Here is a 115,343-nt window from a genome sequence, read left to right on the forward strand (position 1 = left end):
TCTAATTCAGAAGGTGAATAATATGGAAATTAACATTTGTCATCTATATCCTGATTTATTAAATGTATATGGGGATGTAGGAAATATTTTAATACTAAAACACAGAGCAGAGCTTCGAGGAATTGAAGTAAACATTGTTAATATATCTATGGGCGATAATTTTAAAGCAGAAGATTACGATATTGTTTTTTTTGGAGGTGGCCAAGATTATGAACAAACTATAGTTTCTCCAGATCTAATAACTCTAAAAAAAGCATCAATGGAAGAGTATATAGAAAGTGGGAAAGTATTTTTAGCCATTTGCGGGGGATACCAATTGCTTGGGAAATATTATACAACGCCAAGTGGTGAGAAGGTTGAAGGTCTTGGCATCTTGGATATTTGCACAGAAAGCGGTGACAAACGTTTTATCGGCAACACAGTAATTCATAACGAAACATTTGATGAAACTTATGTTGGCTTTGAAAATCATTCTGGAAGGACCTATATTAACGGTTTATCACCCCTTGGCAAAGTTGAAGTTGGATATGGTAATAATGGGGAAGATGGTTACGAGGGTTGCGTATATAAAAATACCTTCTGTACTTATTTCCATGGTTCGCTTCTTTCTAAAAATCCTGAACTTGCAGACAGATTGCTTTCAATTGCATTAAATAACAAATATGATGAAGTAGCTTTAACTTCCCTAGATGATACTCTCGAAATTAAAGCCAAAGAATTTATAATAAAAAGGGAAACTTCGAATAATAAATAATAATAAATAATAATAAATAATGCTATGAATTTCTCCGGTATTGGCACCAAATAAGAAGAGCCGAAACATAAAAAAGATGTATATTTGGATAACTTCCAAATCTACATCCTTTTTTCTAATTGTAATGCCAAACTAAAATACTTTATAGAATCAGCCACATTAGATAGTTTATGGTACATACTCCCCATTTCCAAATAACGAGCATATATATCTTTCTTATTTCCAAACTTTAATAGTGAATCTAAAGATAAATTCATGTACATCTCTGCACTAGATGAACTCCCTTGCCTATCAAGAATAATAGCTTTATAATAATAACTTTTTTCTATAAACTTAATATCATCTAAATTAATCGCATAGTTTAATACTTCATCAGAAATATTCTGTGCAAGTTCCACTACATCATTTTTAATAAGTTCTTCAACACAATTAAGCATAAATTCGACTAGTCCTACCTTATCATCTCTAGGATATACGCTTAACCCCTGACTTATATAGTCAATTGCTTTTTCTTTCATATTACAGTCAAACATGGTTGACCCATAATTGAAAATAGCCATTGCCTTATAAGATAACTTATCTTTATATAACTCATATGACTTTTGCTCATATTTTTGAAAGTCACCATTTTTCATTCTTATAGATAAAATAGCTAACATATGATATATCTGGGCCGCACGAAGATCTGTATCCACATGTTTAACCAAATCTAGTAACCTTTTTCCTACTTCAAAAGCACGTTCATAATTTTCTAGCTTAATATTACAAGCGGCCTCATTATACGTTACTATTATTATTTTTTTATAATTCAGAATCTCGCTGTTATAAAGTCCCTTTCTAACATTACGATAATAACTCGATGCTTCTAGAAAATCTTCTTTTATATATAGATGTCTTGCCATATCTATATAATAAGTTAATTTATTATCATCTCTAGATGTTTTTAAATACAAATCATAATACTTTGATGTAACTGCTTGAGTATTCTCAAAATCTTTTTTATCTAAGTAAAAATTAAATAACATATGCATTAATTCAATAGCTAAATCATAATAATTATATTTTTCAGCTACCTCCAAATTATAGGATACATTAGTTTTGTAATCCTCATCCTTAGTAGCTATATTCTCATCATTTTTAACATTTGCCTTTAATATTGCAATATTTTCCTTAACTTGCTCAAATATATTTTCATTTAGATATCCGAGATCTATGTCTAGTTCCTTACTGATTAATTCTAATACCCAAGGCTCTGCTATAACCTTATTGTTTTCTATGCAACTCATTTTAGATACTGATATTTTGTCATCACATATCTCTTTTAATGTATATCCTTTATATATTCTACTTCTTTTTATTTTTTCTCCCGTTGATAATATTTTCATTGTCATCACCTATCCACAAATCATATAATTAATCTGTAAAATTCCCCATAAATAGTTTACTTTATTACTCCTAATCTTTTAAACAGCTCTACACCTTCATTTAAATATTTAGCCGCCTCGATACTTCTGCCACCATCTACATAGAACTTCCCAATCATTATAGATACTTCAGCCGCTTCCTTTAGTTTATCTTGCTCTTTTACAAACATTAGTGCTTGAAGTAATGTGTTTTCCGCTTCATTCTTATTGTCTTCTAATAAATCGACTCTATATTTTAATAAATAATACCGAAATAATGCTTTATTATTACCATTTTCTATATAATCTAGTATATGGCTTAATGCTTCTTTAGCTTTACTTACAGACTTAAGCTTAATATAATTTTCACAAATATTAACTAAAGTATCTATTAATTTTAAGTCCTTTGTATTTTGCCTAATCTCCTTAGCCTTATTTAAGTGTATAAATGATTCTTCCATATTTTCAAATTCATAAAATAATCTTCCTAAATTATTTTCTATCTCCGATACATAAGTCAAATTATTAATTTCTTTAAACACTTTCAAAGTAACCTTAGAGTATTTTATAGCATTTTTAATATCACCTTTTTTATTATATCCATCCGCCAATAATAGGAGTGAATTAGCATACTCATTTTTACTATCAATTTGATTGAATTTTTCCTTAGCTAAATACGAATATTTTATAGCATTTTCAATGTTTTCTAATTTAAAATAAGTATAACCTATATAATAGTATATTTCACCGAGTAAAAAATCATTTCCCATTTGATTGTCTATAAAAACTTTTTCAGCTTGCTTAAAATAACTAGAGGCTGACTGATATCCCATCATCTTAAGGGTTATTTTTCCCAGTTTTAATAAAGTTTCAATTATTTCTTCATAAGAATTATTTTTAATAAAGATTATATTTGCAGAAAGAAAAATCTGTTGAGCTGACGCAATGTCTTGGTGCTCCATATATATATCGCCTCTTAAAGATAAATTCCTAGCTCCTTGATATTCTAGTTTATATTTTTCACAGTAATATATAGATTTATCAATGTTTTGCTCCGCCTGCAATAAATCACTATTTAGAATTTGAGCTTCAGCAATATTTTGATAGAACAAGCATATTTTTTCAGCTTGAGTTTCCTCCGATTCCATTAGATATTCAACAGTTGTATTTAAAGCATTTGCCAAATATTCTAATAAATCCATACTTGGATTGGATTTACCGGATTCTACTAAACTAATTTGACCTGGAGTTATTCTACTACCCGCAAGGTCTTTTAATGTCATGTTAAGTTCTTTTCTTTTCCTCTTTATCTTTTCTCCCATAGATAATATTTCCATAATCACTCTTCCTTTACAACATGGTAATATAATAGTATTAGTTTATACAAATCGACAATTTAATTCAATTATAACATAGTTCACCTATAATATTGTAAATATATGAATAGATTTTAAATTTATGCTAAAAAATTCAAAAAATAAAAACTCCAAACCATGTGTTTACTGACATAGTTTAGAGCCTTTTAAATCATAATTATAAAATATGATCCTTAATATTATCATACATGTCCCCTGCCATGTTCATTACCATCTTACCTGTTTTTTTAGCTCTTCTTCTTGTGTTTCTGTCCATATTAGGAATTAACATCATACCTGCGGCCACACCAATTATCGCACCTGCTGTAATTGTTGATATAAATTTATTTTGCATAAATTACACATCCCTTCTTTAATTATTTATTTATTCTTTATATAATGTGCATTTTTTAATTGATTAATGTACTTTTTTGAAAATTAATAAGTAAATCTAATAGTAAAAGTAAAAATTTAATTTATAATACTTTTGCCAAACTATAAAGTTTTTATGAATAAACATCAGACAGTTCTATTTTTATATTTTCATCATGACCTCTCACATTACTACTATAGATCATATTTTCATAAAGTACCTTCTCCTTCGGAAGTCTTACTGTAAACTTGCTTCCCTTCCCAAATTCACTTTCAACATATATATTACCACCATGTAATTCAACAATCGACTTAACTAAACTAAGGCCAATACCCGTACCCTCTGCATTTCTTGATAACGATTTATCTACCTGTCTAAACCTGTCAAATATCATATCCAAATGCTCATTCTCAATACCAATACCATTATCTTTAACTGATATTTCAACAAATTTATTTTCATTCTTAACATAGACAAGTATTTCATCACCTCTATCTGAAAATTTAATAGCATTTGATATAAGATTTAAGACGATTCTCTCTATTTTTTCTATATCACAAGCAATAATATTTTCCTCAAGGTCCGTGTCAAAAACAATGTTTAATCCCTTACTCTCAGTCAGATTAGTTAAAGATACCACAATTTCTTCTACAATTTCAACTATATTATTATTAGATAAATTAAGTTTATAAAACCCTGCTTCTATTTTTGATAAATCAACTATATTATTAATAATTTTAGATAATCTATAAGAATTTTGCTTAATTGATGCTATATATTTAATAATGGAATCCTTTTTATCATCAAGCGAGCCACTATTACAATACATACTGAATAACTGAGCCGTTGCAAATATAACATTTAATGGTGTTTTAAGTTCATGCGATATATTAACAAGGAATTCTCCCTGTACTTTTAATGCTTTTTCCATAACTATATTAGATTTGATTTCAGGAGTAACATCTATTATTAGAATTAATATTTCACGGATCTTCCCATTAACTTCGAATACTGGTTCGCATATAATATTAAAGTATACTTGGTTTCCATTTAAGGTTAAAGCTTTTTTATTTAAATATTTAATTTTCTTATCCTTCAAAACTTCATCTAAACACTTATAGTATTCACTCTTTTTAAAGTTTTCAAACAAATCTTCTATTTTACAACCCTTTATTTGGTTAATTGATTTAACACTGGAATTAATCAATTCAATAATAGCAAAAGCTTTTCTATTAATATCCACAATTTTAAAATCTTTATATGATAATCGAGCGACAGGTAAATCAAACGTATTCACCATTCTATTTAAAAATTCATATCGGCCCCTTATAATTTCTTCGTGCTTAAAATAGTCTGTCATATCTCTACTACAAAGAACTCCTAAGATAAATTTTCCATTGCTATCATAAATAGGTGTACCATTAACATCTATTTGTAATGTTTTACTCGGGGACTTAACTATCATTCTCATGTTTTTAAATTCTTCGCCCCTCATAACTCTATTTGCTGGAATATTTCGGGCATCAATTTTCTCCCCATAAGCATCATAAAACTCAGAAGGATTATACCCATCACTTATATTGTCCAAACTCTTATAAGAGGCAAGGAACAATTCCCTTGATGCTCTATTCACTAATATGTATTTTCCTTTATCATCAAAAATAGCAATAGAGTCAGCTATATTTTCTATTATAGCTTCTAATTCCTTTTTCTGCTCTTCTATTTTTTTTGATTGATTTATTGTTTCTGTAATATCGTGAAAACAAGATACTATCATAGTTAAATCACCATTTGCATTATAAATAGGAGTTGAACTAATTTCTGCATAGTATTCTTTATTAGGGTGGCATACAAAAATCTTAACATTCTTTGATTTTTCACCTCTTAATGCTCTAACTGATGGAAAATCTTTATAAGGCACCTGATTGCCAAACATATCGAACACTTCAATATTCTTAAACGCATCCGCTATATTAATCCCTATATCTGATTTATAAATAAGTCTCTTTGCTTCCTGATTCACATTTATAAAATCGCCCTTATTATTAGCAAACATTACTCCCTCAGATAAATTTTCAATAATGTCAAGTAACTGAGTATTTTGCTCCTCTATCTTCTGATTTTGCTTCTTAAGCTTCTGGTTTTCATCGAAGATAATCTTATAACGCTGCTCAATACTTAAGTTTTCGAAATTTCCCAATACATCACCTCAATAATTTATATTACTTTATATCATTCGTTTTCAATAGATAAATAATAAAGTTTGTTTTTTCATCACTACTTAGATTCAAAAGTAAACTATCTATTTCTCCTTTATTAATCGTATACTCATGAACAATTTCACTAAATGAATATGTTTTATTTTGCTTTTCATTACATTTTAGTTCAATATTAGAATCCTTAATAGTATTAGGCTCTTTAACAATTATATTAGCCTCTCCCTTTGGCGCTATTAAGCGAATTTCGTCCTTTATCGCCTTGCTTGCTACATTTATAATGTTACATGCTAGCCACTTTTCCACAACTTTATCTGATTTTATTCCTAGGCGCTCCTTACATTTCTCGTCAACAAGTTCATTAAACAAATCTCCTGTATGACTATCTACTTTAACAAATATAACCTCTATTCCACTCTTCATAATTTCTTGCATTTTCCTATAATACTGCTTTGATGATTCCTCTTTCCTATCCCAGAACCCCGTAGCATGATAACAAATCCCTATATAATCATGAAATATTACTACTTTTTTTTCTCCCATGCTTTGCGCATACTGACATCCTTTTACTGCACCTTCTAATTCCCCTGCAATTTGTCTTATATTTTTAGTAGAATCACTATTCCCTTTGCCACTATCTATATGAAGAACTACATCATCCCGAACTGCTACCATTCCATAAGAATACTCCATAGTTTGTGAATTATAACTTCCATCCACATAAATATGAAGGATATCTTTTGGATAATTATTATCTATCTTATCTAAAATAATAGGGGCACCATTTAAAAACTTTTCAGCTTCATTTTTATCCTCAAAGCTCTTATATTTAGCACCTTTTACTCCTTTTACATATTTTAAGCACTCTGCCCAAGTACCAACTATTATATTCTCTATTTTTTCATTAGTATTAGAATTAAATCCTTCCTTTATAGCATAAACTTTTTCACCCATTCTTTATGTTCTCCTTTTTAAAAGCTATTCGATAATTTAAGCCTCTAGGTACTATGTAATACCCCTCTAATTCTATCATAAATAAAGTATACAATAAATGATAAACTTAATAATTCATTTTTTACAATATTTACATTTCCATAATCTATTAGGTTTGATGGACAATACCTGAAAATAATATTATAATAACCCTTACAAGTCGATATTATAAACGCGCAATTCGACATAAAAACTCATTTCATAAACTTTAATAAAAGATATATTGGTATAACAAATAAATTTAGCTTATGAGAAAGGATGGTGAATGAGGCAGCTTCCACAACTAACTTAAAAGTATAGTGGAACTTTGCTTCGATTTTATGAATAAAATAAAAAATAAATATATTTTTCTTCCTATTATCACTGCAGTTTTATCATTAGTATTCCTTATTTTTGTAAGCAATACCTTTAAAGTATCTTCAAATAAACTATATACAAATTTTCTTAAAGATGTTTCATTAAATACTATTTCCACCGTTTATGTAACCCCCTCTCCTAAAATTCAAGTTAAACTTAAAGATGGAACTATTTACGAAACTGATAATCCAAGAACTAACAACTTCAAAGAAGGTCTATTAAAGGATGGTGTAAATGTTTCTGAGCAAGCTTTAACTAGTCCACTAGAAGTTGCATCAATATCAGGTTTTGTAATTTCTCTTATAGTACTTGGATGTATGTGCTTTAAACCTGCAAAGAGAAAAACAAAAGGAATGTTCTCGGCTAGCAACCTTGATGTTACAGCCGTTTCGGATATCGGTTTTAACTTTGAAAATGTAGCCGGTAATGAAGAAGCTAAAGATAGTGTACAAGATGTAGTTGATTTTCTTAAAAACCCCCAGAAGTATTCTGCTTATGGGGCTAGAATGCCAAGAGGTGTAATTTTATATGGAGATCCAGGTACAGGTAAAACACTTCTTGCAAAAGCAGTAGCTGGCGAGGCAAATGTACCTTTCTACGCAGTTTCTGGTTCTGATTTTGTTCAGATATATGTAGGGGTTGGAGCTGGAAGGATCAGAAGCTTATTTAAAAAAGCAAGAAGTCATGGAAGAGCAGTTATCTTTATTGATGAGATTGATGCCATTGGCAAAAAAAGGGATAATGGAACTGGTGGAGGTTCTGACGAGAAAGATCAGACACTTAACGCTCTACTAACCGAGATGTCTGGTTTTAATGAGACAGAGGGCATAATTATAATTGCAGCAACTAACAGGCTTGATATGCTTGACGAAGCACTGCTTCGTCCAGGTCGTTTTGATAGACATATTGAAGTAACTCTTCCTGATGTATCTGCAAGACAGAAAATTTTAAAACTTCATCTTAAAAACAAACCTATTAAGGATATAGACTACAGCGAATGGGCACATAAAACTTCATACTTTTCAGGTGCAAAGCTAGAAAATTTAGCTAATGAAGCAGCCATCATCGCTTGTAAAGACAATTCTACATTTATTGAAAATGAGCATTTAGATAAAGCTTATTCAATAATGCTAGCAGGTTATGAAAAAGTTGATAGAGATTATATTAAAGATGATGATAGAAAAATAACTGCATTTCATGAAGCTGGACATGCTTTAATTTCACTTAAAATGTTACCAAAAGACAAGGTATCTAAAGTAACTATAATTCCAACTACCAAAGGTGCTGGCGGTTATACTTTAAGTATTCCCGAAGATAAACTATATCAAAACAAAGATTATATGAAGAAAAAAATAATGGTACTACTCGGTGGCAGGGCCGCTGAAGAGATTATTTTTGGTAGGGATCATGTAACCACTGGTGCATATAGCGATTTGCAAAGAAGTACTCAGCTTATAACAAACATGATAACAGAATACGGAATGGGTGAATCCTTAGGTCTACTTACAATGGCTAAATTAAAAGAATCAGGTTTTACAAATCAAGAAGAAGTATTCTCAGAATGTAAAGATTTAATTTCGCAGTTATATGAAGAAGTTATAAACATTCTAACAAATGAAAAAGAATCTTTAAAGTCTATAACAAATTTATTAATCAAAAAAGAAACTATAAATCATGAAGATTTAATAAGTATTATTGGAAATACTAATAAGATTAGCGAGACTACTGCTATAGAAAATACTATTGCAATATAATTTACTGTTGAAATAGTAGAAACTCTTATAAATAAGATTCTCCTAAATTTACGATATAGCTGCATTAATTATTATTGTAATCATTATTTAAGGAGGTGTTTCATATTTTACAATTAATTGGTTTAGTAGTTGTTATAATTATAATATTAAAGTTTGTGGGCGTATTATAGTATAAGTTTTATATTATAAATTACAAGATTTAAGGCACATTCAAATTAATAAGGAGCAAAACATGCTTCTTATTAATTTGAATGTGCCTATTAAATTTCAAAATTCTTCTTTTACATATAATGCTCTCGTTAACCTGACTAAAAGTCAGGCTAGCGAACCAACGTTGCACAACCAATGCTGAAACAATACCCGTATGATTTTCTCCAGAAATGGTACCAAATAAGAAGTGCAGAAACAATTGAAATTCCATTTAAAATTCTTCTTTTGTAATTATAAAATTCTCGTAAGCCTGACTGGAAGTCAGGCTAGCGAACCGACGTTGCACAACCAATGCTGAAAGAATACCCGTATGAATTTCTCCGGAAGTGACTCCAAATAAGAAGAGCAGAAACAATTGAAATTCCATTTAAAATTCTTCTTTTGCAAATATAAAATTCTCGTGAGACTGCCATAGGCAGTCTAGCGAACCAGCTATAAGCTGAATGTGAGCACATAACAATTAATAATTGTTATGCCCCCCAGAGAACGACCCAGAGGAGAGAATTTTATATCTGCAAAAGATTAGAATTTCTTAATGAAATTTCATGTTTCAACCTCTTATTTAGAGTCACGCAGGAGAAAATCGTAGGGCGCCTTTTAGTAACACTGTTGTTACTCTTTAGTTCCAAAATTCATAAGAAATGCTACAAGCATTCCTCCAATAAGTCCACCTACATGAGCAAAATTATCAATACCCGGCATCGTAGCTCCTATAAATATATTTATAAGTATAACGGATAAAATATTTTTTATAAAAGCACTTCCAGTCTTTTCTTTAGATGTGATTGCAAATATAAGCACTGCTCCCAGTAATCCAAAGATTGCACCGGAAGCACCAATTGAAACACTTGTTGAAAATATATAACTAAGTATAGATGCACATATTCCAGAAATAAAATAAATAACAAGATATTTTGCTTTTCCATAAACACTTTCAACCATAGGCCCTATAGCGTAAAGGGAATACATATTAACCGCTACATGTACAATCCCACCATGTAAAAACATACAAGTAACAAGCCTATAATACTGCCCTTGATTTATTAAATCATTAACCTTTGCACCAAGTAAAACTAGAACATTAGTATCACTATTTAAAATGCTACCATTTGCCATATAACTCAGGTATGCAGTAATACCATACATTATAACGTTTATAGCTATAATTATTATAGTTATCCAGGGTTTGTCTTGTAGATTTACTTTCCCTGCCCTACTGCGTAAATTGTTACTATTCATAACTGAAACTAAGTCATTCACTACCTCTAATTTTACATTTTGAGAATAATTCACTTTTTTTTCTGATATATTAACCTTTATTAATGGTTGTTGTAATAAATTATTTGATTCAGCGATTTTACCAGATTCATCGTTACTTAATTCACCCTCAGACAACAATATATATATATTGTTTTTATCTGCTGGAATATCATATTGCGTTAATTGATTTAAGCTTCTAGGAGTCGTAAATATTATTCGGTAATCAAAACCGCTTATATTCTTACTCACAGTCCATAGCCTTGATTTATTATTTTTACTTGTTATATCTTCTAATAAATATCCTTGCTGCGCTATCATACCATTTATAATGATCTTTATATTTTTTTCTAACATATTATTCTCCTAATCAAATAGATATTTTACATTATTGATTCTACAATAACATTATGATGCTTAAGCAAATCTATTTCATAAAATTTAATAGGCAGCCGTGTTTCACTCTCATATAGTACCCTTAATATCGGCCTATCAGGGAAATTTTTATTTTGCTTAATTACATATCCTTCAACACCATTTGATAACTTTAAACAAACTCCTAATGGAAACACTGAAAAAGTTTTTTTGAAATCTTTTACTACTTCCTCATCAAAAGCATTTCCAGCACCTGCGAGTATTAACTCATAAGCATCACTAGGATTGAATTTTTTTCTATAACATCTATCATTACTTACAGAATCATAAACGTCACAAATACCAATTATCTTTGCATATTTAGAAATTTGATTTTTAGTAAGTCCATAAGGATATCCATTACCATCAACTCTCTCATGGTGGTGTTCCACTGCTTTTAAAACCCTATTTGTCATACTAAAATTCTGTTCCAAGATTTCTTTTCCGTATATAGGATGATTTTTTATTTCTTCAAACTCTTCCCTTGTTAGTTTGCCAGGTTTCGTTATAATATTTTTGTCTATTTTAGTCTTACCAATATCATGAAGAATTGCCCCAATGCTTAACTCTTTTAATTCATCTTGCGTAAGATTCATTGTAATACCAAGAAAAATCGCCATAATTCCAGTATCTATAGAGTGAAGATAGGTATAGTTATCAAAGGTTTGAATATCATACAAACTTTTATTAACATCACCCATCTCAATAATATAATTAACTAAATCTTCCACAACAGATAATGAATTTTTAGTTCCTTTTGTATCCCCTTCAGTTACATTTTTCATTATGGTAGACATATTTTTCATAGTTAATTCTTTTAAACTACCTAGTCTCTCATCTTCTATAGATACATCATCTAGCCTTGAATCTTCTACATAAACATAAAAAACGCCTAACTTTTTAAGTTTAACAATATATTTTTTGTTCAATTTAACCCCAGATCTTAAAAGAATACTTCCATCATTGGTTACTATGTTTTTGCCTAATATTTCATTTACCTTTACCCTATTAATAAACTCAAGTCTCATGGTCACCTCTAATTATTTTTTAATCATCCCTTGTGGAAATACAGATCCACAAGGGATGATTAAACTTTCAGCTTAAGTATCTAAGTTATTTTGGCGAATCATCGAAAAGTTAGCGATGACTCTATTTGTATTCTTCTTCTTTTCCTTTGATCTTTATAAAAACTTCTCTAAGTTCTTGCTTTATTAGCTCACATATTTCAATTAATGATTCCCGAACCACCATATGCTCATCAGAGTATTTGAATTTAACTAGCCATGTTGGGTTATATTCATCATCTATAGGCTCAATAATATATCCCTTAGACCTAAATACATCTTCGTTAAAGCAATCATAAATTGCTGAAAACTGCCATTCTTCCACATCATCATGCGTATCAAAAGTTAAATTAATTAAATCTCCGCAGTAATTTAATTTTGTTACAAACTCTGCGCCCTGCGATGTTTCATAACTTCCAATCTCACGAACAAATTGATTAGTTTCTTTATCTACTTCCATTAATACCAATGAAGAAAATTGCATAAAACCCACCCTCTCTTATTTTTTGCAGTCCTTACAAATGCCTTTTAAATAAACATGACTTTCTGTAAGTGTTATTCCTGTCTTAGCCTTTATTTGCTCCTCTATTTGAGGTATAGGGCAATCTATAACCATTTTCTTATGACATAAATCACATTCAATTATATGTTTGTGTGAATTATTATTTATAATATAGTTATACATATTGTTTCCCAAATCAAATTTATTAACAATTTTTTTACTTTCTAGCAAATCTAAGGTTCTATAAACCGTTGATAAATCTATTTTAATGTCTTCTTTTTTAAGTAAATCATATATAACATTTACGTTTATTGCATCTGAGCTTTCGAGTATAATTTCAAGTATACTTTTTCTTGCTTTAGTAACCCTAATATTATTATCTTTTAAGTATGAAATTACGTTCATCTACATCACCTTACTACATTATTTTATTTCTTTTAATACTGCTAATAAGTAATTCCACATTCTATCTGTTGATGAGATACTTAGGTGTTCTTTTGATGTGTGCACATCATACATATTAGGTCCAAAAGATATTTGATCAATATTACCCTCAAATTTTTTACTAAATAAACCACACTCAAGACCTGCATGTATAGCTGCTATTTCAGGTTTCTTGCCAAATAAATCATTATATACATTTTCAAATACTGTTTTTATTTTGGAGTTAGCATCATATTGCCACTCTGGATAATCAGATTCAAATTCAATGGTTGCTCCAACCATTTCCGCAAGCACTATAGTTTCATCACATATTAATTTCTTTAAAGATGCAACCGAGCTTCTTATTGCAGAGTCAAATACTAAATAATCATCCTGGGTTGTAAGAACTCCTATATTTGTTGAGCTTTGTACTAAACCTTTAATATCCTGGCTCATGCTTTTAACTCCATTCGGAATTAAGAAAAGTACTTGGAGTGCTTTTGTAGCAGTCTCCTCGGAAAATATTTTACGTGAATTATTATCTAATATTTCAATAGATAAATTCACATCTGGATCAATAGTATTTAATTCATTTTTAAATATAGAATTCCACAAAGCTAATTTCTGATTAACTATTACTTTATCATCTTCTCTAAATAATATAACAGCATCAGCACTACGAGGAATTGCGTTATTTTTAGCTCCTCCACTTATAGAACTTATTTTAAAATCTATAGCTGATTTTAAATCCACTAAAAAACGTCCCATGATTTTGTTAGCGTTACCTCTTTCTTTATCTATTTCCATTCCAGAGTGACCGCCCTTTAAATCCCTTAGTTTTATAAGACAATTTACAAAGTTTTTATCTGATTTTTCCCAAACTATAGGTAATTTTATTCTTTCCCTTACTCCACCAGCGCAACTTACTAATAGTTTTCCTTCTTCTTCCGAATCTATATTAATTAATATTCTTCCCTCTAAATCATTAGGATCTAGAGCTTCTGCTCCAACCATCCCTACCTCTTCACCGGTAGTTACTAATAACTCGATTGGTGGATGAGGAATATCTGTAGAATCTAGCACTGCAAGGCTCATTGCTACAGCAATACCGTCGTCAGCTCCAAGTGTAGTACCATTCGCGTGTAAATTGTCTCCTTCTACAATAAACTCAATAGGATCCTTTAAAAAGTCATGTTTTGAATGAAGCTCTTTTTCACAGACCATATCCATATGACCTTGAATTATTATCTTTGGCGCATTTTCATATCCCAGAGTTCCAGGTTTCTTAATTATTATATTTAATGAAGCATCCTGAGTAACTTTCAAATTATGTTCTTTTGCAAAGTTTACTAGAAAGTCACTTACACCCTTCTCATTTCCAGAACCTCTTGGAACCTGGTTCATCTCTTTGAAATATTTAAATGCTTTAAATGAATTTAAATTTTTTAATTTTTCTAACATATTTATCATCCTTCCTTGTGAAATGTCTTTAAAAAAACATCATTTTTAGTCCAAAAAACACTAAGATAATTCCTCCAATATAGTCTGCATATCTCCCTATAATATCTATTTTTTTTAGATATTTAGAAATTATAAAGGCTATTATTACCATTATAAAAGTCACTGCTCCAATGATTAATGTATCTTGTAATAATATAACCTTTGTTATATTATTTAATACTGTAAATCCTACCACCATCGCATCTATACTTACAGAAACCCCTAAAATAAGATACATCTTAGGTTTAAGTAGTGGACACTTACCTTGATTATCAATTCCTTCTTTAATCATAACAACTCCAACTAACGCTATAATTATACCACCAATAATAGTTGGCATTGAAGCTACATATGTATTAAAAAGAAACCCCGCATAAGCTCCAATATACGATAATATAAATTGAAATAAAGCAAAAGAAATTGTAAAACCTACCTTATTTTCAAGTTTAGTTTGATTGTTTAAGCCTATGCATAAAGCTACTCCAAAAGCATCTAAAGATAGAGCTAAAGCAATCATAAATAATGGGTACATAGCCAGCTTCCCCACCCCCTTCAATAATAATTCATTCTAATTTCACTAATTTATGTGTATAACTTTCCATATACCATTATCAATTATTCAGGCTTTCTTGTCAACTAAGATTTAACGACATAAAAAGTATTATTTAATTGCTCCTTGTATGTATTTGCTCTTATAGACTATAATATAAAGGTATTTACACTAGGAGGTGTTGTAGTGCTTTCAATATATAGCAGTTCGGAAAATAAACAACTTACAAAACTTGAAAATATAGAACCGGGTTGTTGGATTAATATGATAGATCCATCAGAGGAAGAATTAATATTTGTTTCAAAAAACACTAATGCACCTATGGATTTTTTAAGGGCTGCTTTAGATGAAGAAGAAACCTCCCGTATTGATATAGAAGATTGTACGTTAATTATATTAGATATTCCCTTTACTGATATCGACGATAATTCCTTAACCTACGATACTTACCCTATAGCTGTGATCCAAACAGACACCGTTATAATTACGGTTTGTTTAAAAAACAGTAAAGTATTATCAGATTTTGGCGATGGAAAAATTAGTTCCTTTTTCACATATAAGCGTCAAAGATTTATGCTTCAAGTACTTTATAGAATTGCGAAATACTATTTAATATACCTAAGGCAAATTGATAAGAAAAGTTACATAGTGGAAAAACAACTACATAAATCCTTAAGAAATAAAGAACTTCTTCAATTATTGGCCCTAGAAAAATCGCTTGTTTATTTCTCTACTTCATTAAAAGGAAATGAAATCACCTTAGAAAAAATGCTTAAGCTAGATATTCTTCAACAATATGAAGAAGATAAAGATGTACTCGAGGATGTTATTATTGAAAACAAGCAAGCTATAGAAATGTGTTCTACTTATACTGATATTTTAAAAGGCACCATGGATGCCTACTCTTCTGTTATATCAAATAAACTAAATATCGTAATGAAATTTCTTGCTGCCATTACAATAGTTATGGCTATACCAAATTTGGTTTCCGGACTATTCGGTATGAATGTAGGCGGAATACCCTATGGTAACAACACCAATGGTTTCTGGTACGTGTTTACATTTATTGTTTTTTTAGTTATTTCTTCTATTTATATCTTAAATAAGAAAGATATGTTTTGAAAATTGAAACTAAAACAGTTCACCACTCGTATTATATATGAGTAATGAATTTACATAAGTATTCACATTATTTACACTTCATATTTTGTGTATAAAAACTTTTTGATGATAGGAGGAATCTACTTATGAGAAGAAGAAAAATTTTATATGTTGCGTTATTTATAGCTGCGCTATCCACCATATCTGCTTCAAAAACTTATGGAGCTACTACAGCAATGCCAGGTGGTACTGTAGTAATTGGATCACATGCTTTTTCACTTGACTACGCTAATGATACTAAAAATGAAAACGAAATTTCCAGCGCATTATTAACTGGCGGTGATGTATATGTTAAAGTTTTTGATAATACATGGGTTAATAACACTACCTCTCTAGCTATAAATGCTAACATAATTCCTAGTGTAACTTATAAAAGTTCTACTGGTATAGAAAGTAGTTTTGCAGCTGGTGATGCCTCTTCAGATACACCAACTGTTACAGATCCACTACAGATAATTAGCATAGAATAAATTTTATTTAAGCACGATTTGAAAAATGGCAATTTGTAAAATTGCTATTTGTAAAAGCACGATTTGAAAAAGCGCAAAGGCGCTTTATGAAAAGCACGATTTGTAAAATAGCAATATGTAAAATTGCTATTTGTAAAAGCGAGTAACGTTTCACAAAATAGTTGACCCCTATATATTGGTATAAATAAAAGATAAGAGATAGTTTTAGAAACTATCTCTTATCTTTTATTTATGATTTTATTTAACCTCTTCTCCCTTTTTTAGTTCTAAATCTACTGAGTAAGCTACCTTATCTGATTTTAGAAGTTTAACTACCACTTTATCATTTACTTTTCTAATTGGAAAAGCTGTAGTACCTTTACCTATTACCCCTATTGGATTTATAGCTTTTCCATTATAATATATCTGGTATTTTGTAACATCCTTGTATTGTTTCTTTCCTGCATCTGATAGAGTTACATTTACTACAGATGCAAAAGAAGCTTTTCTTACAGTTGCTGTAATTGGTGCTGATGGATCTACTTCACCCGACTTGCTTTTCGCATAAAATATACCTGAAATAGCTAGTATAATTACTATAACCGCAACTATACCTATTGTCTTTTTATTAATTTTATTTTCCATTATTATATTCACTCCTATTATTATATTATTTTTTTATCTGACACTTAATTTTATATTTAATTCCTTAATAACCTTCTTATTTTGGTCTAAAAACTTTACTACCACCTCGGTTCCAGCATTTTGAACTGGGAACAGGGTAGTCTTACTTTTTGAAATACCCTCTATTGCTGATATCTTTTTATTTCCAATAGAAAATTGATAATATTTATAACTACTAAATTTTTTATTATCCTTAATTATTTCTGCCGTAGATCCAAAATTTGCAGCTTTAATAAATACTACAAGTCCATCTTTACTACTTTCTACCTTTGTATTTTCGTCTTTCACTTGTGCTGCTGTTAGGGGTTTTTCTTGTGCTGCTATTTTAGCATTTTGCTGTATTAACAATATGGTTTGTTTTTGCTTAGCTGTCTGAACCTTACCTTTATTGGTAATATCTTTATTAGCTACACTTGCTTCTTTTCCCCCTGATTTTACTCTACCAGTTTTAGAATTGTCAGTTGTGGAATTAGGGTTTGATTTTTTTACATCATCCTTTTTTAGCTCTCCTGTATCCAAGGCAGTTTTATTTTTAATACTAGCAGCCTCTTTATCAACTTTTGATTTATGAAGTAATAATACTGAAGATACTATTACTACTATAATTACAAGCAATGAAATTATTATATTACGTTTTTTTCTATCAATTTTCATTTCTTATCCTCCTCATATACTACATTCTGAAATATACTTTACAATTGTTTATATCAGCATCCTTATTAATAATATAATCTTCTGTTATAGTAAAATCATAAATTTTTGCCTTATGAGGATTTACATTTACATTTTCGACATCAAATACTCCACTAGCCACTACCTCTCCGTCCTCATCCTTAATTACTATTGGTAATGTTTCTAATTTCACAATTGTATCACACCCATTACGAATCATGAAAACTATAGAAATAGAATCATCAAAACACCTTAAAGTTTTAAACACTTCAATATTAACATCCTCAGCCTTTATTAAAGGTAACTTATTTAAGAATTTTGTAAAAGTACCTTCTAACTCATGGTGATCATCACCTGGAAATCCTTCAAATTCACACTTTACCGTATTTACTGTGCTAACAGATTTTTCAAACTGTATTTCCCAATCATCATTTTGAATAAGATTAACAAATAGGTTTATTTTATCAAAATAAACCTTATATGGCCTTGCGCAAAACGGTGGCAATATACCAAAATCCTTCATATCCATGGTCTGGCTTGCAAGTATATCACCATTTTTATTTACAATAAGTAATGGTACTTTATGAAAATTAATCTGCTTAGATGATCCATTTCTTATATAAACACTAACCTCAATTTTATCTCCCATATCAAAAGTGTATATACCATTAATACATACTTGTCCATCTTCAAGTGGTGGTAACTCATTTAATTCCTCTAGTATAAGATCCTTTTGAAAATCTGACATAACTCCTTTGTCATTCTCACTAAGATCAAGTTCTATCTTTACCGCCTCTTTTTCTAATACTAGTACGTTCTCTTTACTTGTCATATTATATTCCTCCTAATGCGCTCTCCCATATAATTTATATTTTGAATTTGGTATTAATTATACCATATAATTCTAAAATAATTGTGAACTTTTCATTTTATTCGCCCACTTTAAACTACGTTAAAACACACAAATAGTTGCACCTCATTGAAAAACAAAAAAGAGATCATCCAATTAAATTGAATAATCTCTCTTTTTTATTTGACTTTTATTAAAGTGTTCCCTGCTTTCATAACAACAGCCCTATCTTTAAATTTTAAATTTTTCTACGCTTTCAGATAAACTTTGTGCCATACCCGCAAGGGTTTCTGCTGTTGCAGTCATCTCTTCTGAAAAAGCCGTCTGCTGCTGCGTTGTAGCTGAAATTTCCTCAGCAGATGCTGCTACTTCTTCTGAAACACTTGCTACTGATTCTACTTTTTCCACCACATAGTTTTTAGACTTAACTGCAGATTCTAATGCATAATTTACATTTTGAATTTGAGGATCTATAAGCTTAACTTCATCCAATATATCCTTAAATGAAGCAACTGTACTCTCCACTGTAACAACCTGCTCTTCAATTTTATTAGTTACGAGGTCAGCTTTACTCGATACTTCCTTTGTATCCTTAGTAACTGTGCTTACAAGTTCCATAATTCCATTTGAGGAAGATGAAACTTGTTCTGCAAGTTTTCTTATCTCATCTGCAACTACCGCAAATCCTTTTCCTGATTCGCCAGCCCTAGCAGCTTCTATGGAAGCATTAAGTGCGAGCAGATTAGTTTGCCCTGCAACATTATTTATAACCTCCGTAATAGCTGTAATTTTTTCTACGCTAACATTCAACAATAGAAGTTTTTCTGTAACATATTTAAATCCCTGTCTTATATCTTCCACAGAGCTTACAAGGTCTTCTATTCTTAACGATCCTATATCCGCAGCCCCTTTAATTTTACTACTTCCTACTGAAACCATTTGAGCATTTTCATTTATAGTATCAAATGTTTTTGTAAATTCTTCAAGGAGTGTAACGGATTCAATAAGATTTTGACTTTGTTTTGTAGCACCATCTGCAACTCCTCCTACAGCTCTCGTGATCTCCATGCTGGATGATGCAACTTCTTCACTAGAAGCAGAAAGAGTCTGAGAAACACCATTTAAATCACTGGTGGTACTTTTTATACTTCCAATCATCTCTCTAAGTGTTTCTAAAGTTTTATTCATAGCTTTAGCTAAAACACCAACTTCATCATTAGATTCAGCTTTCAAAGTAGCTGTAAAATCACCCTCTGAAATTGTTTCTAGTGCAGAAACGACATCTTTAATAGGTTTTGTAATTTTCGATGAAAAAAAGTATGCAAATATTAATATTAGAATTAAACTTATTACAAATAATAATCCTATACTCTTTATAATGTTAATAGCAATACCTGTTAAATCTTGAGTATTAATTGTTATTGATGAAACCCCGATAACTTTACCATCTTTTAATGCTGGAACAATCGTAGTAAATCCTTTATACATTTCACTCTTATAATCCTTGTTATTCCCATCCTTAAGTGCTTCTAATGCTTTGGAATCCCCTGATTTCCCTATTTGACTTTTGTCACTATTCACCATTGTTTTTCCAGTTGAATCCATATACTGAAAATTTGTAATGTTAGGTTGGGCCTTACATAATTCCTCCATGTAAGCTTGGGTATCAGTCATGTTATAATTGGATTTTTCTAAACTCATCCTTGCTTGCCCTATAATTATATTACTATCTGCCTTAATCTGTTCATTGAGCATGGTACCCATATTTACAGCTATTAAAGCAAACATAGTTACCATACTTATAATTGCTACTGACATAAAACCTGCTGTAACCTTTTTTCTAAGGGAATTAAACAACTATACCATCTCCTTTATAATGACTCTCGATTTCATTATCTTATGCGACGAGAAAAATGTCAATATTTTTTATTTTTTGAACTTATAAGTAATAATATAAATAAAAAGGTAGAATTGTTGTTTTAAACAATTCTACCTTATTCTATATAAGTTTTATTAAATTTTTAATGAATATCAACTATAGTACCATCAATACCCAAAACTAATGTTTTAAATTCATCTACTTTAACCTCAGTTAAAAAGCCGTCCATACTACCATCATAATTGTTAAGTCTCGCTTTATTGAAATACTTACTAAATGTATAGTTTACGTTATCAATAGTTACTCCTGTCGGATTAAGTATATCTGGTGTAACAGCTTTAATTGTTCCCATCTTAACTTTATCATATACATAAACGAAGGTGTTTTTATTCCATATATCTGATACAAAATAAACTACATCATAAGCATTTAAATCAGTTTCTTGTATATTTGCATTTCTATAAATATAATTATACTTTATATTCTTAAACTGATTTATAAGTTTAATGTTATCAGCTTTATATACTTGAGGTTCGCCGAAATTTGCATCAACTATAACAGCATAATCATATCCTACATTATCGCTTTTCTTTGTTAAAATAATTGAAGAATAAGCTCTCACAGCTTTGGCTGCAACTTCATAATCCACAGACACTCCATGATAATAATATAAAGAAGCTTTGGGAAGTGTCATAGTTTTAGCTTTGCCCGCATCATCCGTGTAAGCTATTAACGGGCTTGCTACACTAGTTACAGAATATTTTTCTGTGGAATTTTCTTTTCTATCAATTTTAGTAATCATAGTATCACTAACATATAATTGGTATTTAACACCGATTTCTAGAGGATTTAGTCCATCCTTTACGGTTAAAGTCCCTTTATCCGTAATAACTTGATTATCATTTAACTTGTCTGAAGTCTTAAGATTTCCAAGTATCAGATATTCACCCATACTACCAATTTTCTGTTCTATGCTTTTTATACCAACTACCTTGCCATCATGCCCTATCATTACAGATACCAAATCTCCTGTTTTAAAAGAAGAGAGGTTAGTAATATCCATATTCTTACTGTACGTGTAGCTCTTTTTATCTACTTCAATAGCATTTGTTGCATCATTACTCGCAATGAACTCTGTGATATTTCCCTCTATATAATTTGAAGTAACAAGTATATACCTATTATTACCATTTATATCAGTAACGCTGTATACTACATCCCTATCCCCAATTTCTTCTTTTGTTATAAACTTACCATTCTTCATAATCTTAGTATCAGGATCAAAAGTTATATCTCCTAGTGTATCTGACTTCGTATTAAAATCTTTAGCAAGCTCTGGTTTGCTGTATATAGGGTCTGTTATAACAGCGTAGTTATTTAAAACCTTATCACTATTGTCAATTATTATAGACATATTAGGTACTAATATACTATTAAGTTTAGCATAATCTTGCTTTTGGCCATGATAATAATAACTAATACCAGATGGTAGAGTCATGCTGGTCTGGGCGCCATCTTTATCATAATAAACAACATTACCGAGTATTGTGTTCACAGTAACACTTACCGTTGCTCTAAGTTCACCATAAACCTTTGTAATTTGTCCGTCCTCTATTTTGACCCTAAACGTTGGTCCAACCTTAATCTTTTTCTTATTACTAGCTGAAATAGTCATAATCCCTTTATCTGTTAATATTTCATTATCTGCTAAATTATCATAAGAATCCGAATCATCTTGTATAATACAATCTGTATATAAATTACTCGCCTGTGAAAAATTTTCTTTAGTAGTACTACCCTTTACCTGCGTGCTAAGTAACCTATCAAACATTACAGCTGCAGCATTAATAGTAATAGTATCCGTAGTTCTTAAATTAAGTTTATCTGTTAGCTCTAAATCAGATGCTTTTTTTATATAATTAATAGGGAAACTTCCAGTTAAATCCGATTTTGAATAACCTAAAAGATGTACCATATTAACACAAATATCCTGATAAGTTGCACTACTCGCTGGATGGAAATAACCATCATTTGTGCCATATAAAAGTCCCTCTCCAACAATAGCATTAACGTACCCACTAAGGACACTACCACTAGCTACATCTGGAAATATTGTTTTCCCGCGAAGACTCGCTGCGCTATCACCTAATCCATCAGCTATAGCCATAGCCTTTATTAATTCACCATTCGTCATTTTTTTGTTAACATTCGTAACTGTACTGTCTATAATTCCAAGCTGTTTCATCTTTGCAACAGAAGTTTTATAATCTAAAGTAGTTGCAAAAGTTGAAGCAGGAACCATAACATTTATTAACATTGATAAACTCAAAACAATACCCAACAACGATTTTTTTATTTTCATTTTTCTACCATCCTTTTTATTTAGATAGTGTTAACACTATCTTTGTTTTATTTATTTTAAACCCTGCTGTTGCAAGGAGTGTAGCTGTTTTTAGCTCAAAAAAAACAATGACCCCCTCTGTTTGGTATAATTGTTGTATCTAAACTCAACAAAAATTCCCGAAAGAAGGTGTCATTGTGAGTCCAATTATATCAATGTTAGTTACTTATAATCAAGTATTACTTTCTCAAATTAAACAATTACTTATTTTTATTGCTAAAAATATACCATTAAAGGTTCCGAAATACGATATGACAAGTCCTAAATATAAAAAACTTACTGTAGATAAATTGCCAATTATTAAAACCTTTGAAAAGCTTGATTACAGGCAACTCTTAGCTGAGTATAAACGCAGTAATGGCAAGGATAAAAAGCCTGTCAATTCTCGCGGTAAACATCCTATATCCTCTGATACTATATGCCCTCAATGTGGTGCTCCGCACACCTATATCTACGATAACGCCGGAGGCCGCGGGCAGCTTTGGTGCAAAGTTTGTGATATGCATTTCAATAAAAACAAGGATGATTTCAAAACCGAAAAACTCATTTGTCCATTTTGTGGACATGCCCTAAGTAAAAAGAAGGACCGCAAAAATTTTTATATCCATAAATGCGTTAATAAAAAATGTAGCTTTTTCCTTCAATCTCTTGCAAATCTTTCAATGGAAGACATTAAGGAATATAAGAAAGATAAACACAAATTTAAGCTACATTACATCTACCGTGAGTTTACCACTAATTATTTTGATGTAGATTTATCTTCAATGCCAAAAGGTGCTACTAGCCTCAAGTTCAGAAATTTTTCTTCACATGTAATGGGACTCTGTCTAACATATAACGTTAATTTAGGACTATCTACACGCCGTACGGCACTTGCTCTTTGGGAAATCCATGGGGTGAAAATATCTCATGTCATGGTTAGTAGATACGCCATTGCAGCTGCCGCTTTTGTCAAACCATATGTTGACAACTATGATTATAAGCCCACTAATTATCTTGCTGCTGATGAAACCTATACTAAAGTAAAAGGAGTTCATCAATATATCTGGCTTGTTATGGATGCCATCAAGAAATCAATTTTAGGATACCAAGCCTCTTTTAGTCGTGATACTGGCCCTTGTATTTTAACTATGCGTATGGCTTTTGATAAGTTCAAAGAGTTTCCCGGAAAATCACTTAAATTCGTTGCTGATGGCTATACTGCATATAAGCTCGCTGAGCAACAGTTTAAACTTAACGGCATGGACTTCGATGTAATCCAAGTAATTGGTCTTACTAACTCCGATCCTGTTTCAACCGAATATCGTTGGCTTAAACAAATAATAGAGCGTCTTAACAGAACATTTAAATTTTCCTATAGGGTTACAAATGGCTTTGGTAGTGAAGAAGGTTCCAACACGCACTTGGCGTTGTTTGTAGCATATTACAACTTTCTCCGCCCACATAGCTACGCTTATTGGGGGCCATTGAACTCAATACCTGAACTTGAAAACATTTCTACTATGCCAGCAAAATGGCAAAAGTTAATCGAACTTTCACAGCAACTTATAGTAGAAAAACAGGTTGTATAAGTGAATTTACCTTTTAATATAGTTTGAATTTTCTTACCCGGCAGGGTTCCGTAAAAAAGGAACAATCTGATCAGGTATATTTTTGATGCAATTTTTTATTCACCTGGAACAAAATCCTTAATTAATACACATTCTTTAAGATACTCTTACTAATATTTTCTGCGATAAGGTATATTTTCAGTTATAATCGAAAGCACATGCCCTAATTTTACCAATTAGTGTTTTTTCATAAGTTAGTTAACACTATCTTTATTTATTACTTTTTAGTCCCTTTAATCAAAATCAGTTTAGAATTTCTTGTTTAAAGTTCGTTTGCAAAGCACGCCATAGAATTACTCAGCTTAATATCTTCTCCGACGTGAATTGCAATACGAGACGAATAAACTATTGAAATTTGATTTAGAAATTCTTGTTTTGCGATTGTAAAATTCTCGTAAGCTTGCCAGGAAGGCAAGCTAGCGAACCTGAGTCAGGACGACGAATGTGAGCGATAGAGAATTTTACATGAGCAAAACATTAGAATTTCTTAATCCAATTTCTTGTTTAAAGTTCGTTTGCAAAGCACGCCGGAGAATTGCAGTTGTAGTAAAATACATTTATTTCACAATTTTGACCTTTTGGCCTTCGTTTAAGAAACTTTGACCTTCAGTTACAACTTGATCACCAAGTTTTATACCACTGACAATCTCAGTTTGCACCGTATTTGATATTCCCACTACTACTTGTTTCTTTTTGAGCCTTGTAGCATCCACTATATATACATATTGCACACTATTTTCTGTAAATATTGCTCCATTTGGTACAACTGTTATATCTGTTTTTACTACATCTGGAAACTCAACTCTTACTATCATTCCTGGTTTTAATAAATTAGAAGGATTCTCTATCTTAACCTTTACTGTATACAATTGTGTCTTAGCATCTGCTGAAGGACTTATGGTGTCTACTATGCCTTGTACAATTTTATTATTCATAGATGATATTTGAACAGGTATTTTCTGATTTACTTTTACCTTTATAACATCTTTGTCTGTCATCGATACTTCTGAGCGCAGGCTACTTGCATCAATTATAGTAAATGCACTAACTGCACTTGATACTACTTCGCCGACTTCAACTTTTCGTTCAGATATAACTCCATTTATAGGTGATGTAATAGAAGCATTATCCATTTGTATTTGTGCTAAATCAAGTGATGCCTTAGCTTGCTGAACTTGACCTTCAGCTGCAGCATCCGTTTGTGGTCCTGTTTTTGATTTTAATAGTGCTAAAGAATCACTTGCGGCTCTAACCTGAAGCGATGCACTGTCCATCTTTGATTTTGCAGCATCAAGCTCGCTTTTGGCCGAATCTCCTATATTATATTGCTGATGAATTGTATTATAATTATTTTTCGCATCATTATATGTTGTTTTTGCAATATCTAATGTTGAATTTGCAGGTATTAATTGCTGCTCGTAACCTGAACCACTAGTTTTATCAAGATTTGCATTAGCAGTGTCCAAGGCCGCTTTTGCTACATTATATTGCGCCGTAAGTTCAGATCTATCAAGAGTGAATAAGATATCACCTTTATTTACACTCTGACCCACATCTACATTTACACCATAAACTTTACCAGCTATTTTAGATGTAACCACAGTTTGACTAGACGTTGCTAACTTGCTTCCATATTTTGTAGTTGTTGTTATTGAAGATATACTAACTGGAGACGCTTTAACATTTTTTGAAATATCATTTGAGGTAACACTTACCTCTTTATTTCCGCAACCCACTCCTATTAAAGTTATACTCAATGTTAAACTTATTAATAAAAATCCTTTAATCCCTTTAAGCTTCATCATAATGTAACTCCTTTATCTATTTTATCAGATTTCCTTTTCCTTTTACCAAAGAACCCTTTCATATCGTCAATCAACGTATATACCACTGGAATTATTATTGGTGACAAAATCGTAGATGTAATCATTCCTCCTATTATTGCAACTGACATTCCTACTCTATATTCACTACCTTCAGCAGTAGCAAGCGCTGAGGGTAACATCCCAACTACCATAGTTATGGTCGTCATGAGTATTGGTCTTAGTCTTGTAAGTCCAGCCTCTACTAATGCTTCGCGAAGAGGCAAACCTGTTTTCATAAGAGTAAGCGTATAATCTATTAATAGTGTTCCATTTTTGGCGGCCAGACCATCAAGCATTATTAATCCAATCATTGACATAATATTTAAACTATTTCCTGTAATGGCGAGTGCTATAAGTGCCCCAATTAATCCACAAGGTAGTGATAACATTCTTAAAGCCGGAGTTAAGAATGATTCATATAAAACAACTAAGATCATATATACGAGTATAATTGATGCAACAATTGCTTCAATAAGTGAAGTAAAGGAATCTGCCATACTCTTTTGATCACCACCGTAAGATAGCTCGTATCCATCTGGGATTGTAATTTTATTTATTTTTTCTTTGATATCCGTAGTAACACTACCAAGAGGTCTTCCCTGGTTATTAGCATAAATGGTAACCATTTCGTCACGGTTCTTTCTTAATATCTGTTGTGGACTGTCTGACATATAAACCTTTGCTAGCAAATCAATTGGAATTTGCTGTCCACTTGAATTAGCTACTTTTATTGCGGATATATCTGATTTTGTAACAATTTGACCCTTATCAAGTTTTACAATAACATCATACTCCTCATTATTTTCCCTAAATACTCCACCAGACACTCCTTGCTCCGTAGTGGCTTTAAGAGCACTTGATATATCACTTGGCTTTATTCCATATTGCGCTGCAGCAATTTTGTCGATTTTAACAGCGATTTGGCTCTCATTTGCTTGATTACTGTTGCTTACATCTGTAGTTCCAGAGACTGCTTGTACTGAGCTCTGAACCTCACTACCTAATTGTTTTAATACATCTAAATTAGGGCCAGTTATACTTATTGCGATAGGCTTGCTACTACCAGAAGAACTTGCTTCACCTATAGATATATCAACTCCAGTAAGTGTTTTACTCCACGCGCGCATCTCAGACGAAATCTGGTCTTGACTTTTTTCTCTTTGTTTTTTAGGATATAAATTAACATTAATTTGCGCAGAAGACTGTTTATTATTAATGCCAACAATAGTAAAGTAATTGTCAACTTCTTTTAGGCTCTTTAAATGAGCTTCTACTTCTTTAACTTTTACATCTGTAAGTTTAACGTCACTACTTGGTGATAATGACATATTAATTGTAAATTGACTCTGATCTGTTTTAGGTGTAAGTTCAGTATTAATTAGTTTAAGTGGAATTAATGCCACGCTAATTATCAATAATGAGCTTACTAAGGCTACCATCTTCCATCTATGATCCAGCGAAAACAAAAGAAATTTTTTATAAAAAATAATAAATTTATCAAAAAATCCTTTTTTCTTGAGCTTCATATTCTTATTATCGTCATCATTCTTCTTTTCCTTTAATAATTTTGAAGCAAGCATGGGGGTAACTGTAAATGAAACAATTAAGGAAAATAAAGCAGCAAAAACTACTGTAAGTCCAAACTGTTTAAAAAACTGACCGATCATACCTGACATAAACGCTATTGGTCCAAATACAACTATGTCGCATAAGGTTATAGAAATAGCAGCCATTGCTATTTCTTCTCGTCCATCTACAACTGATCTAAAAACTGTTTTTCCCATAGCCAAGTGCCTTTGAATATTTTCAAGCACTACTATGGAGTCATCTACAAGAATACCAATGGATAAGGATAACGCAAGTAGTGATAACATATTAAGAGTAAAGTGGAAAACATACATCATGAAAAATGTTGCAATAAGAGATGTTGGTATAGCAACAAGTATTATTGACGAAGCTTTTATGCTTCTAAGGAAAAGAAACATTACTAAAATTGTTGAAATTATACCCTCAATAAGACCATACTTAACCTCTTTAAGTGAGGAATTTATAAAGGTTGATGAATCAGATGTTATCGCTACTTTTATTCCAGCTGGAAGAGTTTTTTTCAAAACCTCTAGCTGTTTTTGTACAGCTTTAGCAGTTATAACTATATTAGCGTCACTTTGTTTTTGAACAAATATGCCTATAGAATTTTTCCCACTTAACCTTACGAGTTCAGTTGCATCTGGATAATCTAGTTTTACATCTGCAATTTCACTAAGTTTTATAGATCCACCGTTTGTCATTGGAATTTGAAGATTTTGTACATCTTTTATGCTTTCAAATTGACCAAGTACTTTTATGGTTTGATTAGAATCTTCTTGCTTAAATTGACCTGCTGGTATATTTAAGTTATCGCTTTGAAGTTTAGAAGTTATAGTATTAACAGCTATACCATACTGATCTAAAAGCGTTTTATTTGCTTTAATGATTAATTGTTTTTTAACAGCACCCTCGAGAGATACATTACCAACACCATCAGTTTTCTCCAGTGACTTTTGTATTTTATCTGCACTGTCATACAATTTACTGTATGGTAGTGAACTTGAAACAGACAGCATCATTATAGGTGTTGCATTAATATCTAGCTTTTTTATTACAGGTTTTGTTGCATCTGTAGGAAGTTTGTTTGATATATCGCCCAATGCCTGTTGAACATCTAAAAATGCGGTATTCATATCATTTCCCATTTTGAACATAATGGTAGTATAACCATATCCTTCAGAAGATCCTGAACTTATAGTATCAATACCACTTATACCTGAAACTGCATCCTCTACTGGTTTAACTACATCAGTTTCTATTTCCGCTGTACCAGCACCTGGGTATGTAGTTGTTATTGTTATTACAGGAACATCAACTGCCGGCATTAAATCTGCACCGAGACTTGAATATCCCATTACTCCGAGTCCTACCGTTAGCAATACTACCATAAGAACGGCAAGAGGCTTTTTAACACAAAGTTCTGTAATTTTCATTTGTAAATCCCCCTTAAAACTTATAAATAAAATGCCTAAATAACATTATTATTACAAAATTGTTTAATACTAATAGTATTTTAATATATTATCGTGAATAATTATAGTTACTTAAGTAATGTATCCATTGATATATTAGCAATGTTATAATATAAATAGACATTTTATATAAATAAACGTTTAATATAAAGCGAGGTTATCAAAATGAATGTGTTTAAAAAGTACCTACTAATATCAAAATATGTTTTATCATTGTCGATATTTATTGCTATATATCGTTTTCATAATAATAACACCTCTTCTATGTTAGCCTTATTCATTCTTATGTTTATACTACTTGTAAATGATTATATAAGAAGTACCAAGTTAGCGATAAATTCCAGGCACATGTGTTTTTCATTACTTTTCACTATTTGTGGTGCAACTGTAATAAAATTTTTTATAAGTGGCTCTGACTCTGGAATTATTGTTTATATATTATTGCCTTTAATAGAGATCTACGAGTTAAAAGGAATGAAGAAAAGGTTTCTATTTATAGTGCATTCATTTTCACTTTATATAGTGTCATTTTCTGAAATAGGCATACCTGCCAACTGGGACAAACTTACCATATTATGTCGTACCATATTGTTTTATGTTGCTGTAATTAGCATAGCTCACTTTGTAAAAAAACTTCAAATAGAAAAAAATGAAGTAGATAAGCTAAATAAAAAACTACAACTTGCAAATATAAAACTTAAACAATATAACTTGGAAGTGGAAGAGTTAACAACTGCTAAAGAGAGAGCGCGGGTATCCCAAGAACTTCATGATTCATTAGGCCATTATCTAATGGCTCTAACTATGCATTTGGAATTTGCAAAAAAGATATGTGAAACAAAACCTGCGAAAGTAAAAGAGATAATAGTTAAGTGTGAAGACATTGCAAAATCTAGTATTAGTAGCCTTAGAGAAATTGTTAATTTGCTGAAAGAAGAACGTGAAATAGTGGACTTCTATGGTTCTATTAGAAAACTCATTAATAATTTTCATCTAATTACTGATATAAATATTAATTTTAATGCAGATAAAAACCTAGATAACTTAAGTCCTATCATAAAAGGTTCCATTTATAAAACTATTCAAGAGGCTATAACTAATAGCATAAAACATGGAAAATCATCAGAAATTAATATAAAAATCTTCAATAAAAATGAAAATATAAATCTTATTATAAAAAATAATGGAATTAGATGTGATAAAATTATAAAATCAAATGGTTTGAATGGGATTGATGATAGAGTAAGGTTACTTAATGGATTTGTGAATTACTCTAGTAGTAATAACCTAGGCTTTAGCATAGATATCTGTATTCCAATACCAATGGAGGAATTGTAAAATATGATAAATGTTATATTAGCTGATGATCAGAAAATAGTAAGAGAAGGAATAAAGATGATATTAAGCTTGGACGAGGGCATTAACATACTTGGAGAGGCTGAAAATGGTAAACAACTACTTATCCTTCTAGAGAAGGCGCTTCCAGATGTAATTCTTATGGATGTTAGAATGCCAATAATGGATGGTGTGGTCGCTACTAAAATCATTAAAGAAAAATATGCAGATGTAAAGGTAATAATTCTTACAACCTTTAGTGAAGATGAGTATATATTTAAAGCAATAAAAAATGGAGCAGATGGTTACATATTAAAAGATGCCGGTTCAGATTATATAATAAAAGCAATAAAAACAGCTTATGACGGTACTATGTTCCTTGATCCAGGGGTAGCCCTAAAAATAGTTACAGCTTTTAATTCATTAACTAGTGAAAATCACTCTTCTAATAAAGTTTATAATCAAAAATATAAATTAGATGCACTTACGCCAAGAGAAATAGATGTTGCAAAGTTGATTGCCCAAGGCAAGAATAACAAATATATTTGTGAAATCCTCTTTTTAAGACTTGGGACTGTAAAAAATTATGTCACAAAAATACTTGAGAAACTTGAACTTAACAGTAGAACTGAACTTGCAGTATTTATAAGCAAGTGTCAAATTTAATATAAATATAAATAACAAATAAGGAACCCTTTATTTAAAAGGATTCCTTATTAAAATTTTAATGAATAGCTCCAATTATTGTTCTATTTGCTCCAATCCATCCTATACCTATAGTATTATCTCCTTTTATAAAATATGAAATAGGGTTATTGTCATCATCATAAACTGTATTATAATCTTTCCACCCATAAGAATTTAATGATTTAACATAATTTGTATATTGAGAATTACTTATAGAATAAAAATATTCAACGTAATCTTTATCACTGCTAACTACATAATTATCATATTTTAGTCCTGTAGGTTGTGGTACATCAGCTAATAATGGAAGGAAACTTACCGTGTTACTATTAATTTGTGAAAGTGTCTTTTCATTACTGGTCGCTAAAAATGGTTTAACTTCATTAATAGGTATTACAAATCCTATATTACCTGCCGAATCAAATCCTGAATAAGTTATTCCTATTACATTCCCTAACATATCAAATAATGGTCCACCGCTTGATCCATAAGTGATACTTGCCGTAGTTTGAATATCGTTTCCTCTTTCATTTTTTCTATTAATTCCGCTTACAATCCCTGTACTTAGAGAATTAGCATAACCTTGTGGACTTCCAATTGTAGCTACATTATCGCCTACTTCTACATTATCACTGCCCCCTAAAGTAACGGTGCTTAGATTCGTAGCATTTGATAATTGAAGTACAGCTATATCTTGTTTTTCATTATAATTCAAAACACTTTTAACATCATATTTTGTACCATTTTGAAGTGTAACACTTACATATGATGATCCTTTAATAACATGGAAGTTAGTAACAATAACGCCAGTAGACTTTACTATAAATCCACTACCACTAGCAATTGAATTGTGATTTTTATCACTTACTTCAACATAAACAACTGCATTCCCATATTTATTTATAATTTGTTTAGCAGTTAATTCACCAGTTACAGCTACTTGCGTAGTATCATCTAGACTTTTATCTTGTGCACCATAATTAACTACTTTATTATTACCCTTATAAGCTACAGCCGGTATAATACTTGCACTTACAGTTTTTCCTGTAATATTATCTATCCAATTCCCCTCGAAATTTTTAACATAAATTAATCCACCGGAAACTATGTCATTATTAATTTCAGTAAAGTTTGCTACATCATTAGCATAATCTAAACTTATAGCTTGGTTTCCTATTACAACGGTGCCGCTTGCCATCGCACCAAAAGTAGTAATATATGTTGATCCCACTATAATTATTGCTGCAAAAAGTGACCTTATAATTTTTTTATTCATACTATTTTGCCTCCATCATCTGTTTTAGATTTCTTTAGTTATAATCAATAATAACATCATATTTATATCCACTATTATCACTGTTTTTTAATAAATTTAGGATTCACTCTTTAATTTTCGGAAATATTTGATTAAACTTGAACTTTTTTAAATTTCTAAGTAAATTTTTTACTACCTTCACCTTCCATTCATGTTTATTAGGCTTGTACCATTTGGTTTCGTAATGTTATAAGAATCAAATATATTCATCAATTAACACTTTTTACTAATAATGATAATTATACAATATAAAAATGTATGAAAGCAAACATTTTTTGTCTATTTTCGTACATTTAAATGGATGTTACTTTTACTTTATATGCATATACATATAAATCTAAACGTGATAATATATATTAATGATAAAACATTCTAATAAGACTATTTTCATGGTATAATAAGAGGTTGAAAAAATACATATAAGGTTGTGAACGTTTATGAAGAATATTTTGAGAAGTTGTAAAACGTATATAAAAAGTGCTTCGAATAGCTCTAGAATATTTATAAAAAAGGTTTTTATTTATCATAAAACCCATATGAAAAAGGTATTTATAAATTGTGCGGTGCATATGAAAAAGATTTTGAAAGGTTATAAAATAAATAATAAAAATGTTTCTAGAATTTATAAGAGAGATATTAAAAATATATTAACAAACCGTGCAACATTAATTATGATGATAGGACTAATTTTAGTCCCCCCACTTTATGCCTGGTTTAATATTAGGGCTGGTTGGGATCCATATTTAAATACTAAAGGAATTTCGGTTGCAATTGTTAATCTTGATAAAGGATCTGAATTCAGAAATGTTAAAGTTAATATTGGCGACAATGTTGTAAAAAGTTTAAAGACCAATCAATCTATCGGTTGGACCTTTGTAAGTGAGAGTGAGGCTAAACAAGGTATTAAATATGGTAAATACTATGCCAGCTTAACTATGCCAAAAGATTTTTCAAAGGATCTTCTTTCTGTTGTAGCTGATGACACTCCAACAAAAGCAAAACTAATTTATACTGTTAATGAAAAAAGAAATGCTATAGCTCCAAAACTCACGAAGAAAGGTGCAACTGCTCTGCAGTCAGAAATCACAAAAAACTTCATTCAAACATCTAGTGGAACAATTCTTTCTTTCCTCACTCAAATTGGAGTTGAGCTAGAAAATAATAAACCACAACTTAAAAATCTTGCTGATATGATGATTAGCCTAGATGATAAGATGCCTAAAATTAAAAAATCCATGGATAATGCTTATGGACAATCTATACTACTTCAAAAATATATGCTTAATGTTAAGAATAATCTTCCTGTTATGACAAATGGAATCGGAGATGCTTTGACCATTGCTAAAACAAGCAATGGATACATAGAAAAGTCAAAAGATTCACTAAAAGCTGCCTCTCCAATTATTCAGAAAGATCTTTCCACAATAAAAAGTATATCGGATACTGCTTCATCTTCTTTATCTGAACTTAATGACTTAAGACCATCAAATAACGCTGTTATTAAAGAGGTTTTAGTTAAGACTCGGGACAAATATGGTGACGCAGTACAGACTATCGATAATGTATTAAGTCTAAATAGATCACTTAATAATTTTCTAAATAGTACCGCTATTAATACTTTAATCTCTAACCTTTCAGATGCTCGCGATGAAATGATGACCCAACAAACCAATGTTAATGCTATGATTAACACCGTTGACCGTGGCAATCAAGTTGTAACTAGTGATATAAATACTGCAAAGAAAGCTGCTGATAAATCTTCTAATTCAATAAGTAATATAATGGGTGATTTTAAAACTATAATTGATCCAAAAATCGACAATGCTATGCAAAACACAAAAGAATTATCAACTAATACAGTTAATATGCTACAGAATATACAAAACGATATGCCCCTAATTAATAGCACACTTGGGCAAACCAATAGTCAAATAAACTCAAGCATAAAAAGTTTAAATACAGTAAGGAATAATTTTCCGAAAGCGGCAGAATATCTCCATACAAATACACAAAAATTAAGAGGTCTTACTGATGATAAAAAACTTAATGAAATTATAAACATGTTAAAAAAAGATGGTGCAAAGGAAAGTGATTTCTTATCAAACCCCGTAGCAATAAAACAAAATAGCATATATCCAATACCTAATTATGGTTCAGCTATGTCGCCATTTTATACTACGCTTGCTATTTGGGTAGGTGCGCTTCTAATGCACTCCTTATTATCAGTTGAGGTTAAAAAATTTGAAGATGGTGCGCCAATAAGCACAAGAGAAAAATTTTTGGGAAGATATTTTACCTTTTTAACTATTGCAATTTTGCAAACTTTAGTAACAATAGTCGGTAACATCCTTTTACTAAAAACCTATGTTGTATCACCTATTATACTTATACTATTCGGCATTTATGTAAGCATAGTATTTCTTACGATTATCTATTCATTCGTATGTATTTTAGGAAATATAGGTAAAGCTTTGATTGTTGTAGTGATGGTACTCCAAATTTCTGCCTCAGGAGGAACATTTCCAGTAGAATTATTGGGTAGTTTCTTTCAATTCATACACCCTATGCTTCCATTTACTTATGCTGTAGGTGGAATGAGGGAAACAGTCGCAGGAATTATACCCTCAGTATTAATTAGTCATGTGTTAACACTCTCCAAATATTTAGTTGTCTGTTTCATTCTTGCATTTGTATTACAAGAAAGAATGAATAAAATAAATTCGAAATTTATAAAAGAATTTGATAAAAGCGGTTTAGCTGAGTAATGCTTTAGCTGAGTAATGCTTCAGCTGAGTAATAGTAAAATATATATGTAAGGTTGTGGCTGTTTATGAATAAAATTTTTAAAGGTCCTAGAATAAATATGAAAAATGTTTTAAAAATTTATAAGAGAGATATAAAAAGTATACTCTGCAGTTATGTAACACTAATTATAGTAGTTGGGATATCTTGCTTACCAGCACTTTATGCATGGTTTAATATTCAAGCAGGTTGGGACCCATATTCAAAGACTAAAGGGCTTTTAGTTGCTGTTGTTAATTTGGATACTGGATCAAAACTAAAGGATACTAAAGTTAATATTGGTAATGATTTGGTAAAAAAATTGAAAACTAATGAATCTATTGGTTGGACTTTTGTGAATGAGAGTGATGCTAAGGAAGGTGTAGAATATGGAAAATATTATGCCAGTTTTGTTATTCCTAAGGATTTTTCAAAGGATTTCCTATCTATTACATCTTATACTGATCCAATCAAAGCAAAATTAATTTATACTGTAAATGAAAAAGAGAATGCTGTAGCTCCAAAAATTACAGGCAGTGGCGCAACTTCCCTGCAAGAGCAAATAACCCAAACCTTTATTGAAACAGCTAGTGAAACCCTATTTACTTATCTTAACCAAGTTGGAGTCGATCTTGCAAAAGACAAACCAAAACTTGAAAGTCTTATCGATATGGTTATTAGTGCAGATGATAATATGCCTAAAATCGGAAGTTCCCTAGATAATGTTTACACGGAAGCTTTAATGTTTCAAAAACTTATGAAAAATGTTAGGGGCGATATCCCTACTATATCTGGTGCCATAGACAATACTCTAGATCTTACTAAAACAGGCAATAAATATGCTCAAAAAGGAAAAAATTCACTACAAACGGTATCTCCGATTATGAAGGCAGACCTTGCTCTTATAAAAAATGCAGCGGATGATGCTGAATCCTCATTAACTGACTTTCAAGACTCAAAATCATCAAATAATAGTACTTTAATTAAAGCTCGTGATAAATATACTGATGGCATACAGAAAATTGATAATGTACTCGCCCTAAATAAATCAATAAATAATTCCTTAAACAGTAATGTTATTGGAAATTTCATTAATCGTCTCACAAGTGTTAAAAATGAGATGACAAAACAGAAGGCTGATGTTAATTCTATGATTGATACCGTAGATCATGGTAATACAGTACTAACTAGTGATATAACCGCTGCGGTGCAGGGCGCTAATAAAGCTTCAGGATTAATTAATAATACAATGAATCTTTTCGACAGGGAAACCAGTGACGCAATTGATGATGCAATGAACAATGCAAGTGGCTTATCAACTGGTGCAACAAGTATGTTACAAAATATGCAAGGCAATATGCCTCTCATTACTAGTATGCTCGATCAAACCAATACTCAGTTTGACGCAGGCGTAGGTAGTTTAAAAGAAATAAAGGATAAGTTCCCAGGACTCCAAAAGGATATACATTCAAATGCACAAAAATTAAAAAAACTTACTGATGATGAAAAAATTAATGAACTTATAAAAATATTAAAAAGAGATGGTAAAAAGGAAAGTGACTTCTTAGCAAACCCAATAGAACTCGTGCAAAATAGAGTCTATCCAATTCCTAATTATGGTTCAGCTATGACTCCATTTTACACTATACTTGCTATTTGGGTAGGTGCATTTATATTAGTTTCAATATTGTCAGTTCATATTAAAGATTTTAAGGATGGCACACTTTTAACCACAAAAGAAAAATTTTTGGGAAGATATTTTACATTTGTAAGTATTGGAATTCTTCAATGTTTAATAACTATAGCTGGCAATTTATTTATTCTAAAAACTTATGCAGTTTCCCCCATAATACTTACACTATTTGGAGTATATGTTAGTATTGTGTTCACTACTATTATCTATACATTTGTATCTGTTTTAGGCAATGGGGGTAAGGCTTTAACTATGATAGCACTGGTACTACAAGTTTCTGGATCAGGAGGAACATTTCCAATAGAATTACTCGGTGATTTCTTCCAATATATAAATCCTATGATGCCATTTACTTATGCTATAGGAGGAATGAGGGAAGCAACGGCAGGAATTATACCCGATGTGTTAATTAAGAATATGTTAATATTGGCTATATATTTTATTATTTTTTTACTTCTTGGACTTTTCTTAAAAGAAAAAATAAATAAAAAAACTGCTGGTTTTGTAAAGCAGTTTCATAAAAGTGGTCTAACAGGTGAATAACCTATTGCGAGTATCACAACAAAAAAAATATGAACCAGATAAATATTATTTATCTGGTTCATATTTTTTAGTGTTTTTTATTTTACTTCTGGTATTTCGACTTCTATAGTATATAAATTCCCTTTGTAAAAGCCTGTTATCGTTGTTTTTCCAGGTTTTACTGCTGTTACAAGTCCAGTATTTGTATCTACTTTAGCTATCTCAGAATTGCTAGATGTCCAGGTTGTATCAGTTGTTACATCTATATCTTTATTTCCATATTGATCTACACCGAGTAATGTAATCTGCCCTGACGTTTCATTAACAACATTTCCATTTTCATCTCTACCAATTATTAATTGTGTTCCTGCTAAATCTTTGTTTTCATCAACAGTATCTTTAATTACTACTGTTGAAGGAGTAACTATAGAAACGTCATCAGAGAATATTAAATTTATTGAATCTGTTTTTCCATTGGCTGTAAGAACACTTATTGTTATAATTGTATCACTACCAATACCCGTTGTAGCATTATTTACACCCGCCTTTGCCTTAACATTTATTACTGATCCATTTGTAGTTACAGTAACTAATTTAGAATCAGAAATTACGTGAAGAGCATTTGTGGGCACATCAATATCTCCATTATTTACTTTATAAGTTAATGCTACCGATCCATCCAAAACATCATTATTAGCATCATTATATACTTTGTATTTGTTTTCATTAAATACTATTGTATTTATATTTGTATTATCGCCAATGCTTATATTTGCAGTTGCTGTTATAGCAGGCTCAGTTAATGATTTCACAACTATTGTATCAATTCCTGTTGCTTCTCCAAAATATGTTATATACATTTTTTTAGCTCTATCATCATAAGAAACTGTTGCAGTAGTTTTTGATCCATATAATACTTTTACCATAGTAGGGTCAGTGATGGCTTTTCCATATTGGTCAAGTATAACTATTTCTTTTTTAACACTAGCTCCTGAAATTGTTGAAATTTTATTTTCTGCAAGTGTTATAGATTTCACTTTACTTTTTGCCCTTACAGTTAAGTCTAATGTATCTTTAATAACATCCGTAGAAGTTATTTCATTATTGCAAACTTTTATCGTGAGTATTGTGTCTGATTCTAAACTTTTAACCGATGTAGCATTGGGAGCGAATTTTACAGCTATCCCTTCTGCATCTTCTTTTGTAGCATCTAAAATAACTCCTCTTGCATCATGTTTATAATAAACAATACTTGCAAAACTACCAAAACTTGTGCCTGCTTTATTTTTAGCCTCAATAGTCCATCCCGAAGTATCTGGAATTATTCCATCACCCTTATTGTCAACTGCACCTATAACCCTATAGACAGGAGTCATCTCATTCGCTATTATACTATTGTCTATTATATTATTTCCAAGTTCAATAGACGAAAGTGACGTAACCTCTGAAATAGCTACTACATCCTTACTTGCCACTGTACCATTAACTCTTAGCCTTACTATGTAATTCCCAGCTTCTTTTGCATTAAATCTTAATGATTTAACTGGCCTAGTAGTTGATTGGTTTCCATCCATATCCAGCTTTTCAACTATTAAGTTATTATCTAATACTCCATTTCTATAAACTAAAGCTGTAACATTATTACCATTTTCATCTATAACCTCATTATGAGCATTTCTTATAACTAAATTTGCTACTGTCTTTGTATTAACTTTAAGTTTTGGTAATGTTATAGAATCAATAGTTGTTGCAATTACATTCACTGTAGTTGTCACATCAAATTTTGCTGCCTTTATAGTGCCTTCTGCGTCAAATGTCGTTCCTACATATGGAGTAACTTCAAATGTTCCCTCTTTTGTTGATTTAGCACTTATTATTATATCATTTTTATCAGCATCACTGCCTCCGCGAAGACTCGCCGTAACGGTTACATCACTAGCAACTGTACCACTTGTTTTAGGATTTATATTAAATTTGATCATATCTGTTGTTAATCTAGCACCATCATTTTGTGTTACTTTATTATAAATAATATCTTCCTTATTAAACTCAGTAACAGGTTTTTCAGAGGTTAAATTAAGCTGTGAGATTTTAGCTTTTGCTACCACAAAATTAGTGCTTACTTCCGATATTAATTTTGAGCTTGAAGTACTCACATCTTTATCAAATTTATCAAGTTTTATTACTACAACATCATTTTCAACTAAATCTTTGTCTAATGTTATTTTTGCCATATTATTATCTGTTGTTAATTTCACCTGCGTATCACTTAAAGTTATTCCATTTATTGTTGCTGTTACCTTATACGAAGAATCTGTTTTTATATCATATTTTTCACCATACTGGTCTAATGCTGTTAGGTAGATAACCTTTGATGTATTAGTAATTGCATTTGTAATACTTGTAAATGTTTTTGGATATGAAGTTTCTTTAATAGCTGTTACACTTGTATCTGCAGCATCAAATCTAGTTCCGCCTTTAGTATTTTTATAAATTACAGCAGGTATTAGTCCCGCTGGAATGATTTCTCCTGTAACATTATCTATCCAATTCCCATTAAAATCTTTAACATAAATTGCTCCACCTGCGATTATTGGACTCGTGATTTCAGAAGTATTAATTGAGTCATTAGCATACGCTAAATCAAAAGCCTTATCACCTATTACAACTGTTCCATTGTCCATTGCTGCAAAAGCCGTGAAAGATGTTGATCCAGCTATTATTAATGCAGCAAGTGTTGAACTTGTAATTTTCTTATTCATATATTTATGCCTCCGTTTATTTACATTTATCTTTTGATATTACTTTATAATTTTTATGCTTTACTTTTATACTTGTTTACACTTATATAACGCTTGTCCTGACAGTATAGTTGCATGTTTTTCAAATGTTTTTGTAATTACCTTTCACAAAATCCCCATTACAATAAAAAAAGAAGATGTTTGGAATAAACTCATTCCAAACATCTTCTTTGTAAATATTAATTTGTATCATTTTATGCCATTTCAAAGGTAATAGTCCAAGTTGTTAAGTCTGGTAATTGTTTACTAAGCTTTGCTTTTTCTATTAGTACTTCACATATACCTATTTTATACGGACTTATTTTTTTATTAATATCGATAAGACCTACTATTAGCACATTATCATTTGCATCTTTTAACTTGAATGGAAACTCATTTATTTCACTTTCATTATTACTACCATTGTACATTAGTAATATTACTTTCAAATCATAATTATCAGTTTTTTCAACGCTAAAAGGAAACATCCTTGAATATTTATTATTTTTAACAATTTTATTTTGAGAAAACTCCAATATCTTAGTGAGCTCTAATTTAGTTAAATTCTCTGGAATTTCCTCAAATCCATCCTCTATTAATTTATCACTTAGAATTTCCTTTGAATTCCTAACTGCTTTTTTCTTTAATTTTTCATCTATTTTATTCTCACTACCAGCATTTAGTATTTCTCCATTTGGACAAACCTTATAAATAAAATTATTAGATAAGTTTTGCTCTGATAAATCCTCAGTAGTTATAGTAACTAACCCACTTAATTTATCATTTATAACAATAAAATCAGTCCCAACCTTTTGTATATCAACATTACTCATATATTTCCCTTCCCTTTTTGCAACAGTATTTTATGTTTTTAAAAAAACTTTTATATTTATAATTGTATCATAAAATCACAAACTACACTACATTGTGTATTCTTAACTTATCAGCAACCATTGCTACAAATTCAGAATTACTAGGCTTACCTTTTTTATTACAGGTTATATAACCAAAAATTTCATTAATATTCTCTTCTTTAAGCCCTGTCCATGCAATATCTAACGCGTGTCTCATTGATCTTTCCACCCTACTCGCCGTAGTACTAAATTTCTTGCCTATTGATGGATATAATTCTTTTGTTACTAATGATAAAAGTGCCGTGTCATTAATAACCATAAATATTGCTTCTCTTATGTACATATAACCCTTTAAATTAGTAGGTATTCCAATCTGATGGATAATTTTAGTTATTTCATTCATCATATCCGCATTGATAGATTCATTTTTATAAGTTCCACTCTGAGCATTATCAGAATAAGTAGATGTTCGTACTGCATTACCACTATTGATAGTGGTATTTAACATCTGTCTTATTCTTTGAGCAAATACTTCCATATCAAAAGGTTTTACAACATAATAATCTGCCCCGAGAGTTATGGCTCTTTTAGTTATTTTATCATTCCCCACCGCTGACAAAACTATTATATAAGGCTTTAAATCCTTATTCATACTACTTAACCTTTCTAGAACGTCAAGTCCGTCAAGGTTAGGCATAATTATATCAAGCACTAATAAATCAGGTTTTTTTTCATAAACAAGCTCTATTGCCTTTATTCCATCTCCTGCAATACCCATAACATTAATGTCATTCTCATTTGATAGATATTCATTAAGAACACTGCAAAATTCTTTATTGTCATCTGCAATTACTAGGTTAATCTTTTTATTTACCATTTTTTTGTAATCTCCTTTATATATCAGTCACAAACTATACTAATATACTAATTCGACAAAAAAGCACAAATTCCTCTTTTTAAAACAAAATATTTGAAATATTGACATTTTTTTTACTACTATTGATTTAATAAACTGCCATATTTATATACTATTATTTTTACAATGTAGATACTTGACATTACCATTAATTGCTTTAAAATGTACATTGAGACTAATTTTTTAAGGAGGTGATTTTTCATGAAAAAGTTTCTCTACATTACAATGGTGTTAGTTATATCTCTATCTTTCGTTGCATGTGGTAGTAAAACCACTACAGATGCAAGTAAGACTAGTAAAGATACTACTCCTGTTGCTGCAACTACTCCTGCTAAAATAACATATACTAAGGATTTAGCATATCTCCCAACATATAATGGAGTAAAAACAACTAACTACACTGCTAAAACAAAAAAAGCACTTGCTACTTCTAAATATACTTTAAAAAGTACAACAGATGTAAAGGTATTTAATGATTATCAAGCTATCTTAAAACAAGATGGTTGGACTATTACTGAAGCAAAAAAATCATATAGTCTAATTGCTAAAAAGGGTACACACATGGCAATTATTTTGATTCAAAAAACGAACAAAGATGTTATACTATCAATTATGTCAAAATAGCATATAAAAAAAAGGATAGTGATTTCACTATCCTTTTTTTACATTCCAAAAATCTGTCTTAACACAGAAAGATTATCCGAATCAACATTGCTAGCTAATGCATACTTAAATTTATTCTTACTTTGTGAATCAAGGGTACTGTAAATAGACTTAACTGAGGCTTGATCTGAGCTAGAATTATAAGACGAATTTGATGCCATCTGACTCATAGTTGATTTCATTATTGATATCATCTGCTTTTCTTTTGAAGTCCCTACCTGAGAATATGCACTACTTAAATCGTCCCGTGCCTTTATTAATGAAGCACTTTTAGTAGCATTCTGATTCTGGGATATTTTTTGTTTTTCCACCGCAATCTTTTGTGCATTTTCCGCAGCAGCTCTAATTTTCTCTAATTCTTTCTTTTTATCACTGTCTGTTATTTTACTTATAGCTCCATCAATCTGACTAATACCATCACTTATAATTTGTTTTTTTTCATCTATTGATTTACCCTTAGCTTTATCTATAATATCTTGAATCTCTTTTAATTTTGCTTTTTCTGCTCCTCCACCCATAAGTTCAACAGCACTTTGTATTTTTTGTTTCAATATTTCTAGTTGCTTATCAATCTCTGTCCCACCCATTTTAGTAATCTCTTCAAATGACTTTTTTATACTCTGCTTGGGAGATTCTGCAAGTATTTTATTGTCTTTAATTTTAAGACTACTTATTTTAAAAGGAAACATACTTGGATTAATTTTTATTAAATTACCCTCAACATAAAAGCTTTTATTATTAAGCTTTACAATTTGAGATAAAACAATTTTTTTTGGTAATTTAAGCCTTCCAATTTTAAAATTTTCGACATCATAAGTAACTTTTCCATTTAAAACACTTACTTTTCCCTTTGATGAAAATAATAAATTAAGACTTTTGTATTTTATAGGAGCATTTATTAACAGCTCATCGTTTAGGATTTCTACATTAACTCCATCAAGAGTTATATTTCCTTTGGTTATAGGTTTTGCAAAATATAAATTGCTTAACTCATCCATATTCTTTTGAGTTAATTCAAATTTTCCACCTTTTATCTGCACCTTTGCAAGCTTTCCTACAACCTCTGTTGTAGTCGTTTTTCTAATTGTCATTCCACCGTTGTACAATATCATGTATGCAAAAACTGCTAGTATACCTACTAAAATAATAAGTACCCCGATCAATTTGTTCCTCTTAGATCCCTTAGTTCTAGTCATATTATATCCCTCCTTTTGTTATAATTTCCAATTACCATTGTACAAAATATAAATAGCACAGTCAATAAACATTCTATAAATGATTTTATGCTAAAAATAAAATTGTCGTTTTTTATATTTAATGGTAATATATTAATGTTAAATAGTTTTTATAAAATAAACATTACATTTTTTCAAAAGGAGCATTTTTATGATTACAAAAGTTAAGTTTGGAGAATGTCTTCAACTATTACTTTCTTCATTAGATATGAGTAATAATCGATTAGCTAAAGGAATTAATGTTGACAGTTCTCTAATAAGTCGTTGGCTTCATGAGCAAAGAATTCCTTCGTACAATGGAAATTATATAGAAAGCATAACAAACTTTCTTTCTAAAAACATTTTGAATTCTATTCAAGAACAACGTTTAAATGATGTTTTTAAGATGATTTGTGGAAATTTTGATGTAAGAATATCCATGAAAAATAAAATAATGAAGGCTCTTTTAGAAGCTCAAGGCTGTTCTTTGGAAGGTAAGAAAATAAGAACTAATAAAAAAATTGGTTTATCAGATGATAAAGATAACAATATCATTATTGGACGAAAAAATGTTCTAGCATCTATATTAGCTTTAATTGAAAGGGCTGGAAAAGAAAAATGTAAAGACAATAACGTAATCTATCTATCCTCTGACAATAATCTAGATCTAATAAAAATTGAGGAAGATTTTATAGGGTGGAAAGATGCTATTTTAAAGGCGTTGATAAATGGCTGGACTGTAAAATTTCTATTCAAATTAAACCAAAATATAAAGGAAATAATGAATCTTATACTTTTCACTATTCCATTATTGGAAACAGGTAGATTCTTACTTTATTACTATAAAACTTATGATGTAGCTTCTCATGGTAGAGAAGTCGCTATTATTCCTGGTGAAGGTGCTTTTAGTTGTTTTTCAACAAGTCTAAATTCTGAAATAGATTGCGCCTTTTATACCAACAATCAAGTAGGAATTGATATTTTATGTAAAAATTTCAATATAATTCTTTTGCCTTTATCTAAATCCTTAATGGAATACTATGATTTAGATGAAAGTTTAGCATACAATAACTCCTTAGATGAAAGTGATAATACAGCAGGAAGCCGCTTTTTGTTTAAAAATAGCTTTAGCTTATTACTTATTCCCAATATGCTTTTGAAGAAATTATTAAATAAACTGAGCTTTACTAATGACCAACTAATAAATATATTAGAACTACACAAGCGTAGAGCAAATTCTTTTTTGTTAAATATAAAGCAGTATGAATATTTTGATATATATCCTCTAATCTCTATGCAAAATATAATTAAAAACAAAGATTTTTCATTTAACTGCTTTAACGTAGTAAATACAATTAATTTTGATATTGAAGATATAATTATAATTATACAAAATATACTTAATTTATTAAAAACTTATGACAACTATAAATTTTCTTTTGTTAATGAAACGCTTTATAAAAACAGAGGAAATAGCGTTTCTTCTTTTATTATCAAAGAAAGATATAGCGTTCATATTGAATCTTCAAAGCACGCCATAATAATTCAAGAGCCCATGGTAGTTAATGCTTTCGAAGGATATTTCAAAGAGATTTGGGGACAAATATCCCCTATAGATAAAGATAAAAAAGAAGTTATAAAGTGGCTTGCGCATCAAGTCGATACCTTAAAAGAACAACTCATCAAGAAATAAATATTTTAAAACCCCATTTAATTAAACGGGGTTTTAATTAATATTCTACAATTTAAACTTTTGAACCATGTTGTTTAATTTCTCTGCGAGTATCGCTTGATCTTGAGAAGCCTTTGTTATTTCCGCAATTGCCATAACAGACTCATCAACACTTGCGAGTATTTCCTCAGAACTTGCAACTGATTCCTCAGCTGTAGCTGATACAGTTTCAATCGCCTTTTTAATTCCTAATACAGTTTCATTTACTACATTCATTGAATCTCCAATACTCGTCGATAGTTCATTAAATACTATGGCATCATCACCGTATTGCTTACCTGTATCTACGGACAATTGGTAATCAGGTGTAACTTTATTATCAATAAAGCTCAACACATCCTGAGCATTGTTAGAAATATTCTGGAATGCTTGCTCCACTTTTAAAGTTACCGCTTGAATCCTTTGAACTATAATTGATGACGCTTCAGCTAATTTTTTAACCTCATCTGCAACTACTGTAAAGCCCTTCCCTTCTTCTCCTGCTCTTGCTGCTTCAATAGCTGCATTAAGTGCAAGAAGATTTGTCTGGCTTGCTATATTTCCTATTTCATCCGCCATTATCTTAACTTCACTAACAACCTCGCCTTCTTCGATTGCTTTTAGTATACTTGCTTGTTTTTCCAAATATAATTTATTTGCTGCCTTGAAATTATCTTCAGCATTTTCTTCAACTTGTTTTGCCTTTACCTCTATATCGCTTGCAATCTTATTTCCATTCTGGGTTCTTTTAGTGACATCAGCCACATTTTCTGCGATACTTTCTGTAGTTGCATTTACTTCCTCTGTTGTGGAACTTAACTGTTCTGCTCCTAATGTTACTTGTCTTACGGATTCATTAACAATCTCCATTTTTGCTGATATTTCCTGTGTTGTAGCCGATAATTCTTCACTGGTAGCATTAATACCCGCGGCACTTCCTGATATTTCTCCGATTAACATTCTTAAGTTTGTTATAGCTTTATTTAGAGATTTTGCTAAAATACCAACCTCATCATTAGTAGTTAGATCAACAGTTTTTGATAAATCATTTTCGCCGAGAGCCTGCGCAACTATTAAAACCTTCTTTAGACTCCTTGAAATTGTAATAGAAATAATTAAACCCAGTGCGATAGCAACAAATAATCCTATACCACTTATTGCCATAGTTTGAGTTGAAGTTTTACTAAACGATACTTGACTGGATTCATAATCAACTTTCGCATCATCCATATTTGATTTTAGTATTTTTTCTAGAACTGTACACAATTCAATTCTGCTCTTTGTAACGTCTGGTAAAAGTTCATTTACTTTATCATAATTACCTTGATCAACTTGTTTAACTACACCCTCTCTTGCCATGCGATAATCTAGGAGTGATTTTTGAAGTTTTGTTAATTGTTCTTTATCTAACTCAGTAGTTATACTTTTCTTGTATTCTTCAATAAGTGCATCATCTTTAGTTTGTAACCCTTCAATATCATCTTTGTTTTTCTGTAAATCACTTTTGTTTTTAGGATTAGCAATTAACAATAGATCGGCTTTAATTTCTAATAAATTTGATTTAATAATAGTAGTATCCTTAACACCTATCAAGTCCGAATTATACATATTAGTAATATCTTTATTCATTTTTTTCGAATTATTCATTCCAATAAACCCAATAATAAACATAAACAATAATACTATAATAAAGGCTGACAATAGTTTTTGAATAATTTTTAAATTTTTAATAAATCTCATTAATACTCACTCCTAATTTTTTTCTTTGGTTTTCTATTTAACAGTATTTATATTATATGCCTAGTATGTTAAAATTTATATATTTTTTACAAAAGCGGCATGACATTTGTCGTGCCAATTTTGTATAACATATGCCTAAATATCTTCAAATGTGACATTATAAAACTTAAAATTAATATTCCTTAATTAGATAAAAATAAAGATGCAACCAAAATGGTTGCATCTTTATTTATTAGTTTAATCCAGCTACTTCAACTTCTACAGTATATAAATTCCCTTTGTAGAAACCTGTTACCGTTGTTTTACCAGGTTTAACTGCTGTTACAACACCAGTCTTCACACCTACTGTAGCAATTTCCTCATTAGCGCAGGCCCAAGTTGTATCAGTCGTTACATCTACATCTTTATTTCCATATTGGTCGTTCCCTACTAAAGTAATCTGCTTTACTGTATCTTTAGTAACATTTCCATTTATATCTTTACCAATTATAAGTTGTGTCCCATCTAAATCTTTGTTCTCATCAACGCTATCTTTAATCTTTACTGTTGATTTAGTAGCTACAGATGCATCATCTGAGAATGTTAAATCCATTGAAGATGTTTTTCCGTTAGGTGTAAGAAGACTTATCGTTATAACCGCATCCTTATCACCAATACCCGTTGTAGCATCATTAACCTTTGATTTAACATATATTATTGAACCACTTTTAGTTACAGTAACTAACTTAGAATCAGCAATTACGCTAATTGCACTTGCAGGAACATCTATTTCTCCAGCATTTACTTTATAAGTTAATGCTACTGTTTGGTCCTTAGTATCATCAGCCGAATTAAATACCTTGTAATTATATGCATCAAATGCTATTGATTTTATATTTGTGTTATCACCAATAGTTAAGTTTGAAGCTGCTTTAATAGTAGCATCAGCTACAGATTTTACAACTATTGTATCAGTTCCAGTTGTCTTACCGGTATATGTTATATACATTTTTTTATCTGTTTCATCATAAGAAACTGTTGCAGTAGCTTTTACTCCATCCACTACTGTAACCATAGCAGGATCAGTTATAACTTTTCCATATTGATCAAGTATAACTATTTCTTTTTTAACAGTGGCTCCAGGAATCACTGAAATATTAGTATCTGCTATTGTTATAGTTTTCACGGCACCCTTAGCTTTTACAGTTACATTTAATGTATCTTTAATTACAGTTGTATCGGTAATTGCCTTGTTTCCTACACTCACGAGTAGCGTTGTGTCTGCCTCCAAAGTTTTAACTGCAGTTGAACTTGGATCAAATTTAACAGCTATCCCCTCTGAGTCAGCTGTTGTAGAATTAACAATAACCCCTTTTGCATCATGTTTATAATAAACAAAGCTTGCAAAACTAGAATCGATAACACTTGCTCCATTTTTTGTTGAAATGGTCCAAGCTGCAATATCAGGAGTTATTTCATCGCCTTTATTGTCTTTCACACTTATAACTCTGTAAACAGGATCTTTAGCACCTGCTATTATAGTATTATCTGCAATGTTATTTCCAAGTTCAATAGAACTAAGCGACGTAACTTCTGCGTTTACTGCTAAATCATAAGTTGCAACAGCATCTTTAACACTTATTCTTACTGTATAAGCTCCTGCTGCGCTAGCATTAAATCTTAATGATTTAACTGGCGTTGTTGTAGCTACTTGTCCATCTTTATCTAATTTTTCCACTTTAATATCATCAGATAATACTCCAGCCTTGTAAACCGACGCAGTAACACTATCACCGCTTACATCTATAATTTCATTATGCAAATTCCTTATAACCACATTTGTTGCAAGTTTTGTGTTAACTTTAAGTGTTGGTATTATTATTCGATCAATAATTGTAGCAACTCCGTTTACCGTTGTTGTAACATCAAATTTTGTAGCCTTTACAGCAGTCTCTGCATCAAATGACGTTCCTACATATGGAGTAACTTCGTATGTACCAGCTTTTATAGTTTTAGCACTAATTACTATATCATTTTTATCAGTTCCGCTTCCACCCCTAAGTGATGCTATAGGTGTTATATCTGTTGCAAGCGTGCCACTAGTTTTAGGATTTATGTTAAATTTAATCATGTCTGGTGTTAAGACAGCACCATCATTTTGAGTTATTTTATTATATTTAATGTCTTGGTTATTGAATGAAGTCACTGGGTTTTCTGAAGTTAATTTAATTGTTGTAAGTTTAGTTACTCCAACCTCAACCGTATAAGTAGCCTTATTACCATTTAAAACATTATAAGCAGTTATATTTATCGTACCTGCTTTTATAGCTTTAAAATTAACTGTATTCCCAGTTTTATCTAATGTCAATTTACCACTATTTAATTCCGAATTACTATCAAGTAAATCTCCACCCTTATCAACTATCCATCTTAATTTGTTAACTGATAAATCTGCTGGGTTATTGTATTGATCTCTCACATCAGCTTTTAATGTAACTGCTGCATCTCCTACCGAAACAATATCTGCTGATGAACTTACAGCAAGTATTGATTGAGGTGCTACCGCTAAATCCTTTGCTACTGTATAACTAGTACTTTTTGAAGACAATACTTTAGCAGTAGTGGAGGTTGCAGTTCTATCAAACTTTTGGAGCATTATAACTACAACATCATTTTCAGCTATTTTTTTGTTTATTGTTATTTTTGCCATATTATTAATAGTATCTAATGTTGTTTCGCTCTGACTTAAAGGCATTCCATTCACTGTTGCTGTTATTTTATATGTAGAATCTGTTGCTATATCAAAAGCTTCTCCATATTGATCAACTGCTGTTAAATAAACAACATTAGATGAATTTGTGATTGCATTTGTTATGTTCGTAAATGTTTTTGGATAAGGTGTTTCCTTAATAGCTGGTAAACTTGTATCAGCAGCATCAAAATTTACCGTTCCAGTAGCATTCTTATAAACTACAGCTGGTATAATACTTGCCTCGACCACTAACCCTGTAACATTTTCTCTCCAGTCGCCATCAAAATCTTTAACATATACTGCTCCCCCTGCAGTTATTGCATTAGCGATTTCAGAAAGATTGCTAGCATCATTAGCATAAGCTAAGTCATAAGCTTTGTTTCCTATAACAACCGTGCCGTTGTCCATTGCTGCAAAAGCAGTAAAAGATGTCGATCCTGCTATCATTAAAGCAGCAAGAGCTGAACTTGTAATTTTTTTATTCATATATTTATGCCTCCATTAATTTAGGTTTAGTTTTTTAATGTAATCTACCTTAATCACCATTGATTAAAGTCCATTTTTATCTTTTACGTTATACCTTATATAACGCTTGTCCTAACAGTATAGTTGCATATTTTCAGAATGTTTTTGTGATTTCCTTTGATAAAACAGAAAAAAGCCATTGCTTTTATAGGCAATGGCTTTTTTACTAATAATTCCAAAATATATAGTAACTTTATTTTTTATCTGTTATACCACATTACATTATCTATTAGTGTTTGTTGTCCCCTGGCAGCCCAGTGATCCCAGCCTCTACGACCATCGTTTCTAAAGAAAGATCCTTTAGGTTGGTTTTTATTGAAAACCCAAACTCCGTATGTAGTTCCATCAAATTTGTAACCCGCATACATTTTCACACCAGAAATTCTATATTTATAGTTTTGGGATAAATCAAAAACAACTACATTGTATTTACCACCAGCTGCATAGTATGTTGTTTCCATTAGATTTTTACAAAAAGCAGCTCTTTGACCATTGTAGTTATTTCTGCTTATTGATGCTGCTATTTTATTAGCAATACCTAATGCATCAATATTTACATTAAAATTTACACCAGGAGCCCAAGCCTTGCTCTCTGAAAGCATATCACCTACACTAGTATCGTACTTTTCAGCATCATTATCGTTAGCAATACTAGTTTCAATCCCATTTGAAATTGTATTAGTAGTAGCTGCATAAGCAGCAACTGGTGTAATTAAAGTACCTGCTATCATTCCTAAAGATAAACATACAGTAACAACTTTCATTTTAATTTTTTTCATTTTAAATCCTCCTTCGTTAATTGTGATAGGGTAACCACTATATTTTAAATCCTTAAGGGTTGTCCCTTTGTTAATGTCATCTTATAAAAAAACACAATAAAACACAATAGGAAAAGCATAAAAGGTCCATTTGGGGTCATTAAAAGAACTTTAAACCCTAAATATTACAAAACAACAGCTGTTTTTCTTTTATCAGTTAGCGTTACTTTACATGCAAAAAAGCTCATGCTATCGCTAGCATAAGCTCTTCTTTAATGCTTTTATTTCTATGTTTTTCTTTCTATGGTAATATTGTATATTATAATTAACTATATGTAAATGAATAAGAACGCATCATCACGAGATTAAGCATTCTTATTGGGTAGCGCCAAATTTTTCGTGCAAAACACATTTTAATACACAAATGGAGTTGTTGATCATGAACAAAAACTTAAAACCTTTATTAATGATAACATTTATTACCGGATTATTAGTAGGCTCATATTGTTTACAATCAGGAACATTTAATAATATTGCTTTAGACTCTACTAAGACTCAAGTTTCACAAAATAATACCAACGTAAAGTTAGTAATAGATAAAGATAATCAACACGTATTACCTAAAAACTTCAGAATGTCAAGTGATCCAATTAGCAAACAATCAGCTGGTAATGTTAATTTAAAAGGATTAACAAACTTGAACGAATCAGGTAGTGGCTCTCTTAGTGAGAACGGCCTCAAAATGATAAAAGATAAATTTAAAGCCAATAAAAAAATCAAAAATATCATAGATGTAGATTTAAGACAAGAGGCTCATGGTTTTGTTGAAGGAATGTCTATAAGTTGGTTTGGTGAAAAAGACCAAGCTAATATAAATAAAGAATACTATGATATTATAAAAGATGAAAAAGCTAAATTAGAAAAAATCAAAAAAGATAAATATGTTGCCTTCGATAAACTTAAGGAGGATAAGTCCGTTAATACGATTCCTGAAATTCTAAACCCTAAAAAAGTTCAGACAGAAAGAGAATTAACCGAATCTCAAAAAATCTACTATTTAAGACTTACTATATCCGACCACTTAAAACCTAAAGATGATCAAGTAGATTTATTTGTAAAAGAGATACAAAAAATATCTACTAATGATACTTGGCTTCATTTTCACTGTAGAGGTGGGGCAGGGAGAACTACTACTTTTATGGCTATGTATGATATGATGAATAATGCAAAACAAGTATGTTTTGAAGATATAATTCAGCGTCAAGTATTAATAGGAGGATCTGATATATTAAAGAAAGATGCTGAAGGAAAGAAAACCGGAGATGAAAATAGAACTGATTTTTTAAATCAATTCTATCAATATAGTAAACAAAATAGTGATAACTTTAAAACATCTTGGAGTGACTGGTACCATAAATAAAAATCCACAACAATTTTATATGCAATCGGGAAAAAGAAACTCCTTTTCGGTTGATTGCTATATAACTAAGTTACATTATTTAATTTTGCATGATATACCATTTAGTGTGAGGCTTATTGGTTTAGTATTTAAACCGTTATAATTGATGTTAAATCCAAATGTTTGAGTTCCTCCATTAGCTGCTATAACAGCATTATAACTCATATTTTTAACACTTATGCTTGATCCACTTGTTGAGTAAGTAGCATTCCACATACTACCATTGGACTGATTAACTGGTTGAGTCCATGATAATGTCCAACCATTTATTGCAGTCGTACCATTATTTTTAATAGTTACATTAATAGTTGAACCACTCCCCCAATCATTTGCTATTGTATACATAACCTCTACAGATGAATTTGATGTATTAGTTTTAGTATCAGTAGTGGCAATAGTAGTGCTTGTAGATCCACCTATATTTTTCTTTACGAATAAGCCAGAAGTTGTAAGATCAGAATCTATCCATCCCCCAGTTTTACTATCCCCAGGTTTTAAAGCAGAAGCTGCTTCGCTTTTATCACATAATGACCAGTTAACCCAGCTTATTTTTTTATTAGCCATATAGTCAATCCACTGTTGAGACGCATCGATATATGGGCCTCCATTACCTGAAGCGTCAGATGTTCCCCATTCTGTTACAAATACAGCTATACCCTTTGCCATAGCATAATCTATCTTGTCTCTAAGTGATTGTCCATGTGTCCCTGCATAGAAATGACATGCATACATTATATTAGAGTATGATAGAGGACTATTTGCAGCAGTATCAACATCTTGGCTCCATGTACTTGTACCAACAATTATTATATTATCCGGATCTATAGCTCTTATAGCAGGGATTATATATTGAGCATAAGGTTTTATATCATTTGCCCAAGTAGTGCTACCATTTGGTTCATTACAGATTTCATATATCACATTTGGATGATTCCCATAGGTAGTAGCCATTTCTTTGAAGAATGATTTTGATTGTTCCTTGTAGGTATTAGGATTACCATCATTTAATATGTGCCAATCAATAATTACATACATATTTAAATCGATAGCAGCTTGAACTATTTCCTTAACTTTTGCCTTTGTTGTTGTCGGATTTGAAATATATCCACCTTGATCAGTATACATTGCAGCACGTACAACATTAACGCCCCAATTATCTCTTAAATATTTCATACTATCATAATTCATGTAATCACCATACCATTGAAGTCCGTGGGAACTCATTCCCTTTAATTGAATAGCTTTACCGGTTGAATCACATAATTGGCTTCCAACTATTTTAAGTTGACTGACAGAAGAAGTCGCCGCCTGGGCTATGTAAGTTCTTGAACTTACTGCCACAAATATAAGCATTATAAAAGCTATTTTAAATGAAAAAGTTCTTTTAAAAAATTTAGTTTTTTTCTTATCTAAAAACAAGTTAATCCCCCCATAGTAAATAAATTTAAATTCAGTTGACAATAAGTAACATTATAACATATTACGTTAAATGTCCCAATAATATTATCCCACAAGACTACAAAATAACAAATTATAAATATCATCAACAGATTTACATTCATCAATTATATGATTAGTCACTTCCATACCACCTTCTAAAGTAAATATACTTTCAAAAATCACATGTCACTTGCCACGCGGGTGGCATAGCTAAATTTTTGGGTATTCTTGTCATTATTAAGCAGATATAGTAAAATGATAATACTTGATGGGTTATCTTTAGACTTAATGGGAATCAATGCTGAATGGAGTAAAACATTTGCCAACAGATGTATATACTACTTTTACAGTGACTATACCATGTTTAGCTGAGAGTGATCCATTGAGTACAACTGCGACAATTAAATCGGGGGTAAATTAAAAATCACTTTAGGAGGAATGGTATGACATATTGTAGTAACTGCGGTTGTAAAATCGAAGGGGATAAGTTGTTTTGTCCAAATTGTGGTACAAAAATTAATCAAATATCAAGTTTAAATCAAAAAAAGGAAAAATCAAAAGAATTTTCTGAACCTAACTTTAACTCTGGTGAGATAATTAACACTTTAAAAACAGCATCATTAAGTCCAGTTTCGGGGGGCAAAGACTTTATTGCAACGGCCCACCAAAATCACGTTATCATTATCACCATTATTCTTGCCTTTCTGCAAGGTCTACTTTGGATATGGAGAGTTAATCAAATTGTCGATAACTTACAAACTATTTCTATAAAAATTGCTTCAAGTTTTTCTTCAGTAATTGCCGAAATTTTTGGGCAAAGTTCATATCATGATATGATTTCTGGTGACTTGTATCCTTCAATCAAAAATATCACTCAATTCAAATCTTTTATTAATATGCCCTACGGGAAAATATTTATTGTTGGTTGTGCCATATACTTATTAGGCATCTTCGTATTATTTATACTGATATATCTAGGTATAAGCATGTTATCAAAAACAAAATTTGCACCATTTACATTATTTAAAGCTGTAATAATTGCTACTTTCCCTATTTTAAGTTGTGAAATTATTTCAATTTTATTTTCTTATTTCTCTATATACTTAGGCATATTCTTTATTATATTAGGTATATTAATATCAATTATTACATTAAATATTTTGATTAAAGAGAATTTCAAAATAAATGAAAATCTATGTGTTCTAATTGTATCTATATCCTTCTTAATAGCTTTAGTAACGGTTTTTATATCAACATTAAGTTTTATTACTTCTAATTTACCAGAAGTAATAGGAACGACTATAAATTTATATAATAAATAGCTACTTAACTAATAATACAAGATCGGGGGACTTTAATTGAAATTTTGCACTAAATGCGGCAACGAAATTATAGATGAAACACATTTTTGTACTAACTGCGGTAATGATTTACGAGAAGAATCAACTATTGAAACCGAATCAGACCAAACTGTCGATTTAGATACTGTTAATCCAGAATTAAATTATGACATGGATTTAATTACAACTAAACCTACTGACACTGCTACATCCCATTTGAAATTTTCAAAAAAAACAAAAATATTTATGTCAATATCAATAGTTTTAATAATATTAATAGTTATCATTGTTAACATTGGTAATTCTTTATCTGATCCTAGTAAAATAGTAAAAAGATTTGAGAAAGACATATCTTCAAATAATGCTTCTGATTTAGCAAGTATATTATATTGTAATGATTCTAGGCTTAAATTAGATAGTAAGAGTATTTCGCCTTTATTAGCTTACTTTAAAAGCAATCCTACATATTATGATAAAGTTGATCAAGATTTAAGAAATAATGCTTATAATCCTAAGGATATTGATAGCATAAAGTTGGTTAATACACTAACCTTATCTAGTGAAGGAAAAACCTTTTTTATTTTCCCTAAATATAAGATATATATTAAACCATCTTTTATTACTGTAACATCACCAGTTAAAGGTGTTACTTTTTCAATTAACAATACTAATATAGGTGAAAGTGATTCTGACAACTCCACCAAGGAATTTGGACCATACATTCCCGGCGCTTATACAATTTTAGCTAATTACAAAAACTTATATGTTAGTTCAAGTACTGCTTATCCTTTGAATCTTGTAACGGCTGATAACAATATAGCAAAAGTAAATGTATTAGAAGATATGAAATACATAAACATATCTTCAGATACTAATTATAACGATGCTGAAATTTTTGTTAATGGAAAAAATGTTAATGTTAAGGTTAAAGATGCTACACATTTTGGACCTATAAACAATTCTTCACAAATATATGCAACATTTGCACAAGGGGGTAAAAAACTTACAAGTAAAAACTACAAAGGTTCAAGTTTTGATACTGATCTTGCTTTAAGTTTTGAAGAAGCTAGTAGTGAATTAACGAGTGTTAAAGATAAACTAAATATTCTTTTATCACAATATAATTACGCTTTTGTAGATGCTATTAATAATAATAATCCTGCAGCAATTAATAATTACGTAGCTACTGGAAGTCAGTTATATAAACTTCAAGAAGGATATATACTTAGTACAGCTAAATCAGGAATACAAGAAACTTTTATTTCTTCCTATGTTACTAACTTCAACAACATTAGTGATGATAATAAATCAGGAAGTTTTACATCCTCAGAATCTTATATTATATATAGCAAAGATGGTCTTAGTACTCCAAGGACTCAAAGTTATGTATATGAATTTCAATATAACGATGCCTCCCAAACATACCAACTTACAAGCATAAACTAAGATATTTAAGTAAGAAAAACGTTTCTCATATATGAAAATAAATGAAATGAAATAATCATTAAATTTGATTTTTAAAAAAGAAAGATGTTTGGAATAAATTTATTCCTAGCATCTTTTTTTTCATTATACCCACGTGCCACTTGCCATGTGGGTGGCACCGTTAAGTTGTTCCGCGAACTATAATCCTCGGTGGAAAATGTATTTTTAAATTATCTATTGATTCTCCTTTTATAATATCTATTATTAGTCTACAAGCTTGCTCTCCCATACTATAAATAGGTTGCTGAATCGTTGTAAGTTCTGGTTCAATCATTTTAGATAATGTTATTCCATCGAAGCCCATTATTACAATATCTTCAGGAATTTTATATCCTCTTCTCTTAAGGGTTTTCATTCCCCCTATAGCCATTACATCGTTAGAATAAAAAATAGCATCAACAGATTTACATTCATCAATTATATGATTGGTTACTTCCATACCACCTTCTAAAGTAAATGTACTTTCAAAAATTAATGATTTATTATAAATCCCGTATTTAGTCATACTCTCTTTATATCCATCTATTCTTTCCTTATATATAGTCATTTTCTTTGGCCCAGTTACAAATACTATATTTCTTTTGTTTTTACCATATAAGTATTCTACTCCACATTGTATCCCTTGTTTATTATCAAAATAAACACCAGGATAATCTTCATACCCTTTAATATATCTATCTACAAATACAAATGGTATGTCATTTAATTTTAATAGATTTGCACTATCTTCACTTTCTTGTCCTGGTATCAAAATTATCCCATCAATCAGTTTACTTATTAAAAGTTTGACATACCTCTTTTCTTTATTTGCATTATTATCTGAATTACAGAGGAATACATTATACCCTAATTTATTTGCAAAATCTTCTATAGCTCTTGATAACTCTGAGAAGAATGGGTTTAATATGTCTGGCATAATTATTGCAATACTCCCAGACTTTTTAGTTTTTAAACCTCTAGCAACATTATTAGGAATATACCCGGTTTCCTCTATAACTTCATAAATCTTGTTTTTGGTTTCTTCACTTATATTATCGGCCTTCTTATTAATAACCAAAGATACTGTGGTTTTTGAGACACCTACTTTTTCTGCAATATCTTTCATTGTTATCTTATTCATTAGCTAACTACCTCGATTCCTCATAGAATATGCAACTATATAATCTTAATATTTCTAATATATTTCAATTATATATTAATAATCTACAGTTTACCAATAGGCATTCTCATCATTTTTATTTTTTAGTCTTTACATATAATTTTAAGTCAACTCCAACTTCCTTAGCTACAGTCGCTCCAGTTAATATTTTTTTAACATTTTCTATAGCCATACTTCCCATTAGCTTTGGTTGTTGTGCTACTGTTGCTGTCATTTCTCCGGCATCTACAGCTTTTTTTGCATCATCGCCTCCATCAAATCCAACAACTATAGCTTTTTTCCCTGAAGTACTTAATGCTTTAACAGCTCCTAGTGCCATCTCATCATTTTGTGCAAAAATAGCTTGAATATTAGAATTTGATTGTAACATGTTTTCAGTTACAGTTAATCCTTTTTGTCTATCAAAGTCTGCTGGTTGAGATGATACAACCTTTAAGTTTTTATCTACATCAACTATATTATGGAATCCTTTTCCTCTGTCTCTTGTTGCAGAAGCGCCTGTTGTTCCTTGAAGTTCTGCTATATTGCCTTTATCAGCAAGTTTTTCCTTTATAAATTTACCCGCCATTTCTCCACCTTTCACATTATCCGAAGCTATATGACAAACTACATCTCCTCCATTGGATTTTCTATCTACAGTTATTACTGGAATCTTTTCATTATTAGCTTGCATAACTGAACTTTGAGCTGCATCACTATCAACAGGATTAAGTATTATAACACTAACTCCCTTTTGTAATAAATCCTGAACGTTTGAAAGCTCTTTTGATGAATCATTTTGTGAGTCAACAACTAATAATTGATATCCTAATTCTTTAGCCTTAGCTTCAGCACCTTCTTTTAGTGTTACAAAGAAAGGATTGTTTAAGGTTGAAACAACCATACCTATTTTTTTAGAATCAGATTTTTCACTTGTAGCTGGAGTTTTAGTTTTAGCGCTAGATCCACATCCTACAAATACCCCCATTGTCATAGTTGCTATCATTGCCACTGAAACTAGTTTACATAATTTTTTCATTATATTTCCTCCTAATAATATTTATTTGATGTATTAATTAGTAGCCTTTTTCTTCTCAATTAAAACTGCCAATAGTATTACTAATCCTTTTACTATAGTTTGATAAAAAGCTGAAACATCCATAAGATTTAACCCATTACTTAAAACTCCAATAATTAACACACCTATTATTGTCCCAAATATTGTTCCTTCTCCACCTACCAAGTTTGCTCCCCCAATAACTATTGCAGCTATTGCATCTAATTCATATCCATTTCCAGCCGTTGGCGCCGCTGATCCTATTCTACTTGTAACTATAATTCCAGCGATTGCAGCCGTAGCGCCAGATATAATGTACGCCCAATTCTTAACATTATTTACACTTATACCAGATAGTCTTGATGAATCTTCATTTCCGCCGACTGCATATATATATCTTCCATATCTAGTCTGTGTTAAAAGATAGACACAAATACCAAATACAATTATGGTAATAACAACTGGAACAGGTATTCCGAGTATTCTACTATTTGTTAGTCTAATAAAGTCATTACCTAAGCCGGATATAGGATTACCTCCAGTAAATACATAAGTAACTCCCCTAAATACAGTTTGTGTAGCCAAAGTAGCTACAAATGCTTGAACTTTTCCTTTTGCAACAATTATTCCATTAATAAACCCAACTAAAATTCCTGTAAATAATGCTGCCAGTATTGCGAGTGGTATGCTCCCTGTAGTTTTTATGGTCGCAGCAGCCACTGCACCTGCTATTGCAACAATTGACCCTACAGACAAATCTATTCCACCTGTAAGTATTACAAAAGTCATACCTAATGATATAACTGCATTTACAGATATTTGAGTGAATAAATTTCTTAAATTTGATACTTGTAAAAATGTTGGTGAAATTATACTAACAATTATGCATAATATAGCTAATGCTAAAATGGATTTATATTTTAATAAATTCTCTTTTATATTCGACATATTAACCCTCCCTTGCAAATCTTATACTCTTTTTTATTCTCCAATTGCTAATTTCATTATGCTTTCTTGAGTAGCCTCTTGCCTACTTAACTCTCCAGTTATTTTCCCCTCATGCATTACCACTATTCTATCTGAAATTCCAAGTACCTCTGACATATCTGAAGAAATCATAATAACTGCTTTCCCTTCGGCTTTTAACTGATTTAATACATCATATATCTCTTTTTTTGCACCTACATCTATACCTCTTGTTGGTTCATCTATTATTAAAACTTTAGGAGACTGTATAAGCCACTTTGCTATAATAACCTTTTGTTGATTTCCTCCACTTAAATTCTTTATTAACTGGTCTTGAGTAGGTGTTTTAATTGCCAATTTTTTTATATATTCATCAACTACATTTTTTTCATCTGCTTTACTTATACGAAACATTTTCTTTTCAAACTTATCTAAAGACGCTAATGTCATATTTTGCTTTACAGATAAAGGAAGTATTAATCCTTCTTTTTTTCTGTCTTCAGATAAATACGCTATTCCGTTGTTTATTGCATCTTTAGGACAATTAATATTTACTTGTTTTCCATTCATCTCAATAGAACCACTAGTCCTCTTATATTCTCCAAAAATAACCTTTGCTACTTCCGATCTACCTGAACCCATAAGTCCCGACATTCCAAGGATTTCTCCTGCTCTTACTTCTAGATTAATTGATTTTAAAATACCTTCCAAGCAAACATCATTCAATTTTAATATAGGGGTTACATTAGTGGGTTCTTTATATGGATATTGTTCTTCCATTTTTCTTCCTACCATCATAGTTATCAAATTATCTTTACTGACATCGTTTACTTTGACCTCGCCTACATATTTACCATCTCTTAAAATATTTATTCTATCACAAATTGCAAAAATCTCGTCCAATCTATGAGATATATATATTATTGCTATATCCCTACTTTTAAGCATTTCAACAACTTTAAAAAGCTTCTCCGTTTCTGTATCTGTTAGGGCTGATGTTGGCTCATCCATGACAATTATATTAGAGTTTTTAGAAATTGCTTTTACTATTTCAAGCATTTGCATTTCCCCAATACTTATATTTTTAACATACTCCTCTGGGTCAACGTTACTCCCAATTTGTTTAAGATAATCTTTACACATAGTGTTCATTGTTTTTTTATCTAATTTTTTAGTTACTTTATTTATTTTTTCATTTCCTAAAAATAAATTTTCTGCAACAGTTAAATTTGGTATAACACTTAACTCTTGATGTATTATTGATATACCTAGTTTTTCAGCTTCTTTTACATTTTTTATATCTACTTCTGAACCTTGTATAACAACTTTGCCATCATCCTTTTGATAAACACCACCTAAGATCTTAATTAATGTGGACTTTCCTGCACCATTTTCTCCTAAAAGTGCTAGTACTTCTCCCTTATATAAGCTTAAATTTATGTTATCAAGTGCCTTTACTCCTGGAAAACATTTTGATATACCTTTCATTTCAAGGAAAGGAATTTTTTCTTCCATAATTACTCCTCCTTAAAAAATTACTCCAGATTTAAGAATTATATTCGCATAAGGAGTTTGCTCCCCTGTTCTAATTACAGCTTTACACTCATTCAACATTATTTTTAATTCCTCATGAGTTATAAAAGTAAATTTCACATTTTTAAATTGTTTTTTTATTTCTTCAAAGACTTTAGGATTATTTTCTTCTATTTCTAAGGCCAAAATTACCTCTTCTACTTGAAGTTCTAATAATACATTTTTTAATGTCTTTATAAAACTAGGGATACCTTTTGATAATGCTATATCTATCCTTTTTGTTTTATCCGGTATTGGTAATCCACAATCTCCTATGGCAATTAGATCTTTATGTCCCATTTTTGAAACTACACTAGAAATCTCTCCATTTAAAATTCCAATTTTTTTCATGTTCACTGCTCCTCATTAATTTCATTTAAAAATGGTATTGAAGCTTGTGCACCTTCTCTTTGAACTACTATAGCTGAAACTTTATTTGCAAATTTAACTGCTTCTACAAGCGTTCTAATATTTAAATTTGATTTTGTTAATTTAGTAGTTATTGCTCCTATAAACGAATCCCCAGCAGCAGTACTATCAATAGCATTAACTTTATATGCAGGTATTAACACTGCCTCTTGCTTTGATATCACCGCTGCTCCCATATGCCCTAAGGTAATAATTACATATTTAACTTTATTATCTAAAAAAGAATTTGCAGCTTGTTTTGCACTTTCTAAATCTTGAACATTTACTCCTGTAAGGGTTGTAGCTTCTGTTTCATTAGGAACTATAATATCTGTGTACGCAAACAACTCTTTAGGAATTTTTTTTGCTGGGGCCGGGTTTAAAATTGTAATAACCCCCTTTTCTTTTGCAAATTTAAACGCTTCCATTGTAACTTCAATTGGTGTCTCAAATTGTGCTACTATTATGTCACTACTCGCTATAACTTCTTTGCACTTATCTATTTCTACTAAATTAAGAGCCATATTTGCGCCTGCTACAACTATAATTGAATTATCACCTTTATTATCTACTGTAATTATTGCTGTGCCTGTTGGCTTAAGATCATCATTAAATATGTTATTAACATTTATCCCTTCTTTTTCTAGGGCATTTACTATTTGAAGACCATTAGAATCTTGACCTATTTTGCCTATCATATATACCTCTGCTCCTAGCCTTTGCGATGCAACTGCTTGATTAGCACCTTTGCCGCCATGTGCTAATTTGAAGTTTTCACTAAAAATAGTTTCTCCCACCAGTGGCATTCTATCTATAGAAACCACCATATCCATGTTAATACTTCCAAGGATACAAACCTTATTCATAACCTCACCTCATTTTTAGTTAACCGATTAAGTAATTCGATTAACTAAATTATAAAACCTTATTAATTATATGTCAATGGTTCTTACTATATTTATTGTAATTGTTTTCATAAAGTTAACCTTTATGTCTTATAAAACTACTAGCAGCCCAAGCCGCTAGTACTTTAAATGTTAAAAAAAGTTCACTAAGTTTACTATGGACAAATTCTTTCTACTGAATAGTTTTAGGCACTGACTTTATGTCTTTGTAAATAAAATTATGCAGTTGAGCTATAGTTGTCTTCATGTCAGCAACCAAATACCAAACTTTATCTATTGTTTTCCCTACACTATAGCCATCCACTGGAAATCTGTCCTGCTCCAATGTTGTTGTATTAGATGTAAGCACTTTTGTACCAATCTTCATTATATCCATACTACTCAAACTTGTTTCCGTATAAGGTAAAAGCTCAGAAACAACCGCCGGAAATTTTGCTACCCCTAGTGACTGAATCTTTGTCATAATAAGTGACATTACAGTTTTTTGTCTTTCAATTCTTCGAGAATCGCCACCCTCGGTAAACCGTACTCGTGAATATGCAACAGCTTGAAGTCCGTTTAAAGTTTGTAGTCCCGGTTTTATAATTTTAGAAACCGACTTTTTTTCTATTTTAGAAATTTCAACTATTTTATCATTCATAGGGCTAATTTCATCTTGTTTAATATTAATACTTACGTCGCCAATAGTATCTATTATCTTTTCAAATGAAAAGAAATCAAGAGTGATATAATCCCTAATATCCAAGTTAAAATTTTCATTAATAGTGTTTATGGCAAGTTGTGCTCCACCATATGCATATGCATGGGTAATCTTTGTTTGGCCGTGACCTTTTATTTTTACATATGTATCCCTCATAATAGAAGACATTTTTATTTTCTTGTTCTTTGAATCTATTGAAAGTATCATTATTGAATCTGAACGACTTGTCTTTTGATTTGCATCCATTCTATCTATACCAAAAAAAGCAATGTTAGTTATTCCCTTAGCATTTTCTGATTCAGATAATGCATTAGAATTAATACCTAACATATCATCAGTTTTTGATATTTCTACAGTGTTTATTTTATTAAGTTTATAAAAAGCGTAACCAAAAACCCCTCCTACAATTAATACACAAACAATAAACACACTTAACAAGATCTTCTTCCAGTTTTTAACTTTCTTCATATTTTCGCTCCTCATCATTTGTACGTTTTAGTTAATTATTTCCATTATATAATAATTAACTTGTATTTCCTTAAATATTATAGCATATCTTTATAATTTTACACCTTTTTTTCATCATTTATCGACATATTTTTTCCTTAGTTTTTTGGAAACTTCATTTTAATTTAGCATTTTTATTTACTCACTTTAACTTACGGGCAATTTGCAGTGAAACATAAAAAAATAAGAACAGTTTTTCAACTGTTCCTCTTCACTTATTTATTTATGGATGCCACCATTTTTATGAGCCTATCGTTCTTTTCCCTTTTTTCAGATGTGTAACATGGCCCCGTACACCTACTATCAACATTCCTAGAACCCCACCACTAAAGTCAATTACTATATCAAGAACATTGGAGGTTCTGCTGGGTATATATTTTTGAATAAATTCATCTATCACAGGAAATAGTAAAAGTAAAAATAGCAACATCCATATTTTATTACTTCTTTGTAATTTAGACTGCATTACTATAGAACATAACAATATGCTAAATACAAAGTATTGAAAAAAATGTGCATTTTTTCTTACATAATAATTAACATCATTAAATTTAACACCTACTTTTTGTATAGTAGCTGGCGAAATATTCATAACCCCGCCTGCAAACTCTATAAGACCTCTACTAGTCTTTTGTGATGCTTCCCCTGGCCTTGTACCATTATAAAAAATTACCCCTAACCAAACAACACATAATAAAATCTTCACTATTGTTTTTCTTTTTAATAAAATCTTCATAAATTTCTCCTAACCTCATGTCACCACTCAATTTAGTAATAAAGTATATTATACCATTTATTTATCATCTTTTAAACACTGATATTAATGTCTTTAAATCATTAATTAACAAGATGCCACCTGCCACGTGGGTGGCACTAATCTCGAAAAGTCCATAAACTATTCAATAAATAATTGGATACAGGAACTACAAGAACCACCAAGCACTGTCCATAAATATAGTTCCATTTAAGGAGATGAACACTAATAAATATTATGGTACTATTTAACCCTAGTCCAATCAAAGAAACTATTGAATAGATTAAAAATTGCCGTACATCTCTGCTTTTCGACTGAAATGTCCATGTTCGATTTAAAATATAAGAAATCACGAGTACCAGCAAAAACCCTAAAGCGGATCCAAGAACAGGATCAAAATTTGCAAATTCAACAAGTAAAATAAGACTCCCAAAATGGATGATAGTACCTAGTAAACCAACCAGACCATAACGTACTAGCACATTAATTTTCAAATTTTGTCAATCCATGGTCTGTCTTTTCCCAATAAAACGGATTTGTAATTAATTGCCAAACCGCTTTATATGCTGCTATGCTCATTAAAGCCCAATAGATTGGTGTAAGGAGTGCATATTTAACCAACTTAAAAGAAAGTGCATAATTTCCCTTTTCCTGTAGATCATCAATCACCCAGAATACCCCAACGATGTTACTAAATACAAAAATAAAATTTCCAATTATAAGTTCTATTGCTGCCATGTAATAGATTGGTCCTGGAAATAACATTGGAATAAGATGATAATGAGTTGTAAACCACAATAAAAGCATCAACCATAAAAATGGATTAATTAATGGGAGTATTGGCGTTGCTAAGGTAATAACCTGTAATCCTATCATACCTCTGGTCCCAACTTGACGCCACAAACGTAAGGGAAATCTCATGTGTACTAGCCATGTCTGCATATATCCCTTAATCCAACGTGATCTTTGTCTAATCCAATTGCCAATACGGCTATTTGCTTCTTCCCAGGTCCTTGAGTTCACAATACCTGTTGTATAACCCGATGCATAAAGCCGAATCCCTAAATCAGCATCTTCCGTTACATTATATGGATCCCAAGCGTTCAGACTTTTTAAAATCTCTGTTTTGAAATGATTTGACGTACCTCCAAGCGGAATCGGAATATTTAGTTTCATAAGACCTGGTAAAAGTAAATCGAACCACATGCTATATTCTTGAGTAAACCAACGAGTTAACATATTCTGGTTGCTATTATAATAGTTAAGCTTACCTTGAATACAACAGCAAGACTCCGGACTTCGTGCAAAAGCAAGATAGACTTTTTTTAATTGATCCAAATCAGGGCGATCCTCTGCATCATAAATAACCGTATACTCACCTCTTGCATTAATAAGCCCATAATTGCAAGCCTTCGGTTTTGTCTTTGGTAGTGCGTGAGGTACTACAATAATTGTATAATAGTACTTCAATTTTTGAGATTCTAGAAGTTCCTGCGCCTCCACATCATCTTCTTCTACCAAAAGACGAATATCTAATTTATGTTTAGGATAATCAAGTAGTTCCAAATTTTCTAGTAACGCTAAAATCACTCGACTCTCCTTATACATAGGCACCAGAATAGTGTAGACTGGCAGCTTGCGTTCATCCAATGATTCAACTTCTTCATCAGTTATTCTTATCTGGGCACCATTACGTGTTCCCTGCATAATCATAAAAAACTTAAGTAATACTACTATGAAATATACCACCTGGATAAATATATTAATAATTAATGCTGTCTTAAACCTATTAAAACAAAGTCTAAGGACAATTAATACTAAGATCGTCACAATTAATATGATCTGTCGCCTGGTGAATATAGTACGTGCAGATTGGTCAGGTCTTTCATTAGCCAGTTTTTCGGTACTAATCATCATTAATTCACCAGGATAAACAAGACTCCAAAGCATCTCCATCTCGTCATGCGTTGATATGACCTGTTCAATTTTGTTTTCAAGTGTCGATTCTAGGATGTTAACCTGCTCTTTTGAAAGTATTTTAGCCACAGCCACAACAACCCTGTGTAAATTCGCTCTAAGGACTATTGCTTGAAATCTATTTGCTATCTCCTCAGGGATTTTCACTGAAAAATCTATAGTAAATTCAGACCCAATTCGCCCCATACCTTGTTGCGTGGCAATAGTTCTAAATAAGGTCTGTGCATCCACTAGTCCTAGCGATAATAAAATCTCACCTAGTGCGCCCCCACTTTTTTGTTGGAATTCTAGAGCGCTATCCAACTGCTCCACTGTCAAAATACCAAGATCAATAAGTAATTCTCCAATCTTTCCTTTCGAGTGGATAAGTTTGATTGCCTCAACAACCTTAGACTCCTCCGCCCATCCAAAATCAATCAAGATATTTCCAAGAAGCCCACCATACATTTTCTGATAATCAAGTGCTTTATTCAAATCATATTCTGATATCCACCCATTTTCAACCAAAATTTCTCCTAATCGAACCGGATTCTGCTTGCCCATAATTTTCTCCTTATTCCAATTTTATTGGTCACATATATTTTCATCTGATAGAACATTTTGAGTTCTCTGACTGACTATATATCTTGGTCGCCCTTTTACCTCATCATAAATTGCTGCAATATATTCGCCAAGAATCCCAATACCTAGCATAATCATGCTATTCATGCTAAGCAACAACAAGATAACTGTTGTAAATCCAGTTACAGCTACCCCCATTAATTTCATATAAAGAGTTTGAATCCCAAGGATTACGGACCCAACAAAAAACATCATTCCAATAATGAAAACAAATGATAGTGGCCATGATGTAAAAGTCACAACCGCATGAAGAGCCAATCTAACAAGAGTTGTAAATTTCCAACTCGTCGTGCCTTCAATCCGCGGCGCTACATCAAACTCAATTTGAATCCGAGAGAATCCTAACCATGCTGTCATACCACGAAAAAAAGTTATACGTTCTGGCATGATGGCCCAAGCTTCAACAACTTGACGATCAAGAAGCTTATAATCACTTGCACCATGTAAATCATATCTTGTAAGCTTCTGAAGTAACCAGTAAAATAGCTTTGCACCCATACCATAGCCAAAAGACTCCTTACCACGTCTCCTTTTTACACATTCAACAATTTTTGCTGTATTCGAGCGCCAATAATCAATCATCTGCGGAATTAACTCTGGTGGATGCTGAAGATCCCCATCCATAATAATCACTGCTTGACCCTTTGCATGCTCTAGTCCCGCGCAAAGTGCCCGCTCCTTACCAAAATTTCTACTAAGGCGAATACCTTCCACCTGAGGAATTTCGGAGCAAACAGCCATAATTTCAACCCATGTTTCGTCAGTTGAACCGTCATCAACAATAATTAGTTCAAAAGATTTGGTAGACTGCCTGATAAATTTATCAATTGTTTTGAGCGTCTGATGTAAATGCTGAGCTTCATTCCATACTGGTATAACTACAGATACCTCGATTATCGCCTGATTCATTGTACATTTCCTCCTGTCCTTCTTATTACCTTGTACAGTCGCCACTTTGAATCAAAGTCCTTTACAAGTTCAGCCCATTCAGCCCCATGCTCAAACAAATTGGGATAAGCATTATTAATTGCACTAATCACAGATGATGATCCAGGTTTTGGAATCAAAATATAGTTAACTCCATATTTTTGTGGGTCTGAGATGGCCTCATTAAAATAATAATCACTAGATATATACAAACGTTTCGGAAACTGGGTCTTCAAAATAATTAAATAAGCAGAGAATGAATCTACCAAAAGGTTACTATTATGATAGTTTTCGTCTAAATACCCTGCGATATCGCTAAATTGTTTTTCATCATAATAAGTTTGATTATGATGATTAAATGAATTCTGAATAAAAGTGTTTTCATCAGGCGCAATGGTAGGCTGAGTAATGACATATGATAAAATAATAAAATTTGCTACCATTCCCATAATAGGAATGATAAACACCCACTTACGTTTAACCTTGCTTAGCTCATATGGCAACCAGGCAAATGATACTGGTAGCACATACATAAAATATCTTAACCATCCTAATGTTGTGCCCTTTACCAGCATAATAACTTGCAACATAGGTATAGAAATAAACATACCCAGAAGGATTAGCGTATCCCATCGCCACAAGCGGCGATTAAGCAATTTAATAATTAATATTGCTATCAAAGGTGCGGAAAACACCAAAATCTTTTTTAGAGCAAAAATACAAGCTTTTACAGGTGCACTGACCATAGCTACATATTTTGCTGAGCTTAAGTGTCCCTGAATCTGAGCAGTATTCGAATAATCTCCATTTAAGAAATACAGCGGATTATGCATAATTATCATATTAAACAAAACCCACAATATTATAGAATAACAAAGTGGTGTAACAATAATCGTGAGTATGCCCTCCGCCCATGACCATTTATAACGGGTATCTCCTTTGCTAGGTGGAGATGCATTTCTGCTAACCAGCATTGCGATAATAACACATCCGATAGCCATACTAAAAGCAAATGGGACTGCTTCATACCGACACCAAAAGGCTAATGCTAAAGCAAAACTCACTACTACCAAGTCACCTAGTTTATGCTCGTCAACCCAATTTAAAAAAGATATAATACTCAGAATTACGAAAAATATAAACGGAGCATCACTTAAACCATTAAATCCAAATATGAAAACCATTGGATTTAGTGAATATAACAGTGTAAAAATAACCGCATACAAATGCGAAATACCACGTTTAATAAAAGCTCTCACCAATATACTTGCAGTCAATGAAGCAAAAATAGCACTCATAAGCATCCCTGCAATTCCCTTGGTTGCCATTGCAGGGATCAATGGATATAACAACAGAAATCCCAAATCTATCATACTCGGTAAGGGAGTCCAAACAAATCCTATTGCACCCAAATGAGGGTTACGGCTGTATAAAACATAAAACGCATTGGCCACTCTACTAATTCCATCACTATGATAATATCCGACATAAACATTGTAATAATAACCTGCTATACATTCTAGTAAAAATACAGCGCTCCCTATTATCCAAACAATTCTTTTATCATTACGGATTCGTAAATTACCTTCTAAATCAGCTATATACTCACCTCCTATATTTAAAATTAACAATATATTTTTGGCGATGATGCAATCCTCAATTGGAACAGATTGTTTTATGTTATATCATAAAATTTAATATATATATATTTATGCAGAAATTTACGAATAATTACTGAAAAATAAACTACTTTTAAATAAATAAAAACTACCCAAATGCATAACCATGCACCTGGGTAGTTTTCTAAATTGACTATCTCAAAATCCTTTTATTGCTATTTCATAAAACCTTGCGCCGCAGTTCTCCTCTTTGTTATATGTTTAGTGTATATCTTATAATATGCTAAATAGAAAATTCCGAGGCCTATTAAAGAACCCATAAAGTCTATCAACACATCACTTACGAGTGAACCTCTCCCTAAAACAAACGACTGATGGAATTCATCAGTTACTGCATAAAATAAACATATAAACATAATGTAAATCAATGCATTTTTCCCTTTAACCCCAAATAGAAATAAAAGATTTGCAACAAATACTGCTAACATGCAATATTCAAAAGCATGCGCATTTTTTCTTATAATTACATCTATTTTTTGATTTCTTATACCTTCGGGTAGCACAGTGCTTTTAACTTTAGCTGTATTAGTTTTACCCTCCAGAACACTTTTTCCACTTCTTATGGAATTAATAATCCCATAACTCTGCTTATCTGATATTGTAGCAGGTCTAGAAGAATTATAAAATATAAATCCCATCCATAATAAACATAAAATAACACTTAATTTTTTCAATATGTCACCATCCAATATTGTCCCGCTCTAATTATTTATTTTACAGCTCTGCTTTCATTAATTACATTGCCTATATTATTAATTGTTCCCTCTGTATGTGCAATTTTAAAGGTAATATTATCAATCTCTGATTTATGTGTAGTAGTTTCGTTATCCATTCTAAATCACCACCACTATTTTAATTTAAGGTATAGTAATTATAACATCATAAAACTTCTTTATCAACCTATAGAAGTTTACATATTAACACCTCACTTCAACCTTTTATCTTACGTTCTAACCCCTTCTCTTAAATCTTTTTGCATTAAAAAAAGACACTATTTCTAGTGCCTATACTATTATATTCATTTTGTAATTACTATTTATGATTTAACTTGGGTAGAAACAGTTAATGTAGCACTTGTTGTAACTTTACTAATCAAGTCAAAGCCGGTTATTACAACGGATCTAATCGTACTTAAATCAATTCCAGCATTTGCTGTTATTGTAAGCAAACCATTTTTATTTTGAACTTGACCAATATTACTCTGGAACGTTACATTGTTTCCAAGTGATGTATTGGTAACGTCATTCCCATATTGGTCATATATAGTAAATGATGCATAACCATTATTTCCACTAACTGCTAGTATTGTTGAAGTCACAATAATTTTATCGACTTTTGAAGCATCAGTTTTAACCACAGGTGCTACCATTACTGAACTTGCAGTAATGCCAGTTAATAAGTCCTTTAATGTAATATTGATTGAGGTACCCATATTACTAGTAGTATTATATGTTATTGTACCTGTTGATGTTAACGGGTCTAGAACTATACTTGACTTATCAGCTGAAGTTGCAGTTAACTGTGAAGCTGGAACAGTTTTAGTTATATCCTCATTCGCTGAATTGAATACCTCGTATTCAAAAGTAGCTGTATACATTCCCGTCTTTCTTGTAATCGGATTAATAGAAAATCCAGCAATTTTTGAAGGTGCAGATGTTCCAGTTACCCCAGTTTTGTTCACTAATGTAATAATAATTGATTTACTAATATCAGCGGAAGAATTAAATGTTATTGTACCTATTCCTGTTGTTGGATCTACAACTATGGTTGAGCCTACAGATACACTTCCATAAATATCTGAAGCTGGAATAGTTTTAGTAATATCTAATCCATTCTGATCTAATATTTTGTATGTAAATGTAGCTGTGTTTGTCCCAGTCTTAGTTATAGTTGGATCAATTTGTATTTTAGTAACATTTGAAGTTGCTGGTACTGAAGCTACAATTGCTTGACCATTATTATATTTAATAGTCGAAATATTTACAGAATCTTTATTCACCTGTGTACTATTGCTATTTTTTATCCAACCGCTATCGTCTGTTTTTATAAAAATATCACCCTTATTTTTAACTACTGCATCATTAATTAGACTTACATTTTTTAGATCATTCGCATACTCTAACGTATACATACTATCTCCTATTACCACTGCGAAATCTGGAACATCGGTAAAACTACTTAGCTCCATTGCCATCACTGGTTTCGACAGCGTAACTGTCAATAACACAAATCCCATCATCATAACGCTTTTAAACTTTTTCATTAATAGATCACCCCTATTTTTATATTTTTATGCATTTAAATAGAAATTCAATAAAAGCTATCTAATTATCAATTTACAAAAATAGCAATTATTGTTTTATATTTTTAATAATTACATAATACCACAATTAATCCTAAAAATGAATTTTTTATTAATGTAATTCCAAAATCCACTTATAATACAAAAAAAATCTGGTAAATCATAAAAGCATTATGATTACCGGATTATTTGCAATTCATTAAATAATTTATTTTCTAATCTCGTCTATACTCAATTTAGATGCACCTCCATTTTCTTTGTTTCGTTATAGCTTTAATTTGTTTAATTAATTACACTACGAAAACTATCTATTTTCCATTTTCCATCTTCTATCATAAGTTTTATATCCCCATTTTCAGTATCAGATTCATCATCATAATAAATCCCATTGGATACAGCCTGAATAACTTTCCCTTTATTTAATCTATTTTGTATAGTTGTATAGATATATCCTGCACCTACACCTGAATCACCAGCTATCATATATAACTTTCCATCTTTTATAACAAAGGTTTGTCCACCCATAAATTTTCCCACATATGCTTTTGTAAAATATTTAGAGAGTGCCACCTTTATTTTTTCTTTGCTTGAATATGGCTCATCCAAACCAACATAAAACGTAGAACCAGTTTGAATTTGATCTAACCTTCTTTTAGATATAATATCAGAAATTGATTTATTAGCATCATTACAAAATTTAATTATACCTTCGTTTTTTATGTCAGGCACATTTGTTTTTACAACAGTTTCCTGTTTATCTTTTTTCACTATTTTTATTTCATTGGAATAGACATACATATTATTTGCAATGCTATATAAAGATACCTCATACGGCTTTGCATCAATATCCATAAGTTTGATATTATTTGTTCCATCAACAGATGCCCTAAATATACCATCCTCATTTATATAATAAATTTCGTTACCAATACAATTAAAGTTTTCTACATTTTCTATCATTATATTTTGCGTATTATTTTCAATATCTAGTTTCCCAAAACCAATTTTATCTTGACTAGCATTGCCTATATTTCCATACACCTCGCCTTTATAAACTTCTGCCGATGTCAAATTTTTATAATTAATGGTGTCGCCAAAACCCCACGTAGGTTTATTTTTTCCTGCCGCTATAAACCCACCATTTTTATTATATGAATAATTGTATTTGCTATTTATAACGCTAATATATCCCATATTTGTTGAAATATTTTTTTCTACATCTTCAAATTTAAAATTCATTTTGTTTAAGCGAACTATCTGCCATCCATTATGTTCCCCTGTAGTTTCTGTATAATATATATTATCTCCTACTATATAATCATAGCTAGCATTTTGCCGTATAACCTGCTTATTTTTACCATCTAAATCTGTTTTTACTAATGAACAATATTTACCACTTTTGCTATCAATAAAATAAATATTATTATCCTTAATATTAATGAATGATGGCTCTGCTTTTTCATCTAATTGTATCTCCCCGCTTAAATCTTCCCTCATTTTACATAAGCTATGACGTACAGGGTCTCTAAAATATATCCATCCATCCTTAAACGCCATTTTACCACCGATTAAATTATTTCCCATAGTATTTCCAGTAAACTCTAAAGTTTCAACGCCAACACTTATAGCGGTACCTGTATATTTTTCTTTACCCTTTAACTCTGTAAACCCTTCTTTTGAAGTGTCTATTTTATTAGTATCCATATCTAATTCTAAAAAAACAGTAGTTCCATCCTTTGTTTTTACAGGAATCTTATCACTGCTAGCAATTGAACTACCTTTAATAACTCTTAAATATCCCTCTTGTAATGTTGCATTTTGCATGTCTTGTAAAAGCACCTGTGTAAGAAGCTTAGTATTCTTGTTTTGCTCTAGCCCCTTATATATTGCATCAATAGCTTTATCTAATTTATCTTTACTTATATAGTAGTTATTTAGAGCTACATAGACTTTACTATTGTTCTTATATTTAAACAATAAAAGATTATAATCTCTTATAACCTCAGCCTCTGATTTTTGATTTTGTATACTTATAATTTTTTTAATATCGTTATTTACTTTGTAATCTGTATACTTACCATATGCTCCAATACCAATTACTAATACAACTACAATCGAAAATATAATTTTTATGTTTTTTTTCATCTGTCACTTCACTTCTCCCCATTATAAATATACTTAATTTAATATAAATAATATAATTCATCGCTTCCAAATAATTTATTACCTCTTCTAAAAATTATTATATCTTTAATATAGAAATATAGATACGAGCAAAATAACCTAAATTGTTCATAATAATATAATAACTCCTATATAATTCATTATAAATTAAGATTATTTTATTTAATCGTCAAATTTATGTCTTTTTTTGTCTTAATGTATATATTTGAAATAATAAATACATATTAAGTAATTTTTTTTATTCTTTCATTTAACATATCAACATTACTATTATAAAAATATTTTAATTATATCCGCTATAAATTCATCATTTTTATCATTGACGAGTAAATATACTATGAAATTCCTTTCATCAATATTATTATTTAAAATTTAACAACTAGCATAATCCAGTACCGATCCTTTTAACACAAAAAAACTACTGAAAATTATATAACTTTCAGTAGTTTTCTCCCATGGCTGTGAATTGTTTGTACTCATTAATTTGATTATTTTTAGAAATATATCCTATTTTTCTATATATTTAATTTATATTTTATTAATTTTGTAGGAACACAAATTAAGGAGCTAATTTGCTCAATATCTAGCTGTCCATATCCTTGATCTTTAATCTCATAATTGATTAAAATTTCAGCAGCAAATTTATCTGCTTGAATTTCAAATTTATTTTTAACTTGCAATGGGTTTTCAATAAGGTAACTTATAGACATATTGCTATGAAGAATTGCGGCTTAGATGTAAATAATATTTTCAAAGCTCTTGCCGTAAACGTTATACCGACTTATATAAATGATCTAAGCCCTATAAAGCATGATATTTTAAAAAAACATTCTTTTAGTACAGCGTTACTGCATTCATTAATTTCAGATATCCATAGCTAATAAGCTATACTTGAAAAACAGCCTAAAATATCCCATTTTCGCCTTGCTACTTTAAAAATCCTTTATGCTCAATAAATCCCTCTTCTAACATTAGTTCCTCTGCCAAATACTTAGCACCTCTGCAATGCAAGTCACTTACACCCTCACTAATTAACTCATATATTTGTGAAGTATAAAAATAATTCATACTCTCCTCTAAATCTTTGCCTGTTCTAATGGAAAATTCAAGAATTATTTTCTTATATAAAGATTGTAATAAGATTTTGTTTGCCTCCATCTTTACACTTCCTTACTGTCTTCATATTTTAAATATTTATCAATGACTTCTTGATTAACTATACACATTTGATGATTGGGTTTGTAGTATTTCAATCTTTTAAGAGCCTCTTCTTTATCGATTAAGTTATCCTGATATAACTCAATTGTATTATAAACTTTATCATCAGCTATGCCACCTATAATTACATCATATTTCAAATAATCTTTACTACCATTTCTAGAATCCAAAATAAAATCTAACCATTCCATATCATAACTCAAAAATTCTTTAACCTTATATCTATTATTTATATCTTCTAACTGCAGGCTATAGATATTCAAATATGCCTTGTGCTCTCTTCTTTTAAATCTATTTGTCCAGTTAATGGCTTGTTCTTGGATTACTGTTACATAAAATCCTCTTGCAAAGTCCAAATCCTCCCTTGAAAAACTTATATGAGGTTTATCTATGTGGCAATAAGATCCATGATATAATATCATATTAAAACGCCCTTTTCTTTTAGCACTTCTATCAAGTCTTCTACGATATAATGTTTACTTTGAGAATGTAATGCTTCATAGCAAGGTATAATATAATGATCTAAAACATCCGTATCAAACTTAAGTAATTTATATGTTTTTTTTGCACCTATATTTAATTTTTCTGCTAGACTTTCTACGCAAAAAATTGTAAATTCTAATACTTTCTCATTCACTCTAATCACCTCTAAAATTTTTTAATATTTTTTGCAGTGTATTGATTTTTATTTTATAAAGTTATTTAATTAATTCTCATTACTTACTATTATTATACCTCAATTGCTTTGTGCTATGTAAGTGATTTTAATTGTCTATTTACTTAACACTATAATAAATATATTATATATTTAATTTATATTTTATTAATTTTGTAGGAACACAAATTAAGGAGCTAATTTGCTCAATATCTAGCTGTCCATATCCTTGATCTTTAATCTCATAATTAATTAGAATTTCAGCAGCAAATTTATCTGCTTGAATTTCAAATTTATTTTTAACTTGCAATGGATTTTCAATAAGGTAACTTATAGACATATTGCTATGAAGAATTGCATGACCAAGTTCATGAGCACAAACATATTTCATTTCATGGTCTTCAATCCCAGAATTTATATGGATCATTTCATACCCATGTGTTCTCTGGAAGAATCCTTTTATTTCATTTCCCAGATTACTTATTATAATTTTTATGTTGAGATGTTCACATAGTTCAAACGGATTTAAAGTACCATAGATTATAAAAAGAGATGAAACAGTATCTTTAATAACATTCATTAGCTCCCCCTAAATAAAAGTATTATTTGTTTTCTTCATTTTGCATTTTTTCTGCATAAGCAATTCCCATTTGTATAGCGTTTGCTAAAGCTATTTTGCTTTCCTTTGATAACATCTCTCCATTTAACATAAGTCCTGATTGCGAGAGAATAATATCCATAGCCTCTTTTACATCCGTTATCTCATCAAAGTCTGATGTGGATTTATCTGCTAAAGAACTTTTAATTATTTCTTCATCCTCAGTTTTAGTAATATCTATATCTATATCTGATTTCTCCTCATCTACAAAAAAGCCTAAAGGAACTTCACACTTTTCTGCAATTTTATTTAAAAGAACATAGTTAGGGTAAATTCTACCATTCTCAATATCACCAATATATCCTCTCGAAAGTTCTAAATCCATTGCTAACATGCTTTGAGTATATTTCCCACCAATTATTTTGGATTTGTGCTTACGCGCTTTGTTTATTAATAAACCAACTTCTTTTTTAGATAAAACCATAAATACTCCTCCGATAATAAGATTATGAAGCAATTATACGTCAATGACGTTAATATGTCAATAAATTGAAGATAAGCATAGTAAATAAATGTAAATAATGGATAATAACTACTTGCGAGGTTATTCGTCGTTAAATGACGTCTTTATGGTTTTACATGTAATTTATTCTGTGCTATATTAAATTAAAGAAGTTAATAAACGTCGTTATACAATAATAGGAGGTGCAATAATGATATCAGAAACATTTAATAACCTTACTTGGTATAAAAAGATGGAAGTTTTAAGAGTAATAAAAGGATGGGGGCAAAGACAAGCCGGACTAAAATGTTTTACAACTAATAAAAATTATTGGCTCTGGGAAAAGGGTAAAAGTTATCCAAATCATTCAAGTAGGAGATCAATAGCAAATGCTTTTGGAGTAAGTGTGGAATATATATTCCCTCCAACTGATAAAATCATAAGTAATTTTAACAATAAAAAAATGACAATAATTAATTGAATGGAGGAATAAATAATGGCTAAATATAGACAGATTTATACGGAATTTTGGAGTGATACTTTTGTACTTGAACTAGATTCACAGGAAAAACTTTTTTATCTATATCTTCTAACGAATACAAAATCCACGCAGTGCGGGATATACGAGCTATCCCCTAGGCTTATTTCACTAGAAACAGGATATGACAAAGTGCTTGTGAATGAGCTGCTTAAAAAATTTTGTGATTATAAAAAGATTTTATACTGCGAAGAGACAAATGAAATTATGGTATTAAATTGGATTAAATACAATTTTCCAAATAATCCCAATGTTATTGCGTGTATAAAAAAAGAAGCGCAAAAAATCAAAAGTAAAGTATTACTTAAAATATTATATGAAAAATATGAAGCTGCCGGCTTAGATGTAAATAATATTTTCAACGGTCTTGTTGTAAACGTTATACCGACTGATATAAATGATCTAAGTCCTATAAATCAAGAGCATTCAGAAGACCAAAGTAATAACATAATTGTTATGGATACAGCTGATGAATCAAATGAAACCAGATTTATTAAGCCCCTTGATACCCCCTTGATAGGGGCTACCAAGCATATGCCAAGTAATAGAATAAGAAATAAAGAAGAAGTAGTAATAAATAAAGAACAAAGAATAATAAATAAAGAAGAAGTAGAAGAGGAAGAAGTACCTAAAGCAGATGTAACAACTAAAAAATCGTTAATAACTAGATCAGAAAATCCTGCTGCTACGGCTGTTGGTATTAAAAGTATAATTAAAATATTCGAAGAAAATATACATGTTATTACACCACTAGTGTATGAAAAAATATTAGATTTTACAAAACACGTAAGTTATGAAGTCATAATTATGGCTATAAAAGAGGCGGTTAATTATAATGCAAAAAACATCAAATATATCTCGAGTGTTATCAATAGCTGGATAAGCGAAGGCATAAAAACTGCTAAGGAGGTTGTTACCTATCAGAAACAATGGAATAGGAATAACAGTAGTAACAGCATTAATAGTGGATCGCACTCTGTGAAAAGTGGTAGCTTTTGTGACTACGAACAGAGAACATATGATTTTGATCTTTTAGAAAAACAATTACTTGGGATAGCTCAATAAATTATTATATTTAATAAACTTTAAATAAAAAATTAGAAGGTGGTGCTTTAATTATGGAAAAACTAGTTGAAAAGGCTAAAAACGGTGACAGCGAAGCTACAGAACTTATAATTGGAAAGTTTAAATACCTTATATTCAAAGAATCATCAAAATATCATATTCCAGGCTATACCACCCAGGACCTAATTCAACACGGGTATTTGTCCGTAATAAAAGCTATAGCATTATATAAACTAGGTAGCAACAGCTTTAACGGGTATTGCATTAATGCTATAAAAATGAACTTTAAAGCTCTTTTAAAAGGAGAAATAAAACATTTCCGCGAAGTCCCAAATAGTAATATGGTAGATTTTGATGCCCAGGAGCATTATGAATTCACCTTAGAAGACGAAGTGATAGCATATGATGAGGTTGAAAAGTTATATGTTGCTCTTAATACCCTTGAACCTTTTGAACGTTATATATTAGAGCGATTTTATATTATGGGACACTCTCTTACAGAGATAGCTTGCACAACTGATAAAAGTTATTATAAGTATTCAAGGATTAAGAAAAAAGCTCTAGAAAAATTAAAGGCAATTATGTAGATATATATTAAAAAAAATTCACTTATAATACAAAAAAAATCCGGTAAATCATAAAAATATTATGATTACCGGATTTTTTTCAATTCATTTCGCGTAAATAACAAGCATAATTCAATTAGCACCTTTCTTTGAAAATCTTTTACCTAATATGAATGGCATATAATTGTTAATAACATAAATTATTGGGATCATAACAATCAAAGTTACCCCAACATGTATTATGCCATTTAATGTTACTATGTATGATTTCTCACTAGTTAAAAAACTAATATGTCTTATTAATTTATCGATGATTGGATATAGTATCATTTGATGAAACGCAAAAAATATTATACTGTTTTTACCTATATATATTAGTAATTTTGATTTTGGCAATAATCTGCAAAAAATTAATGATGCCATAATTCCACTAATAGCTGACCCAAAGAATAAGAAGTAATTACCATATTCAATAGAAGACATATCCACGCGAGCATTCATATTACGAACATTCAAATGTCCTATAATTACATTAATAATTAAAAATACAACTAAGTATTTTATACTCACAAGTTTACTTACCTTGTTTTCCATCCCTTTTATTAAATAACCTATACCATAAAATACTACAGCAATAAATGCTACATCAAAGCTCCAAGGTAATGGCTTTCCAATATACGTATTGTAGATACCTCCAATAATTGCGCTAACTACTAAACATGTGATAATCTTTCTTTTATCATTTTTAGTCCATTTAACTATTAAGAAAAATACCATCTCACACATAAACAAACAAGCTATAAACCACAGTGTTCCATTATGCAGAGTACCATTGTTATATCTTAATGGTATGAGTGTTCCAATAAATGATTTTAAAGGACTAACGTTTTGTTTATTATTGAATACAAAAAAATAGATATACTCAATAAAAGAAAAACAAAAATACGGTATACCTATAGTTATAATCCTCTTTTTTAAAAATGCTGAGAAATTATTATATTTTACATTTGAAAATAAATATCCTGACATAAAGAAAAATAATGGTACATGAAATGTATATACTTCTGCCTGAATAGGCAGTAAAATAGGCGCATGCCCAAACATAACCAAAATCATTGCAAATCCCTTCGCCATATCAATCCAATTCAGTCTCTTTTTTTCCATATTAATTTGTCCCTCCCATAATAACAGTTTATTCGACATGTTATCATATAAAGGAGAGGAACAGCAAATAGCTTAAAATGAATTACAAGCTATATTTCTTGTCATATTGTAATATTAGCGCTTTTCCTTAAGGTTACACCCAGTTCCCATTATTATCAATAACTTCCTCACACTTAATCCACATCAGATGTTCCATCTTCGCCTTTCTAATTAACACCAACGGCTTGTTTTACATAATTAAAATAATGATCTGTTTCCATAAATCTACTACTTATATAAGTAAATTCTCCGCTATCTATATCAAATTTTCGAGTTGCAATATAGAATCCAATGCTCCCACCCCCAAACTCTGAATTGTTATAAGTAGATGTTTCAAAAACATTGTTCTCTAACTGTTTAAAGAAAAGATTTCGAGAACTATACGTAAGAACAGAATTTGTAATTTCTCCATTATCTATAAAACTTGATAATTTAAGTATTCCATCCTTTATATAATATATCTTCATATCTGAAAAATTCGATCCACCTGGGGTGCCCATTAATAAAAAATCTGACTGCCCCGCTTGTATATTTTTATGAACTGTAATTAATTTTCTATTAGGATTCAAATTTAATATTTGTTCTTCATTCTCATTAACATCATATATTTTTGGTTTAGTCTCTCCATCTTTCGACACAGCTACTTTATAGTGTCCTCTGCTTAATTGGTCTCCTTCACTTGCACCGGCCCAAACACCAGCCCAATCTTCAATAGGGTCAAATGATGCCTGTTCAATCTGGTTATCATCACTAAAAATATTTACTGAATAATTTAGTCCAGTATTATCTTTCATAGTTAATTTATAAAGACTTTTGGCTTTTATTATATCTAAGTCCGTTGTAGTTCCACTAGTGGTTTCTTCACCGGGAATAACACTTGCATCTACGATTTCTCCTGTTGTATTGTCTATCCAATTCCCTGAAAAATCTTTAACATAAATTGCTCCACCCTCAATGATTTTATTAGTAATCTCCGTAGAATTTGCTAGATCATTAGCATAAGCTAATTCGAAGGATTTGTTCCCAATTAAAACCGTACCATTCGCTATTGTAGCAAAAGCTGAAAATGATGATGATCCTGTTATCATTAAAGTAACAAGCAATGAACTTATAATTTTCTTTTTCAAATTAAATCCCCCCATAATTGTTTTAAAACAATTTTGCACTTAGTTGCGTTGTATGTAAAAAGCAATAAATTACTATGTTATATTTTTCGAACTATATTTATAAAACTTTAATTATCTTATTTCATGGAACTGTTAATTAGAATTTTCTATTTACCTAATCACTATAACAACTGTACGTTGATTACTTCCCACCCTATATAACGCTTAATATGATTCGTTATCATTCACTTTCATATCCAAAATATTCCATTCATTGTTTTCGTTATTAAAACCATACGTACATTCTATACTTCCTATTCCAACCATTGCCCCTGCTTCACTTCTAATTATTGTAGAAACTCTTATTGTTTGAGGGTTTTTATCATTTAATGAAATATGATAATCTCCTAAATAAACTTTTCCGGCCTCATAACCCTCGCTATATTCAGACTGATCATAATTTTTTATACAAAAATTTTCACCTGATGCTTTATTATAAATTCCTAAATACATTATTGAATTTTTATTGACATGCGTAAATGTAAAATCTTCATTATTAAGTGTAACAGGTGCATCTTGTACATTTAATAATACTGATAATTCATTATCCTTAAAAGAAAAAATTTCAGCTGGAGATGGATTATGATTACCCTCATAACCTTCTCTCAACATTATATCCAGAATTTTATCATTATTAAAGTCTGATAAACATAATTCACTACTTTCTATTCTAAGACCATCCCCTTTTATTTTTATATTTTTCAATACCTTTTTGTTACATGGATCTTGTATTACTAAATTTAAGTAATTATCATAAGTATCAGGGTCATGGTATCCTGCTACCACAATATTTTCTTTAACACCGTCCCCATTAACATCAGCAAGCTTAAAATCTATTATTGTGCTTTTAGGATGAGTTACTCCTTCAATGTAAAATTTATCTCCTTTGGACAATTCTTCATCTTCACCAGGAATAACACTTGCATCTACGATTTCTCCTGTTGTATTGTCTATCCAATTTCCTGAAAAATCTTTAACATAAATTGCTCCACCCTCAATGATTTTATTAGTAATTTCCGTAGAATTTGCTGGATCGTTAGCATAAGCTAATTCGAACGATTTGTTCCCAATTAAAACCGTACCATTTGCCATTGTAGCAAAAGCTGAAAATGATGATGATCCTGTTATCATTAAAGTAACAAGAAATGAACTTATAATTTTCTTTTTCAAATTAAATCCCCCCATAATTGTTTTAAAACAATTTTGCACTTAGTTGTGTTGTATATAAAAAGCAATAAATTACTATGTTATATTTTTCGAACTATATCTATAAAACTTTATAATAAAAGGCGGGTTTTTAATTGCAGCAATTGTTGGCCTCGATACAAGAGCCACAATGGATCTTGATGCAACTATAAAAGATCTCCCCGTAACAACAAATCAAAAACAAAAGGTGTATTTTATACCATAATTAGGTTAAAATACACTCTTTAATGGAAATAAATATTCTATTTTTTTATCCCTTCTTCTCTTCCTTCTTCCTTGTAGTGCAATTTTCTAATTTCGTCTATACTCAATTTAATACACCTCCTCTTTCCCTTTTATATTAGTTATATATTAGTATTTCATTTTCTAACTCTGGTAGTTTATATACATAACTTTTATCTTGACCAACCTAATTCATCTTTTATCTCTGTATTTTATTTCAACTAAAAAAGTTGTAGATGTTTCTAAAACTAATCCTAAAATAAACTTATCTCACTCACGGTTCAGTCACAACTCATATTTGCAACTTAACTCATTAGTATATACTCTTCTCCATAAAAGACATATAATAAAAAATAATGTAATATTAGTTACTTAAAACAAATATTTTTAATTATCTAAAGGAGAATTTATATGTGCTATGATAACAATAAAATGTTGAATTTCTTAAGAGAAATATACATTGAAATTAATATTAAAGAATCAATAACTTTTATTAGCAGCAATTGCTTTACACTATTAGGTTACTCTATGAAGGAACTATTAAATAAAAACATCCAAAATATTCTTTCTTTTATTCTTCAAAATTCTAAATCCGTAATAACCATGAAATCCTCTGTTATAACAAAAAAGGGTATAGTTATTCCAGTTGATTTAGCCAGTTGTCCAATAGTAGATAGTAGCAATAACATAATTGGTTACAGGCTCTCCTTGATTGACATATCATCATATATTCATGAAAAAAGAATAAATCAAATGTTTGAGCGGTCCAGGGATTTCATTTATAGTGCTGAGTTAAATCCAATATTCATACTTACATATTTAAGTCCTTCAATAAAAAATATACTAGGCTATGATGCTCAGGAATACTACATTAATCCAATGCTTGTATTTAATATAGTTCACCCAGATGATCGTTATATTATTAAGAAAAAATTAACTAATTAAGTTAATTTTACCAAACCGCTTTGTGCCAGATATCGACATAAAGATGGCCATTATGTTTGGCTAGAAGATCATTGCATCCCTATATACGATATAAATGGTACATTAATTAAACTAGAAGGATTTAATCGGGATATTACAGACAAAAAACAGTTAGAAGAAAAACTTGAAAGATTGAGTTATTACGATTACTTAACAGGAGCATATAATAGATGTTATCTAGAAAAAGAAATTCATATTCTAAATACGCAGATAGACCTTCCCATAGGTATTATATTTTGTGATTTGGATAATTTAAAAATAACTAATGATACTATGGGACACGAATATGGTGACAGATTAATAGTCAGTTATTTTAATATATTAAAAGCTACTTTTGCTAAGAGCTCAGTTATAGCAAGGACCGGTGGAGATGAATTTATAGTCATAATTAAGAATGTATCTCTTAATAAAGTAAAGGCTTTATTTGCACTTCTAAATGAATCAATATGTAAGCAAAATAAGCATAATCGTGAACTTCAAATAAAAGTATCTGTAGGATACTCTTTCTCTGAAACGTCTATAGGGGTAACTAGACAGTTTATTAATATTGCTGATAAGAATATGTACAAAAATAAGCTAAGCAAATAATAAAGAGATGGTGCGTAATATGAAAGTCTGTTCATGATAAGAGACCTACTATATAACATTTACCCCTGGGGTGGAATGTTATAATGTTATAATAAATTCCCCCCCAATACCACATTGTCCTTTTATCCATATTGTGCTGATTTGTTAGCTGTACTTCTATCTCAAGCTGTGTACCATCTTCTGTTTTAGCCGCTTGCCAATCATTCCCAAGGCTCTGACATCTTACAGAATTCGAAGCGAAGCGGACAAGCTCTGTTGCTAGTTGCCAGCGCTACTCTTTTCCAACATATGGATGAAAAAAGCGAAATCTGTTTATTAATTGCCCTAGCGAATATATTTTTTTATCTGATCTAAACTTTCATATTCTAAAATATTATCGATGATTATTTCTAATGTTGTCGCATCTAATTTTTGTATACTCTCCTTTAAATCATCTGGTATAATACCAAATTTTTTAATTAAAAATTTTATTGTGGTCCTCGCAAGAGTTTTTGTTTCACCCTCTTGCAACCCTTCTTCTCTACCTTTTTCATAAGGCTCTTTATATAATGCAGATGACATATAAATCTCCTCCTCTACAAACTCTTCATATTCACTTGTTTGATAAATCTTTTTTAAACACTCCACTGTTAAAAAATAATAATCCGTATCTTCTATTTTTTCTACTACTGACAAACATTCTAATATATGTTCTTTTTCAGTTTCTCCGTCATGTTTCATAAATACTCTAAGTGGATAAAATACTATACTCTTTTGACTTAGTATTTCATTTTTATCAATCTCATAAGCTTTTATAACCTTATAGTTGTATTTCATTATTTCTAGCCCTTGAACTGTACTTTCAAAACTGCCTTTAATATTCTTAACATTTACAGGCTTCTTTAGTACCATAAGTACCTGATAGATTGGTAAGTCATTATGCCATTTAATGTAGGTATAATACCTCAGCATTCTTTTCATCATTTGTGCGTTACTTTTATATACAGTTTCAAATTCTATGTGAAGAATAAAGCTTTCTTTATTCATATTAATCTTCGCTAAAAAATCCATTTCTCTCATATCGGGTACAGATAATTTTGTATGTTCTAAACTTATTTCATCTGCTTCTTTTACAGATGGTAAAATAAATTCTGCAATACCACGATAATCTTTTTTCTCTAAAATTCTTATAGTTTCATCATAAGTCTGTGGTCTTGTTTCATAGGACATTTAATCATTCACCCCTTTCTCTTATTATATCAAATCACTATACCTTTTACACTATAATGTTTATTATATTGTATGCCTATTCATTTCACGTCAATAACTAACCTAATCCAGTATAAAGATTTTTAATACAAAAAAACTACCAAAATTATATTTCTATAAATTTCAGTAGTTCCATCCCGTGGCTATCGCCATTCTTTTTTTCTTAACCTTCCAACTCTCCATTCCAATTTACATATACTTAATCAGCATCTGATGCTAGTGGATGACATTCTTTACTACATCCCTCACATATTCAACATCAAAATCATTTATCTCCGCAATGTATTCTATAGAAAGCCCCTTACTGTATTGTTTCAATATAAGCTGTTTTATCCCTTCTTCTCTTCCTTCTTCTCTACCTTCTTCCTTGTAGTGCAATTTTCTAATTTCGTCTATACTCAATTTAAATGCACCTCCTCTTTCCCTTTTATATTCTTCATATTTCTTTACAAACGCTATGTCTTCTGTTAAAAATAAATATCCTAAAAAATCTACTAATGCTTTTATTTGATCATTTCTTTTAACTTTATTATAAGTTGATAATTCATCTGATAGTTTTATTTATGCCTCATATATATCCTCATCTCTTGCACCTGTTTCTAATAAACTTTTCGCCATTTTAAAAACTAATTTGATTGGGTTATCATCACTAATATTTTCAAGTTCTATTTTTTCTACATCAATAGTTTTAAAGTTATATATTAATATTTCATTTTCTAACTCTGGTAGTTTATATACATAACTTTTATCTTTTCCACTATTACCTTTATAAGTATATATTGCTGCAGCTACTATTTCTGACCTATCTTTATTTTTATCTCTAAATTTGTCCCATATCCTATAAAAATATCTAAACATTCTTTCTCCAAAAATCTCATGCCCACTACTATAGCTTTGTACCTCTACATGAATAAATAAGATCTTTATTCACTTCCTTGTAATTCTGTAATTTACTAATTAATTTCATTATATCATATTAATTTTTCCTTACACCACTTTTAAATCATTAAAATATTGCCATGCAACAAAAAAACTACCAAAATTATATCTCTATAAATTTCAGTAGCTTCCACTTTAGTTATACCCAACATGCCACTTGCCATGTGGGTGGCACTATTTATTTTGGTACATATTATCATAATAATTCTGGTACTCACCTGACGTGATATTATCCATCCACTCTTTATTGTCTAAATTCCATTGTATCGTCTTTTTTATTCCTACTTCAAAAGTAGTTTCAGGATACCATCCAAGCTCTTCTTTTATCTTAGTTGGATCTATTCCATATCTTTTGTCATGGCCTAATCTATCTTCAACATAACTTATTAATTTTTCTGTTATTTCTTTATCTACATTTTCGTTTAAATAACTTATAATGGTTTTAACTATTTGTATATTAGCTCTCTCATTGTGTCCACCTATATTATAAACTTCACCTAATCTTCCACCGTTAATAACCATGTCTATTGCTTTGCAATGGTCTTCTACATATAACCAATCTCTTATGTTCATTCCATCACCGTATACTGGTAGATTCTTATGATTTAAGCAGTTGTTTATTAGTAGTGGTATTAATTTTTCTGGGAATTGGTATGGCCCATAATTGTTTGAACACCTAGTCGTATTTACAGGCATTTTATACGTATCAAAATATGCCTTTACCATTAGATCTGCACCAGTTTTACTTGAAGAGTAAGGACTGTGTGGATCAAGTGGTGTAGTTTCAAGAAAGAATCCTGTATCCCCAAGTGACCCGTACACTTCATCAGTGGATACTTGCATAAACTTTTTACCTTCTTTAAAACCACCGGATATTTCCCAGGAATTTTTAGCAACATTTAAAATATTTACTGTACCTAAGACATTTGTTTTAACAAATATTTCTGGCTCTTTTATACTTCTATCTACATGTGATTCTGCTGCAAAGTTTACAACATAATCAATATCGTTATCAAAGAACAATTTCTCTGCGAGTTCTTTATCGCATATATCTCCGCAAACAAAAGTATAATTAGAATTAGTTTCTACATCTTTTAAATTCTCTAAATTTCCTGCATAAGTTAATTTGTCTAGATTTATGATTTTTATATCTGAATATTTATTTAACATGTAATGAATGAAATTTGCGCCTATAAACCCAGCTCCACCTGTTACTAAATAAGTTTTCATATTTAATTACTCCCCTTATATTCAAATGATATTTCTAAATCTTTTAGTCTTTTTTGTATTTTATCCTTATCTGATAATAAAATTTCCTCTATGCCATCCAGTGGCCACTTTATAGCTATATCTTTATCATTCCATAATACTCCACTATCATATTCTGGTGCATAGTAATCTGTGCATTTATAATTAAATACAGCCTCATCTGAAAGGACTAAAAAACCATGAGCAAATCCTTCTGGAACATAAAATTGCTTTTTGTTTTCGTCTGTAAGGATAACTCCTTCCCATTTTCCAAAAGTTGCTGAACCTATTCTTAAATCTACTGCTACATCAAAGACTTGTCCCTTTGTAACTCGGACTAATTTACCTTGAGTATGTTTAGTTTGAAAATGAAGTCCCCTGAGTACACCTTTTTTAGACTTTGATTCATTATCTTGAACAAATTCCATTTTAAGCCCAGCCTCAAAAAAATCATTTTTATTGTAGGTCTCCATAAAATATCCTCTGTTGTCCCCAAAAACTTTAGGTTCAATTATATAAACACCGTCTATTTTAGTTTCCATAAAATTAAACAAATCTAACGCCCCCATTAATTATTCTATTACAGCTGCTGCTTCTAAATTAGCTTTATTATAATCATCAACAATCTGCACTAGATACTTACCATATTCTGATTTCATTAAAGGCTCTGCTAATTTTAAAAGTTGCTCTCTGTTTATAAAACCGGTTTTATAAGCTATCTCTTCTATACAAGCTACATATAAACCTTGCCTAGTTTGTATTGCTTCAACAAAGTTCGCTGCATCTAGAAGCCCTCTATGAGTTCCTGTATCAAGCCATGCCATTCCTCTACCAAATAGCTCAACTTTTAGTTTACCTAGCCTTAAATATTCATTATTTACAGCTGTTATTTCTATTTCGCCTCTAGCTGAAGGTTTAACATTTTTCGCTATTTCTATTACATTGTTATCATAGAAATAAAGACCAGGAACTGCATAATTAGATTTAGGTTTTAAAGGTTTTTCCTCTATAGATACTACATTATTATTCTCATCAAATTCAACAACACCAAATTCAGTCGGATTGCTTACATGGTACCCAAAAATAGTAGCTCCTTCTCTTTCTGATGCTCTTTTTAATCTTTGGGTAAAACCATAACCATGGAAAATATTATCTCCGAGTACTAAAGCTACCTTATCGCTGCCTATAAAGTCTTCTCCAATTATAAATGCATCTGCCAGTCCTCTTGGTTCTTCTTGAACAGCATACTGTAATTTAAGTCCTATATCACTCCCATCACCTAGTAACTCTTCAAATGTAACTACATCTCTAGGAGTTGAAATAATTAATATTTCCTTTATACCTGCAAGCATTAATACTGATAACGGATAATATATCATTGGCTTATCATATATTGGAAGTATTTGTTTTGATACTGCTTTTGTTACTGGGTAAAGCCTTGTGCCCGAACCTCCAGCTAAAATAATCCCTTTCATGATTTGCCTCCTTAGAAATTAGCTTTTCCATATTATTCATTAAAATCTAACTTTTTATTAATATTTTTAATTTATACCACTTAGGTTCTACGTTTTTACCAAAAATTAAATCCTCGATAATGAAGCCGCAGCTTCTAAATTAGATTCATTACTGGCCCTATTATAATTTAAAATAATGTCACAAATTCTATCAACATCTTCTAAAGCCAAATCAGCATAAAGAGGCAACGTAAGTACACGTTCCGCTATATATTTTGCAATAGGTGTTTTTTCTACATCAAATCTACCTTTATAACACTCAAAACTACTAGTGAGTGGGTAGAAATATTTACGAGCAAAGATATTTTCAGCCTTTAGTTTCTCTGATATCTCATCACGGTTTAGCTTATATCCATCAAATACTACTGGAAAGTAAGCATAGTTGCTATTCACTCCCGTTTGAGGCCTAACTAACTTAATACCTTTAATACTCCCTAATCTTTCAACGTATCTTTCTACTACAGCTTTTCGTTTTTCTATCTCTCCATCAATATGACGAAGATTACAAATACCCATTGCAGCTTGAAATTCATTCATTTTAGCATTTCCACCAACATATTCAACAGACTCTGGACCTGTAATCCCAAAATTCTTTATGTCATATAATATTTCAGCCAATTTTTCACCTTTATAAACTACCGCTCCACCTTCAATAGTATTAAATACCTTTGTAGCATGGAAACTGAACATAGAAGCATCTCCAAAGTTTGCAATACTTACACCATCTACTGTCACACCAAAAGCATGAGCTGCATCATAAATAATCTTTAAGTCATACTTCCTTGCTATTCTTTCAATTTCTTTAACATTGCAGATGTTTCCATATACATGAACAGGGACAATAGCACATGTTTTATCTGTTATCAAACTTTCTAACTTATCCACATCTATTGTATAATCATCAGAATTTATATCACAAAACACTGGTTCTAAACCATTCCTTACTATTGCATGGGTTGTAGATGCAAATGTGAACGGAGTTGTGATAACTTCTCCAGTAAGATTAAGTGCGGCTATTGTGCACTCTAATGCAAGGTGACCATTAGTAAAAAGCGTAATATTCGGTATATTTAAATACTTCAATAATGTAGCTTCAAATTGTTTATGTTTTGCACCCATGTTAGTTAGCCAATGACTTTCCCATAGGTCTTTAATTTCTTCTGTATATTCCTCAAAGTCTGGCATTGAGGATCGGGTTACTTGAATTGGTTTATTCATTTCAGACCTCCTTAAAATATTTTATAGGTTTTGCTGGACCACCAACTGCTGTGCAATTTGAAGGAAGATCTTTAACAACCACCGCGCCGGCTCCAACTATTGTATTGCATCCAATTTGTGTATGCTGAATTATTTGGGATCCCGTTCCTATTTCCGAGCAATTTCCTATTTGTACATACCCCGAAACATTAACACTAGGGTTTAATGTAACAAACTTATTCAAAACAGCATCATGACCTACTGTACAATTTAAATTGACTATTAAAAAATCACCTAGCCTTATGTTTACTGTTAAAGTTGAACCACCACAGATTATACACCCTTGCCCAAAACTAACTAATCTAGATACTCTTGCATCTTTTGAAATAATATTAGGGAATTTTAAATTTTTATTATTCTGTAATTTTTTAATTACACTTTGTCTATCCTTAGAATTACCTATGCAACAAACGACAGATAGCTCCTTGCCATATTCAATAAGCCAATCTGTATTTCCTACTATAGGAAAACCATTTACAACCTTCCCCTTAAAATTTGGAGTATCATCTACAAATCCTAATATATTCCATGTTTCAATATCAGAATTATTTTCTTCGAGTAGCCACATAACCTCACGACCAAATCCACCTGCTCCAAAAATAACTATGTCTTTTTTTACCATTATAATCATCTCCTAATGCAACTACATAATATTGTTACTAATCAATCGATATTAAGAATTAAGCTACTATTAACTTTTTTATTTGAATAGTTTCGGATTAGCATATACTTGCTTTTACAAGTCTAAAACATTTTCGCTTTATTACTTTCTAATCGAATGATTACATCCAATAGGACTTGGGATTAGATTGATATATTTACTTTACAACTTTTCAGTACACTTAATATAAAACTTACTAATCCCATTTAAATCTCTATAGGAGTAAACACTATTCAACTTTGCCCATGACATTTGCATTTCTCCCCTTTAAATCTCTTATTGTATTAATGAGATATTGTAAACATTCCAGCTTAAATATCCTTGCCATTCCTACATATATAACGCCTCCGACACATACCTGACTTGTTAAAGTCAACCCTGCTGTCATATGAATCCATTTAAAATTATATACCACTACACCCATTACTAAAGATAATAATAATGATGGCATAATGTCTTTCCACTGCTCTTTATAGCTATAATTAAGCAACTTTAAATTTGGATAAGCGTTTATAAACGTAGAAATTATTCCAGTAACAAACATCCCTATAGCTATTGCATACACACCATGAAAAATAGTCACTCCCAAAATAGCAACACCCGCTATTTTTTTTATAATTTCTAATTTCAAGAAAATATCGCTACGTCCTAAAGCATTAATTGCCTGTAAGTTTGCCGTATGTATAGGATATAAAGCATAAGATGCACAAGCAATTTGCAAAAAAGGAACGCAAGGTAGCCATTTAGCTGTTAGTAACATTTTAACTAAAGGTTCCGCAATAACAGCTAGTCCTACCATCATTGGGAATAGTATAAACGAACTTGTAATAATTGAGCGTCTCACCATATCTTTAACTCTTTTACTATTATCTTGCTCTAAGGCTAAAGCCGGAAGCATTACTGATTGTATTGAACCATCAATATTTGTCACAACAATCTGAGGAAACTGATCCCCTCTATTAAAAAATCCTAACATAGTTGGATTATACATTTTCCCAATAATAAGACTGCATAAATTCATATAAAGGGTATCAATTAACGATGAAACTAACAGTTTCCAACCAAATGAAAATAAACCTTTAACTCTTTCGAAAGAAAACATTAATTTAGGTCTCCATTTTACTGTAAACCAAAGAATTACAGTGATCATAAATTGATTTGTTAACTGTTGGGCTACTAGCGCCCATACACCATACCCTTTATATGCCAATGTTACACCAATCGTTCCGGACACTAATATTGCACCCAAACTACTAAAAAAAAGTTTCTTGAATTGCATCTTTTTAGCTATGACTGCATTCTGTATTGAATTAAACGCTCCAAAAAACAACGTAATTGATAATACTCTAATTACCTGAACAAGCTGTGGCACATAATAAAAAGCAGCTATATACGGTGCTGCAAAGAAAAGAAGTACATATAGTAAACTAGCAACAAATAAGCTTAAATAGAATACCGATGAAAAGTCAACTTCATTTGCATCTTTCTTTTGAATAAGTGCTGTATTAAAACCACTCTGAACAAATACATTCGCTATAGTAATAAATATTGCTATAAGTGCTATTATGCCGTAATCATTAGGTACAAGAAGACGTGCTAGTACTATTTGTAATATAAACTGTATTCCTTGAGTTCCTCCACGCTCCATTAGTTTCCACAATAGTCCTATAAGTATATTATTCTTTAAATTTTTACTTTTCTCGCTCATAACATCAATCACATCTCTCAAAATTCTGGTGATATTTTATGTACTTTAAAGATTTGTACCACATCTTTTTAATAGATTCTTCGTCTAAAACTGTTTCCGAAAACTTCTTTCCACATAATGGGTTTTCAATTGGTTTACAAAACTCATCAAAACTGCAATGCTTTATTTCACTAATACCACACACTTCAATATTTTCCAAATCTAAACCTTGATATAAAATACCCCTATCACTTAAATACAGTTTTTTCCCAAAATAAAGTAACAAATAAATATTAGCCAATGCAGTCTGATGCTTAACATCGAAAACAGCTATATCCATCTCACTAACAAATTTTATATAGTCGCAGTACCCCAATTTAGTTCTCATAATATTAACCTTATTCCCGAAATTTTCTTTTGCATACTTTTCTAATCCATCCATATATAAATCATCACCATATATAAATGGGATATAAATTTTTATATTTTCATTTTTAAATTTTAATAAGCTATCCAAAACACTTTTATGATTCAAAAAAGGGAACCCAGAATGCCCAATCATAATGTTAATACTCTTTTTCACTCCTTTAACATATGGATTTGAATATTTTTTTACTTCATTCATCGTATATCCTAAAGGATATGGCATACGATATATATATGGTAAATCACCAAATAATTTTTTAACTTCAAGACTATCATATTTATAGCCAATACCTATTCCAATAAAATCTCTAACTTTTTTTTTCATAATATGTAAATTTAATTTCTTGTCCAAATATTTAAATATATTTTTATCTTGATTTAAATAAGGAACTCTGTTGTACAAATCATGTCCCCATACACACCAAACTATTTTATGGCATAAACCTTTATTTAAGAATATAAGCCGAAATGTACGTAGGTAAAATGAATGTATAAACACTATATCATATTCTTTATACATCGATTTTAAATCGGTAAGTCCTCTTTTTAAAATATTAGAATTATATTTCACATTATTACGCTCTTGAAAATGGGTATATGGTTCTTTGCAAGCGAAAATAAAATAATTGCTTATGTTTAAGTCTTTTTTAAAACTTTGAAAAAGTTCAAGTATATTACTATTATGTATAGTAGATTCATGTGCCATTATGTGTAAATATTTCATAATTAATCTCCTCGATTAAAATTGATTGTATAAGCAATCTTTATTTTATTTGTAGAATTATTCCTTTATGAGTGTATTTCTTACCTGAAGATTCTCTCAGAATTTTCATTGGAATACCTTGAAAATTACAAGATATATAAACACAAATTCATTACACTTACCGTGAGTTTACCCCTAATAACTATTTTAATGTGACTTTATCTACTTAAGCTCTGTTCCTCACTTAAAAAAACATTTTCTCCATGCCACGAAAATGGCAAAAGTTGACCCAACATTCACAACAGCATTTACTAGAAAAACTTTTTGAATAGCTGAATTTAAGATTTATCATATCATAATCAAACCGTTTTTATCTATCATCATTCTATAAAAAAGATATAGTCTAAATTTAAAATATTTATTTTCGCTTTTTTTATTTTTTAAAAATAAGATCTTTGACTTTGGTAATCTAGCGATATATGAATCAATGTTTTATTTCTTTAAGGTATCCTTTTATTTTTCAATATATATTCTAACTCCAAATAACTCCTACATAAATTTTTCATAGGTGATTTTACTGTCCTATTATACTTATTTTCCGCCTATTTCAAATATTTTTTTTGTAATTCTTTCCGATACACTTTCCCACGAATATTTATTTATATATTCTTCTCTTCTTTTAATTACGTTGCTTTTTATATTGTCATTGTTAAGCAACTCATACATTCTTGATGCTAAAATTTCTTTATCGTCATCCTCAATTAAATACCCTGTTTCTCCATTCTGAATAAACTCCTTCATTTCAAAGCAATTTCTCCCTATGCAAGGTAACCCATATACTAAAGCCTCTATAAATACCAATCCATAAGCCTCAAACCTTGACGGCATGCAAAATATATCACACTTATTAAAGTAATCACTTAATTGATTTGGTGATAAATCCCCCAAAATAATAACATTCTTCTCTGCATTTATTAAATTAGGATCAACACCAGCAATATATAGCTCTGCATTTGTTAAATACTTTTCCTTTAAGATATGGAAAGCTTCAATAACCAAATCGCCCCCCTTTCGATAAAAATCCCTTCCAACAAATAAAATTTTATTATTTGTTTTCACCTCGGGATGTATTCTGTCTATATCGAGATTAATGCCCCCACCAACCGAACAAACTTTTTCTTTAGGTAACCCACTATAATTTATAAGATTTTCTTCTAACCATTTTCCCATTGTAAATACACACTTCGCATTATTTAGCATGGCATTCTGTATGACCCCCCTCTTTATCAAATCCTTAGTTGGCACATTATCAAAATTAACATGACCAAATAATCGTGGTTTATTTTCCCTTAAATATATAAGTGCATCTACCGATATATCCATGTAATAATATGCATTATTACATATACCAAAATCACCAACTATAAGTTTATGATCAGATTTGTCTCCCCTAAGTAAAGAGTTTAATTTCTTTTGCTTGCAAATTATAGTAAGTTTTCTAAACGGATTATTTGTTTTAATTTTACCATCAATAATTCTAATATTGCAGACAGTTAATAAAATCATTTGCCACTTTTTGAAAGTCATATCGCATTCTGTAACCTCATTATTCTTGCTTATAGCCTTGAAAAGTGAATATGTTGTACCTGACCATGTTTTTTGATTATTATTATTCCACTCGCAAACATATGTTATCCTCATAACTTTTTCAACCTCCTACCATGTTTGATATAATTAATTAATCTTATTAAAGCGCATTTAGACAATAACCATGAATATTATTAAAAATAAATAGTTTTGCGAAAAAATTCTCCCGTTATTTCACCACTATGTTCTTTTTACATTATTCTATATATAATATTTACTCCTTAATAACATTAACAGATAAGGTGTTATTCTTTTTAACTAAGTCCTCACCAACTATTAAAGCATTCGCCATTAAAAATGAAAATATTATTCTAAAATCTCCCGACACAACATTAAACATTAACACTATTATAAAATATATAAATAAAACGGCACTCATTTCAACTGATTCCCTATAACCTATAATTGCCCTTATAGGTTTAATGAAAGGCATCATAATCAATATAAATCCTATTGATCCCCAATTAACCCATACATCTAAAAAATAGTTATGTACTGCAATATTGCTTTGGAAAGGAATTCGTAAAATTTCATATGAATACCTTGCGAAATTTACTGGTCCTACTCCAAATATTAAATTTGTCTTAATAATTTCTATTGCTGCATTTAATAAGTTAGTCCGTTCTATATTTGAAGCTGTAACCTGCGATAACTCTCGTGACATAACATTCACAAATAATAACAATAGTATAAATATTGCAACATATTTGAAGCAAGTAATTATTAATTTATACTTTCTTTCTATATTCTTATTATTATTACCTACATAAAGTATATAAATATAAACAACACAACTTGTAACTATAGACGTTCTACTCATACAATATATAGATACTAGCAATCCAATTATTAACAGAATTTTGTAATGTGATTTAATTTTTTTTATCTGCATTAAAAGCAATAGTGGAAGCAAAAAATTTGCAACATGTAAAGTGCTAGTACTAAACATACTAAGCAACCAATATTTATTGTTCATATTGATCAAAAAAGCTTTTACTAAAAAATCTGATATCGCAAATCCTATTAAAAACACATAAAATTTTTGTCTGTTATCTTTTAATTTCAAATAAGAAAAAACTGTTAAAATAAATATACACATATACTTTGCTGCGCTTTTAAATATATCACCATAATAAATAATATCCACATAATAAAATAAGAATGTATATATAATAAACATAACCATAATTATAGAATACATTCCTAATGCTTTCGTTATCACAACTTTTTTCGTTATCATTTTATATATACCATATAAAATAAAAGCAATTTCACCTAAAGTAATATAACTGATATTTATTTGATTTAATAGTCCTATAACAATTCCTAGAATCACTTCATCACCTCATTTTTCTTATTGATCAATTGTCTACAAATAGATTTTAATGGTGCCAAAATAATAGTCTCAATTAAAGAATAGCCCATAAAAACGAACAAAATAACTTTATTAATATTATTTACCTTATTATATGCAGACTGATAGTAAAACTTAGACTTCAGATGAATTAAATGTGTCTTTATAACACTCAAACTTTTTTTTATTGAGACTGAATGCAAATGGCAATATGAATTATATGTTAATATCCCTTCTAAGTATCCATGTTTCATTATCTTAGAAGCTAATATATTTTCTTCATAAAATAAAAAAGTATTTTCATCGAACCCTCCAACTAGTTCAAATACTTCACTCTTTATTCCAAAGAAAGAACCTGGAACCACTTGTACATCCATGATTTTTCTAGTTTTATCAACTTTAAATACTTTTAATTTCCTTTTAATAGCTCTAAACAAATAAATGCAATCAAATATATCCTCTAGAAAACTTGGGATATTCCAAAATGAAACTTTATTAGGATTACCACTTCCATCTAACATAATTCCAGAAAGAACTGCATATTTTTCATTTCTTATAAATGCAATTTTAATGTCTTCAATTAAACTATTTTCAAAACTAACATCTGGATTTGCTATGAATATCAGATCTAAAGAAAACTTTTTTATAAGATATTTAAAACCATAGTTATTGCCATATGCGTAACCACCATTTTTATTAGTTTTAATAACTTCACACTTAACATCATTAATCTTACTCAATTTTTCATAAGATTCATCAGTAGAATTATTATCCACTACAAGAATTCTATTAATACTTTGATATTTCTTTATTTTATTTACCAATTTCATTACTGAATTACTATCATTATAATTTAATATTATAATTCCCACCTTTAGTATAACGATCACTCCAAACGTCAAAATAAACTACTGTCTAATAATATAGTTTTGATACTATCTATCCTTTAGGTTTCATATGATATAACCATTTTAAATTAAAAGTATAAATGTACATTGCATATAAAATCCTTAAAAAATTGATAACACTTTATAAATTATATAATCTCTATCTAATAATCATAATATATTAATACTAAAATTTGTTTATCCTCTTTGTTATTAAATTAATGCCAACATTTTTTTATAATTGCAACATTTGCTATTGTTGCTACTCCCGAGCTTGTTTCAGGAGATGCAAGATGCAACAAATTCATCTATGCTCACTTAAAGCTTTTCTAACACTTTTACAGCTCAAATGCACGATTATAATTAAGTGTGGTCATCGTAATATCACATTTTCTTGATTGCATTGGTATAAAATTCTTCCAACCATTTTGAATTTTCCTTAATGTCATATCCTGAATCTAAAATTTGCTTGCAAGTATTTCCCCTGTTACCTTTCTTATTTTCAATAATAAGCTTAGCCCAATAACTTGCCGATTTTTCCAAAGGTACAAACCTTAATAAATCCGTTATTTTCACATCTTTAGGAACAACTTTATCACTTGTATAACACTTTAGACCTGCTGCTTGAGCTTCAATCAAAACATTACCAAATCCCTCAAATAATGAAGGTAAAATAAAAGAATCCATACATTGCATATAGTCATATATATTTGGTACTGAGCCAGTAAAAATAACATCATCTTCAAGTTTTAATAATTTAATTCTATCTTTAATTTGTTTTTCCAAGACTCCTTCACCGATTAAAATGAGCTTAGAATTTTCATTCTTATTTTTGATATCATTAAAAATTTCAATTAAGAACAACTGATTTTTTTCTTTACTAAAACGTCCAACATGACCAATAACGAATTGATTCTCTAATCCTAACTTCTGCCTCATATACAAGGATTTATCGAAAGAGAACGTAAATTTCTCAGAATCTATAGCATTTCTCATATGTACAAATTCCGAATGATACTTTTTTCCAAATAGCCAATCACCTGAATTATTGCTACACACAAATCTGTAATTTATATATGGTTCCATCATGATTTTAAAGTATGACCTCACTATTAATTTCAAGTCAAAAGTATTTGGTCTACTGTGTGCATGACAAATTCTCACTGGTATACCTTGTCTTTTCGCTTCTCTTAGTGCGAAATATCCTAATTCTGACATATGTGAATGAATAATCTTATACTCCGAATGCTTAATGAAAAACTCTCGAATCATTTTTTTGTATTTAATAAAATTTTGAGGATAAATGGGACACATATGATATATTTTACCACCCATAGCCAAGATTTCATCATCATAATCACCCTTATCCGTGCGATGAGTCAAAAAATCGAACTGCACTTTCGTTTTATCTATTTCTCTGTAATAGTTCATTATTAAGGTTTCTGTACCACCTCTATTCATAACAGTAACCATGTTTAATATCCTAATTGGCCAATTCACATATACCTACCTACTTTCAATAACCTTATTCATACACAGTACCAAAAAATATACACCTAAAGCATTCCCTCTTTTAGCGCATCCGTAATATAGCTTCCATGGTATTGCAAAATATTTCAAGTTCAATGTTTTAACAGAGTTCATATATCTTTCGCTAGTTATAATTTTTCTAATTTCTCTAATCTTCTCTATTGATTTTTTATTAGATGAGGCTACATTTAATCCTAATTTCAAAATACTCAACGATATTCTATTATCTAATGCCTGATTATATTCTTTACCGTATTTCTTATTAATAATATACTGATCCATAATATTGAATAAGTTGTCCCATTGTTCATATAACTTTTTATTATATTGGGTAGTAACTGACTCATTATTATTTTTTTTATAATGATACATATATTTAGGTAAATAAACTGCCTTTTTTACATGCTCGAAATAATATAAGTTAAAAAGACCATCTTCATACGATCCTATACTAGTAATATCATAAAATTTAAGACTGTTCTCTCTAATTATATCCATCTTATAAATTTTACCCCATATTGTGCATAATGCATCTGCATTTTCAGGTTCTGATAATTCTTCTCCTATCAATCCTATAAATCTTCTATGTAATTTACCTCTTACTTCTTTATAATTGAATAACAATTTAGTATCTACTCTATATATTTCTTTTGGCAAGGATTTATTTGGATATTCTCTTATATATGACCACATTACTACATCTGCATTTTCTTCCAAAATTGCTTTTAATGCAACTTCACACATCTGCAGATCTATCCAGTCATCACTATCAACAAATATCAAATAATCACCTTTTGCAACTGATAATCCCTCATTCCTAGCAATGGAAACCCCTTCATTTTTTTTATCAATTATTTTTATTCTTTTGTCATAACTATGAAACTCCTTTAAAATTTCTAAGCTATTATCAACTGACCCATCGTTTATACAAATTATTTCAATATTCCTATATGTCTGATTGATAATTGTATTTAAACATTTTGATAAATACTCTGATGCGTTGTATACAGGTACGATAATCGTAATTAATGAATTATCCATCACTTATTCCTCCATAGATTCTAATCATCTGGCTTTTAACATTATCATAAGAAAAGTATGTAATGTTTTTTGTATTATATTTTTTCATATCATTACAAATTTCTTTATCGGTATATAATTTATTTATTGCACTTGCAAACCCTTCAACATCATCTGGTTCAACCAAATACCCACCTTCACCATCTTCAATTAAATCTGTATTCCCTCTTATTTTAGAACACACAACCGGCAATCCAGCCGCCATAGCTTCCATTAAGGCTACAGGTAGACCTTCCTGATATGAAGGAAACACAAAACAATCCGCCACATATAGTAATTCCTTCACATCACTTCTATAGCCAGCAATTACTACTCTATCTTCTAAATGTAATTGCTTAGTTAAATTCTTCAAATATTCCTCAAACTCTCCAAGTCCACAAATTAATAACTTCACATTTTTGTCTTGAATACCAGCAATTGCTTTAATTATTACTTCTTGATTCTTTCTCTTCGATAACTGCCCAACACTAATTAATACAAAATCGTCATCTAAAAATCCAAACTCTGCTCTTTTTGCTTTTTTATCAACCTTCAGATTTTTAATTTCTTCTGTATGCATTCCTATTCCTGGTACATATTTTACCTTTTTAGATCTAAATCCTTTTGCTCTTATAAAATCTTCTTCATTAATTGTAATTAAGCAATCTGTATATTTAGCACAGAACTTTTCGATAGGATAAAAAATAATCCAACTCTTAATCGATGCTCCTTTAAAAAAATGAAACCCGTGAGCTGTATAGATAACTTTAGTTCCCTGTTTTCTCTCACCCCTGCAAGCCAATCGTGCAATAACACCCCCGATTGGTGAATGACAGTGAACTATCTGATAGTTGTTATCTTGGCATAATTTCTTCATTAACTTATAAGACTCTATAATATCCTTGACAGCAGTTATACTTCTTGGCACAGGGAGTTGGAATGTCTTAACTCCACTATGTTCCAATTCTTTACGAAATTCATCTACTCGCTCTTGACTTGTTATGCTTCCATATTCAAAATTACAAGCTACATATACTTCAAATCCCATATTTTGAAGTATTTTTACGTTATCCATATTAAATAAATCAATCATTGAAGCAACCGATGCCATCATTAATGCCTTTTTCATTTACTCACCTCTTCAAAATGAATATTTCTTATTCCTATCTTTCTGTCACCCTAATTGATTCTCTCAAGTCCCCAACCCTATATTCTTCTCCATACTCACTCATACTTTTCTCATAAACCAAATTTCCAAATGCCTTATTAACCACACCTACAAAATTACCCATAACCCTCAAAGCAGGATTAAATACCTTTGTAAGTTTTATCTTCTTTCCATGAGCTTCGGCTATCAATTTAACCATATTTGCTGTATTAACATATTCACTATTCTGTGGAAAGAATATCCCATTTTCTTCATTTTCAATCACAAGTCTAATAAATTCACAAAGATTATCTATATGTAACATACTTCTTTCATTGTCCACATCTGGAAACAACGGTAGTTTCTGAGCCATCTTCGCTAGTTTTGGATAATTCCCCTTTGATCCTTTCCCATAAATCATAGGTGGTCTTAATACAACGACTTTAAATTTACCATCGCCCAAAAGCATAATTCCTTCTTCTGCCTGTAGCTTACTGTTTCCGTAAAAATTAGTAGGCTGAGGTACTGCTCTTCTACTTATAACTCTTTTGTGATTTATACTACTACTGTCACCATAAACTATTATGCTACTCATAAATACAAATTGTTTAACACCATCTGTCTTTGCTTTTTTAGCAGTTTCTATAGTAAGGTCTCGGTTAATTTTATAATATAATGTCTCCATCTTTGGATCTGTTGAGACATGAGCTATCCCAGCCACGTGAAACACCACACCATACTTTGAAAAGTCTCTATTCTTCCATTCATTATCTTTCATATCTAAAGTATCTATAGAATATTTATCTAAGTATTTCCCTAGCCATTTCTCAAGGCTTGTACCTATGTAACTATTTGCTCCTGTTATAAGTATTTTCTTCATTTTAATATCGTCTCCTTCATCTCAGAAGCCCCTTTATGTATTAACTCTCCAATGCCAAACTATACACTTTCTCCATCAGCTAACACATATTTGTCTTTTAAAACCGTCCCACTCTTAACAACTGCTCCAGCACCAATATAAGATAATCCCCCAATCTTGCACGTACTCCTCACAACAGCCCCACTACACACATGAACTCCATCGTAAACTTCGCAATCATGATCAACGGAGCTGTTAATATTAATAATACATCCCATACCTATCTTAGCTCCTGTATTAATAACAACCCCTGCGAGTATCACACTACCATATCCAACATTGCTATATTTACTCACCGATGCCTTAGGATGAATAATAACAGGAACTTTATATCCTACCTTTAATATTTCTTTGATTAATCCAAGTCTTTTCTCATTGTTACCAATACATACAATAGCGTACTCATATTTCTTAGAATTTCTTTTATAATCATCCATCTTACCAATAATCCTATGATCCAAAACCATTTCTACATCAGTTCTATCATCTAAAAATCTTATATTGTCCCATCTGCCCTCAAGTTCTGCAGTCTCTAGCACCACTCTGCCATGTCCACCAGCACCTATTATTAACAAATCACTCATTTTATATCACCTCATATTTAGACTGATAAATCTTCATGACTGCTAACTTTGCTTCTTTCTTGGCTTATTTCTTCATCCCTTGCCTTGATTATTGAACCTTCAAGAATTCCTTCTGCTCTTAGAACCTTAAACACAGTTCTAAATATTATCATTGCATCTAACTTAAGCGATTTATTATTTAGATAATACTTATCATGCCTTGTTTTCTCATGATCATCATTATTATCTCGGCCATTGATTTGAGCCCACCCAGTGATTCCTGGAAGTAGTGTATGAACTCCTACCTTTGTCCGTAACTCCTTAAGTTCATACTGATTATATAAAGCAGGTCTTGGTCCTACAAGCACCATATCGCCTTTAATAATATTAATTATTTGTGGAAGCTCATCCATACTTGTTTTACGTAGAATCTTCCCACTTGTCGTTACATAACTTTTTGAACTATCTAGTTTATCTGTTGCAACATTTGGAGTTCCAACCTTCATTGTCCTAAATTTATAGAATTTAAATAATTCATTATTTTTACCTATTCTCATCTGAGTAAAAAATACTGGACCTTTTGAATTCAACTTTATTATTACTCCTACGATAATAAATAATGGCGATAATAACACCAATAATATTAAACTTACTACAGCATTTAAAAATCTCTCCATAATACCGCCCCCCTAAATTATTTTATTCTACAATATTAGTACACAACTACGAAGTATACACCTACAGCTACATAGTAGCCGACTACAGCTGTGAAGCAGATGCCTAGGGCTACGAAGTAGACACCTACGGCTACATAGTAGCCGACTCTGGCTGCGACGTAGACACCTCTGCCAAAGTTCTATTGTATGTTGGAACTATTTCTCCTATTTTATCAATTAAAAGTTGCACATCATCTTTTTCAATAATCACTGCGAGCTCTAGCATCTTCTCTTTCATTACACTCAAGTCAGTAAATGTTGGTTTTCCTATAAATATCTTTTCATGTTTAGTATTTGTAAGTCCTTCTTCACTCATTAAAAGTTCTTCATAAAGTTTTTCTCCTGGGCGAAGTCCTGTGATTTCTATTTTAATATCTTTATCCGGAGTGAATCCTGAAAGTTTTATTAAATCCCATGCTAAATCATATATTTTAACAGGCTTTCCCATATCAAGCACGAATATTTCTCCACCTTGTGCATATGCACCAGATTGAAGCACTAATTGTGCAGCTTCGGGTATTGTCATAAAAAATCTTGTTATATATTTATTAGTGAGTGTAACTGGTCCACCATGTTCTATTTGTTTTTTAAATAGTGGGATAACTGACCCATTACTTCCTAGAACATTTCCAAATCTTACTGCTACAAAATGTGTTTTACTTATTTTGTCCATTGATTGTATAATCATTTCACACATTCTTTTAGTTGCACCCATAACATTTGTTGGGTTTACCGCTTTGTCTGTAGATATCATAACGAATCTTTCTACATTAAACTTATGAGCACATTCAGCTACATTGTATGTTCCAAACACGTTGTTTTTTATAGCCTCCATTGGGCTATTTTCCATTAGTGGAACATGTTTATGCGCCGCGGCATGGAAAACTATATCTGGTGAATACTTTTTAAAAACATCTTCTAGCCTTTTCTTGTCTCTAACTGATCCTATAAGCACCAATAAATCTAATTTTGGATACTTATACTCAAGTTCCATTTGTAAATCATAAGCATTGTTTTCATATATATCAAAAACAATTAATTGTTTTGGATTAAACTTTATAATTTGACGACAAAGTTCTGAACCAATTGAACCACCGCCACCTGTTACCAGAATGGTTTTATTAGTTATATAACTTGTTATGCCTTGCATATCAAGTTTCACTGCTTTACGTCCTAATAAATCCTCAATCTCTACTTTCCGAATTTGATTTAATGAAACTTTACCATTTATTATTTCATACATACCTGGGATAATTTCTATTTTACAATTCGTTTTCTTACATATTTCCAGTATTTCTTCTTTATCTTCATCATCTATTGTTGGAATAGCTATAAGAATAGTTTCAATATTTTTTTCTATTACTATTTTAGGAATATCTTTCCGATTTCCAAGTACCTTTACTCCAGCAATAGTATTTCCTTTTTTGTAAACTTCATCATCAATTACAGCTATTGGCATGTATTTACTCTGACTACTACTTTTCATTTCTTTTATAACCATAGCTGCAGCCGACCCTGCACCAATTATCATTACTCTTGATTGAACAATTTTACTGGCATTACAATTTACAATACTTTCAAATCTACCGTAAACTCTAAATGACATCCTAAGACCTACTATAAAAATAATACTAAAAGCACAAGCTATTATACTTACTCCATAGGCGAATGGATGTCCAATAATTCTAACAAAAGCAATCATCACAATATTAGAAGTAAGGCATGCACCAATCACAAGCATAAATTCATCAATACTTGCATATCTCCAAAGACTTTCGTAAAGCTTAAAAATATAAAAACAAGTTATGTAAATAACTGTTACAGTTAATGCTATTTCTTTGTAACTACTTGAATAAAATCTGAAATTTTTATAATTATATATAAAAAAGAAAGCTAATATATATGCTAAATTTATTAAAACTGCATCGCTTAGCATCAATATTGGTTTTTTCCATTTTCCTAAAACCTTCATAGAATCCCTCACTTTATCAAATTATAGATAATATTAAATTTCTTATTATTTTGCTATTTTTCTGATTTTTTCACCTTTAACAGTTTCACCATACTTATACTCATAGTTATAATAACCTTTCTTTTTAAGATCCACTTTATTAAGTACTATACCCAATATTTTAGCGTTTACCTTTTCAAGTAGTCCCTTGGCTTTTACAGCTGCATCACGTTCCGCTTCCTTTGAAGATACAACTAAAAGGCATCCATCTGTATACTGAGCTAGAATTTGTGCATCTGTAACTAGTATTATTGGAGGAGTATCTAAAATTATATAATCATATGTTTTCTTTAACTCCTCGATGAAATTTTTCATTTTAGCCGAACCTAAAAGTTCCGCTGGGTTTGGAGGTCTTGTACCTGAAGTTAAAACATGCAAATTTTTCTGCACCGTTTCATGAATACCTATATTCATGTTTATTTCACCACCATCATCATCACTTACGAGCATGTTAGATAAACCCTTTTCGTTAGAAAATCCAAAAACCTTATGTACCTGTGGTTTTCTTTGATCGCAATCTATTAATAAAGTCTTATTGCCACCTTGTGCCATAACCATAGCCAAATTTGAAGAAGTTGTAGTTTTCCCTTCTCCTGGTCCTGAACTAGTTAGAAGTAATGTTTTAATTTTTTTATCAAAAGATGAAAATTGAATATTAGTCCTAAGAGTTCTATATGACTCTGACATTGGTGAGTTAGGTTCCTTAAATGTTATTAAATCTAATTCTTTCATTTGATTCACTGCCTTTACTAATTATTTTTAACGTTTGAATATCTGGAATATATTTTTCTTTTTCTTTATTTTCTCCATATTTGCTTCTATATCCTTATCTATGAGCATTAGTTCTAAATTACTAGATACCTTTTTCTCTATATCCCTATCTAACAATGTCGCTTCTCTAAATCCATCCATAAGGCCAGGGCATCTTCTATTTATAGAATGTGCATCTGACGCAATGAAATTTACCAAACCCTCTTTGACAAGTAACTTGGCACATTTTTGAACTTGTTTTCCAAATACTCCTTGCAAACTTCCGGCATTAATCTGGAACAAACATCCCTCGGTTATAAAATCGTTTATATTAGGAAGCGATTCTATTATGTATTCATATCTTTCTGGGTGTGCGATTATAGGTTTAATACCTAGAACCCTTAGCTCATAAATTAAATCTAGAGAATCATTTGGTAATTTATCCATTGGAAATTCGATAAGCATATAACTCGTTCCATTTATCCCTCTAATTTTTTTCTCTTTACACAAATTTAGTGCGTACTTATCCAGCATAACTTCTTGTCCTAGTAGCACTTCTATCTTTAATCCTGCATTTTTAGAGGCAAGCTTCACTTCTTGATGCAAAGCAAAAATTTTATCATAATGATTTTCGTATCTACCCCTTATATAATGAGGAGTGGCTACAATAGTTTTTGTTCCTTTTTCTTCTGCCATTTTCAGCATTTTAATACTCATTTCCATATTTTTTGAGCCATCGTCGATTCCTGGAAGTATATGACTATGTATATCAATCATCCTATCTCCTTCTTACTTTTTATCTTCTATTATTCTAGGTATTACTCCAAGGACCGGTAAACCTAAGTATTTTTCTACATCACTTTCGGTTTTTATAGTATTATCCATGTATTCAAGTAGAAACACAACTCCAAGTGAAATCATTAATCCTAAAAGAAGGCCAATAGCCAAGTTTAATTTCTTATTAGGGCTAATAGGGTTTAAAGGAATAACAGCCTTATCCATTACTTGGATATCTCCACCTGTAGGATAAACCTTTTTTGTAGATTCTACAAAGGAAGTTGAAATAGCATTTACAACCTTAAACACCTCTTGTGGGTCTTTACCCTTAGCTGTAATCATTAAAATTTGAGTTCCTGTTTTTGGAGTAACAGTAACCCCAGCTTTAATCTGATCTATTGTTAAATTACCCTTTAATTCATCAAGGGCACCTCGAGCTACTAAATCAGACTTAGCAATTTCACTATATGTTATAAGTAGATTTTGATACATAGTTACATCACTATTTAATTGTGCGGATTGATTTGTGGTAGCCTGTGGCTTACCAACTATTATACTTGTGCTTGCCTCATAGGTTGGTTTTATAACAAAAAAGCTTAATATACCTGCGATTATTACAGTTGCGAGAGTTATAGTACCTATTAACCATAATCTTTCTTTTATTATTGTAAGATAATCTTCAATGCTAATATTCATTTCTTCATTCATTTATAGTTCCCCCTAGTAAAAATTCATATGTCCATATTATATCATTATTTACTTGTGAGGTAAATAATACCTTTCTATAAAGTAACGTAATTCTATATTTCTTTGCCTTTTACACTTATATAACGTTTATTACTACAATATAGTTGCACTTTCGATAATCTTTTATAATTATATTTCCTTAATGATTTTAGTTAACATAATGACTAACATTGAGGTATAATATATTAAGGCAAAACTAGGAGAATGTACTAAAGGTTATATATTCTAAAAAAGGAAATTCATCATTAATGTTGAATTTTATATTAAGGTTTAATAAAAAAATCACTACATCTAAGGGGGATTCAAATTGCGTAAAAAAATTATTACATCATTATTTATATTAGTGTTTCTAATAGTGCAAATTATAGCACCAACTAATATTGCCCATGCAGCTATTACCCAAACTCTTACACTCGGTAGCACGGTTACTAATGATATTGTCTCATCTAATGACCAGGATATATATAAGGTCGTACTTCCCACAGCTGGTAAACTCAATATCAAAATGATTTCATCAAATAATAAAATAAATTTAAATTTAAAAGATGATAGTGGTAATCAAGTATTATCTTATTATCCAAGTTTGGGAAATGGTAATTCATCTACAACATGGTCCTTACCTATTGATTTAAAGGCAGGTACTTATTATTTTACTGTTATAAAATATGTTTCAGACACTGTAAACTATAGTATTGGGGTTAATTTTACAGGGGTTACTACCGACAATGTAGAACCTAACAATGGTCCACTAACTGCGCAACCATTAACTTTAAATGCAGATCCACTCATAGGATTTATAGCAGCCAATGATGACCAGGATACGTATAAATTTACACTCCCAATCTCTGGAAGAATTGATGTCAAAATGATTTCATCAATATATGGAGTAAATTTAAATTTAAATGATAATGATGGCAAGCAAATATTTTCTAATTACGTAGGTTCGGGATCTGAACAATCACCAAAGACATGGACACAACTTATTGATTTGAATGCAGGCACTTATTATTTAAGTGTTTTAAAACAAGGTACTAGTCTATTAAACAATAATTCAAATACAGGTAAATATAATATTCGCGTTAATTATACCCCTGTATATAGCGATGATGTAGAACCTAACAATGGCACCTTAACTGCTCAACCATTAAATTTAAATTCTAATCCAATCATTGGATTTATAGCATGTAATGATGACCAAAATACCTACAAAATAACGCTTCCAATAGACGGTAAAATCAATTTAAAAATGATTTCCTCAATTTATGAAGTAAATGCAAATTTAGCAGATAGTGATGGCAATCAAATATTCTCGTCACGCGTTCGTTATGGATCGGATGCAACTCCTAAAACATGGTCGCAATCTGTTTACTTAAAATCAGGCACTTATTATTTTAGTGCTCTAAAACAAGCTTTAGGCCTTTTAAACAATAATTTAAACACCGGAAAATATACTGTTGCAGTTACAGCAGATGGACAACCAGCGCAATCATCAATACCAGTTTCCACACTGCCTGTTAGTTCAGATGCAATCACAATTTCAAACAATCCAGTAGGAACCTTAGATGTTGTAACTTTAAAAAATTATCTATTCACAGATGGTGACAAGATAACTATATATTCAGATGCTTTTTCTCAAAAGACAATAGGATCAGGAACTATAAATTCAAACCAATATAGATCTACAATAACTACCACTGAGCCATTATCACAAGCGGGTGGTTATATATATGTAACAGTAACAAGCTTATACAAAACTGAAAGTTCAAGATTAGGCATTCAGTATAATAAAAAATCAGCTTATACTTCGACTGATTTAAATAGCATGCCTGCCGGAACTGTTTTAATAGGAACTAAATCTTATACCCTTGAATATGCTAACAATTCAGCTAACAGCTTAGAAATTAGTAATGCAATAGTTAATGGTGGTTCGATTTATGTTAAAAATTTCTCAGGAAATTGGATAGATAATCTTACAGGTAAAACTGTAGACCCAAGTAATATGTAGTTACCCCAGGGGTTTAAAAAACGACTAGACTGATTTATATCAGTCTAGTCGTTTTTTTCATGTACCACAGGGGTTTAGTTAGCAGTAATAACAATCGTTTTTGTTGATGCATTCCCAGATGCATCAGTAAGTGTTGTATTTAATGAAATACTATTGCCTAATAGACCAAGGTAACCTTTTAAAGTTCCTACAGGTATACCAGCTGCACTGGCATATGACCCAAGTAACTCAGATACAGGAATAGTAACATCACCAGCATCATTTATTGTAAAAGTTTTAGTCCTTCCCAAACAAGTAATTTTTGCAGTGGCTTTCTCACTAGTGTTAAGTTTTAAATCAGTAAACATATCAGTAGCTTTTGAAGCAGCTAAACTCACTTTAAAATTACCGCTAGCGTCTTTAGTAGCTAAAACTAGTTGTCCAATAGTTAAAGATACTGAATTAAGAATTGGAGCAGTTACATCTACACTTGGTGTAGTTGGTGTAGTCACATTTGCAACTTTAATAAGATTTAATCGTGCTAATAAATCTGATTTTATTTTACTTGCCGTAGTATCCGCAAGTAATGCATTAACAGAAATCTTTGCAGTGTCTACATCTGTTTGTATTTTACTAATTTCAGCTTTAATTACAGCCTGCGTAGCTGCTAAAATTTGACCAGCAGAGTTTATTGTAGTTGTAATTTTTGCGTCTAAATCTGCAGCATCAAAACTAATTTTTTGCGTAGCATTTTTATAAATTACAGCTGGTATAGAAGTTATTGCCGCAGCTAATCCATTAATATTGTTTATCCATTTTCCATTAAAATCTTTAACATAAACCATTCCACCATCAACTATTGCACTATTGATTTCTTTTAAATTTGCTGGATCATTAGCATAACTTAAATCAAATGCCTTTGTTCCTATTACAACCGTGCCACTCCCCATTGCACCAAACGCTGAGATAGTAGTAGTTGACGCTATCATAACAGAAGCAAGGAATGAACCTATAATTTTCTTATTCATGTATTTATACCCCCATTTTCAATTTTATTAATATATTACTATAATTCTATAATGAATTCTTTATTCCTCTTTATTTCGATAAATATTTTATACTTGTTACCTCTGGGGTTAATTATTTTTTACCTAACAACATAGGTAAGCGATTGCTGCACACCAGCTAACCCTTCTTTATCACTGCAATTTATTCTTACCATATGCCCACCTAATGTTTCTGTATTTAATAAAATGTAACACTGAATGCTAGAATTGCCCACTTCTACCCCATCCAAAGATACTCTTACATTTGTTGTTGCTTTATCTTCATCTACCGCTTCTATTAACACGTATATACGATCACCTTGTTTAAACGTTAACCCAGATATTAACCCAGTTATCTTAACACTAGGCGGATTATTCACAACTATTGTCTTCTTCTTATATCTCAGCATAACAGTTTGATCAAGGCTCGTAAATTTACCATTAAAGGTAGTGTCTGCCAAAACAAAATCATACCCTTCAATTACACTTATGTAACCTACACACTCGCTACCAACCTTACCTTTTCTAGAAACTGAATCCATTAATTGTAAACCAGTATCAACATCTACTGCCTTAAATATTATGTTTCCCTCTGTACTTTGCGAAGGCTGCGTCTCAACATCAACACCATTAAAGGTTTTAACTTCTAATTTATTTATCATACTAACCTCGACTACCTTTCCCGACGAATTGTTTAACCACTCACTGCCCGTAGTTTTTATATATATATCACCTGCATTTTCTGTGACAGCCTTTGTTATTTCAACTTCTTTCTTTTGGTCGTTAGCATAGTCTAATGTATAAAGTTTATTCCCTATCATAATAGAAAAATCGGGCACTGAATATTTATCCAGTTCAACTGCACTTGCAGAAATACTTAACATGACAAACATTAGAATTAAGACTAAAATTCCTTTGAGTTTATTCAATTTATAACCCCCTAACAAGATCAATATCACTCTATATTTTACTTGAAATTTTTAACATTATCAACTAGTAATTCATACAAATATAAATATAAAACATCTAAAACAAGTTCTCACTCTAAAGTATTAATTTTACAGTTACAAAATTCAATTAAAGAAAAGAAGAGTACCACAAGGGATACTCTTCTCATAATTTGATTATTTGTTTTCATTCAGTGTGTGACCTGAATATTTTATGACTTTAAGATATTTCAAGATGTGCAAGCATAATCGTTTTAATGATTTTAAAAAAAGAAAAGAACAGATCCACAACTGCCCTTCTCTCATTTTTGAATTATAATGTTTCTTTGTTCATACTTATAATTAGTTTATACCAAGTAAAGTATAAGTTTTAACTGCAGCTACACCATTTGTACCTGTTACATTAAGACTTACTACTGCATCTTTAGATAAACCATTTGTATTGAAGTAAGCAAGAACTGCTGCTTTTGCTGCATTTTTATCAGCAAGATTAATTACTGTACCACCAGTTATAACCCCAGTAGTAGCATCAACTGTACCTCCAAGTGAAACAGAAGTTACATTAAGTTTAGCAAGTGTATCAAACACACCAGTATTAGTTGTTGCAGTTGGATCAGTTACTGTAATTGTCTTTGCTGTATTATTTACAGTACCACCTAATAATGTGTTATTATTTGCAGCTAAGTTTGTATTAAATTCTACTATAGTTGCTGTTTTCAATTGTGCATTTGACAAAACAACTATTGCATTTATTTTTGATTGTAAAGCATCTTTATCTGTTGAAGCTGTCAATGCAGATACTAATGCTTGTGCTGCATCTACTTTAACTTGTGATTGAGCTTTTTGAGCTGTTGCTACTGCTGTTGTTGCATTTGTTAATCCTGCATCTACTACTGCTCCTGTACCAGCGAATACAATCTTAATTGTCTTATTAGGTCCACTTTGAGAAACACCAGTAACTGTAATGAAATCACCAGGTTGTGCAGTACCAGTTATTGTTCCATCAAGAGCAACTTTAAAATCTGATCCAGTTGCAAGTTTAGTTTTAGTTATATCATTTACTGTTAAGAAACTTGATAATGCCATACTATCTTGACCATATTGATCCTTAGCTCCGATATAAACATTTTGTGTAGAAGCTTTAGCTCCGTTTGGAAGATATTGTGATAAAGAATTTCCTAACATATCTGCATAACTATTACCAGCAGACTGAGTAAGAGTTATAGTATCGTTATCTTTTGAAATACCCTTTACCTCTGTAGATACAGAAGCATATATTGAAGAAGCTACTGGGTCTACTGTTGAAGACTTAATATCTGCAGTTTTTACATATATAGTTTTATCAGCACCTTGAATACTTACTGTTAATTTAGTACTTGATCCAGTTTTTGCAGAGTCTGCAAAGTCTAATGCAACTACTTTAATAGCATCATAAGCGCAAGATCCACCTTCTGTTTTAGGTCCTTTTGCAATTGCAAAATCTTTACTATCAACAGATGCAGAAATTATTGGGTTACCTGCTAACAATACTTTTGATCCGCTTGAAGTTGTACCATAAACTTTTGGATTAGCTTTATAATCTAATTGTCTATCAGAAACTGTTTTAGTATTATGATCAATATCAGCATATATAGGATTAGTTACTTCATCCATTACATAATCTT

Annotated in this window: 100 protein-coding genes (1 of these 100 running past the window's edge); 21 read left to right on the forward strand and 79 right to left on the reverse strand. The window is 30.7% G+C overall.

Annotation, left to right across the window (positions count from 1 at the left end; genetic code table 11):
• Window positions 1-22: 22 nt before the first annotated feature.
• A complete protein-coding gene (locus A7L45_RS18590; RefSeq protein WP_071614168.1) occupies window positions 23-754 on the forward strand; it encodes a type 1 glutamine amidotransferase in 732 nt (243 codons plus the stop codon).
• Window positions 755-855: 101 nt separating this feature from the next.
• Here the strand turns inward: A7L45_RS18590 and A7L45_RS18595 are convergent, their stop codons facing one another.
• The 5 genes from A7L45_RS18595 to A7L45_RS18615 all read right to left on the reverse strand — a co-directional run bounded on the left by A7L45_RS18595 (window position 856) and on the right by A7L45_RS18615 (window position 7,055).
• Window positions 856-2,139 carry a helix-turn-helix domain-containing protein gene (locus A7L45_RS18595; RefSeq protein ID WP_071614169.1) on the reverse strand — a complete coding sequence of 428 codons (1,284 nt, stop codon included), beginning with the start codon at window positions 2,137-2,139 and terminating at the stop codon, window positions 856-858.
• A gap of 56 nt (window positions 2,140-2,195) precedes the next feature.
• Window positions 2,196-3,494: a helix-turn-helix domain-containing protein gene (locus tag A7L45_RS18600; RefSeq protein WP_071614170.1), complete on the reverse strand. Its 1,299-nt coding sequence runs from the start codon at window positions 3,492-3,494 to the stop codon at window positions 2,196-2,198.
• Window positions 3,495-3,690: 196 nt separating this feature from the next.
• Window positions 3,691-3,867 carry a YtxH domain-containing protein gene (locus tag A7L45_RS22960; RefSeq protein ID WP_071614171.1) on the reverse strand — a complete coding sequence of 59 codons (177 nt, stop codon included), beginning with the start codon at window positions 3,865-3,867 and terminating at the stop codon, window positions 3,691-3,693.
• 151 nt (window positions 3,868-4,018) lie between these two features.
• Complete coding sequence (locus tag A7L45_RS18610) at window positions 4,019-6,085, reverse strand: PAS domain-containing sensor histidine kinase (RefSeq protein WP_071614172.1); 2,067 nt, start codon at window positions 6,083-6,085, stop codon at window positions 4,019-4,021.
• Window positions 6,086-6,107: 22 nt separating this feature from the next.
• The gene (locus A7L45_RS18615; RefSeq protein ID WP_071614173.1) at window positions 6,108-7,055 is read right to left on the reverse strand and encodes a ribonuclease H1 domain-containing protein; all 948 of its coding nucleotides are present in this window, start codon (window positions 7,053-7,055) and stop codon (window positions 6,108-6,110) included.
• A gap of 359 nt (window positions 7,056-7,414) precedes the next feature.
• Here A7L45_RS18615 and A7L45_RS18620 point away from each other — a divergent pair, with 359 nt between their 5' ends.
• A complete protein-coding gene (locus tag A7L45_RS18620; RefSeq protein ID WP_071615051.1) occupies window positions 7,415-9,205 on the forward strand; it encodes an ATP-dependent metallopeptidase FtsH/Yme1/Tma family protein in 1,791 nt (596 codons plus the stop codon).
• Between the two features lie 822 nt (window positions 9,206-10,027).
• Here the strand turns inward: A7L45_RS18620 and A7L45_RS18625 are convergent.
• The 6 genes from A7L45_RS18625 to A7L45_RS18650 form a co-directional block, all read right to left on the reverse strand.
• Window positions 10,028-11,029 (reverse strand): rhomboid family intramembrane serine protease, encoded by a 1,002-nt coding sequence (locus A7L45_RS18625; protein ID WP_071614174.1) that lies wholly within the window; start codon window positions 11,027-11,029, stop codon window positions 10,028-10,030.
• Between the two features lie 26 nt (window positions 11,030-11,055).
• The gene (locus A7L45_RS18630) at window positions 11,056-12,114 is read right to left on the reverse strand and encodes an HD-GYP domain-containing protein (RefSeq protein ID WP_071614175.1); all 1,059 of its coding nucleotides are present in this window, start codon (window positions 12,112-12,114) and stop codon (window positions 11,056-11,058) included.
• A 121-nt stretch (window positions 12,115-12,235) separates the two neighbouring features.
• Complete coding sequence (locus A7L45_RS18635) at window positions 12,236-12,634, reverse strand: DUF6762 family protein (RefSeq protein WP_071614176.1); 399 nt, start codon at window positions 12,632-12,634, stop codon at window positions 12,236-12,238.
• A gap of 15 nt (window positions 12,635-12,649) precedes the next feature.
• Entirely contained in the window at window positions 12,650-13,057 is a 408-nt protein-coding gene (locus A7L45_RS18640) for a Fur family transcriptional regulator (protein ID WP_071614177.1), read from the reverse strand.
• An 18-nt stretch (window positions 13,058-13,075) separates the two neighbouring features.
• On the reverse strand, window positions 13,076-14,536 hold the full coding sequence (locus A7L45_RS18645) for an aminoacyl-histidine dipeptidase (protein ID WP_071614178.1): 1,461 nt from the start codon (window positions 14,534-14,536) through the stop codon (window positions 13,076-13,078).
• Window positions 14,537-14,564: 28 nt separating this feature from the next.
• Window positions 14,565-15,113 (reverse strand): manganese efflux pump MntP, encoded by a 549-nt coding sequence (locus tag A7L45_RS18650; RefSeq protein ID WP_071615052.1) that lies wholly within the window; start codon window positions 15,111-15,113, stop codon window positions 14,565-14,567.
• Between the two features lie 198 nt (window positions 15,114-15,311).
• Between A7L45_RS18650 and A7L45_RS18655 the strand changes: the two genes are divergently transcribed.
• Together A7L45_RS18655 and A7L45_RS18660 are read left to right on the forward strand one after the other, a co-directional pair.
• Complete coding sequence (locus A7L45_RS18655; RefSeq protein ID WP_071614179.1) at window positions 15,312-16,247, forward strand: magnesium transporter CorA family protein; 936 nt, start codon at window positions 15,312-15,314, stop codon at window positions 16,245-16,247.
• Window positions 16,248-16,372: 125 nt separating this feature from the next.
• Window positions 16,373-16,756: a hypothetical protein gene (locus A7L45_RS18660; protein WP_071614180.1), complete on the forward strand. Its 384-nt coding sequence runs from the start codon at window positions 16,373-16,375 to the stop codon at window positions 16,754-16,756.
• Between the two features lie 237 nt (window positions 16,757-16,993).
• On the opposite strand, the gene A7L45_RS18665 is transcribed toward A7L45_RS18660, so the two are convergent.
• The 5 genes from A7L45_RS18665 to A7L45_RS18685 form a co-directional block, all read right to left on the reverse strand.
• A complete protein-coding gene (locus A7L45_RS18665) occupies window positions 16,994-17,380 on the reverse strand; it encodes a hypothetical protein (RefSeq protein WP_071614181.1) in 387 nt (128 codons plus the stop codon).
• A gap of 33 nt (window positions 17,381-17,413) precedes the next feature.
• Window positions 17,414-18,073: a hypothetical protein gene (locus A7L45_RS18670; RefSeq protein WP_071614182.1), complete on the reverse strand. Its 660-nt coding sequence runs from the start codon at window positions 18,071-18,073 to the stop codon at window positions 17,414-17,416.
• A 19-nt stretch (window positions 18,074-18,092) separates the two neighbouring features.
• A complete protein-coding gene (locus A7L45_RS18675) occupies window positions 18,093-18,923 on the reverse strand; it encodes an SLAP domain-containing protein (protein ID WP_071614183.1) in 831 nt (276 codons plus the stop codon).
• 249 nt (window positions 18,924-19,172) lie between these two features.
• On the reverse strand, window positions 19,173-20,798 hold the full coding sequence (locus A7L45_RS18680; RefSeq protein ID WP_071614184.1) for a methyl-accepting chemotaxis protein: 1,626 nt from the start codon (window positions 20,796-20,798) through the stop codon (window positions 19,173-19,175).
• A 164-nt stretch (window positions 20,799-20,962) separates the two neighbouring features.
• Complete coding sequence (locus tag A7L45_RS18685; RefSeq protein ID WP_071614185.1) at window positions 20,963-23,182, reverse strand: S-layer homology domain-containing protein; 2,220 nt, start codon at window positions 23,180-23,182, stop codon at window positions 20,963-20,965.
• A gap of 176 nt (window positions 23,183-23,358) precedes the next feature.
• Here A7L45_RS18685 and A7L45_RS18690 point away from each other — a divergent pair, with 176 nt between their 5' ends.
• Window positions 23,359-24,792 (forward strand): DDE-type integrase/transposase/recombinase, encoded by a 1,434-nt coding sequence (locus A7L45_RS18690; protein ID WP_084647343.1) that lies wholly within the window; start codon window positions 23,359-23,361, stop codon window positions 24,790-24,792.
• A gap of 596 nt (window positions 24,793-25,388) precedes the next feature.
• Here A7L45_RS18690 and A7L45_RS18695 read toward each other — a convergent pair.
• Both A7L45_RS18695 and A7L45_RS18700 read right to left on the reverse strand, forming a co-directional pair.
• Window positions 25,389-26,636 (reverse strand): efflux RND transporter periplasmic adaptor subunit, encoded by a 1,248-nt coding sequence (locus A7L45_RS18695; RefSeq protein WP_084647515.1) that lies wholly within the window; start codon window positions 26,634-26,636, stop codon window positions 25,389-25,391.
• Window positions 26,633-29,716 (reverse strand): efflux RND transporter permease subunit, encoded by a 3,084-nt coding sequence (locus A7L45_RS18700; RefSeq protein ID WP_071614186.1) that lies wholly within the window; start codon window positions 29,714-29,716, stop codon window positions 26,633-26,635. Before A7L45_RS18700 ends, A7L45_RS18695 begins: the two co-directional genes overlap by 4 nt.
• A gap of 204 nt (window positions 29,717-29,920) precedes the next feature.
• Here A7L45_RS18700 and A7L45_RS18705 point away from each other — a divergent pair, with 204 nt between their 5' ends.
• Both A7L45_RS18705 and A7L45_RS18710 read left to right on the forward strand, forming a co-directional pair.
• On the forward strand, window positions 29,921-31,093 hold the full coding sequence (locus A7L45_RS18705; RefSeq protein WP_071614187.1) for a sensor histidine kinase: 1,173 nt from the start codon (window positions 29,921-29,923) through the stop codon (window positions 31,091-31,093).
• Between the two features lie 3 nt (window positions 31,094-31,096).
• Entirely contained in the window at window positions 31,097-31,756 is a 660-nt protein-coding gene (locus A7L45_RS18710; RefSeq protein ID WP_071614188.1) for a response regulator, read from the forward strand.
• Between the two features lie 58 nt (window positions 31,757-31,814).
• Here the strand turns inward: A7L45_RS18710 and A7L45_RS18715 are convergent, their stop codons facing one another.
• A complete protein-coding gene (locus A7L45_RS18715) occupies window positions 31,815-33,053 on the reverse strand; it encodes a S1C family serine protease (RefSeq protein ID WP_071614189.1) in 1,239 nt (412 codons plus the stop codon).
• 608 nt (window positions 33,054-33,661) lie between these two features.
• On the opposite strand from A7L45_RS18715, the gene A7L45_RS22965 reads away from it, so the two are divergent.
• Together A7L45_RS22965 and A7L45_RS18725 are read left to right on the forward strand one after the other, a co-directional pair.
• A complete protein-coding gene (locus A7L45_RS22965; protein ID WP_071615054.1) occupies window positions 33,662-35,857 on the forward strand; it encodes a YhgE/Pip domain-containing protein in 2,196 nt (731 codons plus the stop codon).
• Window positions 35,858-35,922: 65 nt separating this feature from the next.
• Window positions 35,923-38,109: a YhgE/Pip domain-containing protein gene (locus A7L45_RS18725; RefSeq protein WP_151554008.1), complete on the forward strand. Its 2,187-nt coding sequence runs from the start codon at window positions 35,923-35,925 to the stop codon at window positions 38,107-38,109.
• Window positions 38,110-38,186: 77 nt separating this feature from the next.
• Here the strand turns inward: A7L45_RS18725 and A7L45_RS18730 are convergent, their stop codons facing one another.
• The 3 genes from A7L45_RS18730 to spo0A form a co-directional block, all read right to left on the reverse strand.
• Complete coding sequence (locus tag A7L45_RS18730; protein WP_071614190.1) at window positions 38,187-40,850, reverse strand: Ig-like domain-containing protein; 2,664 nt, start codon at window positions 40,848-40,850, stop codon at window positions 38,187-38,189.
• A gap of 233 nt (window positions 40,851-41,083) precedes the next feature.
• Entirely contained in the window at window positions 41,084-41,701 is a 618-nt protein-coding gene (locus tag A7L45_RS18735; protein WP_071614191.1) for an SLAP domain-containing protein, read from the reverse strand.
• Window positions 41,702-41,783: 82 nt separating this feature from the next.
• Window positions 41,784-42,599: a sporulation transcription factor Spo0A gene (gene spo0A / locus A7L45_RS18740; protein ID WP_071614192.1), complete on the reverse strand. Its 816-nt coding sequence runs from the start codon at window positions 42,597-42,599 to the stop codon at window positions 41,784-41,786.
• A 240-nt stretch (window positions 42,600-42,839) separates the two neighbouring features.
• Between spo0A and A7L45_RS18745 the strand changes: the two genes are divergently transcribed.
• Window positions 42,840-43,262 carry a hypothetical protein gene (locus A7L45_RS18745; protein ID WP_071614193.1) on the forward strand — a complete coding sequence of 141 codons (423 nt, stop codon included), beginning with the start codon at window positions 42,840-42,842 and terminating at the stop codon, window positions 43,260-43,262.
• Window positions 43,263-43,300: 38 nt separating this feature from the next.
• Here A7L45_RS18745 and A7L45_RS18750 read toward each other — a convergent pair whose 3' ends face one another.
• Window positions 43,301-44,497, reverse strand: a complete 1,197-nt coding sequence (locus tag A7L45_RS18750; RefSeq protein ID WP_071614194.1) for a hypothetical protein — start codon at window positions 44,495-44,497, stop codon at window positions 43,301-43,303.
• Window positions 44,498-44,687: 190 nt separating this feature from the next.
• Here A7L45_RS18750 and A7L45_RS18755 point away from each other — a divergent pair, with 190 nt between their 5' ends.
• Complete coding sequence (locus A7L45_RS18755) at window positions 44,688-46,208, forward strand: hypothetical protein (protein WP_071614195.1); 1,521 nt, start codon at window positions 44,688-44,690, stop codon at window positions 46,206-46,208.
• 45 nt (window positions 46,209-46,253) lie between these two features.
• Here the strand turns inward: A7L45_RS18755 and A7L45_RS18760 are convergent, their stop codons facing one another.
• The 3 genes from A7L45_RS18760 to A7L45_RS18770 all read right to left on the reverse strand — a co-directional run bounded on the left by A7L45_RS18760 (window position 46,254) and on the right by A7L45_RS18770 (window position 52,001).
• Window positions 46,254-47,966, reverse strand: a complete 1,713-nt coding sequence (locus tag A7L45_RS18760) for a methyl-accepting chemotaxis protein (RefSeq protein ID WP_071614196.1) — start codon at window positions 47,964-47,966, stop codon at window positions 46,254-46,256.
• A gap of 232 nt (window positions 47,967-48,198) precedes the next feature.
• Window positions 48,199-51,183 (reverse strand): hypothetical protein, encoded by a 2,985-nt coding sequence (locus A7L45_RS18765; RefSeq protein WP_071614197.1) that lies wholly within the window; start codon window positions 51,181-51,183, stop codon window positions 48,199-48,201.
• Between the two features lie 239 nt (window positions 51,184-51,422).
• The gene (locus A7L45_RS18770) at window positions 51,423-52,001 is read right to left on the reverse strand and encodes a hypothetical protein (RefSeq protein WP_071614198.1); all 579 of its coding nucleotides are present in this window, start codon (window positions 51,999-52,001) and stop codon (window positions 51,423-51,425) included.
• Between the two features lie 445 nt (window positions 52,002-52,446).
• Between A7L45_RS18770 and A7L45_RS18775 the strand changes: the two genes are divergently transcribed.
• Window positions 52,447-53,400: a phosphatase domain-containing putative toxin gene (locus A7L45_RS18775; protein WP_224616864.1), complete on the forward strand. Its 954-nt coding sequence runs from the start codon at window positions 52,447-52,449 to the stop codon at window positions 53,398-53,400.
• Between the two features lie 75 nt (window positions 53,401-53,475).
• On the opposite strand, the gene A7L45_RS18780 is transcribed toward A7L45_RS18775, so the two are convergent.
• Window positions 53,476-54,858, reverse strand: a complete 1,383-nt coding sequence (locus tag A7L45_RS18780; RefSeq protein WP_071614200.1) for a cellulase family glycosylhydrolase — start codon at window positions 54,856-54,858, stop codon at window positions 53,476-53,478.
• Between the two features lie 464 nt (window positions 54,859-55,322).
• Between A7L45_RS18780 and A7L45_RS18785 the strand changes: the two genes are divergently transcribed.
• Entirely contained in the window at window positions 55,323-56,201 is an 879-nt protein-coding gene (locus A7L45_RS18785; RefSeq protein WP_071614201.1) for a zinc ribbon domain-containing protein, read from the forward strand.
• 36 nt (window positions 56,202-56,237) lie between these two features.
• Entirely contained in the window at window positions 56,238-57,665 is a 1,428-nt protein-coding gene (locus tag A7L45_RS18790) for a zinc ribbon domain-containing protein (protein ID WP_071614202.1), read from the forward strand.
• A 160-nt stretch (window positions 57,666-57,825) separates the two neighbouring features.
• Here the strand turns inward: A7L45_RS18790 and A7L45_RS18795 are convergent, their stop codons facing one another.
• The 17 genes from A7L45_RS18795 to A7L45_RS23605 all read right to left on the reverse strand — a co-directional run bounded on the left by A7L45_RS18795 (window position 57,826) and on the right by A7L45_RS23605 (window position 76,111).
• Window positions 57,826-58,824: a LacI family DNA-binding transcriptional regulator gene (locus A7L45_RS18795; protein WP_071614203.1), complete on the reverse strand. Its 999-nt coding sequence runs from the start codon at window positions 58,822-58,824 to the stop codon at window positions 57,826-57,828.
• A gap of 115 nt (window positions 58,825-58,939) precedes the next feature.
• Window positions 58,940-59,881 (reverse strand): ribose ABC transporter substrate-binding protein RbsB, encoded by a 942-nt coding sequence (gene rbsB, locus A7L45_RS18800; protein WP_071614204.1) that lies wholly within the window; start codon window positions 59,879-59,881, stop codon window positions 58,940-58,942.
• A 33-nt stretch (window positions 59,882-59,914) separates the two neighbouring features.
• Window positions 59,915-60,847, reverse strand: coding sequence for an ABC transporter permease subunit (locus A7L45_RS18805; RefSeq protein ID WP_071614205.1), 933 nt, complete (start codon window positions 60,845-60,847; stop codon window positions 59,915-59,917).
• Between the two features lie 33 nt (window positions 60,848-60,880).
• On the reverse strand, window positions 60,881-62,380 hold the full coding sequence (locus A7L45_RS18810; RefSeq protein WP_071614206.1) for a sugar ABC transporter ATP-binding protein: 1,500 nt from the start codon (window positions 62,378-62,380) through the stop codon (window positions 60,881-60,883).
• Window positions 62,381-62,392: 12 nt separating this feature from the next.
• Window positions 62,393-62,788, reverse strand: a complete 396-nt coding sequence (gene rbsD / locus A7L45_RS18815; protein WP_071614207.1) for a D-ribose pyranase — start codon at window positions 62,786-62,788, stop codon at window positions 62,393-62,395.
• A 2-nt stretch (window positions 62,789-62,790) separates the two neighbouring features.
• Window positions 62,791-63,711 carry a ribokinase gene (gene rbsK, locus A7L45_RS18820; protein ID WP_071614208.1) on the reverse strand — a complete coding sequence of 307 codons (921 nt, stop codon included), beginning with the start codon at window positions 63,709-63,711 and terminating at the stop codon, window positions 62,791-62,793.
• A 211-nt stretch (window positions 63,712-63,922) separates the two neighbouring features.
• The gene (locus A7L45_RS18825) at window positions 63,923-64,918 is read right to left on the reverse strand and encodes an LCP family protein (protein ID WP_084647516.1); all 996 of its coding nucleotides are present in this window, start codon (window positions 64,916-64,918) and stop codon (window positions 63,923-63,925) included.
• A gap of 280 nt (window positions 64,919-65,198) precedes the next feature.
• Entirely contained in the window at window positions 65,199-65,693 is a 495-nt protein-coding gene (locus A7L45_RS18830) for a VanZ family protein (protein ID WP_071614210.1), read from the reverse strand.
• A 137-nt stretch (window positions 65,694-65,830) separates the two neighbouring features.
• Window positions 65,831-66,193, reverse strand: coding sequence for a GtrA family protein (locus tag A7L45_RS18835; protein WP_224617032.1), 363 nt, complete (start codon window positions 66,191-66,193; stop codon window positions 65,831-65,833).
• 1 nt (window position 66,194) lies between these two features.
• Window positions 66,195-68,231, reverse strand: coding sequence for a cyclic di-GMP-binding domain-containing protein, MshE-related (locus A7L45_RS18840; RefSeq protein WP_071614212.1), 2,037 nt, complete (start codon window positions 68,229-68,231; stop codon window positions 66,195-66,197).
• 21 nt (window positions 68,232-68,252) lie between these two features.
• Window positions 68,253-69,218: a glycosyltransferase family 2 protein gene (locus A7L45_RS18845; protein ID WP_071614213.1), complete on the reverse strand. Its 966-nt coding sequence runs from the start codon at window positions 69,216-69,218 to the stop codon at window positions 68,253-68,255.
• Entirely contained in the window at window positions 69,215-70,867 is a 1,653-nt protein-coding gene (locus A7L45_RS18850) for an ArnT family glycosyltransferase (RefSeq protein ID WP_236900461.1), read from the reverse strand. Before A7L45_RS18850 ends, A7L45_RS18845 begins: the two co-directional genes overlap by 4 nt.
• Window positions 70,868-71,070: 203 nt before the next feature.
• Window positions 71,071-71,589, reverse strand: a complete 519-nt coding sequence (locus tag A7L45_RS18855; RefSeq protein ID WP_071615057.1) for a VanZ family protein — start codon at window positions 71,587-71,589, stop codon at window positions 71,071-71,073.
• Window positions 71,590-71,624: 35 nt separating this feature from the next.
• Window positions 71,625-71,747, reverse strand: a complete 123-nt coding sequence (locus tag A7L45_RS24135; protein ID WP_257786556.1) for a hypothetical protein — start codon at window positions 71,745-71,747, stop codon at window positions 71,625-71,627.
• Between the two features lie 204 nt (window positions 71,748-71,951).
• Window positions 71,952-73,178 carry an autotransporter outer membrane beta-barrel domain-containing protein gene (locus A7L45_RS18860; protein ID WP_071614214.1) on the reverse strand — a complete coding sequence of 409 codons (1,227 nt, stop codon included), beginning with the start codon at window positions 73,176-73,178 and terminating at the stop codon, window positions 71,952-71,954.
• A gap of 321 nt (window positions 73,179-73,499) precedes the next feature.
• On the reverse strand, window positions 73,500-75,362 hold the full coding sequence (locus tag A7L45_RS18865) for a DL-endopeptidase inhibitor IseA family protein (protein WP_071614215.1): 1,863 nt from the start codon (window positions 75,360-75,362) through the stop codon (window positions 73,500-73,502).
• A 554-nt stretch (window positions 75,363-75,916) separates the two neighbouring features.
• Window positions 75,917-76,111 carry an ImmA/IrrE family metallo-endopeptidase gene (locus tag A7L45_RS23605; protein ID WP_071614216.1) on the reverse strand — a complete coding sequence of 65 codons (195 nt, stop codon included), beginning with the start codon at window positions 76,109-76,111 and terminating at the stop codon, window positions 75,917-75,919.
• 6 nt (window positions 76,112-76,117) lie between these two features.
• Here A7L45_RS23605 and A7L45_RS23610 point away from each other — a divergent pair, with 6 nt between their 5' ends.
• Window positions 76,118-76,282 carry a hypothetical protein gene (locus A7L45_RS23610; RefSeq protein WP_170288090.1) on the forward strand — a complete coding sequence of 55 codons (165 nt, stop codon included), beginning with the start codon at window positions 76,118-76,120 and terminating at the stop codon, window positions 76,280-76,282.
• A gap of 46 nt (window positions 76,283-76,328) precedes the next feature.
• On the opposite strand, the gene A7L45_RS18875 is transcribed toward A7L45_RS23610, so the two are convergent.
• From A7L45_RS18875 to A7L45_RS18895, 5 genes are all read right to left on the reverse strand, one after another.
• A complete protein-coding gene (locus A7L45_RS18875; RefSeq protein WP_071614217.1) occupies window positions 76,329-76,559 on the reverse strand; it encodes a hypothetical protein in 231 nt (76 codons plus the stop codon).
• 2 nt (window positions 76,560-76,561) lie between these two features.
• On the reverse strand, window positions 76,562-77,041 hold the full coding sequence (locus A7L45_RS18880; protein WP_071614218.1) for a DUF3990 domain-containing protein: 480 nt from the start codon (window positions 77,039-77,041) through the stop codon (window positions 76,562-76,564).
• Window positions 77,038-77,256 (reverse strand): DUF3791 domain-containing protein, encoded by a 219-nt coding sequence (locus A7L45_RS18885; protein WP_071614219.1) that lies wholly within the window; start codon window positions 77,254-77,256, stop codon window positions 77,038-77,040. The genes A7L45_RS18880 and A7L45_RS18885 overlap by 4 nt, the downstream gene beginning before the upstream one ends.
• A 163-nt stretch (window positions 77,257-77,419) precedes the next feature.
• Window positions 77,420-77,854, reverse strand: a complete 435-nt coding sequence (locus A7L45_RS18890; RefSeq protein ID WP_071614220.1) for an ImmA/IrrE family metallo-endopeptidase — start codon at window positions 77,852-77,854, stop codon at window positions 77,420-77,422.
• Window positions 77,855-77,876: 22 nt separating this feature from the next.
• Window positions 77,877-78,356 (reverse strand): helix-turn-helix domain-containing protein, encoded by a 480-nt coding sequence (locus tag A7L45_RS18895; RefSeq protein ID WP_084647518.1) that lies wholly within the window; start codon window positions 78,354-78,356, stop codon window positions 77,877-77,879.
• Between the two features lie 229 nt (window positions 78,357-78,585).
• On the opposite strand from A7L45_RS18895, the gene A7L45_RS18900 reads away from it, so the two are divergent.
• The 3 genes from A7L45_RS18900 to A7L45_RS18910 are packed head-to-tail and all read left to right on the forward strand — an operon-like array spanning window position 78,586 to window position 80,564.
• The gene (locus A7L45_RS18900) at window positions 78,586-78,855 is read left to right on the forward strand and encodes a helix-turn-helix transcriptional regulator (RefSeq protein WP_071614221.1); all 270 of its coding nucleotides are present in this window, start codon (window positions 78,586-78,588) and stop codon (window positions 78,853-78,855) included.
• 15 nt (window positions 78,856-78,870) lie between these two features.
• Window positions 78,871-79,977, forward strand: coding sequence for a DnaD domain-containing protein (locus A7L45_RS18905; RefSeq protein ID WP_071614222.1), 1,107 nt, complete (start codon window positions 78,871-78,873; stop codon window positions 79,975-79,977).
• Window positions 79,978-80,030: 53 nt separating this feature from the next.
• Window positions 80,031-80,564: a sigma-70 family RNA polymerase sigma factor gene (locus A7L45_RS18910; protein WP_071614223.1), complete on the forward strand. Its 534-nt coding sequence runs from the start codon at window positions 80,031-80,033 to the stop codon at window positions 80,562-80,564.
• A 111-nt stretch (window positions 80,565-80,675) separates the two neighbouring features.
• Here the strand turns inward: A7L45_RS18910 and A7L45_RS18915 are convergent, their stop codons facing one another.
• The 3 genes from A7L45_RS18915 to A7L45_RS18925 all read right to left on the reverse strand — a co-directional run bounded on the left by A7L45_RS18915 (window position 80,676) and on the right by A7L45_RS18925 (window position 84,082).
• Entirely contained in the window at window positions 80,676-81,707 is a 1,032-nt protein-coding gene (locus tag A7L45_RS18915) for an acyltransferase family protein (protein WP_071614224.1), read from the reverse strand.
• Window positions 81,708-81,913: 206 nt separating this feature from the next.
• Window positions 81,914-82,873: a hypothetical protein gene (locus tag A7L45_RS18920; protein WP_071614225.1), complete on the reverse strand. Its 960-nt coding sequence runs from the start codon at window positions 82,871-82,873 to the stop codon at window positions 81,914-81,916.
• 204 nt (window positions 82,874-83,077) lie between these two features.
• On the reverse strand, window positions 83,078-84,082 hold the full coding sequence (locus A7L45_RS18925) for a hypothetical protein (protein ID WP_071614226.1): 1,005 nt from the start codon (window positions 84,080-84,082) through the stop codon (window positions 83,078-83,080).
• Window positions 84,083-84,751: 669 nt separating this feature from the next.
• Here A7L45_RS18925 and A7L45_RS18930 point away from each other — a divergent pair.
• Both A7L45_RS18930 and A7L45_RS18935 read left to right on the forward strand, forming a co-directional pair.
• Complete coding sequence (locus A7L45_RS18930; RefSeq protein WP_071614227.1) at window positions 84,752-85,285, forward strand: PAS domain-containing protein; 534 nt, start codon at window positions 84,752-84,754, stop codon at window positions 85,283-85,285.
• A gap of 171 nt (window positions 85,286-85,456) precedes the next feature.
• Complete coding sequence (locus A7L45_RS18935; RefSeq protein ID WP_071614228.1) at window positions 85,457-85,912, forward strand: GGDEF domain-containing protein; 456 nt, start codon at window positions 85,457-85,459, stop codon at window positions 85,910-85,912.
• 31 nt (window positions 85,913-85,943) lie between these two features.
• Here A7L45_RS18935 and A7L45_RS23975 read toward each other — a convergent pair whose 3' ends face one another.
• The 24 genes from A7L45_RS23975 to A7L45_RS19050 all read right to left on the reverse strand — a co-directional run bounded on the left by A7L45_RS23975 (window position 85,944) and on the right by A7L45_RS19050 (window position 109,663).
• A complete protein-coding gene (locus tag A7L45_RS23975; protein ID WP_236900494.1) occupies window positions 85,944-86,072 on the reverse strand; it encodes a hypothetical protein in 129 nt (42 codons plus the stop codon).
• A 164-nt stretch (window positions 86,073-86,236) separates the two neighbouring features.
• The gene (locus A7L45_RS18945; RefSeq protein WP_071614229.1) at window positions 86,237-87,121 is read right to left on the reverse strand and encodes a DUF4351 domain-containing protein; all 885 of its coding nucleotides are present in this window, start codon (window positions 87,119-87,121) and stop codon (window positions 86,237-86,239) included.
• 255 nt (window positions 87,122-87,376) lie between these two features.
• A complete protein-coding gene (locus A7L45_RS24325; protein WP_341473376.1) occupies window positions 87,377-87,562 on the reverse strand; it encodes a hypothetical protein in 186 nt (61 codons plus the stop codon).
• A gap of 159 nt (window positions 87,563-87,721) precedes the next feature.
• Entirely contained in the window at window positions 87,722-88,018 is a 297-nt protein-coding gene (locus tag A7L45_RS24330) for an Rpn family recombination-promoting nuclease/putative transposase (protein WP_420912636.1), read from the reverse strand.
• Window positions 88,019-88,273: 255 nt separating this feature from the next.
• Window positions 88,274-89,329, reverse strand: a complete 1,056-nt coding sequence (rfbB, locus tag A7L45_RS18955) for a dTDP-glucose 4,6-dehydratase (RefSeq protein WP_071614230.1) — start codon at window positions 89,327-89,329, stop codon at window positions 88,274-88,276.
• Window positions 89,330-89,331: 2 nt separating this feature from the next.
• Complete coding sequence (gene rfbC, locus A7L45_RS18960) at window positions 89,332-89,889, reverse strand: dTDP-4-dehydrorhamnose 3,5-epimerase (RefSeq protein WP_411910977.1); 558 nt, start codon at window positions 89,887-89,889, stop codon at window positions 89,332-89,334.
• Window positions 89,890-89,919: 30 nt separating this feature from the next.
• A complete protein-coding gene (gene rfbA, locus A7L45_RS18965) occupies window positions 89,920-90,822 on the reverse strand; it encodes a glucose-1-phosphate thymidylyltransferase RfbA (protein WP_071614232.1) in 903 nt (300 codons plus the stop codon).
• A gap of 105 nt (window positions 90,823-90,927) precedes the next feature.
• Window positions 90,928-92,079, reverse strand: coding sequence for a DegT/DnrJ/EryC1/StrS family aminotransferase (locus tag A7L45_RS18970; protein WP_071614233.1), 1,152 nt, complete (start codon window positions 92,077-92,079; stop codon window positions 90,928-90,930).
• Window position 92,080: 1 nt separating this feature from the next.
• Window positions 92,081-92,740 carry an acetyltransferase gene (locus A7L45_RS18975; RefSeq protein ID WP_084647520.1) on the reverse strand — a complete coding sequence of 220 codons (660 nt, stop codon included), beginning with the start codon at window positions 92,738-92,740 and terminating at the stop codon, window positions 92,081-92,083.
• Window positions 92,741-93,008: 268 nt separating this feature from the next.
• Window positions 93,009-94,499 carry a lipopolysaccharide biosynthesis protein gene (locus tag A7L45_RS18980; RefSeq protein WP_479415229.1) on the reverse strand — a complete coding sequence of 497 codons (1,491 nt, stop codon included), beginning with the start codon at window positions 94,497-94,499 and terminating at the stop codon, window positions 93,009-93,011.
• On the reverse strand, window positions 94,492-95,616 hold the full coding sequence (locus tag A7L45_RS18985; protein WP_071614236.1) for a TDP-N-acetylfucosamine:lipid II N-acetylfucosaminyltransferase family protein: 1,125 nt from the start codon (window positions 95,614-95,616) through the stop codon (window positions 94,492-94,494). Before A7L45_RS18985 ends, A7L45_RS18980 begins: the two co-directional genes overlap by 8 nt.
• Before the next feature lie 570 nt (window positions 95,617-96,186).
• Window positions 96,187-97,296: a glycosyltransferase family 4 protein gene (locus A7L45_RS18990; RefSeq protein WP_084647521.1), complete on the reverse strand. Its 1,110-nt coding sequence runs from the start codon at window positions 97,294-97,296 to the stop codon at window positions 96,187-96,189.
• 160 nt (window positions 97,297-97,456) lie between these two features.
• Entirely contained in the window at window positions 97,457-98,482 is a 1,026-nt protein-coding gene (locus A7L45_RS18995) for an O-antigen ligase family protein (RefSeq protein ID WP_207647746.1), read from the reverse strand.
• A gap of 92 nt (window positions 98,483-98,574) precedes the next feature.
• Window positions 98,575-99,426, reverse strand: a complete 852-nt coding sequence (locus A7L45_RS19000; protein ID WP_207647747.1) for a glycosyltransferase — start codon at window positions 99,424-99,426, stop codon at window positions 98,575-98,577.
• A gap of 441 nt (window positions 99,427-99,867) precedes the next feature.
• Window positions 99,868-100,983 (reverse strand): glycosyltransferase family 1 protein, encoded by a 1,116-nt coding sequence (locus A7L45_RS19005; RefSeq protein WP_152025087.1) that lies wholly within the window; start codon window positions 100,981-100,983, stop codon window positions 99,868-99,870.
• 6 nt (window positions 100,984-100,989) lie between these two features.
• Window positions 100,990-102,054 carry a glycosyltransferase family 2 protein gene (locus A7L45_RS19010; RefSeq protein ID WP_071614240.1) on the reverse strand — a complete coding sequence of 355 codons (1,065 nt, stop codon included), beginning with the start codon at window positions 102,052-102,054 and terminating at the stop codon, window positions 100,990-100,992.
• Complete coding sequence (locus A7L45_RS19015; protein WP_071614241.1) at window positions 102,047-103,201, reverse strand: glycosyltransferase family 4 protein; 1,155 nt, start codon at window positions 103,199-103,201, stop codon at window positions 102,047-102,049. Before A7L45_RS19015 ends, A7L45_RS19010 begins: the two co-directional genes overlap by 8 nt.
• Window positions 103,202-103,235: 34 nt before the next feature.
• Entirely contained in the window at window positions 103,236-104,099 is an 864-nt protein-coding gene (locus A7L45_RS19020; RefSeq protein WP_071614242.1) for an NAD-dependent epimerase/dehydratase family protein, read from the reverse strand.
• A 59-nt stretch (window positions 104,100-104,158) separates the two neighbouring features.
• Window positions 104,159-104,722 carry an acetyltransferase gene (locus A7L45_RS19025; protein ID WP_071614243.1) on the reverse strand — a complete coding sequence of 188 codons (564 nt, stop codon included), beginning with the start codon at window positions 104,720-104,722 and terminating at the stop codon, window positions 104,159-104,161.
• 17 nt (window positions 104,723-104,739) lie between these two features.
• Complete coding sequence (locus A7L45_RS19030; RefSeq protein WP_071614244.1) at window positions 104,740-105,378, reverse strand: sugar transferase; 639 nt, start codon at window positions 105,376-105,378, stop codon at window positions 104,740-104,742.
• Window positions 105,379-105,508: 130 nt separating this feature from the next.
• The gene (locus A7L45_RS19035) at window positions 105,509-107,389 is read right to left on the reverse strand and encodes a polysaccharide biosynthesis protein (protein WP_071614245.1); all 1,881 of its coding nucleotides are present in this window, start codon (window positions 107,387-107,389) and stop codon (window positions 105,509-105,511) included.
• Between the two features lie 45 nt (window positions 107,390-107,434).
• Window positions 107,435-108,160, reverse strand: a complete 726-nt coding sequence (locus A7L45_RS19040) for a CpsD/CapB family tyrosine-protein kinase (RefSeq protein WP_071614246.1) — start codon at window positions 108,158-108,160, stop codon at window positions 107,435-107,437.
• Window positions 108,161-108,187: 27 nt separating this feature from the next.
• Window positions 108,188-108,955 carry a tyrosine-protein phosphatase gene (locus tag A7L45_RS19045; protein WP_071614247.1) on the reverse strand — a complete coding sequence of 256 codons (768 nt, stop codon included), beginning with the start codon at window positions 108,953-108,955 and terminating at the stop codon, window positions 108,188-108,190.
• A 12-nt stretch (window positions 108,956-108,967) separates the two neighbouring features.
• On the reverse strand, window positions 108,968-109,663 hold the full coding sequence (locus tag A7L45_RS19050) for a YveK family protein (RefSeq protein ID WP_071614248.1): 696 nt from the start codon (window positions 109,661-109,663) through the stop codon (window positions 108,968-108,970).
• Between the two features lie 346 nt (window positions 109,664-110,009).
• On the opposite strand from A7L45_RS19050, the gene A7L45_RS19055 reads away from it, so the two are divergent.
• A complete protein-coding gene (locus A7L45_RS19055; RefSeq protein WP_071614249.1) occupies window positions 110,010-111,707 on the forward strand; it encodes a PPC domain-containing protein in 1,698 nt (565 codons plus the stop codon).
• Window positions 111,708-111,781: 74 nt separating this feature from the next.
• Here A7L45_RS19055 and A7L45_RS19060 read toward each other — a convergent pair whose 3' ends face one another.
• The 3 genes from A7L45_RS19060 to A7L45_RS19070 all read right to left on the reverse strand — a co-directional run.
• Window positions 111,782-112,714, reverse strand: a complete 933-nt coding sequence (locus A7L45_RS19060) for a hypothetical protein (RefSeq protein WP_071614250.1) — start codon at window positions 112,712-112,714, stop codon at window positions 111,782-111,784.
• 119 nt (window positions 112,715-112,833) lie between these two features.
• Window positions 112,834-113,661, reverse strand: a complete 828-nt coding sequence (locus tag A7L45_RS19065; RefSeq protein ID WP_071614251.1) for a MucBP domain-containing protein — start codon at window positions 113,659-113,661, stop codon at window positions 112,834-112,836.
• 360 nt (window positions 113,662-114,021) lie between these two features.
• Window positions 114,022-115,343, reverse strand: partial view of a hypothetical protein gene (locus A7L45_RS19070; protein WP_071614252.1) — the end only. It continues 2,056 nt past the right edge of the window; the window shows 1,322 of its 3,378 coding nt (coding positions 2,057-3,378); its start codon lies off the right edge, out of view — the gene reads right to left on this strand; the stop codon is at window positions 114,022-114,024.

The organism is Clostridium estertheticum subsp. estertheticum (assembly GCF_001877035.1).
GTDB lineage: Bacteria > Bacillota > Clostridia > Clostridiales > Clostridiaceae > Clostridium_AD > Clostridium_AD estertheticum.

Excerpts from the sequence above, each read along its gene's own strand:
- A7L45_RS18590 (WP_071614168.1), top strand. The coding sequence starts at position 23 with ATGGAAATTAACATTTGTCATCTATATCCTGATTTATTAAATGTATAT.
- A7L45_RS18595 (WP_071614169.1), bottom strand. The coding sequence starts at position 2,139 with ATGAAAATATTATCAACGGGAGAAAAAATAAAAAGAAGTAGAATATAT.
- A7L45_RS18600 (WP_071614170.1), bottom strand. The coding sequence starts at position 3,494 with ATGGAAATATTATCTATGGGAGAAAAGATAAAGAGGAAAAGAAAAGAA.
- A7L45_RS22960 (WP_071614171.1), bottom strand. The coding sequence starts at position 3,867 with ATGCAAAATAAATTTATATCAACAATTACAGCAGGTGCGATAATTGGT.
- A7L45_RS18615 (WP_071614173.1), bottom strand. The coding sequence starts at position 7,055 with ATGGGTGAAAAAGTTTATGCTATAAAGGAAGGATTTAATTCTAATACT.
- A7L45_RS18620 (WP_071615051.1), top strand. The coding sequence starts at position 7,415 with ATGAATAAAATAAAAAATAAATATATTTTTCTTCCTATTATCACTGCA.
- A7L45_RS18625 (WP_071614174.1), bottom strand. The coding sequence starts at position 11,029 with ATGTTAGAAAAAAATATAAAGATCATTATAAATGGTATGATAGCGCAG.
- A7L45_RS18630 (WP_071614175.1), bottom strand. The coding sequence starts at position 12,114 with ATGAGACTTGAGTTTATTAATAGGGTAAAGGTAAATGAAATATTAGGC.
- A7L45_RS18635 (WP_071614176.1), bottom strand. The coding sequence starts at position 12,634 with ATGCAATTTTCTTCATTGGTATTAATGGAAGTAGATAAAGAAACTAAT.
- A7L45_RS18640 (WP_071614177.1), bottom strand. The coding sequence starts at position 13,057 with ATGAACGTAATTTCATACTTAAAAGATAATAATATTAGGGTTACTAAA.
- A7L45_RS18645 (WP_071614178.1), bottom strand. The coding sequence starts at position 14,536 with ATGTTAGAAAAATTAAAAAATTTAAATTCATTTAAAGCATTTAAATAT.
- A7L45_RS18660 (WP_071614180.1), top strand. The coding sequence starts at position 16,373 with ATGAGAAGAAGAAAAATTTTATATGTTGCGTTATTTATAGCTGCGCTA.
- A7L45_RS18665 (WP_071614181.1), bottom strand. The coding sequence starts at position 17,380 with ATGGAAAATAAAATTAATAAAAAGACAATAGGTATAGTTGCGGTTATA.
- A7L45_RS18670 (WP_071614182.1), bottom strand. The coding sequence starts at position 18,073 with ATGAAAATTGATAGAAAAAAACGTAATATAATAATTTCATTGCTTGTA.
- A7L45_RS18675 (WP_071614183.1), bottom strand. The coding sequence starts at position 18,923 with ATGACAAGTAAAGAGAACGTACTAGTATTAGAAAAAGAGGCGGTAAAG.
- A7L45_RS18685 (WP_071614185.1), bottom strand. The coding sequence starts at position 23,182 with ATGAAAATAAAAAAATCGTTGTTGGGTATTGTTTTGAGTTTATCAATG.
- A7L45_RS18695 (WP_084647515.1), bottom strand. The coding sequence starts at position 26,636 with ATGATGAAGCTTAAAGGGATTAAAGGATTTTTATTAATAAGTTTAACA.
- A7L45_RS18700 (WP_071614186.1), bottom strand. The coding sequence starts at position 29,716 with ATGAAAATTACAGAACTTTGTGTTAAAAAGCCTCTTGCCGTTCTTATG.
- A7L45_RS18705 (WP_071614187.1), top strand. The coding sequence starts at position 29,921 with ATGAATGTGTTTAAAAAGTACCTACTAATATCAAAATATGTTTTATCA.
- A7L45_RS18710 (WP_071614188.1), top strand. The coding sequence starts at position 31,097 with ATGATAAATGTTATATTAGCTGATGATCAGAAAATAGTAAGAGAAGGA.
- A7L45_RS18715 (WP_071614189.1), bottom strand. The coding sequence starts at position 33,053 with ATGAATAAAAAAATTATAAGGTCACTTTTTGCAGCAATAATTATAGTG.
- A7L45_RS22965 (WP_071615054.1), top strand. The coding sequence starts at position 33,662 with ATGAAAAAGATTTTGAAAGGTTATAAAATAAATAATAAAAATGTTTCT.
- A7L45_RS18725 (WP_151554008.1), top strand. The coding sequence starts at position 35,923 with ATGAATAAAATTTTTAAAGGTCCTAGAATAAATATGAAAAATGTTTTA.
- A7L45_RS18730 (WP_071614190.1), bottom strand. The coding sequence starts at position 40,850 with ATGAATAAGAAAATTACAAGTTCAACACTTGCTGCATTAATAATAGCT.
- A7L45_RS18735 (WP_071614191.1), bottom strand. The coding sequence starts at position 41,701 with ATGAGTAATGTTGATATACAAAAGGTTGGGACTGATTTTATTGTTATA.
- spo0A (WP_071614192.1), bottom strand. The coding sequence starts at position 42,599 with ATGGTAAATAAAAAGATTAACCTAGTAATTGCAGATGACAATAAAGAA.
- A7L45_RS18745 (WP_071614193.1), top strand. The coding sequence starts at position 42,840 with ATGAAAAAGTTTCTCTACATTACAATGGTGTTAGTTATATCTCTATCT.
- A7L45_RS18750 (WP_071614194.1), bottom strand. The coding sequence starts at position 44,497 with ATGACTAGAACTAAGGGATCTAAGAGGAACAAATTGATCGGGGTACTT.
- A7L45_RS18755 (WP_071614195.1), top strand. The coding sequence starts at position 44,688 with ATGATTACAAAAGTTAAGTTTGGAGAATGTCTTCAACTATTACTTTCT.
- A7L45_RS18760 (WP_071614196.1), bottom strand. The coding sequence starts at position 47,966 with ATGAGATTTATTAAAAATTTAAAAATTATTCAAAAACTATTGTCAGCC.
- A7L45_RS18765 (WP_071614197.1), bottom strand. The coding sequence starts at position 51,183 with ATGAATAAAAAAATTACAAGTTCAGCTCTTGCTGCTTTAATGATAGCA.
- A7L45_RS18770 (WP_071614198.1), bottom strand. The coding sequence starts at position 52,001 with ATGAAAAAAATTAAAATGAAAGTTGTTACTGTATGTTTATCTTTAGGA.
- A7L45_RS18775 (WP_224616864.1), top strand. The coding sequence starts at position 52,447 with ATGATAACATTTATTACCGGATTATTAGTAGGCTCATATTGTTTACAA.
- A7L45_RS18785 (WP_071614201.1), top strand. The coding sequence starts at position 55,323 with ATGACATATTGTAGTAACTGCGGTTGTAAAATCGAAGGGGATAAGTTG.
- A7L45_RS18795 (WP_071614203.1), bottom strand. The coding sequence starts at position 58,824 with ATGAATAAGATAACAATGAAAGATATTGCAGAAAAAGTAGGTGTCTCA.
- rbsB (WP_071614204.1), bottom strand. The coding sequence starts at position 59,881 with ATGAAAAAATTATGTAAACTAGTTTCAGTGGCAATGATAGCAACTATG.
- A7L45_RS18805 (WP_071614205.1), bottom strand. The coding sequence starts at position 60,847 with ATGTCGAATATAAAAGAGAATTTATTAAAATATAAATCCATTTTAGCA.
- A7L45_RS18810 (WP_071614206.1), bottom strand. The coding sequence starts at position 62,380 with ATGGAAGAAAAAATTCCTTTCCTTGAAATGAAAGGTATATCAAAATGT.
- rbsD (WP_071614207.1), bottom strand. The coding sequence starts at position 62,788 with ATGAAAAAAATTGGAATTTTAAATGGAGAGATTTCTAGTGTAGTTTCA.
- rbsK (WP_071614208.1), bottom strand. The coding sequence starts at position 63,711 with ATGAATAAGGTTTGTATCCTTGGAAGTATTAACATGGATATGGTGGTT.
- A7L45_RS18825 (WP_084647516.1), bottom strand. The coding sequence starts at position 64,918 with ATGAAGAAAGTTAAAAACTGGAAGAAGATCTTGTTAAGTGTGTTTATT.
- A7L45_RS18830 (WP_071614210.1), bottom strand. The coding sequence starts at position 65,693 with ATGAAGATTTTATTAAAAAGAAAAACAATAGTGAAGATTTTATTATGT.
- A7L45_RS18840 (WP_071614212.1), bottom strand. The coding sequence starts at position 68,231 with ATGGGCAAGCAGAATCCGGTTCGATTAGGAGAAATTTTGGTTGAAAAT.
- A7L45_RS18845 (WP_071614213.1), bottom strand. The coding sequence starts at position 69,218 with ATGAATCAGGCGATAATCGAGGTATCTGTAGTTATACCAGTATGGAAT.
- A7L45_RS24135 (WP_257786556.1), bottom strand. The coding sequence starts at position 71,747 with ATGGATAACGAAACTACTACACATAAATCAGAGATTGATAATATTACC.
- A7L45_RS18860 (WP_071614214.1), bottom strand. The coding sequence starts at position 73,178 with ATGAAAAAGTTTAAAAGCGTTATGATGATGGGATTTGTGTTATTGACA.
- A7L45_RS18865 (WP_071614215.1), bottom strand. The coding sequence starts at position 75,362 with ATGAAAAAAAACATAAAAATTATATTTTCGATTGTAGTTGTATTAGTA.
- A7L45_RS23605 (WP_071614216.1), bottom strand. The coding sequence starts at position 76,111 with ATGTCTATAAGTTACCTTATTGAAAACCCATTGCAAGTTAAAAATAAA.
- A7L45_RS23610 (WP_170288090.1), top strand. The coding sequence starts at position 76,118 with ATGAAGAATTGCGGCTTAGATGTAAATAATATTTTCAAAGCTCTTGCC.
- A7L45_RS18875 (WP_071614217.1), bottom strand. The coding sequence starts at position 76,559 with ATGGAGGCAAACAAAATCTTATTACAATCTTTATATAAGAAAATAATT.
- A7L45_RS18880 (WP_071614218.1), bottom strand. The coding sequence starts at position 77,041 with ATGATATTATATCATGGATCTTATTGCCACATAGATAAACCTCATATA.
- A7L45_RS18890 (WP_071614220.1), bottom strand. The coding sequence starts at position 77,854 with ATGAATGTTATTAAAGATACTGTTTCATCTCTTTTTATAATCTATGGT.
- A7L45_RS18895 (WP_084647518.1), bottom strand. The coding sequence starts at position 78,356 with ATGGTTTTATCTAAAAAAGAAGTTGGTTTATTAATAAACAAAGCGCGT.
- A7L45_RS18900 (WP_071614221.1), top strand. The coding sequence starts at position 78,586 with ATGATATCAGAAACATTTAATAACCTTACTTGGTATAAAAAGATGGAA.
- A7L45_RS18905 (WP_071614222.1), top strand. The coding sequence starts at position 78,871 with ATGGCTAAATATAGACAGATTTATACGGAATTTTGGAGTGATACTTTT.
- A7L45_RS18910 (WP_071614223.1), top strand. The coding sequence starts at position 80,031 with ATGGAAAAACTAGTTGAAAAGGCTAAAAACGGTGACAGCGAAGCTACA.
- A7L45_RS18915 (WP_071614224.1), bottom strand. The coding sequence starts at position 81,707 with ATGGAAAAAAAGAGACTGAATTGGATTGATATGGCGAAGGGATTTGCA.
- A7L45_RS18930 (WP_071614227.1), top strand. The coding sequence starts at position 84,752 with ATGTGCTATGATAACAATAAAATGTTGAATTTCTTAAGAGAAATATAC.
- A7L45_RS18945 (WP_071614229.1), bottom strand. The coding sequence starts at position 87,121 with ATGTCCTATGAAACAAGACCACAGACTTATGATGAAACTATAAGAATT.
- A7L45_RS24330 (WP_420912636.1), bottom strand. The coding sequence starts at position 88,018 with ATGTTTAGATATTTTTATAGGATATGGGACAAATTTAGAGATAAAAAT.
- rfbB (WP_071614230.1), bottom strand. The coding sequence starts at position 89,329 with ATGAAAACTTATTTAGTAACAGGTGGAGCTGGGTTTATAGGCGCAAAT.
- rfbC (WP_411910977.1), bottom strand. The coding sequence starts at position 89,889 with ATGGAAACTAAAATAGACGGTGTTTATATAATTGAACCTAAAGTTTTT.
- rfbA (WP_071614232.1), bottom strand. The coding sequence starts at position 90,822 with ATGAAAGGGATTATTTTAGCTGGAGGTTCGGGCACAAGGCTTTACCCA.
- A7L45_RS18970 (WP_071614233.1), bottom strand. The coding sequence starts at position 92,079 with ATGAATAAACCAATTCAAGTAACCCGATCCTCAATGCCAGACTTTGAG.
- A7L45_RS18975 (WP_084647520.1), bottom strand. The coding sequence starts at position 92,740 with ATGGTAAAAAAAGACATAGTTATTTTTGGAGCAGGTGGATTTGGTCGT.
- A7L45_RS18985 (WP_071614236.1), bottom strand. The coding sequence starts at position 95,616 with ATGAAATATTTACACATAATGGCACATGAATCTACTATACATAATAGT.
- A7L45_RS18990 (WP_084647521.1), bottom strand. The coding sequence starts at position 97,296 with ATGAGGATAACATATGTTTGCGAGTGGAATAATAATAATCAAAAAACA.
- A7L45_RS18995 (WP_207647746.1), bottom strand. The coding sequence starts at position 98,482 with ATGATAACGAAAAAAGTTGTGATAACGAAAGCATTAGGAATGTATTCT.
- A7L45_RS19000 (WP_207647747.1), bottom strand. The coding sequence starts at position 99,426 with ATGAAATTGGTAAATAAAATAAAGAAATATCAAAGTATTAATAGAATT.
- A7L45_RS19010 (WP_071614240.1), bottom strand. The coding sequence starts at position 102,054 with ATGGATAATTCATTAATTACGATTATCGTACCTGTATACAACGCATCA.
- A7L45_RS19015 (WP_071614241.1), bottom strand. The coding sequence starts at position 103,201 with ATGAAAAAGGCATTAATGATGGCATCGGTTGCTTCAATGATTGATTTA.
- A7L45_RS19020 (WP_071614242.1), bottom strand. The coding sequence starts at position 104,099 with ATGAAGAAAATACTTATAACAGGAGCAAATAGTTACATAGGTACAAGC.
- A7L45_RS19025 (WP_071614243.1), bottom strand. The coding sequence starts at position 104,722 with ATGAGTGATTTGTTAATAATAGGTGCTGGTGGACATGGCAGAGTGGTG.
- A7L45_RS19030 (WP_071614244.1), bottom strand. The coding sequence starts at position 105,378 with ATGGAGAGATTTTTAAATGCTGTAGTAAGTTTAATATTATTGGTGTTA.
- A7L45_RS19035 (WP_071614245.1), bottom strand. The coding sequence starts at position 107,389 with ATGAAGGTTTTAGGAAAATGGAAAAAACCAATATTGATGCTAAGCGAT.
- A7L45_RS19040 (WP_071614246.1), bottom strand. The coding sequence starts at position 108,160 with ATGAAAGAATTAGATTTAATAACATTTAAGGAACCTAACTCACCAATG.
- A7L45_RS19045 (WP_071614247.1), bottom strand. The coding sequence starts at position 108,955 with ATGATTGATATACATAGTCATATACTTCCAGGAATCGACGATGGCTCA.
- A7L45_RS19050 (WP_071614248.1), bottom strand. The coding sequence starts at position 109,663 with ATGAATGAAGAAATGAATATTAGCATTGAAGATTATCTTACAATAATA.
- A7L45_RS19060 (WP_071614250.1), bottom strand. The coding sequence starts at position 112,714 with ATGAATAAGAAAATTATAGGTTCATTCCTTGCTTCTGTTATGATAGCG.